At 63.2% G+C, this 112,405-nt stretch carries 115 protein-coding genes and 1 tRNA gene (2 of these 116 running past the window's edge); 53 read left to right on the plus strand and 63 right to left on the minus strand.

Annotation, left to right across the window (positions count from 1 at the left end):
- From RH950_RS03930 to RH950_RS03970, 9 genes are all read left to right on the plus strand, one after another.
- A protein-coding gene (locus RH950_RS03930; protein WP_350053913.1) for an alpha/beta fold hydrolase crosses the window boundary here: on the plus strand, positions 1-447 show its final stretch. It extends 594 nt beyond the left edge of the window; the window shows 447 of its 1,041 coding nt (coding positions 595-1,041); its start codon lies off the left edge, out of view; it ends in the stop codon at positions 445-447.
- A 112-nt stretch (positions 448-559) separates the two neighbouring features.
- Positions 560-1,069 carry a putative pterin-binding protein gene (locus RH950_RS03935; protein ID WP_350053915.1) on the plus strand — a complete coding sequence of 170 codons (510 nt, stop codon included), beginning with the start codon at positions 560-562 and terminating at the stop codon, positions 1,067-1,069.
- A 1-nt stretch (position 1,070) separates the two neighbouring features.
- Complete coding sequence (locus tag RH950_RS03940; RefSeq protein ID WP_350053917.1) at positions 1,071-2,978, plus strand: ATP-binding protein; 1,908 nt, start codon at positions 1,071-1,073, stop codon at positions 2,976-2,978.
- 17 nt (positions 2,979-2,995) lie between these two features.
- Entirely contained in the window at positions 2,996-3,328 is a 333-nt protein-coding gene (locus RH950_RS03945) for a response regulator (protein ID WP_350053919.1), read from the plus strand.
- Positions 3,325-3,966, plus strand: a complete 642-nt coding sequence (locus RH950_RS03950) for an Hpt domain-containing protein (protein ID WP_350053921.1) — start codon at positions 3,325-3,327, stop codon at positions 3,964-3,966. Before RH950_RS03945 ends, RH950_RS03950 begins: the two co-directional genes overlap by 4 nt.
- A gap of 96 nt (positions 3,967-4,062) precedes the next feature.
- A tRNA-Arg gene (locus RH950_RS03955) sits at positions 4,063-4,139 on the plus strand.
- 268 nt (positions 4,140-4,407) lie between these two features.
- Positions 4,408-7,803 carry an FkbM family methyltransferase gene (locus RH950_RS03960; protein WP_350053923.1) on the plus strand — a complete coding sequence of 1,132 codons (3,396 nt, stop codon included), beginning with the start codon at positions 4,408-4,410 and terminating at the stop codon, positions 7,801-7,803.
- Between the two features lie 196 nt (positions 7,804-7,999).
- On the plus strand, positions 8,000-8,899 hold the full coding sequence (locus tag RH950_RS03965) for a hypothetical protein (protein ID WP_350053925.1): 900 nt from the start codon (positions 8,000-8,002) through the stop codon (positions 8,897-8,899).
- A gap of 91 nt (positions 8,900-8,990) precedes the next feature.
- Entirely contained in the window at positions 8,991-10,619 is a 1,629-nt protein-coding gene (locus tag RH950_RS03970) for an FMN-binding glutamate synthase family protein (protein ID WP_350053927.1), read from the plus strand.
- Between the two features lie 179 nt (positions 10,620-10,798).
- Here the strand turns inward: RH950_RS03970 and RH950_RS03975 are convergent, their stop codons facing one another.
- Positions 10,799-11,197, minus strand: coding sequence for a DCC1-like thiol-disulfide oxidoreductase family protein (locus tag RH950_RS03975; protein WP_350053929.1), 399 nt, complete (start codon positions 11,195-11,197; stop codon positions 10,799-10,801).
- A gap of 339 nt (positions 11,198-11,536) precedes the next feature.
- Between RH950_RS03975 and dctP the strand changes: the two genes are divergently transcribed.
- The 3 genes from dctP to RH950_RS03990 all read left to right on the plus strand — a co-directional run bounded on the left by dctP (position 11,537) and on the right by RH950_RS03990 (position 14,407).
- Entirely contained in the window at positions 11,537-12,529 is a 993-nt protein-coding gene (gene dctP, locus RH950_RS03980; protein WP_350053931.1) for a TRAP transporter substrate-binding protein DctP, read from the plus strand.
- Positions 12,530-12,620: 91 nt separating this feature from the next.
- The gene (locus tag RH950_RS03985) at positions 12,621-13,130 is read left to right on the plus strand and encodes a TRAP transporter small permease subunit (protein ID WP_350053933.1); all 510 of its coding nucleotides are present in this window, start codon (positions 12,621-12,623) and stop codon (positions 13,128-13,130) included.
- Positions 13,130-14,407 carry a TRAP transporter large permease gene (locus RH950_RS03990; RefSeq protein WP_350053935.1) on the plus strand — a complete coding sequence of 426 codons (1,278 nt, stop codon included), beginning with the start codon at positions 13,130-13,132 and terminating at the stop codon, positions 14,405-14,407. The genes RH950_RS03985 and RH950_RS03990 overlap by 1 nt, the downstream gene beginning before the upstream one ends.
- Positions 14,408-14,485: 78 nt before the next feature.
- Here RH950_RS03990 and RH950_RS03995 read toward each other — a convergent pair whose 3' ends face one another.
- The 7 genes from RH950_RS03995 to RH950_RS04025 form a co-directional block, all read right to left on the minus strand.
- Positions 14,486-14,692 (minus strand): hypothetical protein, encoded by a 207-nt coding sequence (locus RH950_RS03995; protein ID WP_350053937.1) that lies wholly within the window; start codon positions 14,690-14,692, stop codon positions 14,486-14,488.
- 62 nt (positions 14,693-14,754) lie between these two features.
- Complete coding sequence (locus RH950_RS04000) at positions 14,755-15,300, minus strand: PAS domain-containing protein (protein WP_350053939.1); 546 nt, start codon at positions 15,298-15,300, stop codon at positions 14,755-14,757.
- A 70-nt stretch (positions 15,301-15,370) separates the two neighbouring features.
- Positions 15,371-15,781: a hypothetical protein gene (locus RH950_RS04005; RefSeq protein ID WP_350053941.1), complete on the minus strand. Its 411-nt coding sequence runs from the start codon at positions 15,779-15,781 to the stop codon at positions 15,371-15,373.
- Between the two features lie 173 nt (positions 15,782-15,954).
- Positions 15,955-18,522 carry a PAS domain-containing sensor histidine kinase gene (locus RH950_RS04010; protein WP_350053943.1) on the minus strand — a complete coding sequence of 856 codons (2,568 nt, stop codon included), beginning with the start codon at positions 18,520-18,522 and terminating at the stop codon, positions 15,955-15,957.
- Positions 18,523-18,648: 126 nt separating this feature from the next.
- Positions 18,649-19,536 carry a glycosyltransferase family 2 protein gene (locus tag RH950_RS04015; RefSeq protein ID WP_350053945.1) on the minus strand — a complete coding sequence of 296 codons (888 nt, stop codon included), beginning with the start codon at positions 19,534-19,536 and terminating at the stop codon, positions 18,649-18,651.
- Positions 19,537-19,587: 51 nt separating this feature from the next.
- A complete protein-coding gene (locus tag RH950_RS04020; RefSeq protein WP_350053947.1) occupies positions 19,588-20,658 on the minus strand; it encodes a 2OG-Fe(II) oxygenase family protein in 1,071 nt (356 codons plus the stop codon).
- A 140-nt stretch (positions 20,659-20,798) separates the two neighbouring features.
- Complete coding sequence (locus tag RH950_RS04025) at positions 20,799-21,401, minus strand: superoxide dismutase (RefSeq protein ID WP_350053949.1); 603 nt, start codon at positions 21,399-21,401, stop codon at positions 20,799-20,801.
- A gap of 196 nt (positions 21,402-21,597) precedes the next feature.
- Here RH950_RS04025 and RH950_RS04030 point away from each other — a divergent pair, with 196 nt between their 5' ends.
- Both RH950_RS04030 and nudC read left to right on the plus strand, forming a co-directional pair.
- On the plus strand, positions 21,598-22,389 hold the full coding sequence (locus RH950_RS04030) for a phosphodiesterase (protein ID WP_350053951.1): 792 nt from the start codon (positions 21,598-21,600) through the stop codon (positions 22,387-22,389).
- Between the two features lie 82 nt (positions 22,390-22,471).
- Complete coding sequence (gene nudC, locus RH950_RS04035; RefSeq protein WP_350053953.1) at positions 22,472-23,428, plus strand: NAD(+) diphosphatase; 957 nt, start codon at positions 22,472-22,474, stop codon at positions 23,426-23,428.
- A gap of 3 nt (positions 23,429-23,431) precedes the next feature.
- On the opposite strand, the gene RH950_RS04040 is transcribed toward nudC, so the two are convergent.
- Entirely contained in the window at positions 23,432-23,752 is a 321-nt protein-coding gene (locus tag RH950_RS04040; protein WP_350054248.1) for a 4a-hydroxytetrahydrobiopterin dehydratase, read from the minus strand.
- Between the two features lie 50 nt (positions 23,753-23,802).
- Between RH950_RS04040 and RH950_RS04045 the strand changes: the two genes are divergently transcribed.
- The 5 genes from RH950_RS04045 (at position 23,803) to RH950_RS04065 (ending at position 25,861) form a co-directional block, all read left to right on the plus strand.
- On the plus strand, positions 23,803-24,201 hold the full coding sequence (locus tag RH950_RS04045; protein ID WP_350053955.1) for a metallopeptidase family protein: 399 nt from the start codon (positions 23,803-23,805) through the stop codon (positions 24,199-24,201).
- Between the two features lie 101 nt (positions 24,202-24,302).
- Complete coding sequence (locus tag RH950_RS04050; RefSeq protein ID WP_350053956.1) at positions 24,303-24,761, plus strand: group III truncated hemoglobin; 459 nt, start codon at positions 24,303-24,305, stop codon at positions 24,759-24,761.
- Positions 24,758-24,982: a hypothetical protein gene (locus RH950_RS04055; protein WP_339853817.1), complete on the plus strand. Its 225-nt coding sequence runs from the start codon at positions 24,758-24,760 to the stop codon at positions 24,980-24,982. Before RH950_RS04050 ends, RH950_RS04055 begins: the two co-directional genes overlap by 4 nt.
- Positions 24,983-25,127: 145 nt before the next feature.
- On the plus strand, positions 25,128-25,427 hold the full coding sequence (locus RH950_RS04060; RefSeq protein ID WP_350053958.1) for a TehB-like domain-containing protein: 300 nt from the start codon (positions 25,128-25,130) through the stop codon (positions 25,425-25,427).
- A gap of 5 nt (positions 25,428-25,432) precedes the next feature.
- The gene (locus RH950_RS04065) at positions 25,433-25,861 is read left to right on the plus strand and encodes an RrF2 family transcriptional regulator (protein ID WP_350053960.1); all 429 of its coding nucleotides are present in this window, start codon (positions 25,433-25,435) and stop codon (positions 25,859-25,861) included.
- A gap of 7 nt (positions 25,862-25,868) precedes the next feature.
- On the opposite strand, the gene RH950_RS04070 is transcribed toward RH950_RS04065, so the two are convergent.
- The 10 genes from RH950_RS04070 to RH950_RS04115 all read right to left on the minus strand — a co-directional run bounded on the left by RH950_RS04070 (position 25,869) and on the right by RH950_RS04115 (position 38,108).
- Positions 25,869-26,492 carry a GNAT family N-acetyltransferase gene (locus tag RH950_RS04070; RefSeq protein ID WP_350053962.1) on the minus strand — a complete coding sequence of 208 codons (624 nt, stop codon included), beginning with the start codon at positions 26,490-26,492 and terminating at the stop codon, positions 25,869-25,871.
- Between the two features lie 10 nt (positions 26,493-26,502).
- On the minus strand, positions 26,503-28,341 hold the full coding sequence (gene mutL / locus RH950_RS04075; RefSeq protein ID WP_350054250.1) for a DNA mismatch repair endonuclease MutL: 1,839 nt from the start codon (positions 28,339-28,341) through the stop codon (positions 26,503-26,505).
- A 38-nt stretch (positions 28,342-28,379) separates the two neighbouring features.
- Positions 28,380-29,708, minus strand: a complete 1,329-nt coding sequence (locus RH950_RS04080) for a phosphoglucose isomerase-related protein (protein ID WP_350053963.1) — start codon at positions 29,706-29,708, stop codon at positions 28,380-28,382.
- A gap of 97 nt (positions 29,709-29,805) precedes the next feature.
- Positions 29,806-31,161: a M16 family metallopeptidase gene (locus RH950_RS04085; protein ID WP_350053965.1), complete on the minus strand. Its 1,356-nt coding sequence runs from the start codon at positions 31,159-31,161 to the stop codon at positions 29,806-29,808.
- Between the two features lie 10 nt (positions 31,162-31,171).
- Entirely contained in the window at positions 31,172-32,515 is a 1,344-nt protein-coding gene (locus RH950_RS04090) for a M16 family metallopeptidase (protein WP_350053967.1), read from the minus strand.
- Between the two features lie 183 nt (positions 32,516-32,698).
- Positions 32,699-33,289 carry a DUF3035 domain-containing protein gene (locus tag RH950_RS04095; RefSeq protein ID WP_350053969.1) on the minus strand — a complete coding sequence of 197 codons (591 nt, stop codon included), beginning with the start codon at positions 33,287-33,289 and terminating at the stop codon, positions 32,699-32,701.
- A gap of 31 nt (positions 33,290-33,320) precedes the next feature.
- Positions 33,321-33,839, minus strand: a complete 519-nt coding sequence (gene lspA / locus RH950_RS04100) for a signal peptidase II (protein ID WP_350053971.1) — start codon at positions 33,837-33,839, stop codon at positions 33,321-33,323.
- A gap of 4 nt (positions 33,840-33,843) precedes the next feature.
- Positions 33,844-36,651: an isoleucine--tRNA ligase gene (ileS, locus tag RH950_RS04105; protein WP_350053973.1), complete on the minus strand. Its 2,808-nt coding sequence runs from the start codon at positions 36,649-36,651 to the stop codon at positions 33,844-33,846.
- Between the two features lie 41 nt (positions 36,652-36,692).
- Positions 36,693-37,640, minus strand: a complete 948-nt coding sequence (locus RH950_RS04110; protein WP_350053975.1) for a bifunctional riboflavin kinase/FAD synthetase — start codon at positions 37,638-37,640, stop codon at positions 36,693-36,695.
- A 12-nt stretch (positions 37,641-37,652) separates the two neighbouring features.
- Complete coding sequence (locus RH950_RS04115) at positions 37,653-38,108, minus strand: MaoC family dehydratase (protein WP_350053977.1); 456 nt, start codon at positions 38,106-38,108, stop codon at positions 37,653-37,655.
- A gap of 119 nt (positions 38,109-38,227) precedes the next feature.
- Here RH950_RS04115 and RH950_RS04120 point away from each other — a divergent pair, with 119 nt between their 5' ends.
- Positions 38,228-39,001 (plus strand): 2-keto-4-pentenoate hydratase, encoded by a 774-nt coding sequence (locus RH950_RS04120; RefSeq protein WP_350053979.1) that lies wholly within the window; start codon positions 38,228-38,230, stop codon positions 38,999-39,001.
- Between the two features lie 12 nt (positions 39,002-39,013).
- Here RH950_RS04120 and RH950_RS04125 read toward each other — a convergent pair whose 3' ends face one another.
- Together RH950_RS04125 and RH950_RS04130 are read right to left on the minus strand one after the other, a co-directional pair.
- Positions 39,014-39,538, minus strand: a complete 525-nt coding sequence (locus tag RH950_RS04125) for a hypothetical protein (RefSeq protein WP_350053981.1) — start codon at positions 39,536-39,538, stop codon at positions 39,014-39,016.
- Between the two features lie 95 nt (positions 39,539-39,633).
- Positions 39,634-41,046: an amidase gene (locus RH950_RS04130; RefSeq protein ID WP_350053983.1), complete on the minus strand. Its 1,413-nt coding sequence runs from the start codon at positions 41,044-41,046 to the stop codon at positions 39,634-39,636.
- Between the two features lie 201 nt (positions 41,047-41,247).
- Between RH950_RS04130 and RH950_RS04135 the strand changes: the two genes are divergently transcribed.
- The 3 genes from RH950_RS04135 to RH950_RS04145 all read left to right on the plus strand — a co-directional run bounded on the left by RH950_RS04135 (position 41,248) and on the right by RH950_RS04145 (position 43,687).
- Complete coding sequence (locus RH950_RS04135) at positions 41,248-42,258, plus strand: Ldh family oxidoreductase (RefSeq protein ID WP_350053985.1); 1,011 nt, start codon at positions 41,248-41,250, stop codon at positions 42,256-42,258.
- A 16-nt stretch (positions 42,259-42,274) separates the two neighbouring features.
- Complete coding sequence (locus RH950_RS04140) at positions 42,275-42,766, plus strand: GNAT family N-acetyltransferase (RefSeq protein WP_350053987.1); 492 nt, start codon at positions 42,275-42,277, stop codon at positions 42,764-42,766.
- 84 nt (positions 42,767-42,850) lie between these two features.
- Positions 42,851-43,687, plus strand: a complete 837-nt coding sequence (locus RH950_RS04145) for a mechanosensitive ion channel family protein (RefSeq protein WP_350053989.1) — start codon at positions 42,851-42,853, stop codon at positions 43,685-43,687.
- A gap of 17 nt (positions 43,688-43,704) precedes the next feature.
- Here the strand turns inward: RH950_RS04145 and RH950_RS04150 are convergent, their stop codons facing one another.
- Positions 43,705-44,709 (minus strand): S1C family serine protease, encoded by a 1,005-nt coding sequence (locus RH950_RS04150; RefSeq protein ID WP_350053991.1) that lies wholly within the window; start codon positions 44,707-44,709, stop codon positions 43,705-43,707.
- Between the two features lie 186 nt (positions 44,710-44,895).
- On the opposite strand from RH950_RS04150, the gene RH950_RS04155 reads away from it, so the two are divergent.
- A complete protein-coding gene (locus tag RH950_RS04155; RefSeq protein WP_350053993.1) occupies positions 44,896-45,282 on the plus strand; it encodes a hypothetical protein in 387 nt (128 codons plus the stop codon).
- Positions 45,283-45,297: 15 nt separating this feature from the next.
- On the opposite strand, the gene RH950_RS04160 is transcribed toward RH950_RS04155, so the two are convergent.
- The 4 genes from RH950_RS04160 to RH950_RS04175 form a co-directional block, all read right to left on the minus strand.
- Complete coding sequence (locus tag RH950_RS04160; RefSeq protein WP_350053995.1) at positions 45,298-45,942, minus strand: hypothetical protein; 645 nt, start codon at positions 45,940-45,942, stop codon at positions 45,298-45,300.
- Between the two features lie 206 nt (positions 45,943-46,148).
- Positions 46,149-46,526: a hypothetical protein gene (locus RH950_RS04165; RefSeq protein ID WP_350053997.1), complete on the minus strand. Its 378-nt coding sequence runs from the start codon at positions 46,524-46,526 to the stop codon at positions 46,149-46,151.
- Positions 46,527-46,595: 69 nt separating this feature from the next.
- Complete coding sequence (locus RH950_RS04170) at positions 46,596-46,874, minus strand: hypothetical protein (protein WP_350053999.1); 279 nt, start codon at positions 46,872-46,874, stop codon at positions 46,596-46,598.
- Between the two features lie 241 nt (positions 46,875-47,115).
- On the minus strand, positions 47,116-47,601 hold the full coding sequence (locus RH950_RS04175) for a response regulator (RefSeq protein ID WP_350054000.1): 486 nt from the start codon (positions 47,599-47,601) through the stop codon (positions 47,116-47,118).
- A gap of 448 nt (positions 47,602-48,049) precedes the next feature.
- Between RH950_RS04175 and RH950_RS04180 the strand changes: the two genes are divergently transcribed.
- Positions 48,050-48,679 (plus strand): gamma-glutamylcyclotransferase, encoded by a 630-nt coding sequence (locus RH950_RS04180; RefSeq protein ID WP_350054002.1) that lies wholly within the window; start codon positions 48,050-48,052, stop codon positions 48,677-48,679.
- Positions 48,680-48,740: 61 nt separating this feature from the next.
- A complete protein-coding gene (locus RH950_RS04185; protein WP_350054004.1) occupies positions 48,741-51,152 on the plus strand; it encodes a Lon protease family protein in 2,412 nt (803 codons plus the stop codon).
- Positions 51,153-51,155: 3 nt separating this feature from the next.
- Here the strand turns inward: RH950_RS04185 and RH950_RS04190 are convergent, their stop codons facing one another.
- Positions 51,156-52,157 (minus strand): lipid II:glycine glycyltransferase FemX, encoded by a 1,002-nt coding sequence (locus tag RH950_RS04190; protein ID WP_350054006.1) that lies wholly within the window; start codon positions 52,155-52,157, stop codon positions 51,156-51,158.
- A gap of 74 nt (positions 52,158-52,231) precedes the next feature.
- Between RH950_RS04190 and RH950_RS04195 the strand changes: the two genes are divergently transcribed.
- Positions 52,232-52,408: a hypothetical protein gene (locus tag RH950_RS04195; protein ID WP_350054008.1), complete on the plus strand. Its 177-nt coding sequence runs from the start codon at positions 52,232-52,234 to the stop codon at positions 52,406-52,408.
- On the opposite strand, the gene ltnD is transcribed toward RH950_RS04195, so the two are convergent.
- The 4 genes from ltnD to RH950_RS04215 form a co-directional block, all read right to left on the minus strand.
- Positions 52,409-53,329, minus strand: a complete 921-nt coding sequence (gene ltnD / locus RH950_RS04200) for an L-threonate dehydrogenase (RefSeq protein WP_350054010.1) — start codon at positions 53,327-53,329, stop codon at positions 52,409-52,411.
- 9 nt (positions 53,330-53,338) lie between these two features.
- Positions 53,339-54,088: an SDR family NAD(P)-dependent oxidoreductase gene (locus tag RH950_RS04205; protein WP_350054011.1), complete on the minus strand. Its 750-nt coding sequence runs from the start codon at positions 54,086-54,088 to the stop codon at positions 53,339-53,341.
- Between the two features lie 93 nt (positions 54,089-54,181).
- The gene (locus tag RH950_RS04210; protein WP_350054013.1) at positions 54,182-54,667 is read right to left on the minus strand and encodes a methyltransferase family protein; all 486 of its coding nucleotides are present in this window, start codon (positions 54,665-54,667) and stop codon (positions 54,182-54,184) included.
- A gap of 46 nt (positions 54,668-54,713) precedes the next feature.
- Positions 54,714-55,298 carry a nucleotidyltransferase family protein gene (locus tag RH950_RS04215; protein ID WP_350054015.1) on the minus strand — a complete coding sequence of 195 codons (585 nt, stop codon included), beginning with the start codon at positions 55,296-55,298 and terminating at the stop codon, positions 54,714-54,716.
- 171 nt (positions 55,299-55,469) lie between these two features.
- Here RH950_RS04215 and RH950_RS04220 point away from each other — a divergent pair, with 171 nt between their 5' ends.
- Positions 55,470-56,507, plus strand: coding sequence for an AbrB family transcriptional regulator (locus RH950_RS04220; protein ID WP_350054017.1), 1,038 nt, complete (start codon positions 55,470-55,472; stop codon positions 56,505-56,507).
- Between the two features lie 88 nt (positions 56,508-56,595).
- A complete protein-coding gene (locus RH950_RS04225) occupies positions 56,596-57,786 on the plus strand; it encodes an acyl-CoA dehydrogenase family protein (protein WP_350054019.1) in 1,191 nt (396 codons plus the stop codon).
- A gap of 84 nt (positions 57,787-57,870) precedes the next feature.
- Here the strand turns inward: RH950_RS04225 and acs are convergent, their stop codons facing one another.
- Together acs and RH950_RS04235 are read right to left on the minus strand one after the other, a co-directional pair.
- Positions 57,871-59,811, minus strand: a complete 1,941-nt coding sequence (acs, locus tag RH950_RS04230) for an acetate--CoA ligase (protein ID WP_350054021.1) — start codon at positions 59,809-59,811, stop codon at positions 57,871-57,873.
- 121 nt (positions 59,812-59,932) lie between these two features.
- Entirely contained in the window at positions 59,933-60,538 is a 606-nt protein-coding gene (locus RH950_RS04235; RefSeq protein WP_350054023.1) for a regulatory protein RecX, read from the minus strand.
- A gap of 117 nt (positions 60,539-60,655) precedes the next feature.
- On the opposite strand from RH950_RS04235, the gene RH950_RS04240 reads away from it, so the two are divergent.
- On the plus strand, positions 60,656-61,492 hold the full coding sequence (locus tag RH950_RS04240; protein WP_350054025.1) for an ABC transporter permease: 837 nt from the start codon (positions 60,656-60,658) through the stop codon (positions 61,490-61,492).
- A gap of 75 nt (positions 61,493-61,567) precedes the next feature.
- The gene (locus RH950_RS04245; RefSeq protein WP_350054027.1) at positions 61,568-62,737 is read left to right on the plus strand and encodes a 2'-deoxycytidine 5'-triphosphate deaminase; all 1,170 of its coding nucleotides are present in this window, start codon (positions 61,568-61,570) and stop codon (positions 62,735-62,737) included.
- A gap of 166 nt (positions 62,738-62,903) precedes the next feature.
- Here RH950_RS04245 and RH950_RS04250 read toward each other — a convergent pair whose 3' ends face one another.
- Entirely contained in the window at positions 62,904-63,074 is a 171-nt protein-coding gene (locus RH950_RS04250) for a hypothetical protein (protein WP_350054028.1), read from the minus strand.
- Positions 63,075-63,481: 407 nt separating this feature from the next.
- Between RH950_RS04250 and RH950_RS04255 the strand changes: the two genes are divergently transcribed.
- The 4 genes from RH950_RS04255 to RH950_RS04270 all read left to right on the plus strand — a co-directional run bounded on the left by RH950_RS04255 (position 63,482) and on the right by RH950_RS04270 (position 67,252).
- On the plus strand, positions 63,482-64,639 hold the full coding sequence (locus RH950_RS04255; RefSeq protein WP_350054030.1) for an aspartate aminotransferase family protein: 1,158 nt from the start codon (positions 63,482-63,484) through the stop codon (positions 64,637-64,639).
- A gap of 67 nt (positions 64,640-64,706) precedes the next feature.
- A complete protein-coding gene (argF, locus tag RH950_RS04260) occupies positions 64,707-65,609 on the plus strand; it encodes an ornithine carbamoyltransferase (RefSeq protein ID WP_350054032.1) in 903 nt (300 codons plus the stop codon).
- Positions 65,610-65,636: 27 nt separating this feature from the next.
- Positions 65,637-66,599 carry an Hsp33 family molecular chaperone HslO gene (locus RH950_RS04265; protein WP_350054034.1) on the plus strand — a complete coding sequence of 321 codons (963 nt, stop codon included), beginning with the start codon at positions 65,637-65,639 and terminating at the stop codon, positions 66,597-66,599.
- Between the two features lie 68 nt (positions 66,600-66,667).
- On the plus strand, positions 66,668-67,252 hold the full coding sequence (locus tag RH950_RS04270; RefSeq protein WP_350054036.1) for a hypothetical protein: 585 nt from the start codon (positions 66,668-66,670) through the stop codon (positions 67,250-67,252).
- 54 nt (positions 67,253-67,306) lie between these two features.
- Here the strand turns inward: RH950_RS04270 and RH950_RS04275 are convergent, their stop codons facing one another.
- Positions 67,307-67,789, minus strand: coding sequence for a peroxiredoxin (locus RH950_RS04275; protein WP_350054038.1), 483 nt, complete (start codon positions 67,787-67,789; stop codon positions 67,307-67,309).
- 106 nt (positions 67,790-67,895) lie between these two features.
- Positions 67,896-69,992, minus strand: coding sequence for a protein-disulfide reductase DsbD family protein (locus tag RH950_RS04280; RefSeq protein ID WP_350054040.1), 2,097 nt, complete (start codon positions 69,990-69,992; stop codon positions 67,896-67,898).
- A 187-nt stretch (positions 69,993-70,179) separates the two neighbouring features.
- Here RH950_RS04280 and RH950_RS04285 point away from each other — a divergent pair, with 187 nt between their 5' ends.
- A complete protein-coding gene (locus tag RH950_RS04285; protein ID WP_350054042.1) occupies positions 70,180-70,770 on the plus strand; it encodes a YqgE/AlgH family protein in 591 nt (196 codons plus the stop codon).
- 47 nt (positions 70,771-70,817) lie between these two features.
- On the opposite strand, the gene RH950_RS04290 is transcribed toward RH950_RS04285, so the two are convergent.
- The 3 genes from RH950_RS04290 to RH950_RS04300 all read right to left on the minus strand — a co-directional run bounded on the left by RH950_RS04290 (position 70,818) and on the right by RH950_RS04300 (position 73,427).
- The gene (locus RH950_RS04290; protein WP_350054044.1) at positions 70,818-71,165 is read right to left on the minus strand and encodes a GFA family protein; all 348 of its coding nucleotides are present in this window, start codon (positions 71,163-71,165) and stop codon (positions 70,818-70,820) included.
- 48 nt (positions 71,166-71,213) lie between these two features.
- Entirely contained in the window at positions 71,214-72,416 is a 1,203-nt protein-coding gene (locus RH950_RS04295) for a M20 aminoacylase family protein (RefSeq protein WP_350054046.1), read from the minus strand.
- Positions 72,417-72,533: 117 nt separating this feature from the next.
- On the minus strand, positions 72,534-73,427 hold the full coding sequence (locus RH950_RS04300) for a LysR family transcriptional regulator (protein ID WP_350054048.1): 894 nt from the start codon (positions 73,425-73,427) through the stop codon (positions 72,534-72,536).
- A gap of 98 nt (positions 73,428-73,525) precedes the next feature.
- Between RH950_RS04300 and RH950_RS04305 the strand changes: the two genes are divergently transcribed.
- The gene (locus RH950_RS04305; protein ID WP_350054050.1) at positions 73,526-74,470 is read left to right on the plus strand and encodes an AEC family transporter; all 945 of its coding nucleotides are present in this window, start codon (positions 73,526-73,528) and stop codon (positions 74,468-74,470) included.
- 24 nt (positions 74,471-74,494) lie between these two features.
- Here RH950_RS04305 and RH950_RS04310 read toward each other — a convergent pair whose 3' ends face one another.
- The 3 genes from RH950_RS04310 to thrC form a co-directional block, all read right to left on the minus strand.
- A complete protein-coding gene (locus RH950_RS04310; protein WP_350054052.1) occupies positions 74,495-75,106 on the minus strand; it encodes a GNAT family N-acetyltransferase in 612 nt (203 codons plus the stop codon).
- Positions 75,107-75,212: 106 nt separating this feature from the next.
- Positions 75,213-76,484 (minus strand): M16 family metallopeptidase, encoded by a 1,272-nt coding sequence (locus RH950_RS04315; RefSeq protein WP_350054054.1) that lies wholly within the window; start codon positions 76,482-76,484, stop codon positions 75,213-75,215.
- Positions 76,481-77,905, minus strand: coding sequence for a threonine synthase (gene thrC, locus RH950_RS04320; protein WP_350054056.1), 1,425 nt, complete (start codon positions 77,903-77,905; stop codon positions 76,481-76,483). The genes RH950_RS04315 and thrC overlap by 4 nt, the downstream gene beginning before the upstream one ends.
- Before the next feature lie 109 nt (positions 77,906-78,014).
- Between thrC and RH950_RS04325 the strand changes: the two genes are divergently transcribed.
- Positions 78,015-78,911 carry an NAD(P)-dependent oxidoreductase gene (locus RH950_RS04325; protein WP_350054058.1) on the plus strand — a complete coding sequence of 299 codons (897 nt, stop codon included), beginning with the start codon at positions 78,015-78,017 and terminating at the stop codon, positions 78,909-78,911.
- On the opposite strand, the gene RH950_RS04330 is transcribed toward RH950_RS04325, so the two are convergent.
- A complete protein-coding gene (locus RH950_RS04330) occupies positions 78,908-79,375 on the minus strand; it encodes an Lrp/AsnC family transcriptional regulator (protein WP_350054060.1) in 468 nt (155 codons plus the stop codon). The genes RH950_RS04325 and RH950_RS04330 overlap by 4 nt on opposite strands.
- Positions 79,376-79,504: 129 nt before the next feature.
- Between RH950_RS04330 and RH950_RS04335 the strand changes: the two genes are divergently transcribed.
- Positions 79,505-79,762 carry a DUF6356 family protein gene (locus tag RH950_RS04335; RefSeq protein WP_350054062.1) on the plus strand — a complete coding sequence of 86 codons (258 nt, stop codon included), beginning with the start codon at positions 79,505-79,507 and terminating at the stop codon, positions 79,760-79,762.
- A 26-nt stretch (positions 79,763-79,788) separates the two neighbouring features.
- Here RH950_RS04335 and RH950_RS04340 read toward each other — a convergent pair whose 3' ends face one another.
- The 9 genes from RH950_RS04340 to coxB all read right to left on the minus strand — a co-directional run bounded on the left by RH950_RS04340 (position 79,789) and on the right by coxB (position 87,541).
- Positions 79,789-81,282, minus strand: a complete 1,494-nt coding sequence (locus tag RH950_RS04340) for a carboxypeptidase M32 (RefSeq protein ID WP_350054064.1) — start codon at positions 81,280-81,282, stop codon at positions 79,789-79,791.
- The gene (locus RH950_RS04345; RefSeq protein WP_350054066.1) at positions 81,275-82,006 is read right to left on the minus strand and encodes an SURF1 family protein; all 732 of its coding nucleotides are present in this window, start codon (positions 82,004-82,006) and stop codon (positions 81,275-81,277) included. Before RH950_RS04345 ends, RH950_RS04340 begins: the two co-directional genes overlap by 8 nt.
- 81 nt (positions 82,007-82,087) lie before the next feature.
- Complete coding sequence (locus RH950_RS04350; protein ID WP_350054068.1) at positions 82,088-82,468, minus strand: DUF983 domain-containing protein; 381 nt, start codon at positions 82,466-82,468, stop codon at positions 82,088-82,090.
- Positions 82,469-82,501: 33 nt separating this feature from the next.
- The gene (locus tag RH950_RS04355) at positions 82,502-83,287 is read right to left on the minus strand and encodes a cytochrome c oxidase subunit 3 (RefSeq protein WP_350054070.1); all 786 of its coding nucleotides are present in this window, start codon (positions 83,285-83,287) and stop codon (positions 82,502-82,504) included.
- Positions 83,288-83,334: 47 nt separating this feature from the next.
- Positions 83,335-83,946: a cytochrome c oxidase assembly protein gene (locus tag RH950_RS04360; protein ID WP_350054072.1), complete on the minus strand. Its 612-nt coding sequence runs from the start codon at positions 83,944-83,946 to the stop codon at positions 83,335-83,337.
- Between the two features lie 3 nt (positions 83,947-83,949).
- Entirely contained in the window at positions 83,950-84,087 is a 138-nt protein-coding gene (locus RH950_RS04365; protein ID WP_350054074.1) for a cytochrome c oxidase system small membrane protein, read from the minus strand.
- A 5-nt stretch (positions 84,088-84,092) separates the two neighbouring features.
- Positions 84,093-85,010 (minus strand): heme o synthase, encoded by a 918-nt coding sequence (locus tag RH950_RS04370; RefSeq protein WP_502889706.1) that lies wholly within the window; start codon positions 85,008-85,010, stop codon positions 84,093-84,095.
- Between the two features lie 60 nt (positions 85,011-85,070).
- A complete protein-coding gene (ctaD, locus tag RH950_RS04375) occupies positions 85,071-86,657 on the minus strand; it encodes a cytochrome c oxidase subunit I (RefSeq protein WP_350054076.1) in 1,587 nt (528 codons plus the stop codon).
- A 26-nt stretch (positions 86,658-86,683) separates the two neighbouring features.
- A complete protein-coding gene (gene coxB / locus RH950_RS04380; RefSeq protein ID WP_350054078.1) occupies positions 86,684-87,541 on the minus strand; it encodes a cytochrome c oxidase subunit II in 858 nt (285 codons plus the stop codon).
- A gap of 299 nt (positions 87,542-87,840) precedes the next feature.
- Here coxB and tldD point away from each other — a divergent pair, with 299 nt between their 5' ends.
- The 3 genes from tldD (at position 87,841) to RH950_RS04395 (ending at position 91,189) form a co-directional block, all read left to right on the plus strand.
- On the plus strand, positions 87,841-89,274 hold the full coding sequence (gene tldD / locus RH950_RS04385; protein ID WP_350054080.1) for a metalloprotease TldD: 1,434 nt from the start codon (positions 87,841-87,843) through the stop codon (positions 89,272-89,274).
- Positions 89,275-89,393: 119 nt separating this feature from the next.
- Positions 89,394-89,732: a hypothetical protein gene (locus tag RH950_RS04390; protein ID WP_350054082.1), complete on the plus strand. Its 339-nt coding sequence runs from the start codon at positions 89,394-89,396 to the stop codon at positions 89,730-89,732.
- 2 nt (positions 89,733-89,734) lie between these two features.
- Entirely contained in the window at positions 89,735-91,189 is a 1,455-nt protein-coding gene (locus RH950_RS04395; protein ID WP_350054084.1) for a methyl-accepting chemotaxis protein, read from the plus strand.
- A 22-nt stretch (positions 91,190-91,211) separates the two neighbouring features.
- Here RH950_RS04395 and RH950_RS04400 read toward each other — a convergent pair whose 3' ends face one another.
- From RH950_RS04400 to RH950_RS04410, 3 genes are read right to left on the minus strand one after another with little or no spacing between them, the layout of a single operon-like run.
- On the minus strand, positions 91,212-92,147 hold the full coding sequence (locus RH950_RS04400; protein WP_350054086.1) for a DMT family transporter: 936 nt from the start codon (positions 92,145-92,147) through the stop codon (positions 91,212-91,214).
- A gap of 60 nt (positions 92,148-92,207) precedes the next feature.
- Positions 92,208-93,575 (minus strand): glutamate--cysteine ligase, encoded by a 1,368-nt coding sequence (locus RH950_RS04405; RefSeq protein ID WP_350054088.1) that lies wholly within the window; start codon positions 93,573-93,575, stop codon positions 92,208-92,210.
- Between the two features lie 54 nt (positions 93,576-93,629).
- A complete protein-coding gene (locus tag RH950_RS04410; RefSeq protein ID WP_350054090.1) occupies positions 93,630-94,400 on the minus strand; it encodes a 16S rRNA (uracil(1498)-N(3))-methyltransferase in 771 nt (256 codons plus the stop codon).
- Positions 94,401-94,482: 82 nt separating this feature from the next.
- Here RH950_RS04410 and ubiA point away from each other — a divergent pair, with 82 nt between their 5' ends.
- Positions 94,483-95,394: a 4-hydroxybenzoate octaprenyltransferase gene (gene ubiA / locus RH950_RS04415; RefSeq protein WP_350054092.1), complete on the plus strand. Its 912-nt coding sequence runs from the start codon at positions 94,483-94,485 to the stop codon at positions 95,392-95,394.
- On the plus strand, positions 95,391-96,101 hold the full coding sequence (locus RH950_RS04420; protein WP_350054094.1) for a class I SAM-dependent methyltransferase: 711 nt from the start codon (positions 95,391-95,393) through the stop codon (positions 96,099-96,101). Before ubiA ends, RH950_RS04420 begins: the two co-directional genes overlap by 4 nt.
- Here RH950_RS04420 and RH950_RS04425 read toward each other — a convergent pair.
- A complete protein-coding gene (locus tag RH950_RS04425) occupies positions 96,082-96,819 on the minus strand; it encodes a hypothetical protein (RefSeq protein ID WP_350054096.1) in 738 nt (245 codons plus the stop codon). The two genes, RH950_RS04420 and RH950_RS04425, sit on opposite strands and share 20 nt — an antisense overlap.
- A 316-nt stretch (positions 96,820-97,135) precedes the next feature.
- Between RH950_RS04425 and RH950_RS04430 the strand changes: the two genes are divergently transcribed.
- From RH950_RS04430 to RH950_RS04440, 3 genes are all read left to right on the plus strand, one after another.
- The gene (locus RH950_RS04430) at positions 97,136-98,302 is read left to right on the plus strand and encodes an ABC transporter substrate-binding protein (RefSeq protein WP_350054098.1); all 1,167 of its coding nucleotides are present in this window, start codon (positions 97,136-97,138) and stop codon (positions 98,300-98,302) included.
- 71 nt (positions 98,303-98,373) lie between these two features.
- Positions 98,374-101,019 carry a methyl-accepting chemotaxis protein gene (locus RH950_RS04435; protein WP_350054100.1) on the plus strand — a complete coding sequence of 882 codons (2,646 nt, stop codon included), beginning with the start codon at positions 98,374-98,376 and terminating at the stop codon, positions 101,017-101,019.
- Between the two features lie 6 nt (positions 101,020-101,025).
- Positions 101,026-101,451: a RidA family protein gene (locus RH950_RS04440; RefSeq protein ID WP_350054102.1), complete on the plus strand. Its 426-nt coding sequence runs from the start codon at positions 101,026-101,028 to the stop codon at positions 101,449-101,451.
- Positions 101,452-101,460: 9 nt separating this feature from the next.
- On the opposite strand, the gene RH950_RS04445 is transcribed toward RH950_RS04440, so the two are convergent.
- Entirely contained in the window at positions 101,461-102,051 is a 591-nt protein-coding gene (locus tag RH950_RS04445; RefSeq protein ID WP_350054104.1) for a GNAT family N-acetyltransferase, read from the minus strand.
- Positions 102,051-103,235, minus strand: a complete 1,185-nt coding sequence (locus RH950_RS04450; protein ID WP_350054106.1) for a DNA recombination protein RmuC — start codon at positions 103,233-103,235, stop codon at positions 102,051-102,053. Before RH950_RS04450 ends, RH950_RS04445 begins: the two co-directional genes overlap by 1 nt.
- Positions 103,236-103,400: 165 nt before the next feature.
- On the opposite strand from RH950_RS04450, the gene def reads away from it, so the two are divergent.
- Genes def through truA form a run of 3 tightly spaced genes read left to right on the plus strand, consistent with a single transcriptional unit; the run spans position 103,401 to position 105,671 of the window.
- The gene (def, locus tag RH950_RS04455) at positions 103,401-103,928 is read left to right on the plus strand and encodes a peptide deformylase (RefSeq protein ID WP_350054108.1); all 528 of its coding nucleotides are present in this window, start codon (positions 103,401-103,403) and stop codon (positions 103,926-103,928) included.
- A gap of 32 nt (positions 103,929-103,960) precedes the next feature.
- Positions 103,961-104,926 (plus strand): methionyl-tRNA formyltransferase, encoded by a 966-nt coding sequence (gene fmt, locus RH950_RS04460; protein ID WP_350054110.1) that lies wholly within the window; start codon positions 103,961-103,963, stop codon positions 104,924-104,926.
- Between the two features lie 4 nt (positions 104,927-104,930).
- Positions 104,931-105,671, plus strand: a complete 741-nt coding sequence (truA, locus tag RH950_RS04465; RefSeq protein ID WP_350054112.1) for a tRNA pseudouridine(38-40) synthase TruA — start codon at positions 104,931-104,933, stop codon at positions 105,669-105,671.
- A gap of 4 nt (positions 105,672-105,675) precedes the next feature.
- Here truA and RH950_RS04470 read toward each other — a convergent pair whose 3' ends face one another.
- The 4 genes from RH950_RS04470 to RH950_RS04485 form a co-directional block, all read right to left on the minus strand.
- The gene (locus RH950_RS04470; protein ID WP_350054114.1) at positions 105,676-106,254 is read right to left on the minus strand and encodes a hypothetical protein; all 579 of its coding nucleotides are present in this window, start codon (positions 106,252-106,254) and stop codon (positions 105,676-105,678) included.
- Positions 106,255-106,259: 5 nt separating this feature from the next.
- Positions 106,260-107,423, minus strand: a complete 1,164-nt coding sequence (gene dapE / locus RH950_RS04475; protein WP_350054116.1) for a succinyl-diaminopimelate desuccinylase — start codon at positions 107,421-107,423, stop codon at positions 106,260-106,262.
- 1 nt (position 107,424) lies between these two features.
- Positions 107,425-108,285, minus strand: a complete 861-nt coding sequence (dapD, locus tag RH950_RS04480; protein ID WP_350054118.1) for a 2,3,4,5-tetrahydropyridine-2,6-dicarboxylate N-succinyltransferase — start codon at positions 108,283-108,285, stop codon at positions 107,425-107,427.
- Between the two features lie 92 nt (positions 108,286-108,377).
- Entirely contained in the window at positions 108,378-109,133 is a 756-nt protein-coding gene (locus RH950_RS04485) for an SDR family NAD(P)-dependent oxidoreductase (protein WP_350054120.1), read from the minus strand.
- Between the two features lie 76 nt (positions 109,134-109,209).
- On the opposite strand from RH950_RS04485, the gene RH950_RS04490 reads away from it, so the two are divergent.
- Both RH950_RS04490 and RH950_RS04495 read left to right on the plus strand, forming a co-directional pair.
- Entirely contained in the window at positions 109,210-110,127 is a 918-nt protein-coding gene (locus tag RH950_RS04490; protein ID WP_350054122.1) for a LysR substrate-binding domain-containing protein, read from the plus strand.
- A gap of 184 nt (positions 110,128-110,311) precedes the next feature.
- The gene (locus RH950_RS04495) at positions 110,312-111,514 is read left to right on the plus strand and encodes a multidrug effflux MFS transporter (RefSeq protein WP_350054124.1); all 1,203 of its coding nucleotides are present in this window, start codon (positions 110,312-110,314) and stop codon (positions 111,512-111,514) included.
- Positions 111,515-111,517: 3 nt separating this feature from the next.
- On the opposite strand, the gene RH950_RS04500 is transcribed toward RH950_RS04495, so the two are convergent.
- Positions 111,518-112,189: a pyrimidine 5'-nucleotidase gene (locus RH950_RS04500; RefSeq protein WP_350054126.1), complete on the minus strand. Its 672-nt coding sequence runs from the start codon at positions 112,187-112,189 to the stop codon at positions 111,518-111,520.
- 121 nt (positions 112,190-112,310) lie between these two features.
- Between RH950_RS04500 and RH950_RS04505 the strand changes: the two genes are divergently transcribed.
- On the plus strand, positions 112,311-112,405 hold the 5' portion of the coding sequence (locus RH950_RS04505) for a sensor domain-containing diguanylate cyclase (protein WP_350054128.1). 1,645 nt of this gene lie beyond the right edge of the window; the window shows 95 of its 1,740 coding nt (coding positions 1-95); the start codon lies at positions 112,311-112,313; its stop codon lies beyond the right edge, outside the window.

Consider the following 112,405-nt stretch of genomic DNA (forward strand, 5'->3'; position numbering starts at 1 on the left):
CGCCCGTACCGCCTGCCGAGCCCGCCCTCCGACAATATCGAGATGCTGCGGCGGCTGCAGCGCGATCCGATGATGATCAAGGAGACCCGGATCGAGGCCGCCTGGGGCCTGACCGGGCTGATGGACGACGCCCTGGCGGCGGCGCCGAAACTCACCGCCCCGCTGCTGGTGCTCTACGGCAAGCAGGACGGCATCATCCCGCGCGGACCGACCTGCCGCATGCTCGAAACCCTGCCGGATGACGGCACGGGCGGACGGCGCTGGCGGCTCGCGCTCTATCGGGACGGCTATCACATGCTGTTCCGGGACCTGCAGGGCGACAGGGTCAGCGCCGACATCGCCGCCTGGCTCGGCGACCCGGCAGCAACGCTCCCGAGCGCCGAGGAAGTAGCCCCACCCATCGGCAAGAGCCGTCTGCCGGGCTTTTGCAACCCGTCCGGCCGTTAGTTCTGGCTCAACACGGAAATCAATTCTCATTTTGCATCAAATTCAATCTTTTTTAATTTTCCGCCCGTAAAACCGGCTTCGATCACAACCGGTTTACGAAAGGCGTCATGCAATGAAGATTGCGATAACCGTCAGGATGTTGGCTCTTATTCTCGGCCTCGCCACCTCCATGGTCGCGGCGCTTCCTTCGGCTCCCCTTGCGCAGAGCTCTCCGGACATCCTGCTGACCGTCAGCGGCGACATCGACAGTGGTGCCGCCGTCCATTTCGACCGGGCCGCTCTGGAAGAGTTTGCCATCGGGACCGTGCGCACAAGCACGCCCTGGACCGAAGGTGTACAGGAATTTCAGGCGATCCCCCTGAAGTCCCTTCTCGATCATGTCGGGGCAAAAGGGTCACAGTTGAGAGCCGTCGCCCTGAACGACTATGCCGCCGATGTGCCGATCGAAGACACCGTCGCTGCAGGTGGCTTTATCGCCGTCCGCCAGAACGGCAAGGCCATCTCGATCCGGGACAAGGGACCGCTCTGGATTCTGTTTCCCTACGACACGGATCCGAAACTGACGACCGATACCTATCTGAACCGCTCCGTCTGGCAGCTCCGCTCGCTCGTGGTCCGGTAAGATGCCGGAAAGCGCTATAATTGGCCGCTTTCGGATACAGCGACTCTCGATAGCGGTAATTATCGTCATTTCGACAGCGATAGGCGCAGCCGCACTTGCCGTCTTACTCTATCAGCAGCTGAAATCGGAAATTGCCAAACCACGCGAGAACTACCAGTGGGCCGCCTACCAACTGCAGGCGGAATACCTTAAGCTGTCCCTGACGGCTGAGCAGGCCCACACGGGGAGCATGCCCGCCGAAGACATTGACAGGCGCTACGACATTTTTGTCAGCCGGATCCTCACGCTCCGGCATGGACCGGCCTATCAACCTATCCAGCAAACGCCGGGATTCGAAACCCTGCTGGCTGATCTGCTGGCCTCAGTCCGGCGGATCGACGTGACGCTTGAGACGACTGCAAATCAGGCGGGTCTCCGAGCCGATATCATTATGCAGGAGTTGACTAGGTTTGCCGTGCCCCTGCAGCGGCTGGCACTGGAGATCGTCCGCGATGTCGCCGTTGAACAGACCCGGCATCAGCTCTCCCTGCTGGATGCCATGTCCTATCTGCTGGTTGCGCTGATCCTGATCGTCGGCATCGGCGGCGTGCTGGCAATGGTCAGCATCAAGCAGCTCAGCGCCCTGCATGCGGGCCGGCAAAATCTCTCGAAAGCGCTCGCCAGAGCCGAGGAGTCCAACCGGGCAAAAAGCCAGTTCCTTGCCAGCATGAGCCACGAAATGCGCACGCCGCTCAATGCCATGACCGGCCTGTTGCGGGAAATCGGATATCGCACGCGCAACCCTTCCATTCGCGGCATGGCCGATAGCGCAACCACTTCGGCGGACATGCTGTGTACGCTGGTCGATGATGTGATCGACGCGACCCGCCTCGAGAGCGGCAAATTCCGGTTCAACGAAACGGCCTTCTTGCCGGGCGCCCTGTTCGAGGAAGTCGTCACCATGATGACCTCCCCGGCACGGGACCGGGGCAATATCATCGTGCTGGAAACAGAAAATCTGATCGACAGCGCCATTATCGGGGACCGCGGTCGGCTCAAGCAGATTCTGGTGAACCTGCTGAGCAACGCCGTGAAGTTCACCGGGAACGGAACGATCCGGCTGCATGCCAGCATGCAGAACGGCCGCGGGAGTGCGGCCGAATTGATTGTCGATGTCCAGGATAACGGGATCGGTATTCCGGAAGACCAGCAGGAACGTATCTTTGAACGGTTTGCCCAGGTTCCCGGCAGCGAGGGCCAAGGACTGGGGATCGGTCTCTCCATCACCCGGGCTCTGGTAGAGCGAATGAAAGGCGAGATCAGCCTTTCCAGCACGCCCGGCGACGGAAGCACTTTTACCCTGCGCCTGCCGGTCGTGATTTCCGATGTCGTGGTGCCGCGCGAACGACACCATTTCTCGGAGCCCCTATTGCGCGGTCTTCGCATTCTGGTCGCCGAGGACAACGCCACCAACCGTCAGGTGATTTCCATGATCCTGTCCCGGCATGAAGCCATTTTCGACTTTGCGCGCAATGGGCAGGAAGCGGTCGACCAGGCCCAACCCGGCAAGTACGACTGCATTCTCATGGACATAAACATGCCGGTGATGGACGGGGTCGAGGCCGTCGGCCTCCTGAAACAGCGACTCGGGCGAACCCTGCCACCGGTCCTGGCACTGACGGCTGACGCCCTGCCTGAACATCTCGACCGCTTCCTTGCGGCCGGCATGATTGCCTATGTCGTCAAACCGATTTCAGAGCCTTTGCTTTTGCTGAGAATTGGCGAGGCCACCAAACGGCCAGACATCATCGAACATTGCCGCGACCTGAACACGGAAGCGCCGGCGCACGGCGCCGGCCCTCTGGAAGAGTTGACCGGTGGCCAGCGCAAGGCGCTCACGGCCTTCCTCTCCGAAATGGACGCGGAATAGAGAGAGCAGAGATGCAAATGGCACAGACAGGCGATGCACTTTTCGGCTCACGATCGGCGCTGATCGTCGAGGACAGCCACCTGATGCGGCAATTGCTGCGCTCGCTGCTGCGCGGCTTCGGGTTCCAGGATATCTGCGAGGCCGCCGACGGTTCAGAAGCGATAAACCTTCTTGAAAGACGGCATTGCGACGTCATCATCTGCGACTGGATGATGGAGCCGACGGACGGATTCAGCTTCGTCAACAGTCTGCGTCAGCACCGGGCCACACACCTGAGGAACCTGCCAGTCATCATGCTGACTTCGGTCGCCGAGGAACCGCGTGTCGTGGCCGCCCGGGACGCGGCGTGACCGAGTATCTAATCAAGCCGGTCTCTGCCGAAAAACTGCGCCGGCGCGTGGTCGCGGTCTTCACGAACCCGCGTTCTTTCGTCGCAACAGAGCGCTATGTCGGGCCGGACCGGCGGCGCCGGGAGGCGGCATTACCGAACATGCCGTCACGCCGTCTCGGCGACCGGCTCGGAGAACTCGCCCCCATCGCACCGCATAATGAAGAGGCGCCATCGGACGAAGATTTCCGTGCGGTACTCAAGACCGAGCTTGCGCGCCTCGCACGCTTCGCCCAGCAGATCGATGACAGCGGCGGTCGGACAGCCGAATCCTGGACCCGGTTGCAGCGCATCGCGCATGACTTGAGAGGCCAGGCGGGCAGTTTCGGTTTCACTGTCGTCTCCGGGATCGCCCAACGTCTCGATCGCCTGGCCTCGCCCGTTCTGAACCGGGCAGAACTTATGCTGGTCCCGACGGAACGCAGGATCAGTGCCGTACAGCGCCATGTCGACGCCCTCCGGATGATCTTCGAGCAGAATATCCGGACCGCATCGCCGGAAACCGATGCCTTGCTGGAAAGGCTCGACAAAGCGATCGAACGGGTCGAGCGTGAAGCCCTGGAAGCGGCATCGGGCGCCTGCGCCGGTATGAACAACTGACCACAATACGGACCAGCGCTTTCCCCTTGCACCAAATTGCGCCCGAGGGTAGTTTCCGCTCGCTCAGCCGTGCGGCTTCCGCCCGGCACCCGGTATGCACCCGTAGCTCAGCTGGATAGAGCGCTGCCCTCCGAAGGCAGAGGTCACAAGTTCGAATCTTGTCGGGTGCACCAATCTTTTCAGTCCAGAGCTCCGAATCCTTTCTGCCGGAAAACCCGGCGGTGATATTCGCTCGGCGAACGCCCCTGGTTAACTGCAGTTAAAGACTATCCATGCCATCATACTGTCTGTGATGTGACGGCGGTCGCTCCCGGCGGCGCCTCTGTGCCTGCATGCGTGCGTTTGGATTTTCGAGAGACATCGGAAACCTGTCCGATATAGGTTTCTCCCCATCGCCGAAGGCCGCGCCGACCGGGCACGCTCCGTGAACCAGGCAGAACTATGAGCACCTCCTCCTTGAACCTTCTCGAAGACGCCGAGAGCCGATACCGGGAGGGCTTCCACAGCAGTGCCGCCCGTCTTTGCCGCCGGGTGCCCAAGGGAGATCCCTGTCGTCTCCGGGCGCTGGTACTGCTCGGCAGCATCTGCCTTGAGGCCGGAAAGGCAGCGGAAGCGGCGGACAGTCTGAGTGAAGCCGCCACCCTGGCCCCGATATCGGCCGGGGCCTGGACAACACTCGGCACCGCATTTGAGCGGACCCGCCGCCCGGCGCAGGCGGCCGCCAGTTACCGCCGGGCCGTGCTGCTCGATCCCGGAACAGGCGAAGCCGACCGCGCACTGGCGCGGAATGCCCTTTCGCCGGGCCGGCCCGGTTTGCTGAAGCGGCTGACATTCCTGTCGCCGTTGAGCAGCGCCATCCGCTTCGACTATGGCGCGTATCTGAAGCAGGCGGGGGAAACGCCCCGGGCCACGGACCAGTTTCGCCGCATGCTGCTGATCTCGCCGGCGCACCGCGACGGGATCTTCCTGTTCGCCAACCTGCTGATGGATGCCGGTGATGTCGACGGGGCGAAAAAGTTCTTTGCCCGCACGCTTCGCATCGCACCGCGCAGCGGGGCGGCAAGAAACAATCTCGGCCTGATCGCGTTCAACGATGACGATTTCGAACGCGCCGAGGAATGGTTCTCCGCGGCGACGGTCGCGGCACCCGGTCTCCCGGAAGCGTGGCTGAACCATGCGCGGGCGCTGCAGAAGCTCCAGCGGGACGCGGATGCCATCCAGCCGTGCCGGCGGGGTCTCCTTATCGACCCTGCGAACCAGACGGCATGCTGCGATATTGCCGGCCTGTTGCAGGCAGCGCGCTGGGCCAGGCGGGCTATTGCGCTCGATCTCGACGCCGCCGGGCCGTACGGCCAACTGGCCGTGTCGGCGACACGTGCCCCGGGGCGCCGGGGGACCGAAACCTGGCTGCGGCGCGGCGCGATCGTCGAGCCCGGAAATCCCGAAACCTGGTTCCGCCTCTGCACCGAGGCGGGCCTCGCCAGCGATCCCGAGAAACAGGTCACATACGGAATTCGCACCACCCTGATTTCGGACAGTCAGGCGCAGGCCCGGAACAACACGGCTTTCGCCCTGCTGGGCCTGGAGAAATTCGAGCCGGGCTGGAAGCTGCACAGGCGCCGCCTGGAAACCGCCGAGGGCCGGAAGATCCAGCGGCATTTCGCCGTTCCGGAATGGACAGGCGAGGCGATCGGCGACCGTCACCTGCTGTTGTGGGGCGAGCAGGGCATCGGTGACGAAGTGCAGTTCCTGATGCTGCTGAAACACATGGAACGCCGGTGCGCACAGCTGACAATCATCGCCGAACCGCGCTTGCGGCCGCTGATCAAGCGCTCCTTTCCCGATATCGGGGTGCCGGACGTCGACAGCGCGACGGGCGATGTGGAAGACCATCACGGCGCCGACATGCATCTCGCGATCGGCGACCTGCCCGATCGACTGGCACTTTTCTGCGGAGGCCAGGCCACACCGGAACCCTGGCTTGTGCCCGATCAGGACCGGGTCATGTCTCTGCGCGCGAAACTGTCATTCCGCCATCCGGGAAAACGGCTGGTCGGGATTACATGGCGCTCCGAGGCGCCGAAGACCGGGCAGAGACGCACCATCGCACCGGAGGCCTGGCGCAGGATCGCGATGGTGCAGGGTGTTGCCCTGGTATCCCTGCAATACAGCGTCCGCGCCGAGGATCTGGCGGCGTTCGAGGCGGCCGGCATCGCCATCGATGCCGATCACGGAATCGACCCGGTACAGGATCTCGACGGCCTGGCTGCCCTGGTCGCCGCCATGGATCTGGTCATTGCCCCCCCGAACAACACCGTTCACATAGCCGGTGCGCTGGAAGTGCCCTGCCGGGTCCTGCTGCCGACGAGACCCGACTGGCGCTGGGGCCTGACGCGGCGAGATTCGCTCTGGTATCCGAACACCCGGGTGTATCGCCAGGAAACCGACGGTGACTGGGGCCCTGTCATAGACGCGGCAGCCAGGGATTTAGCGGCAAGTCAGGCGGCAACCACCATGTTCGGTAACGACCCCGTTTCGCCGGCTCAAGCCTCCCCGGGCGGCGCCCTGCCGGAACCGCCAGGGCAGACCGACCCTGTCAACCAAAGGCCGGAAGCCCCTGGCGGATTGATCCTTTCCGAAGAACTGTCCGGGTTTTACCACCGGGTGCGTTCGGGAGGATCGAACGAGGCTGAATGCATCAGGGTTATTGAAGACAGCCTGGCTGCCGGGAACCATGCAGAAGCGCTCTATATCATTGAAAGCGCTCTACAAATTTTACCGCCAAGCGAGTCTCTTCAGGACATGGCCTGCGCATTGATCGAGGATATCGACACCAGGTTCGGCACCGAAAGCTTCATCGTGCAGCTGCTGGACGGCCCCGGCGGGCTTGCGAGAATGCATGCCGAGCTGACCGAAAAATTCACGCCGATTCACGGAGACAAAGCCCCCCGGCCGGCAAACCCGTCCTTTCTCAAGAGCGTGATCCTGAAGGGCATGTGCATGCGGATCGGAGAGGACGCGCCGATCCGATATGTCTTGAGCCGTTTTTCCGAACATTTCGCCAGGCGATCGGCTGAGCCGATTTTCGGCAAGCCGGTCAGGTCCATCGTCACCAATGCCAATATGGCAAAGGTTCAGCTGGCCGGGCGCGAGCTGCTGTTCCACGTTCCGAATCTGTCCACCAGATGGCGGTTCCGCAACTTTTTCCTGCACGAACCCGGACTGTTGCGGATGATTTCCCACTTTCGCGACGAAGACGTCTTTCTCGATATCGGTGCCAATATCGGCAGCTTCTCCATTGCCGCCGCAGTCACCCGCCGCTGCCGCACATTTTCCATCGAGCCCTTCTCCGCAAATTATGAACAGTTGCTGAGAAACATCGCCTTGAACAAGGTCGGTGATCTGGTCACGCCGCTTAACATCGCACTATCGGACAAAACGGAAGCAGGCCGGCTGTCACTCTCGTCAAATGAAATCGGGTCCGCGACCCATGCTTTCGATGCCGCGTCCGCGCCACAGACGCCGGGCACGGGCAGCGGTCAAGCCGTCCAGGGCTATCGTCTGGACGATCTCATCTCCGGCGGGCAGATCGATTTTCCGACCCATGTAAAGATCGACGTCGACGGGCTGGAACACCGGATCATCGCAGGCATGCCGAAGACCCTGGCCGACAGCCGGCTGCGGTCGATCCGCATGGAGGTCGACCTGTCGGACCCGGAAAATGTCGCCGCCGTGAAGACAATCGAAGAGGCGGGCTTCACCTGCAGGATCGACGACGATCCGAAGAACCTTCTCTGCCTGCGGGAACAGAAGTGGCGCCTGGTCCAAGATCGATGAGCGTCCCGGGTTTTCGGCCTTTCCCGGCGGGGCGACGGTCATGGCGGGCTCCCACCGCGCACGTTACTCGTCAGTCTGGCGAACATAACGCCCAACGCCCCGGCACAAGCCCAAATCGGCGTCAGGTTTGCATCACAAAACAATGCCGAGGATGATAACCGTCAGCGATCCATGAAAACCGAGTCGCATTCATCCGATGAGGGGCACACTGATCCATACAGTCAGGCGATACCTGACCGGGCACTGGCGCGGCGCACATGGGCTTGCATGGTCGTTCTGGATCAATCTTGTCTTGGTTCGCGTTCTGGTGTCGGTGGTGCAGGAACTGCTTCGCCCCGGAAAGGGGCTGGATTTCCATGACAATCAGGTATTGGTCCTGATTTTAGCTCTGTTTTTTCATGGAGTTCTATTTGTCTGGCAGGCCGTTGGGGTCGTTCGCGCCGCCGAGGCCCATATCCGCGCCGGGGGATATATGGCCCCGGTCTGGGGCACTCAGCTGGCCCTGGTCCTAGCCTCGTTCTGGGTCATTACCTACGCGATCGATGCCTGGCATATGACACTTCCGGTGCCGGATAGCCTAAGACTTCAAGCTGAACGTGACGGAAAATACAGCATCGAGCCGACATCCGATGGATTGTCACTGACCTTGACCGGTTCATTGGAGCTTGGAATTGCGCACCATCTCAAACACCAACTCAAAGCGTATCCGAATGTAAAACAGATCATTCTGGCCAGCACCGGCGGCAACATCTACCAGGCCAGAGGGTTGTCGAAGACCATCAGGCAGAATGGTCTGAACACATTGGTCATGTCTGAATGCAGTTCGGCCTGCACGACTGTTTTCATTGGCGGGATCAAGCGACAATTGGCGTCAGGGGGCAAGCTTGGGTTCCACCAGTACCGGATTGACGCCGACTACGCTGTCCTGAATGCAGACCCCTCGCGGGAACAAGAGCGAGACCGCGCGATTTTTCTTCAGGCCGGGGTTGCTGCCTGGTTCCTGGACATGATGTTCGACAGCCAGCCCTCGGACATGTGGTACCCGGCATTGCCTGAACTGATTGAGTCGCACGTCGTAACCGATGTCGTGCCCTAGATGTCCGGACCTGTGATCCAGCCTTTCCGGCGACGTGATCAAGGTCTACTCTCGGCTGCGGGGCCGGTATCAGCGCGGGAGAGAAATCCAGATGCGTTTTGCTTTCTTCGCTGCGGTCATCGCCGCGGCAGTCGTCTCGTGCGGTCTCGGACTCGCCGGTATCTGGTGGGGATGGGTGATCCTCGCCGTCGCCGGACCGCTGACGCTGCTCGGCATCCGGGACCTGCTTCAGAGCCGCCACAGCCTGCTGCGCAACTATCCGGTCCTGGCCCATATGCGCTGGCTGTTCGAGGGCATTCGCCCGGAAATCCGGCAATACCTGATCGAAAGCGACGCCGACGCCTATCCCTTCAACCGGGAACAGCGCTCGCTTGTCTACCAGCGCGCCAAGCAGGAGCAGGAAACCGTGCCCTTCGGCACGCAAATGGACGTCTACAAGGCGGGCTACAGTTACTTCACGCATTCCCTGGCGCCGATACATCTGGACCGGCTGAACTTCCGGCGCCGTGTCGGCGGGCCGGACTGCACGCAGCCCTATGACATCTCCCTGCTCAATGTCTCCGGCATGAGCTTCGGCGCGATCAGCGCCAACGCGATACAGGCGCTGAACCGGGGTGCCGCCGCCGGCGGCTTCGCCCACGACACCGGCGAGGGATCGATCTCAGCGCACCATCGCCGCTATGGCGGCGACCTGATCTGGCAGATCGCCTCGGGCTATTTCGGTTGCCGCACGGAAGACGGTATGTTCGATGCGGAGAAATTCGCCGCGACGGCCGCCGACCCCCAGGTCAAGATGGTCGAGCTCAAGCTCTCCCAGGGCGCGAAACCCGGTCATGGCGGCGTCCTGCCCGCGTCCAAGATCACACCCGAAATCTCCAAGACACGCGGCATCCCGATGGGAAAGGATTGCGTCTCGCCGTCAGCCCATCCCGCTTTCTCGACACCGGACGCGCTGGTGGCCTTCCTTGCCGAGCTGCGCCGCCTGTCCGGCGGCAAGCCGGTCGGCTTCAAGCTGTGCGTCGGCCACCCGCATGAATTCATGGCCATCTGCAAGGCGATGATCGCGGCCGAAACCTACCCCGACTTCATCGTCGTCGACGGCAAGGAAGGCGGCACCGGCGCGGCGCCCGTGGAATTCACCAACAGCCTCGGCATGCCGCTGCGCGAAGGATTGCATTTCGTCCATATGACGCTTGTCGGCGCCGGTATCCGCGAGCATATCCGCATCGGTGCCAGCGGCAAGATCATCTCCGGCGCGGACATGGCGGCCGCCCTGGCGCTCGGCGCCGACTGGTGCAATGCGGCAAGGGGGTTCATGTTCGCGATCGGCTGCATCCAGGCCCGGGCCTGCCATACCAACCGCTGCCCGACCGGCGTGGCCACCCAGGACCCGACGCGCCAGCGCGGCCTCGTGGTCGAGGACAAGTACAGGAGAGTGGCAAACTTCCACGGCAACACCCTGCGCGGCTTCGCCGAGATGCTCGGCGCCATGGGACTGGACGACCCGAGCCAGATCCGGCCCGAGACCCTGCATATCCGGGCCACCGATCCGGACAGCATCCTGCATCACCGGCTGGCACCGGGGCAGCTCTTCGAGACGGACTGCCCGGATGCCTTCGCCGCGCCGTGGCGCCTGGCACGCGCGGACAGCTTCCGCCCCGCCGACGCGATGGATGTGAGAAAATCCGGCGTCCTTGCCGCGACCGAGAAGCAGCCCTAGTTCAGCGGAAGAAAATGCTGTCCGGGGGCACAGTTGGCTACCAGCTGAAAGGCGATTTCCGGGAACAGGCTGGGTCGATTTTCTCAACGTTGAAACGAACCGTTCAAGGCCATCGGTGATTCCGGCTTTGCAAGGTCCCTGCTGCGATCACCCTTCGGTCGGGACGTCGGCCGCTACGATCAATGGAGATTATCGATCCGCCCGATACCGCGCAGCCGGAGCAGGACGTTCCGGAGCCCGCGCAGCAGGCCGTAGGCGAAAGCGGAGAAGCGGGCCGACCGGTTCACCGCCCTGCTCATCTTTGTCAGCAAATTGCCGGGATCGCCGAACGTCGCCAGAAACGAAATCGCGCCAGCGCCATGATAGACGCCGCCATCCGCAAAAATGACCATGCCCTCATCAAGATCGAGCCCCGCCGCGCTGGCTTTCCGGCAAACCGGATGATCCGGAGCGGTGCGGGCATCGACCAGCGTCATGCTGCCATATTGTTTCCTGATCGAGATCGCATGGGCTGTAGAGCGGCAGACAGGGCAGTCGCCGTCATAGATCAGCCAGAAGCCCTCCGGCGCGGCGTTCATAGAGGCTTCGCGACCATCAGCGCGGAGATATGAAGGGTCTTCACGATCAGATAAATATCCATGGCCCGGACTATAGATCGAACGGCCAGGTCCGGCTTCGGGTGATTTGTCGCGGCCGCACAAGACACCGGCGAAAAACGCAGGTCACGGACTCACCAGCGGGGCCAGAGCCGGCGTTCCGGAACGGGAGTTCTTCTAATCACACCGGTTTGACCGGCGTGCGATTTCGGATATGAACCATCCCGAATCCTATTCTTCAGGAGGCGGCCGTTGCCCAGACGGACCGCAAATTGAACGAACCTTTCGACAAAACACAGAACACCAAATCAGGAGCAAACCATGAAGCGTTGGATTTTGGCGACCGTTGCCGCCGCGGCACTGATGACCGCGCCGGTCCAGGCCTTTGCCGAGACGACCATCCGGGTCACGCTGCAGCTGCCGGAGAAGCATTCCCTCGGCCAGAACTGGCTCGCCTTCAAGAAAATCGTCGAGGAGAAATCCGGCGGTGACCTGAAGATCCAGCTGTTCCCGTCGGCCCAGCTGTTCAAGGACAAGGAAGTGCCGAGCGCGGTCGGGTCCGGTGCCATCGAGGCCGGTTCCGTTTTCATCGGCCGGTTCGCCGGGTCCGTGCCGACGGTCGACGTCGTCTCCATTCCCTTCATCTTCGACAGCGAAGCCCATGTCCGTGCCGCCGTGGCCCCGGACAGCGCCATGCGCAAGGAGCTGGACGCCGCGATCCTGAAGGAAACCAACAACAAGATCCTGTGGTGGCAGGCCTATGGCCTGAACGTCTATCTCGGCAAGGACGCGGCGATCGTCGAGCCGGGCGACATCAAGGGCAAGAAGGTCCGGACCTACGGCAAGATCCAGGGCTGGACCGTCGAGGCCCTCGGCGGCGCCCCGACCCTGATGTCCGGCTCCAAGCAGTTCCTGGCCTATCAGCAGGGCGCGGTCGATGTCGGCATGACCGGCGTCTCCGGCGTGAAGTCCCGCAAGCTCTATGAAGTGATGGATCACCTGACACTGACCTATGACAGCGCCATCGAGTTCGTCGTGGTGATGAACAACGATTTCTACGAGAGCCTGTCCGACGCCAACAAGAAGATCATCAACGACGCGGCCCGGGAAGTTGAGCAGACGCTGCGCGACCAGATCTTCGCCCAGCAGGCCGACGCCGTCGAGGAAGCCCGCGGCAAGATGAACGTCATCGCGCTGACCGACGCCCAGCGCGCTGCCTGGGCGCAGGCAACCGCCAGCATCGTCGACCGTTTCGTCAAGGAAACCGGCGATGCCGGTGCCTCGGCCGTCAAGGCGGTCAAGGCCGCAAAGTGATCCGGTAGACCGGATCTGATCTCCTGCCGGAGGCGGCTCACGCTTCCGGCAGGCCTACACCCAACCAAAGCGCACGCGAGAGAGACCCGGCATGTTCGTTCGGTGGATTGATGCCCTTTCCGAGTTCACCGGCAAGCTCTGCGCCTGGAGCCTTGTCGCCGTCGGCTTCTTCATCACCTTCGAGATCGTCATGCGGTATGTGTTCACGGCGCCGACCATCTGGGTCGACGAAGTCAGCCGCATCATACAGATCTGGACGGTCTATCTCGGCACCGCCTTCGTGCTGAAGCACCGGGAGATGGTCACCATCGAGCTGATCCTGCGCGATCCGAACACGCTCCGGCGCCGTCTGGCCGAGAGCTTCGCCATCCTGGTGATGTTCCTGTTCGCCGGCACCGCGATCTATTTCGGATTCTCGCTCTGGCTGCACGACACCCTGGCCGGGCACACCACCGACACCTATCTCGCCCCGCCGAAATGGTTCACCCAGGCCCCTGTCTGGGTCGGCAACGCACTGCTTGTCCTGCAGGGCCTGGCCCAGCTCGTCCGGGTCTGGACCGAGGATCTGCCCGAAGACGATGTGCTGGAAGGCGCGCACTGATGGAAGCCTTCCTGATCCTGACGGCCCTGGTCGCACTGCTGCTGCTGCGCACGCCCGTCGCCTTCGCCCTCGGCGGCCTCGGCATCATCCTGCTGGCCCTGAAGGGCCTGCCCATGGTGGCGGTGCCGCAGCGCCTGCACGGTTCCATGGACAGCTTCGAGCTGCTGGCCGTGCCGATGTTCCTGCTGATGTCGAACGTCCTGCTGAAGGGCGGGGTCGGCCGCGATCTCTATGCCGCCGTGCAGAGCTGGGTCGGCCACTGGCCGGGCGGACTCGGGGTGGCGACCATCCTGTCCTGCACCCTGTTCTCGGCCATCTCCGGCTCCTCCGTCGCGACCGCCGCGACCATCGGCACCGTCGCCATTCCGGAAATGGTGGCGCGCGGCTATGACAGGCGCTTCGTCTTCGGCATGCTCGCCGCCGGCGGCACCCTCGGGATCCTGATTCCGCCCTCCATCCCGCTTATCATCTACGGCGTGATTTCCGAATCCTCGATCCCCACCCTGTTCCTGGCCGGCATCGGCCCCGGCCTGTTCCTGGCAGCCACCTTCACCGTCTACGGCATGGTCCACGCCCGGTTCTCCGGCGCCTACCAGCCGGTTGAAAAGGCCAGTTGGCGCGTGCGCGGCAGCAGCACGCTCGGGGCCCTGCCGACCATCCTGCTGGCCACCGCCGTGGTCGGCTCGATTTATCTCGGCATTGCCACGCCGTCGGAAAGCGCTGGGCTCGGGTTTGTCATGGCACTCGCCATCACCTTCGCCATGGGCCGGATGGACTGGGCGAAGCTGAAGGAAGCCGTCGAGGGCTCGCTGCGGACGTCGGTGATGGTGCTGATCATCGTCGCCGGCGCCAAGGTGTTCTCCTATGCCATCACGCTTTACCTGATCCCGCAGAGCATCTCGGCGCTGCTGACCCAGAACATCACCAACCCCGCCCTCTTCATGCTGGCGGTCGGCTCGGTGCTGCTGATCATGGGCTTTTTCCTGGAAAGCCTGTCGATGCTGCTGATCATGGTGCCGGTCATGCTGCCGGCCGTGCTCAACATGGATATCGACCCGATCTGGTTCGGCATCTTCTTCGTCGTGCTGATCGAGACCGCGCTGATCACCCCGCCGGTGGGCATGAACCTGTTCGTCATCCAGGCGGTCGGCAAGGCCAGCCTGCAGGATGTCGCCCGGGGCGCCGTGCCGTTTGCCGTCATCATGCTGGCGACGGCCGTGCTGCTCTGGTTCTGGCCGGATCTGGCGCTGTACATTCCCTACCAGCTGATGCGCTGAGCAGTCCTTTCCGGGACACAGTCAGCGGCCGCATTCCAACGGTTGAGCGCGGTGATGCGCCAGCCCGAATCCGTCATGTCATACCAGATCATCCCGCGTCCGAGCATGAAGCCGCGCCAACCGGCAGGGCTGCAGCGCGGCACCGAACGCGTATGCCTCCTCCGGCTCATAGTAATTGTCCCGGAACTCCGCGTATTCCCGGTCCTCTTCGGTGCAGGGAGACGCTGCGGCCGGCAAGGACGCAAACACCAGAATCAGGAATGCCAGGAGCGGTTTCGAGATCACACCCATTCCCTCAATTGACGGCGTCGCCGTCGTCCGAGACCAGCCTTGTAACGGAACCAGGGTCAGTCAAGGGACAGGATGCTGGTCCAGTGCACCGACCGGTCATCCCAGTTGTGCTGTTCCGGCGGGTCCCGCGCCGTCGGAAGGGCGAAATGCGCCAGACCGATCAGGCGGTGGACGCTCTCATCATCCTCCGAAAGCGGCAGCATGATGCGACTCGACGTCCGCGGCACGTTTCCCGCTGTCAGGTGCGAAGAAACCGTGAAGCAAATCTGCTGTTCCCCCGCCGCCCTTTCCCACCGCTGATCCGTGTGAAGCGCATAGCCGGGCTCGAAGATGTCGAATGCCGTCTTGCCCTTCAGCCGCGATCCGAGCATCTGATCCATGGCATCACCGACCAGATGATAGCCGAATCGCCCCCCCTGCTGCCGGCTGAGCACGAAAATGCGCGATAATGCCCAGGGGATCTGCACCGGATCGATGTCGCGCATCCTCGGCATCCGGCGTCCTTGCCGTCGCTGGATCCAGTAACGGGCGAAAGCGATCAGATTTTCCGGCGCCGGTTCCGGGAAGATTTTCGCCAGCATGCCGTCGAGACGAGATTCCAAACACACTCTCCCATTACGCCGGCCCGCCACGATACCGAGCATTCCATCATTCTGTCAGCAGCGTCGCAATTCAGGCCTCTGCGTCGAGATCCCGTTCGTCCGGTTCGGGAGCAATCCATGCAAGCGCGTCTTCGAGGTGGAAGAATGCCTTGCGCTGCTGCGGAAACCTGTCCCGATCGTAGACTGCCCAGAGGCGCGACAACAGCATCGCTCCGTGATCAGCGACGAGGCTTGCCGATTTCGTGTTGCGGCGTTCGGGAAAGCGCTCGAAAAACCGGTTGGAAATCTCCATCTCCGCCGTTGTGTACTGCGACAGATCCGCCTCGCGAAGATCCCATAATACCGGCATTCCGGCCCGATATTCCTTATAGGCGTTGAGCGCTTCCATGCCCGCGACGACGACGGCGCCCGACAGAATTCCCCGAACCTCTATTTTCAGGAACTGAAAGCCGTCCCGATAAACAAGCTCTGTCTCTATCACGCGCCATTAATCCATGTTTTTTTTACCAGAATAATGACACAGCATAATATGCGCAATACCGTTCGGCAGGTCGAACGGGAAATCGGCAACAATTCCAGACTTCAACGCGCGTCCGGGCGATCACCGCGGCCCGGCAGCCCGACCCTCGCTGCCGGCCCGCCGCCCGACTCCTGTCAGTCGATCGAATCGGTCTCCGGCGCGACCACGGGAAACCGGATGGAAACCTCAACGCCCTCTCCAGGTGTACTCCTGCAGCGAACAGTTCCCCGGAGGACCTGGGAGACCAGATTGAACAGGATGTGCATTCCGAGACCGCTGCCGCCTTGCCCTCGTTTCGTCGTGAAGAACGGATCGAATATCCTCTTTACCGTTTCCTCATCCATGCCGATCCCGTCATCCGTATAGCGCAGTTCACCGAGGCCGCTTTCCTCGGAAACCTCAACCACGATGTTGCCCCGATCCCGTCCTGCAAAGCCATGCAGCAGGGAGTTCATCACCAGATTCGTGACGATCTGGGCAAAGGCCCCGGGATAGCTCTTCAGCACCATGTCATCCGGTCCCGCAATCACGACCGAGACATTCCTGGGATTCAGATGGGGGCTGAGACTGTCGGTTATATCCTGAAGATAGGCGACGAGATTGAAGCTCCGCTCGGCTTCACTGGTCTGATCGACAGCAACACTCTTGAAACTTGAGATCAGTCTGGCCGCCCGCGCCAGATTGGACTCGACAAGATTCATCCCTTCGATGATTGTTTTCAGCCCCGCGTCGAACTCACTCCGCTTCAGACCGCCGGCCGCAATTCCCTCCTGCAGTAATTGCGCAGACCGCAACACGGCTGTTCCCGCCGTGACGCAGATTCCGACCGGCGTGTTTATCTCGTGCGCAATCCCCGCGACCATGGAGCCAAGCGACGCCATGCGCTCGGATTCAACCAGGCTCTCCCGGGTCTGATGCAATTCGGAAATGTCGGTCGAGGCCCCGGCATAGCCTTCGAATACGCCGTTCTTGAACAGCGGAATCGCGCTGATGCGGTAATATCCCTCGGTGCCCGTCACATTGCGGCGCGCTTCGAAGTCACGGACCTGTTCGCGCGCGTCGAACGCGGAAAGCAGTTTCTGGCTGATCTCGGGATCTTCGTTTGTCAGCAACGCGTGATACTCGGCAAGACTGAGTCCGATCAGGGAGGAATGCGGCCTCCCGCCGGGAACGGGAAAATTCTCGGACAGGTATGTGAAGCGAAGGTTTTCGTCGCATTCCCAGAACCAGTCTGCCGATGCATGCGCCAGAATGCGGAAGCGCCGCTCGCCAACCCGCAATTCCTCTGTCTGCTCGAGGATCGCTTTCTCAAGGTTGTCCTTCGAGAATTCCAGGGCCTTCTGTGTCTGGATCAACTCGGTCACATCGTAGCGCAGAACGCCCAGTCCCTGGACTTCGTCATTCCTGTCGATGAGCGGGAACCGGCTGATTCTCAGGTGCTGTGGCATGCCATCCGGACCAGTTCGCGAGATCAGGTCATCGTCTGTCTCGCGCCGCGCCATCATTGCGCGCTCCCGCTCCGAAACATCGCCAGTGGAATCCTCGATGCCGAGAAGGGCGAACATTTCCGCACTGGTCTTGCCGATCACCTCGCTGGCTTCGCAGCCGATTTGACGGAGCGCCGCTTTGTTGGCCCTGATCAGACGGGTCTCGCGATCCCGGATCATGATGCCATGGCTGAGATTGTCGAAAAGATTGCGCAGCAGGTCCTCGGTTTCCTGATGCTCCTGCTCAAGCCGCCTCCGGTCGGTCACATCCTGCCGCAGCACGATAATGCCGCCATACGGCATCTTGCTTTCGATGGTCTGGCAAATCCTGTCGCCAAGCCTCTGCTCGAACGGCGTACCGGAGGCTTCCCGGTGCCGTTGCATCCGGTTTTCTGCAAACGATTCATAGTGATCCGGCTCGACATCGGTGATCATCCCGCTTTCGATGACCTCCGAAAGAATCTGGCGAAAGCTCATGCCGATGGCGATGTCCGGATCGTTCCGGAACGACGGATTGAACCGGGCGTATTCCCTGTTGCAGATGACCAGACGATCGGAATCGTCAAAAACAGCAAACGCCGCCGGCATCGCCATGATCGCTTCCCTGAGAATTACCTCCAGCCGGGACGCCCGCTTCCGCTCCTCCGAGAGTGCGGCCTCCGCCGCCTTCTGCTCTGTCATGTCGAAAGCGATGGTGCCGAGGCCGACAACGTCGCCTTTGTCATTGATCGCCGGGAACTTGACGAGAACCCGCTGATGGGTCTTCCCGGAGCGCACAACCTGGACCTCCCGGGTCGCGGCGCGCCCGGTCTCGGCAACGATTTCCTCCAGCGACTGGATGTCAGCCGAAGCTTCTGTTGAGCTCTGCATGACGGCGGCTCCGCTCTTGCCGATAACCTCCTCAGCGGATTTGCCGAACCAGTCGCAATAGGCCTGGTTCACCATCAGATATTTGCCGTCCGGATCTTTCAGATTCATGCAGATTGGGGAATGCTCGAACAGGGCGGCAAGCTGGAATTCCGAGTTGCGCAGATCCAGAAGGACGCTTTCCGCACGCCCCGCCCACACAGCAACGACCACGATGGAACCGAGCGCCGCCACTGCCAGAACCGTGCAGGCTATCAGGAATTCCGGCCCGATTTGCCAGATCTCCCCCCACCCGAGCGCAAGGACGGAGACCAGGGCAAAAATCAGACCGCCAGCCAGGAGTGACAATCGGTGCATCGGACAGGGCCTTTGTGAGTGCCGGACGTAAATCCTTCAGATGAATTCTATGAAGATGATTTAATCATTCGAATACTGAATAAATTTCTAACACTCGTTCTGTTTCGTCCTGACAGGTCATCCGGATGGTTTGGTTTTGCAGTCCTTCTGGTTTTTCAAATGCTGCTTGATCTGCAGCCAGGGCAGCACAAAACTGAAATAGAGAGCGATCAGCAATCCCTCTCTCCGCTTTTGCCGGAGATCCCAGACAAGCTGATGACACCAAAGCTGCTTCAGCAGTCTTCCTGTCTGCCGCGCGGTTCGGCCGATGTTTCGCGGCGCCGGCCGGGCCCAGCTCACATAGGTCTGATACCGCCAGTAGGTGTTGGCGAGGGAGCGAAACGTGTCCCGGCGGAGATGGTGGACATAGGCTTTCGGCTGGTACCGCAGCTGCGCGTCCGGCACGCGCATGTAGATCCGTTTGCAAATCTCGAGATCTTCCCCGTTCGTGCGGAGATTCGATGGGTAGGACCCCGCCGTCTCCAGCGCGCCCCGCCGGAAAACAGTGTTCGCACCAAACAGAAAGCGGGGATTTTCGACAACCTTCTTTCCATAATGTTGCGCCATATGGTAGGTGCGCCAGCGGTCCGGTATTGTTCCGCGCTCCGACTCATTGACAGCACCGGCGACCCCGCTAAGCGCCGGATTGCGTTCCATTTCCGCTTCAAGGATTTGAAGCCAGAACGGGTCGGCGGCGCAGTCCGAATCGATCGATGCGACCAGATCGCCCTTGCTGAAGCGGATGCCGGAATTCCGCGCGGTTGCCAGCCCCTTGTTCACCGCATGCTGGATGATTTTGACGCCGGGGTAGCGCTTGGCAATATCAAGCGAGCGATCCGTGCTGCCGTCATCAACCAGCAGGATTTCATCCGGCTTGCGGCGTTGCGCGATCAGCGATGCGAGGCACGCCCCGATGGTCCGCTCGGCATTGTAGCACGGCACGTAGACAGAGATTTTGAGCGGCACGACGGGTCCTGTAGCTTGTGAAACGGGAGGTGTGAGGTTCAGCCCTGCCGGTCAGCTCTGGCCGAAGAGGAAGCCGAGGAGCGCGAAACGGCGGCCCTTGCGCATGTGCAGCACTTCATGCAGCAGCGAGCAGGAGAAGACGATGGCTGCCCCTGCCGGCGGCTTGTAGGACTGCTCGCTGAATTCGGGAAACCAGATCTCGCCGCCCTCATACTGATCGGAATTCAGATTGATGGTCACGGCGAAGCGGCGATAGGCGACCATCGGGTCCGTATTGTCCCGGTGACCGTGCAGGCGGCCGCCGCGTTCGCCCTCGTAGCAGGCAATGCGGTAGCGCTCATGGCGGGTGACCTTGTAGTGAAATGACTTCGCCAGCTCGGGCAGCAGCCGGCTGGAAATCCGCTCATCGATATAGTTCTGCGTCTCCGGATTGATGACCCAGTGATCGATCCGGTCGCCGCGGCCATATTCCGGGATCCGCATCTTGCAGTCCGTGGTCCGGTTCTGCAGCGTGTTGTGCCCCGGCTCGACATATTCCTGGCCCTGCATGGCATAGACGCTCATCAGGTGCGCGCAGTCGGCCGGGCTGAAGACATCCGGCACCAGCAGCACCGGCGGGTGCATGCGGTATGGCTGCTCGGCCCGCAGCGCCGACTGGGCCTCCAGGACGCGGCCGACAGTCTCGGGGTGATCCGGCTGGTCCGCATCGAGCAATCTGAGGATGTGCCGGTTCGGTGCGATCAGGACGGTCGCCGGGCCGGCATTGAGCGGCCGGCCGAACGGCGCCTGCTGCCCGAAGGCGGCAAAGGTCTTGCCGTCTGCATCCATCAGGATCGACGCGTCGGCAACCGGTTTCGGCAGGGCCGGTTTCTTCTTGCCCGGTGCCACATAGTAGATCTGCGCATGGTGCTGCGCGAACCGGTCGCGCACGGCCTCGTAGGCCAAAGCCGCAGCCTTGTTCGCCGATGCGTCGTGCCCCAGCAGAACCAGAATATTGAAATCGCCGGACACCTCGTCCGCGAGCAGGTTGAACTCCGCCCCGGCGCAGCGGGGGAGCGTCACAGGCGCCGCGATATCGCCCTGCTCGACTTTGCGGATCGCACTTCCGGTCTGCATGGACATGGTCCAGCCTCATGGTGGTTTTGTCGCCCGAAGTGTGCCGATTCAGACTCGGAAAGCAAGCCTCCAAGAGCATGCCCGGCAAATGCAAACGGGCCCGCCGATGGCGGGCCCGTTGCAATTCAGTGCAGGGTCTTGCCGGATCAGCTCGCCTTGGCGAACAGCTCTCCGACATAGTCCCAGTTCACCATGTTCTCGATGAAGGCCTTCACGTAGTCGGGACGGCGGTTGCGGTAATCGATGTAGTAGGAATGCTCCCACACGTCGCAGCCCAGCAGAACGGTCTCGCCATAGGCCATCGGGCTTTCGCCGTTCGGGGTCTTGGTGACCTTGAGCTTGCCGTCGCTGCCCATGGCCAGCCAGCACCAGCCGGAGCCGAACTGGGTGACACCCGCCTCGATGAAGGCAGCCTGGAAATCGGCGACCGAGCCGAGGTCCTCGATGATCTTCTTTTCCAGCGCACCGGGGATCGCGCCGCCGCCGTTCTTTTTCATCATCTGCCAGAACTGCAGGTGATTCCAATGCTGGCTCGCATTGTTCAGCAGGCCGGCCATCTTTTCCTTGTAGGCGGTCTGCACGATCTCCTCGAGGGATTTGCCCTCAAGACCGGTGCCTTCCAGCAGCTTGTTGCCGTTGGTGACATATGCCTGGTGGTGCTTGTCGTGGTGAAACTCGAGTGTTTCCTTCGACATGTACGGCTGAAGCGCTTCGTAATCGTAGGGAAGGGCTGGCAGTTCGAGGGCCATTTCGCTCTCCTGTTCTCGCTTGTTGATCTCGCCGGAACCCGACAGCAGGACGTGCGGATGGCGCACCATCCACGTATAAACACCGGATCCCTTGATAACGTGACTTAAGTCACATTCGGCGAAATGCAAAGGGAAAGAAACTGGACAAGCGGGGAATAGACCCGTGCAATTGCTTCAGAAATGAGAGGATACGGGCATGCTGCTGGCCGAGATCACCGATATGCATTTGATGGATGGCGGCGTCCCGGCCTACGGCACGATAGACACCAGGGCCTATCTTGAGCGCGCCATCGCCACGATAGCCGCCCTGACGCCGCAACCGGACGCCCTTCTCGTCGCCGGGGACATCTCGGAAGACGGCACGCCCGGCTCATACGCCTTGTTCCGCGAAATGGTCGCGCCGCTCGGCATGCCGGTCTACGTCATCCCCGGAAACCACGATGCGCGCGAGCCGATGCGCGCGGCCTTCGCCCAGGACGGCTACATGCCCGTCGCCGGACCGCTCGACTACGCCGTCGATCTCGGTGCTCTCACGCTCGTCGCGCTGGACACCCTCGAAGAGGGAGAGCCTTACGGCACCTTCAGCGCGGGACAGTGCGACTGGCTTGGCGGAACGCTGGCCACCCTCTCCGGCAAGCCCGCCATCGTCATGCTGCATCACCCGCCTTTTCCGACCGGTGCGAAGATGGACGAGATCGGCTGCCGGGACGGCGATGCCATCGGCGCGGTGATCGCGGAATTCAACAATGTCGAAATCGTCCTGGCCGGCCACTTTCATCGTTCGATGCACCGCAGCTGGGCCGGAACAATGGCCAATATCTGCTCCTCGACCGCTCACCAGATCGGTCTCGACCTGGCCCACCGGCCGGGCTTCAAGGTCTTCATGGAACCACCGCAGATCCAGCTCCTGCACTGGCAGGACGGAGCGGGGCTCTCCGTGCATCAGGTGCCGGTCGGCGCGTTTGAATGCGTGCATGAAAGCGGCTAGGTCCCTAAAACGCGGACAGATCCCTGGAGCAGTCAGCAACCCGTGATTGCCGTGCCCGCCGGAGTGTGTAAACTCCGGCGCCATGTCTCATAAATATCCCCTCGACCTCACCCGCCGCCAGCCGAACATCTACGGTTTCAGCGGCCTCGACCGCAGCGCTCATCTCCGCGAGGACGAGGGCTGGCTGGAAAACCTTGTCAGCGATGCCGCGACCCGTCTGGTGCCGGTCTGGCGCAGCCGCTCGCTCGTCGTCGGCGCGGAAAGTGAAAACCCTGCCGCCTCCCTGCTGAGCGCGCGGGAGTTCGCTGTCCTGGTCGAACGCTCCGAGACCGTCATCTACCTCGGCACCCGGAATGGCGCGGCGCATGTCGCCGTCGACCTCTCGCACCTTGAAGAGGAGGACGCGGCCGCCGCTGTCAACGGCACCGGCGCATTCATGGACCTGCGGCAGGTCGGCCCGGTTCTGGAACGTTTCGAAGGCTCCGTTCTCGCCTATGCCCGCGGCCTGATGCACTGGCACCAGCGGCACCGCTTCTGCGGCGTCTGCGGCTCAGCCACCCGGATCGCGAAAGGCGGGCACCAGCGCAGCTGCACGAACGAGGCCTGCAACACCCCGGCATTCCCGCGCACCGATCCCGCCGTCATCATGCTGGTGCATGACGCGGCCGGAGATAAAGCCCTGCTCGGGCGCCAGGCGGTCTGGCCGGAAGGGCGCTATTCCACCCTCGCCGGTTTCGTCGAACCCGGCGAAACACTGGAAGAGGCCGTTGCCCGCGAGGTGTTTGAAGAGACCGGTGTTGAGGTGCGCGACGTGCGCTATCACTCCTCCCAGCCCTGGCCGTTCCCGGCCTCGATCATGCTCGGGTTCCATGCCGAGGCAAAGACCACCGAGATCATCCGGCACGATGACGAGCTGGAAGACGCCCAGTGGTTCACCCGGGACGAGCTGATGAATTTCCGCGCCCTCGGCAAGGGTCTGCCGAGCAAGGATTCCATCGCCCGCCGTCTGATCGAGGATTGGCTCGCCGGGGACGCCTGAGCGTCAACCGCCAAACTCTTCCGCCGCCGCGTCCATCCGCATTGCCAGATCGGTATCCAGCCGGGTCAGGCCGCCCGCGTCGTGGGTGCTCAGCGTCACGTCCAGCCGGTTATAGACGTTGAACCATTCCGGATGATGGTCCATCTCCTCGGCGATTTCCGCGACCGTGCTCATGAAACCGAATGCGGCCTTGAAGTCCGGGAACCGGTATTTCCGCTGAATGGCGTCACGGCCGTCGACAAGGCCCCATTCCGGCAATCCGGCCAGCGCCTGGTCCCGTTCGGGACCGGTCAGTTTATTTGCCATTTCTGCCTCCCTTCTAATTCTCGTGTCCGAGACTAGCGGAAATTCCGTGCGCCGTTTATAGCGATAGCATGAGCCAGCCCATCGAGCCGCCCAGCCTGGACGATATCGAAATCCTCGCCCGTGAGGCCTTCCAGACCATCCCGGACGCATTCCGCGCGCAGACCGGCGACGTGACCTTTCTGGTGACCGACTTCGCCGAACAGGACGTGCTGGACGAACTCGGCGCCGAAAGCCCGTTCGAGATTCTCGGCCTCTATGCCGGGATCCCCTTCGGCGAGGCCGGAACCCTGTCAAACCCGGCCGACCTCAACCGGATCTTCCTCTACCGCCGGCCGATCCTCGATTACTGGTGCGAGACAGGCGAGGATCTGAGCGACATCGTCCGGCATGTGCTCGTCCACGAGATCGGCCACCATTACGGTTTCTCCGACGACGACATGGAAAATATCGAAGCCAACGCCGACTGATCGGCTTCTGCCGAGCAGATTGTCGCACCCGGCCCGGACGTCTTGCACTTCGCCATTTAAGATGCATATTAAATACATCTTTTAACACTGGAGCTCGGACCATGGCCTCCATTCCGATCCGCAGCAGACCCGCCTCACGGGATGACCTTCGCGCCGAAGCGGCGGCGATCGGCATTACCGAGGCCTATATCTCGATCCTCGTCGACAGCTTCTATGACCGTATCCGCGCGGACGCCATGCTCGGTCCGATCTTCGAGAGGCGGATCGGCGATGACTGGAACCCGCATCTCGCCCGGATGAAATCCTTCTGGGGGTCGGTCGCGCTCTATACCGGGCAATATTCCGGCAAACCGGTTCCCGTGCATTACGCCATCACGGAAATCGAGGCCGGGCATTTCGACCGCTGGCTCACCCTGTTTGAAAAGACGCTGGAAGAGACGGCGCCGTCACCAAGTGTCGTCCCCTATTTCATGGAGCGGGCCCGGCGCATCGCCGAGAGCCTGAAACTGGCGATCTTCGGCGTGCCGGAGCTGCAGCGGAAAAGAGGAGCGGAGACATGATCGCGCTCAAGATCATCACCATGCTGGCGATCGCCGCGACGGCCGGATTCTTCCTGCTCTATCTCGCAGCAATCGAACTCGATGTCCGCAAGGACCGGCGCGAAGGGCTGAAGCCGTTCCTCGACGATACGGGCGGCGCCATCATCCTCGGCGCGCGTTCCGCCTTTGCGGTCTGCATTACCCTGCTGGTCGTCTGGAGCGTCTGTGAAATCGCCGGATAGGAGGAGACATGCCATGAAATCGAACAGCCCTCTGTGGCGCAGAATCGGGCCGCTTGTTCTGCTCTGGGTCGCAGCCCCGTTCCCTCTCTACCTCTGGGCGGTCATTGCCCTCACGCTTGGCCTGAAGTGAAGAATTGAGGCTGAAATGACCATGCACACGCTCCTGCCCCGCGCACTGCCACCGGCGGCGCGACACTACAGCAGCTCACCGCATTTCACCGAGGTCAGGGTGCCGGAAAAGCTGACCAGTCTGCACCGGACCAAACCCGGTGTCTGGGGACGGTTGGTCGTCGAGCAGGGCACGCTTCGCTTTATCGAACCCGGTCCGCCGGAGCGCGATCTCGCGGTATCCGAGGGAGAAGCGATCATCATCGCGCCGGAGCTGCTGCACCGGGTCGCGATCACAGGGCCGGTCTATTTTCTGATCGAGTTTTACAGGGAGTAGCCGGCATGCGCCTCAACACCCAGACGGACTATGCCCTGCGGCTGCTGATGCATCTGGCGGTGAATTCCGCCCGGCTGGTCACCATCCAGGAGGTTTCAGACCGGTTTTCCATCTCCAGAAACCATCTTATGAAACTGGCAAGCGCCCTCACCCATGAGGGGTTCGTGACGTCCGTGCGCGGACGCTCCGGCGGCCTAAAGCTGGCAAAACCACCGGAACAGATCACGGTCGGCGCCGTCGTCCGCTGCATGGAGAATGATTTCGCCATGGTCGAGTGCTTTCAGGCGGACCGGGGCCAATGCCTGATCACGCCCGTTTGCCGTCTGAAAGGCGTGATCAATGGCGCTGTCGCCGCCTTCCTGGAGGAACTCGACCGCAGCACCCTTGCCGATCTGGTGCAGGGCAACGCGCCCCTTGAGCGGATGCTGGCCTGAGCCTGCATCACGGCACCGGCCTGCCGAGCCAGAGAGCCCGTCCGGAATCCTCCGCCTCCGGAAGCGTGATCCGCTCGAACCCGGCGCGCTGCCAGAAGGCGAGACCGCCCGGATTACCCGGATTGACGCCGACATGGACCCGCTCCGCTCCGGCCTCCCGTGCCGCCGCAAACCAGCGCTCAAGCAGCCGGGAGCCAACGCCCTGACGATGCAGGCGCGGCAGCAGGTTCATGTGCAGGTGTGCGGGATGCTCCGCGACGACCGCATCCGGAATCACCGCGGTATGGTGCATCCGGTGCACCCGCTTCAAGTCCGCATCGCAATCCGGCGGCAAGACCGGCCCCGGGTCCGGATAACGGGCGCGCAGGGCCGGCCACCACGCGCGCTCAAGCAGAGCCTCGAAGGCGCGGGTATCTGCAGTGCCGACAACATATCCGGCAACGCCGAGAGCGTCCTCGGCAACGAAACACAGCTCCGGCACACATTCCGCGTAAGGGCCGACATAGATATGTCCGATAAGGTCCAGATCCCGATAGAGATGTCGGGCGTCTCCGCCGCCATCCCCGGTCATTACCGAAATCCGGTAGAGAGCGGGAAGGTCCGCCTTGCGATAGTCCCTGATGCGGATCACGCGGGTTTCCTCAGCGCCGGCCGAACAGCTTCTCGATATCGTTGAGACCGAGCGCCACATAGGTCGGGCGGCCGTGATTGCATTGCCCGGAATGGGGTGTGACTTCCATCTCGCGCAGCAGCGCGTTCATTTCCTCGACGGTCAGCCGCCGTCCTGAACGCACCGAGCCGTGGCAGGCGATGGTGCCGCAGATATGCGCCAGCCTGTCCTTCAGGGCCATGGCCTCGCCGAATTCGGACAGCTCTTCCGCGAGGTCACGCACAAGCCCGGCCACATCCGCCTCGCCCATCATCGCCGGCACTTCCCGGACCACGACGGCACCGGCGCCGAAGGCCTCCAGCACAAGGCCCAGCTCGGCGAATTCCCCGATCCGCGCGGCCAGCCGCTCGACCGAGGCTTCATCCAGCTCGACCACTTCCGGGATCAGCAGCATCTGCCGCTTGATGCCATCCGCCTCCAGCGCCTTCTTCATGCGCTCATAGACCAGCCGCTCATGGGCGGCATGCTGGTCGACGATCACCATGCCTTCGCTGGTCTGGGCCACGATGTAATTCTCATGCAACTGGGCCCGGGCGGCGCCCAGCGGATGGGCTTCCAGTGCCGCGCTTTCCGGCGTGGGCACCTCGGAGCGGGCCTGCGGGGCCTCGTCCTGCCACATCCCGCCTGAAGGCTGACCGATGGGGGCCTGGTATGCCATGCCGGCCTCGGCCATGCCGCGCGACACCGTGCTGCCATATCCCGACCGGTTCTGCGGCTGCCAGGCATAGCTTGTCTGGGGCATCTGGTTTTCAAAGGACCGTCCGAGCGCGCCCAGCGTCGCGTTGGCGACCGTGGTCGATGCCCGGTGCCCGGCAGCGACGAGCGCATGTTTCAGCGCGCCGACGATCAGCCCGCGCACCAGTCCCGGCTCCCGGAACCGGACCTCGGTCTTGGCCGGATGCACGTTCACATCGACCATCTCCGGCGGCACCTCGAGGAACAGGGCCAGCAGCGGATGCCGGTCGTGCGAGATGAAATCCATATAGGCGCCACGCACGGCGCCATAGAGCAGCTTGTCCCGCACAGGGCGGCCGTTCACGAACAGGAACTGGTGGCTGGTGGTGCGCTTGTTGATGGTCGGCAGGCCCGCATAGCCGGACAGAAGGATGCCTTCCCGCTCCGCCTCGATCGGCAGGGCGTTATCCTCGAAGTCCCGGCCCATGACGGCGCCGAGCCGGGCCAGCCGGGCCTGGAACAGATCGCCTTCCGCCTCGTTCAGCCGGATCGTCGTGCGGTTGCCGTCACCGAGCGTGAAGGCGACATGGGGATGTGCCATGGCCAGCCGTTCGATGACATCGACGGCATGGCTGTATTCGGTGCGCGGCGCCTTCAGGAACTTGAGACGGGCGGGCGTGGCATAGAACAGGTCCCGGACCTCGATGCGCGTGCCCCGACCGAGTGCGGCCGGCTCCGGCGGGGTGATCCTGCCGCCTTCGACGGAAAGGCTCCAGGCGCTCTCCTCCGGGCCTGCGGAGGCTGCACGGGTGGTGATGGTCATCCGGCTGACAGCGCCGATGGAGGGCAGCGCCTCGCCCCGGAAGCCGAGGCTGGTGATGTGGGTGAGATCCTCGCCCTTCAGCTTGGAGGTGGCGTGCCGCTCGACCGCGACTTCCAGCTCCTCCCGGCTCATGCCCATGCCGTTGTCGGTCACGGTGATTGCCGTCCGGCCGCCGTCGCGCATGACCACGTCGATGCGGGTCGCCCCGGCATCCAGCGCGTTCTCGATCAGCTCCTTGGCGGCGCTGGCCGGACGCTCGACCACCTCGCCGGCGGCGATCCGGTTGACCAGCCCGTCCGGCAGGCGCCGGATCCGCCCGACATTCTCCGCACCCCTGGAAGCGTTGCCGCTCACCCGGCCATCTCCGCCAGATAGCGCCGGGCCAGAACCTTGCCCTCCTCGACGGCGGGCTGGTCGAAAGCATCGACACCGATCAGATCCGCCGCCACCATGGTTTCCAGGAAAAAATGCATCATCAGCGCGCCGACACTTTCCTCGTCGACCGCCCTTGTCTGGATGATCCGTGTCGGCCGCCTGTTGGCGATCAGGGTTTCCGCGGTCGCCCGCTGTTCCGCATCGAACAGGTCGCCCATGGTCCGGCCGGCCAGGTAGGAGAGCCCGTCTCCCATCAGCGCCGTCGCATTCCCGCCGACAGCGCCGCCCGTGCCGGCAACCGCGCTCTGCACCAGCGTCACCAGCTTGTCACGCGGGCCATCGAGAAAGAGCTGCAGGCTGCTGTGCTGGGCAACCGCGCCGAGCGCGCCGATCGGGGTCGTGCCGTTACCCTGCTTGCCGAGGCTTTCCGCCCAGAGCTGGGTGAACCAGTCGCCGATCCGGTCCAGACGGTCGCTATAGGGCATCAGCACGGTCTGCGTGACGCCGCGCTCGCGGCCAAGGCCGATATTGACCATCGCCCCCAACGCCGGAGCGCTTTCAAGCGGGTTCGCCGGCGCAAGCGCCGCAGCGGTCACCGCCGCCGCGCCGCGCCGGATGGCTTCCGCATCCAGCCCGACGATCATCGCCGGGAGCAGACCGTTCAGGGTCAGGCCGGAATAGCGTCCGCCGATAGCGGGGTCATGCTCGAGGCAGCGGCACCCGGTTGTCTCCGCAAACTGGCGAAGCGGGCGCGGACCGGGCTCGGTGACCGTGATGAAATGTTTCGCCGGATCCAACCCGGCCGCGACAAACGCATCATGGCAGATCAGGGTCTGGCACAGGGTCTCCGCCGTCCCGCCGGATTTGGAGATGGCGATGACAGCCGTCTCCTCCAGCACGATACGTTTGAAGATCGAGGTGAAGGTGGCCGGGTCGATATTGTCGAGGAAATGCAGCTTCGGCGTATCCGGAGAGTAGGCCGTGCCTTTCTCCGCCAGCCGGCAGAGCGTCGCCCCGCCGAGGCTGGAGCCGCCGATACCGAGAATCAGCACATGCCTCGCCCAGCCTCGCAATTCCTGCGCCAGGGCGGCGCCCTCCTCCAGATCGTCGGAGCGCCAGGGCAGGGAGAGCAACGGCAGGGCCCCGCTCTCCTTCTTCTCCCGCAGCCCCGCGAGAGACCGCGCGGCAGCCGGTAGCAACGCTTCAAGAGCGGCGACGGAAAGACCGGCATCGCCGATTCTGTCCTCGAATGTCGCGGAGAAATCATGCCGGAGCGGGCCGGCCACCAGGGGACACGTCTTCATGGTGACGGAATCTAGCAGATGCCTTCAGGCGGAACCACTGTCGGAACGGCGCCGGCGAGCATATAATCGGATCGGACAAACGCTCCCCGGCCCGGCGTCAGGAGCGCGGTTCCGGCGCCGGTGCTGTTGGTGTCAGGCCTTTCGGCTGTCCGACCACGACAAAGGTCAGCTCGTCCGCCAGGAACAGCCGTTTCGCCACCCTCTTCAGATCCGCCATCGTGACCGAATCGATCCGCTCCACGCGATGGTCGAGATAGTCGATCGGCCGCTCGTTCCGCTGCAGAGAGACCAGCAGGCCGGCAATCGGCATGGAGCTGGTCAGACGCATCGGGAAGGAGCCGTTGATATAGGTCTTGGCGTCCCGCACCTCTTCCTCTGTCGGCCCGTGCGCCGCCATGTCCGCCCAGATTTCGCGCACCAGCCCCACGGTCTCGGCCACCTTGTCATTGCGGGTCGACACCCCGCCCATCACCATCTGCGCATCGTCGAGCGGCAGCGTGTAGGCGTAGATCCCGTAGGTCAGGCCGCGCTTCTCGCGGATCTCCTCGGTCAGGCGGGAGCCGAAACCGCCGGCCATGATCTCCATCAGGATGGCAGCCGCGAACCGGTCAGGGTCGTCCCGGGGAATGCCGCGATGGCCGAAGATGACGACCGATTGCGGCACCGGGTTCTCGACCACGAAGGTCTCCCCGACCGCCGCCGGTTTTGCCGGCACCGGTGGGGTCGAAACGCCGCTTTCCGGCAAGGCTCCGAAGGTCTTGTCCAGCAAATCGCCCAGGCGCTCCGGGGTAATGTCGCCGACCACGCTGATCTTCAGGCTGCTCCGGGTCAGCACCCGTTCGGCAAAGGCCTTCATGTCCGCTGTGGTGATGGCTCCGGTACTCTCGACTGTGCCACCGGACGGCCGGCCGTAAGGGTGGTCGGGAAAGGCCGCCTGCCACCAGACCCGGCTGGCGATGCTCTGCGGCCGGTTCTCGCTGTGTTTCAGCCCGGCGACGATCTGGGACCGGATACGCTCGACAGGCTCGGTGTCGAACCGTGGCTCGGTCATGGCAAGCCGCAGCAGCTCGAAGGCTGTATCGGCATTTTCGGTCAGGGTCTGCAGGCTGACACCGAAACTGTCCCGGCCGGCGCTGAAGCCGAGACCGATGACCAGATCTTCCAGTTTGCGGCGGAAGGCATCGCTGTCATAGGGCCCGGCCCCTTCGTCCAGCACGCTGGAGGTCAGGGTCGCAAGCCCTTCCTTGCCGTCCGGATCGGCTGCCGCCCCGCCTTCGAAATTTGCGGACAGGGTGATGATCGGGTTCTTGTGATCCTCGACCAGCCAGGCCTCGATTCCGCCGGGGCTGACGACACGCTGGATCTCGATGGCCTCGGCCACGCCCGGCCGGGCCAGCAGCAGAACGGCGAAGAGGAGAAAGGGGGCTGCAGCCCGCCCGATAAGGTTTTGCATGATGATCTCCTCAACTGCCCGGTTTCGGACGCAGGATGCTGGTGACATGCGCCGGCGTGGCCAGAATTGTCCGGGCCGCCTGCATGACCTGTTCCTGCGTCACCGCGGCCACCTGGTCCGGCCAGCTTTCGATATCCGCGATGGTCCGACCGATGGCGAGCGCCTGGCCCACGGCATGGGCCGGTGCGGTCACGCTGTCGCGGGCATAGACCGCGCTTGCCTTCATGGATTTGACCGCGCGGGCGACCTCATTCGCATCGACGCCGTCACGCAGGATGGCCGCGAGTTCCGCCTCGAAGGCCGCTTCCAGCGCCTCGACGGTCGTTCCTTCCGCCGGCACGGCATAGAAGGTGAACGTGCCGGGGCCGATGCTGTCGCCGCTATAGGACGCGCCGGCCGAGAGCGCGATCTTCTGCTCGATCACCAGGGATTTGTAGAGCCGACTGGTCGCCCCGCCGCCGATCACCTCCTCCAGCACGTTGAGCGGCATCACCATACCGGTCTCGCCATAGAACCGGCTCGGCGCCAGATACCGGCGGCTCCAGCTGACCTGACCAACCTGCGGATGGGCAAAATCGACCCGCCGGGCACTGATTTGTTCCGGCTCCAGCGGCCGGTTCCGCTCCGGTACGGCACGTGCCGGAATGACGCCGTAATACTTCTCCGCCAGCGGCTTCAGCTCGGCCATGGTGATGTCGCCGGCCATCACCAGAACCGCATTGTTCGGGGCATACCATTTGCGATAGAAGGCCAGCGCGTTCTCGCGGGTCAGCGCTTCGATCTCGTGCGCCCAGCCGATCAGCGGACGACGATAGGGATAATTCAGATAAAGCGCCGCGTTGGTCCGTTCAGCCAGCAGCGCGCCCGGACTGTTGTCGATCCGGGACCGGCGTTCTTCCAGGACCACCTGGCGTTCCGCCGCGACCTCGTCCGGGTCCAGCGTCAGGTTCACCATGCGGTCCGCTTCCATCTCCATCACCAGCGGCAGCTTGTCCGAGGCGATGGTCTGGAAGTAAGCGGTGTAGTCGTACCCGGTGAAGGCGTTGCCCTCCCCGCCATTGCGCGAGACCGTGCGGGAAAACTGGCCGGAGGGAACCTTCTCGGTGCCCTTGAAGAGCAGATGCTCCAGGAAATGTGCCAGGCCGGTTTCGCCCGGAGCCTCGTCCGCCCCGCCGACCCTATACCAGACCATGTGGGTCACCACCGGCGCCCGCTGATCGGTGATGGCCACGACCTGCATCCCGTTCGACAGCGTGATGCTCTGGGGCTCGTAGAGCTTCGCCTCGCTCCGCCCGCCGATCAGGACGACACAGAGCGCCGCGACAACCAGCATCGTGCGTCTCGGGATCTTCATTGGTCTCACCATCCATCTCCTGCCTCGTGCCGTCGCCATACCTGTGTCCGGCCCTCCGAAATATGGAAAGATTTTGGGCAGAGACAAGGCGGCTGCGTCGGATCCCGGGTTATCTCGAAAACAAAAAGGCGCGGTTACCGGCACCGCGCCTTCAAGTCCTCGTCGCCCGACAGGTCCGCTCGCCTAGAACAGACCCTTGCGCTTGCGCTCGATGATCGGCGTCTTGCCGGCTGTCGGCTCGTTCCCGAGCGCGGCGTTTTCCTGCAGGCGCTGCTGTTCCGCCTTGGCGTCGACGACCACGCCGCGCGGCGCCTTTTCGCGCCAGAACAGCAGATTGTCGATCAGATATTCCTCCTGGTAGACAAAGCTGTTGGTTTCCTGATTGACCGTATTCCGGATACCCGGCTCGGCATCGGCGGTCTGCAGCAATTGCCGCATCTTCGACTCGCCGGGACTCTGCCGCGAAACGGACGTGCTCGGCGCCGCGGACGGCACGTTTCCGGCCGTGCCGGAGACCGTGCTCTGTTTGCCGCTGCCCAGCACCAGCCGCTCGGCGTTCTTCGTCACGTCCCGCTCCTGCGGACGCGGCTCTCCCGGGGTCGGCGGGCGCAGGGAGAAGTTCGGCGGCACGCTCAGCGGCGGGCGCGCCACCACGGCGAACTCGTCCGGTGGCTGTTTCGTATTGCCGACCGCCTTCTGAATTTCGCTGCACCCCTGCAGACCGATCACTGCGGCGCAGAGGGCAAGTCCAACAGTCCGACTGACCCTGATCATTTCATGCTACTCCGGTCGATGGTGTTCCCGTTCATTCTCCGCGTCCCTTCGATGTCTGGGGATCGGCGGGCTGCGGGTCACCAAGAAAGCTGTCAAACAACAAAAATACTACGCCAGCCGATATCGCGCTATCGGCAAGATTGAAGGCCGGCCAATGATAGCCGAACGCGTGCCAGTCTATGAAATCAACAACGGCATTATAGCGCAACCGGTCGATCACGTTGCCGATCGCCCCGCCGATGATCAGGCCGAGCGAAATCCGCAGCAGCAGAGTGGGTGACCGGGCCAGCCAGACGGTCAGGCCAACCACCACGGCGATGGCGAAGCCGGACAGATAGTACGGCGTCATCGGATCGTCGCTCGCCAGCAGGCCGAAGCTGACCCCCCGGTTCCAGACCGCCACCAGATTGAAGAACGGCGTCACCTCGACCACCGCTCCGTCGCGGAACAGGGTCGCCAGTGCCCACTCCTTGGTCACCTGGTCAGCCAGCACAACGAGAAGCGCCAGCAGACCACCTGTCGCGAGATTGCGTCTCGGAGTCCCCGGCACCGGACTATTCAGCCGCGGTTTCGAAGGAGCCGACCGCGTCCGCGCAGCGCTTGCAGACCGGCGGTTCCGTCACCTCGGGCAGGACTTTCCAGCAGCGCTCGCACTTGCCGCCGTCGGCCAGGGACGGCACCACGGAAATACCCTCCACGTCATCCAGCCGGAATGCGTCGTCCGGGCCGTCGCCGGCAATCAGCTCGGCATCGGACGTGATGAAAAGCTCGGCCGGGTCCAGCCCCTCGAAGGCCGTCAAAGCGGTATCGCTGACATAGACCTGCGGGGCGGCCTGCAGGGAGGAGCCAATGCGCTTCGCATTGCGCTCAAGTTCCAGCGCACCGGTGACAACGCGGCGGACATTCCGGATCTCGGCCCAGCGTGCCGCGACCGCATCGTTGCGCCAGCTTTCCGGCGTTTCCGGGAAGGTCCGGAGATGCACGGATTCCTCGGGACCGGTTCCCCGGATGCCCCAGGCCTCTTCCGCCGTGAAACAGAGCACCGGCGCGAGCCAGGCGGTCAGACGGTTGAAGACCTCGTCGAGCACCGTCCGCGCGGCCCGGCGGCGGATCGAATCCGGCCGGTCGCAATAGAACGAGTCCTTGCGGATATCGAAGTAGAAAGCGGACAGGTCCACGGCGCAGAAATTATGCAGTTGTGTGAACAGCGCGTGGAAATCGAATGCCTCGATTTTCTCGCGGAGCATGGCATCCAGCTCCCAGAGCCGGTGCAGCACCCAGCGTTCCAGCTCCGGCATCTCGGCGACCGGCAGACGCTCGGCCTCGGTGAAACCGTCGAGATTGCCGAGCAGGTAACGCAATGTGTTGCGCAGACGGCGATACTGGTCGGCCTGATGCTTCAGGATCTCCTTGCCGACGCGCAGATCCTCGGAATAGTCCGAGTTCACAACCCAGAGGCGCAGGATATCGGCGCCGCTCTGGCCGATGACGTCCTGCGGGGCCGTGATGTTGCCGAGAGACTTGGACATCTTGCGGCCGTTCTCGTCCAGCACGAAGCCGTGGGTCAGAACCGCGTCATACGGCGCCCGGCCGCGCGTGCCGCAGCTTTCCAGCAGCGAGGAATGGAACCAGCCGCGATGCTGGTCGGAGCCTTCGAGATAGAGATCAGCCGGCCATTGCAGGTCCGGGCGCTGCTCCAGGACGAAGGAGTGGGTCGAGCCGCTCTCGAACCAGACCTCGACGATATCCTTGTTCTGCTCGTAATCGTCCGCGCTGTACTCGTTGCCGAGGAAGCGGGACGGCTCGCTGGAGAACCAGGCGTCGGAGCCTTCCTTTTCGAACACATTGGCGATGCGGTCGATCACCGCCTGATCGCGCAACATCTCGCCGGTCTTCTTCTCGACGAAAACCGGGATCGGCACGCCCCAGGCACGCTGGCGGCTGATGCACCAGTCCGGCCGCTGCTCGATCATCGAGCGCAGACGGGTCTGCCCTGCCTGCGGCACGAAGCGGGTCTCGTCGATCGCCTTCAGCGCCGTGTCCCGCAGATCGTTCGACTCCATGGAGATGAACCATTGCGGCGTGTTGCGGAAGATCAGCGGCGCCTTGGAGCGCCAGGAATGCGGGTAGGAGTGGGTGATGCTGCCCCGGGCCAGAAGGCCGCCCGCATCGCGCAGGATGGCGGAGATCTTCAGGTTGTCTTCCAGCACATGCATGCCGGCGAAGACCGGGACGTGATCGTAGAAATAGCCGTCATCGGCAACCGTCTGCGGGATTTCCAGGCCGTTCGCCTGCCCGAGCACGAAGTCATCCGCGCCATGGCCGGGGGCGACATGCACGAAGCCGGTACCGGCTTCGGTGGTGACGAAATCGGCCAGCAGCAGGGGCACGTCATACTCGTAGCCCTGGCCGCGCAGGGGATGCGCCAGGATGGAGCCGGCGATTTCCGCACCGGTGACGCGGGCCAGCTCTTTCACAGTCTCGATCTTGCCTGCCTGCTTGACTGAATCGAGCAGATCCAGGCCGACCACCAGCTTCTCACCCACTTTCGCCAGGCTGTTCTCGGCGACCTCGGTCACCTCGATCACGACATAGGTGAATTCCTCGCCCGCGGCGACGGCACGGTTGCCCGCCATGGTCCAGGGGGTGGTGGTCCAGATGACCACTGCCGCCCCCTCGAGGGCCGGATGCTTCGCCTCAACCACCGGGAAGCGGACATGGATCGTGGTGGATTTGTGGTCGTGGTATTCGACCTCGGCATCGGCCAGCGCGGTCTTCTCGACCACCGACCACATGACCGGCTTAGCGCCCTTGTAGAGCCCGCCATTCATGATGAACTTGCCGATTTCGCGGGCGATCTGCGCTTCGGCCGGGAAGGTCATCGTCAGATAAGGCTTCTCCCAGTCGCCGGAGACCCCGAGCCGCTTGAATTCCTCGGTCTGGATATCGACCCATTTCTGGGCGAACTCCCGGCATTCACGGCGGAACTCGATGACCGGGACAGTATCCTTGTCGAGCCCCTTCTCCCTGTACTGTTCCTCGATCTTCCACTCGATCGGAAGGCCGTGACAGTCCCAGCCGGGCACGTAATTCGCGTCCTTGCCGAGCATCTGCTGCGAGCGGTTGATGACGTCCTTCAGCACCTTGTTGAGCGCGTGGCCCATATGCAGGTTGCCGTTCGCGTAGGGCGGGCCGTCATGCAGGATGAACTTCTCGGCGCCGGCGCGGCTCTCGCGCAGCTTCTTGCGCAGGCCGATCTCTTCCCAATGCGCCAGGATTTCGGGCTCGCGGGTCGGCAGGTTGCCGCGCATCGGGAAATCGGTCTTCGGCAGAAAGACGGTCGTCTTGTAGTCCACGCTCATCTGTTTTCTCTCTTGGCGGGCGCTCTCGCGGCCCGTGCCTTCTATTCGGTCAGTCTCTGGTCGGACAGTGTCTGGCGCGCGGCATCCGCGTCGCGCGCGATCTGCGCCTTAAGCTCGTCAAGGCCGCTAAATTTCATTTCCGGGCGGATAAAGTCAATGAATTGCACACGGAGCTGCCGCCCATAGAGGTCGGGAGACACGTCAAACAGGTTCACTTCCAGCAGCGGCCCCCGGTCATTCACGGTCGGCCGCCGCCCGAAATTCGCCACCCCGGACCACCAGGCGTCACTCTCTTCATCCCGCGCCCGGACCGCATAGACGCCGTGCGCCGGGTGCATGATGTCCTCGAGCTGCAGGTTCGCCGTCGGAAACCCGATCGTGCGGCCGCGCTGATCGCCCCGGATCACTTCGGCGGCCACTTCCCACGGCCGGCCGAGCAGGGCCGCGGCCCCGCGCGGATCGCCTTCCTTCAGGCACTGGCGCACCCGGCTGGAGGAATAGACCGCGCCGTCCTCCTCCGTCACCGGATCGATGATGCTGACACCGAAGCCGAGCCGGATGCCGTATTGCTGCAGCATTTCCGGCGTGCCGCGCCGGCGATGGCCGAAAAAGAAGTCATGGCCGATCACCACATGCCTCAACCCGAGGCCGCGATGCAGAATGTCGGTGATGAAATCCTCTGCCGAGACATGGGAGAACTCCATATCGAAACCCAGTTCGAACAGAATATTGGTGCCCAGCGCGGCGATGGCTTCCGCGCGCGCCGCGGCGGTGGTCAGGCGAAAGGCCGGCGCATCCGGCTGGAACAGCATGCGGGGATGGGGCTCGAAGGTCAGGACGGCCGCCGGCGCGCCGGCAAGATGCGCCGCGTGCTGGGCCTGGCCGATAACCGCCCTGTGCCCGAGATGGACACCATCGAAGTTGCCGACCGCCGCGATTGCACCGCGGTCATCGGAGGTCACGTCCGCAAGGCTACGTATGATCCGCATGATCCCGCCATCCTAGAGAGGACGGCTGGGTACCATGATCAGTGCATCCCCGTCGATCACCAACTGCTCATCCACCAGACAGCGCGTGGCGAACAGAACCCGGCTTTTCTCGGCCTCGATCTTCACCACTTCGATCACGGCCTTGACCACGTCGCCGTACCGCACCGGCGCGGTGAATTTCAGATTCTGCTTCAGATAAATGCTCCCCTGCCCCGGCATGACCGTGCCGAACAGCGTGGAAAAGAAACCCGCCGAAATCATTCCGTGGGCAATGCGATCCTTGAATATCGTGCCGCGCGCATAATCCTTGTCGAAATGCAGCGGGTTCCGGTCCCCGGTCACGTCGGCAAAATCCTCACCCATCGGCTCGGTCACCTGGCGCTGGAACTCGGCACGCATGCCAAGCGCGAGATCCTCTAGGTAGTAACGCCCGATCTTCTCCGGAGCGTGTGAAACGACTGGGGACATGGGACCTCCGGATTGATTTTCTTGTGCGCCGCAGCATGGAAAACATATCCGTAGAGGTCCGCCCGCTCAACTGCTTAGATGGAAAGGCCACTCACAAGAAGCCGGAGGCAACAATTTCCATGCTGAACATGGACACACTGGCGGACGCCATCCTGGCCGCTCGCCTCGATGAAAAAATGCCCGCACCGACAGAGCAATGGATCGGATCCGCGGATATCGAAGAGGCCTACAGCGTTCAGCATGCCGTGCTCGGCGAAATTGAACGCCGCCGGGGCGCCAGGATTATCGGCCGCAAGGTCGGCTGCACCAATCAGTCCGCGCGTGATCTGCTCGGCCTCGACGGGCCCTTTCACGGTGCCTTGCTGTCCCATACGGCACTGGCGAGCCCGGCCCGGATCGCGCGCAGCGACTATCCGTTCATCGTGCTGGAGCCGGAATTCGCGCTGCGTCTCGGCGCACCGCTCGGGCCGGCTGGCGCGCCGCACACAGCCGAAAGCGTCGCCGATGCCGTGGACGCGGTGCTGCCCGCCCTGGAGATTGTCTCTTCCTGTCACGCGGACTGGACACGCACCGGCCCGGCACTTGTCATTGCCGATAACGGGTCGTCTTACGGCTGGGTTTATGGCGAACCGGTTATCAACTGGGATCTTGAAACCCTGATGAACGCCAGGGTCACCCTGCAGGTCAACGGCGCCGAGGTCGCGACCGGCCATGCCGGCAATGTCGATGGCGGGCCCCTCGGCGTGCTGGCCTGGCTGGCAGACCGGGTGCCGCTGCCCGAGGGCACGTTCATAAGCACCGGAACAACGACCAAAGTGCATTTTGGCGAACAGGGCGACCGGGTGGAAGCGCGCTTCGGACCGTTCGGAACGGTCTCGGTCGGGATTACCTAGCGGCGCCGCGTGCTAAACGGAACGGCCCTCCAGCAGGTCCTCCGGCGGAAAGGTAAGCGCGATGCCCTGAATGCTGCAGGACAGAATGACATCCCGCTCGGTGCCATGTCCGGGGCAGGGAAGTTTCACCACGCTCCATTCCGACGCCCGGCCGTAACTGGTGACGAAACCCGAATTGGTGCCGATGGCCGGCGTCGCGAGGATATCCTGATAGAATTGAATCAGGTTCCGCTCGGCCATCGCAGGAGAGTCGCTCAGCAGCTTGCCGGTCTCGTCTATCCCGAGACGGTCGACAAGCTCCGAGCCCCAAAGACGGCAGCGCATTTCGAACGGCGCGTCTGAAATCGCCTCATCGATATGCATCCAGCCATGCCAGCCCCGGAAATCATAGAAATCGAAGGTCGACCATGACGGCAACCTGCCCTCGCTCCATTTGCTCCGCCAGATTTCGACGAACGAACCCAGTGCGCCAAACCGCGCTGCCGGCGCGTCCGTAGGGTGCAGGCCAAATTGCCGGCCCGGCGATGGCGGCCGCAAGATGTGGGATTTCCAAGGTTTTGGAGTCACGAGCTTCCTGTCGACTCGACAAATTCCCTTCCATCTTACGCCAGCGACCGCCTTTGGAACAGGCTTCAGATCGGATCGATCGGCACCGCCCCCGCGTGACCAATCGCCGTCTCAAGCAAACCTGCCGCGGAGAGCAAGTCCGCCTCGCCGCGCGGACCGGCCACGACCTGCAGGCCGACCGGCAGTCCCTCCGATGTAAAGCCGGCCGGCATCGACAGAGCCGGGAAGCCCGTCAGCGTGATCGCATAGGCCATGGTCAGCCATTCGACGTAATTGTCGAACGCGTGCCCGTCGCATTCCGCGACATACCGCTGCTCGACCGGATAGGGCGCAACGCAGGTCGCCGGGGACAGCAGCAGATCGTAGGTCTCGAAGAAATCCACGGCCCGCTGGATATAGGCACCGCGCGCAAGCTGAACACGGGTGAAGTCCTCGAGACTGTAATCCAGCGCCTTCTCGATATTCCAGACGACTTCCGGCTTCAGCTTGTCGCGATGCTCTTCCAGGAGCTTCCGCCTGCTCATGTAGAAGCCCTCCGCACGCAGAGCCTGGTAAATGTCCTGGACATCGTGGAAATCCGGATGCGCCTCCTCGACCGTCACACCGAGGGATTCGAACCGGAGCGCGGCTTCCTCGCAGATCCTGGCAACTTCCGGATCCACCGGCGTGCAGCCGAGATCCCGCGAGAACGCCACCCGCTTCGGCAGCCGCTGCTCCCTGACCGCGTCGCTGAAGCTCCGCAACGGAGATGCCAGGGAAATCGGGTCCCGCGGATGCTCGCCCGCCATGGCATCCAGCATCATGGCGACGTCCGCCACGTTCCGCGCCATCGGTCCGACAACCGGCAGATTGCCGAACGGCAGGCCGGACGGACCGCGTGCGACACGCCCCGGGCTCGGCCGCAGGCCGACGATGGAGCAGAAGCTGGCCGGATTGCGCAGGGAGCCGCCATTGTCCGAGCCCTGGGCCAGCCAGGCTGTGCCGGACGCCAGCGCGGCAGCGGACCCGCCGGACGATCCGGCAACGCTGCGCTTCTGGTTCCACGGGTTCAGCGTGGTCCCCAGAACCTCGTTGAAGGTATTCCCGCCGGCGCCGAATTCCGGTGTGTTCGCTTTCGCGTAGACGACACCGCCATTCTTCTCCAGCGTCTCAACGACAATGTCCGACTTGTCCGGGATATGGTCGGCGAAAATCGGCGAGCCGAAGGTCGTGCGCACGCCCTTCACCGCCTCCAGATCCTTGATCGCCACCGGCATGCCCATCAGCGTGCCGCGTTCTTCCGCAGGCTTCTCCATCAGGGTCTTGGCCGCATTGCGTGCACGTTCGAAGCAAAGTGTCGGCAGTGCATTGATCTTCGGCTCGACTTCGGAGACCCGGGTCTCCAGGGCATCCAGAAGATCAAGCGGCGAAACCTCGCCTTTTGCCAGCAGGTTGCGGATTTCGGTCGCGGTTTTCCAGATAAGGGTGGGATCTGACATAGGGTGGCTCCAGTCGGGAAAGACGCGGGTCAAGCGTATGGCGGGAGAGGCAGAGTACTCCAAACACGACCGGCTGCAATCCAAAGCCGGCGCAGGGTCTGTTGCCGATCCGGACAGCCAGGCCTCGTTGACAAGACAGAAGGCCCGTCGCAAGTTCAGCCTCGTCACATCTCCTCGGACAAACTCACCGGAGAATACCCCATGCAGATTTCGCTCGACGCGCTGCAGACCCTGATCGCGACAGCTTTCGAGAACAGCAAGGTTGCTCCGGATACGGCACAGATCGTGGCGAAAGCCCTGGTGAGAGCGGAAGCCGACGGCATTTCCTCGCACGGTGTTGCCCGGGTCCCGCCTTATGCCGAGCAAGCGAAATGCGGCAAGGCCGACGGCTTCGCCAAACCGTCCGTATCCCGCCCTCGCCCGAGCGTGATCAACGTTGACAGCAATATCGGCTTCGCCTTTCCGGCAATAGAGCTTGGCCTGAAGCAGGGCATCGCGGCTGCGAAGGAAACAGGCATGGTGGCTGTCGGCTTTGCCCATTCCCATCATTTCGGGGTTGCCGGACATCATGTCGAGGACGCAGCGGATGCGGGCCTCGTCGCTCTCGCTTTCTCCAACACGCCCGCGGCCATAGCGCCCTGGGGAGGCAAGCGCGCGCTCTACGGTACAAACCCGATCGCCTTTGCCTGGCCGCGTTCGGACAAGGCGCCAATGGTCATTGATTTGTCGGTCTCCACCGTCGCGCGCGGCAAGGTGACTCTCGCGGCGAAGACCGGACAGACAATCCCGGAAGACTGGGCCCTCGATGCGGACGGCAATCCGACCACGGATGCGCAGGCAGCCCTTTCCGGCACCATGACCCCGCTAGGTGGCGTCGGAGCCGGTGCCAAGGGTGCCGCGCTAGGTCTGATGGTCGAGCTGCTCTGCGGTGCGCTGACCGGCTCGAACTTCGGCTATCAGGGTACGTCCTTCTTCGAGCCGACCGGCGCCCCGCCCTCCATCGGGCACATGATGCTTCTGTTCGATCCCGCCGCCTTCGGCGGCGCCGACAGCTTCGGCAGCCGGGCGGAAGAGCTGTTTGGCGAGATCCTGGCCCAGGATGGTGCCCGGCTCCCCGGCGACCGCCGCCTGAAGCTCCGCGAGGCAGCCGCACGGGACGGCGTGAACATTCCCGACGCGCTGCTCGACGACATCAAATCCCGCGCTTCCTGATTCATCGGAACCCACCATGACCGACACGATTTCAATCCGCCGCGCCACCCGTGAGGACGTTCCCCAGATCTACGCACTGGTGCGCGGCCTCGCGGACTATGTGAAGGAAGCCCACCTGCTAAAGGGCACCGAGGAGGACCTGCTGCGGGACGGCTTCGGCGATCAGCCCCGGTTCCGATGCCTGGTCGCCGATGACGGCGCCGGGACGCTCCTCGGCACCGTGATCTACTCCGCCAACTACTCGACCTGGGTCGGTCGTTCGACCTGCTACATCGACGACTTCTTCGTTTCCGACAAGGCCCGCGGCAAGGGGCTCGGCCGTCGCCTCATGGCCACCGTCGCCGCCGAAGCGGTAGCGGAAGGACATGGCCGGATCTCGCTGACCGTGCTGGACTGGAACCCGGCCCGCGAGGCCTATCACAACCTTGGTTTCGAGCATGAGGAAAGTGCTCTGCGCTACACGGTTTCAGGTGAGGCGCTGAACAAGCTGGCCGCTTCGGCGGAGTGATCCACAAGCCTCCAAGCTTGACAGGACGTCCCCGGTTGACGACCAAGTCAACAGACATTTCCGACGCATGGAGAGGTTGGACCCATGAATATCGACGTCGCCGGTGAAGTAAACGTTCTCTGGGAAGAAACCCAAGTCATGCTGGCCACCTACGGCTTCGATGTCGTGGGTGCGATCCTGATCCTGCTGTTCGGCTGGATCGTCGCCGGCTGGGCCGGGCGCGCCACCCGCAACGCGGTCGAGCGGATCGCCTGGATGGATGGAACGATCAAGCCGCTGATCTCCTCCGTCGTCCGCTACCTCATCGTCATCATCACCGTCGTCGCGGTCCTGAACCGCTTCGGGGTGCAGACCACCAGCATCATCGCCGTACTCGGCGCCGCCGGCCTGGCTGTCGGCCTCGCCTTGCAGGGCACCCTCAGCAATGTTGCCGCGGGTGTGATGATCCTGTTCCTGCGGCCTTTCAAGGTCGGCGACTATGTCAGCGCGGCCGGCACTGCCGGCACCGTGGCCGAGGTCGGGTTGTTCACAACGGAACTGACCACACCGGACAATGTGTTCATTTCTGTGCCGAACAGCCAGATCATCAACAGCGCGGTCAGCAACTTTTCCCGGCATGCGACCCGGCGCATCGATATCGTCGTCGGCATCGGATATGGCAGCAATCTCGACACCGCTATCGGGGCGTTGACGAAGCTGGCCGAGGATGACGATCGGGTTCTGGCCGATCCGAAACCTGAGGTGACCGTGCGCGCCCTGGCCGACAGTTCCGTCAATATCGGCCTCCGGTTCTGGGTCAATGCGGGGGATTACTGGCCCACGCTTTTCGCCTTCAACAAGGCGGTGAAGGAAACCCTCGACGCCAACGGCATCGAAATTCCGTTCCCGCAGCGCGTGGTCGAAATGCGCAATGCGAAATAAGGGCCGACAGCGGCGACTCAATAGGTGCGGCGAAGCTTGAGCCAGTCCAGACGGTCCCGGCTTTCAACCTCGACCGTCAGCATTTCTCCCTGCCTCAACACCGTCAGGGGAATGCGGGTTCCGGCTGGCCCGAGCGCCCAGACGGCCCGAAAGAAACCGGCCATGTCCCGCACCGGGACGCCCTTCACCGCAACGAGAACGTCGCCATAGGCGAGACCGGCCGCTTCCGCGGGCCCGCCGTCGGCTGTTCCCGAAATGACAAGGAAGCCGTTGACCTCGGTCGGGTAGATACCGACCCATGGCCGGGCCGGTTCAGCCGACCGGCCAAAGGCAAGCAGATCCGACAGGACCGGTTTCAAGAGGTCGATCGGCACGAACATGTTGCCCGGTTTCCCGCTGCCGCCCGCATCGCCGAGAATGAGCGAGCCGATGCCGAGCAGGCGGCCGTCCGCTCCGAACAGGGCCGCGCCGCCGAATTCGGCGATCGCCGGCGTGGTGAAGATCGCCGCGTCAATCAGGTATTCCCAGCCGCCCGCGAACGGACCGATGAATTGCACCGCGACGGGTCGTGCGGCGACAGGCCCGATGCTGGCTGCCAGCAGCCTCTGCCGCTCGCCCAGCGCGGCTGACGATCCAAGCACGGCCGAGGGGACCTTGAGGCCTTCATGGGCTCGCAGAAGCCCGAAACCGGTGGCATGGTCATAACCGACAATATCGGCCGGGTAGCGCCGGCCGTTGTGATCGGTGACCGACACCGAATCCGCCTCCAGAATGAGATAGCCGATGGTCAGGATCAGACCGTCATCCGCGATCACCACACCGGCGCCGACCCGCTCGGTTCCGAGTCGGTCCGCCGTTCGGGAATCGTGCGGCACATGGGCATCGATGCGAACGACGGCCTCGAGCGGATTGCCGGCCGCCAGCGCCTCCACGCCCCCGACAAGCCGAAGCAACAGCAGGAGGAGGCAGAGGCCTGCCACCCGGAGAAACGGCCCGCGAAGCACTACCCGTCGCCAAATCATGGTCAACTCCCGCTCTTGTCGCACCCGACTGCAGCCGAATCCCGCTGAAAGCGATATATGGCGCGGCGGAACGGCGCCAAGAGGCTGTCACGATGCGCGACGGAGCGCAGTTATCGGATACACGAATTGACGCGATCTATGCTATTGTTCGGGAACGGAATTGGTCTCCGGAATGGCAGGTGGCGAATGGCTAAGGACTATGCACAGACAAAAGCCCTCGAAGCGCTTGAGGCGACTGGCGCCAACCGCCATGAGGCATCCTTGCTGCTCAGGGTCTGGGCGGAATCAGACGAGAAACTGAAATCCGCGCTGGTTGCGCCATTTCTGAACAATCTTTGCGCGCTCGCCGTGCAACGGGCCTTGTCCGGCCGCGCCGGCCGCCGCAAACCTGCCAGCAAGCGTGCCCGCCCGGTGGACCATTCGGCAACCCTTCTGGACGCGATCAGCAAGGGCGGCGCCCAGACCATGTCAAGCACGCGCAGTTCTGCACCGCCGCCGCCGGCCGGCAGCGCCCGGCACAAACAGGCCGTGACGCTTCTCGCCGCCGCGTTCAAGCCGAGCGGCAAATCCTAGATCTACCGGCAACCCCTATCTCGGGCGCGCCTCGACCATGTTTTCATAGAGGTTGGAGAGATAGGTCGGATCCGCGCCGATGCTAACCTGCTGGTTGGTCTGGTTTCGGATTTCGGCAGTCTCCGCCACGCCGGCCGCGACCATCTCGGGGGTCGGCTCGTCCGGAACGATGACCTGACCGTTCTTGATCAGGCCCGCCAACATATCCTGGGAATGTTTCCGAAAACGCTGAAACGAGGAATCCATGCCGCCGCTGTCACGCCGGGCGCGCGGATTGGATGCCCGCGACAGGGCCATCGAGAAGATATCAAGGATCAGGTTTGGATTGTAGGTGGCGATCCAGCCGTCGACCATGGCGCCGAACACGGCCTCGACATAGACCCGGGCGCCGCGCTGCCCCATCAGGCCGCCGGCAAGCGTCTTGTCGGCTCCCGCGATCATGGCGTCCGTCGGCTCTTTCGGGACAATCGCAAAGCCTGCCAGTTCAAGTGACTGAACGACGCCCTCGGCATCCTTCTTGTACTTGTCCCACTCATTCTCGATGAGGAACGAGCCCAGGATATCGACCTGATCATTCTGGACACGGTTCAGGAACCGCGCGAACTCTTTTGCAACATGTTCAACGACAACAAACTGTTGCACCGGCTCCCTGCCGCGCATATCCGACTCCTTAAACTGAACCTGCTTGTCCATGACCGGTGCAAAACCGGCCAAATCGACATATGGACAACGACAGCATCCAGGACATCAAAATTATCTCAAAATGCGCCAAACACTATCCGATCCGGACATCAAAAAACAATGCCGATCATTTCACAACGACGGATATCGCAGACCGGCACGAGGCGAAACGCACGCCTTGTTCGCTAACGGGTTGTACGCGTGAGAAAACGCGGCGGTGACTGCATGTCTCCGGCTGTATCCGAATTTCGCGGCAAACGGGCACGCCCCTTCGGCATGTCCATATCACGCCAGTCGCGTTCGGTTCCAAACGGAACCGTACCGCCAAGCTCTTCCCGAATGATCGCGTGCGCCAGATGTTCCGCGGCGGAGCCTATGTCGCTGCGCTGCCAGTCCGGCAGGGAATCGAACGCCGCGCGCGCCATGAAACGGTCGATCTGCTTGCCCGATGTATAGGCGCGCCGGATCTCCCGCGTGACCTTGTCGGACGGGCCCAATTTCTCTGAAACGGTGTCCGAGAGAATGCCCAGTGCTTTACGATCGGTCGTGTCGAAATCAGCCATCAAAGGCTCCAGTCAAATGCATACTCACAGAATATGCGCACATGGCCCGTCTGTCACCGGATTTGCTCATCAGCCGAACTTCCGGACAGCCATTCTGAGGCCGCTCAGCACCTGGTCTTCCAATATTCCGCCATTGTCCGTGATGCGGTCCGCGATCACGACATACATGGCGTCAATATGCAGCTGCAGGATTTCGAACTGGATCCGGCCCAGATCCTGCCGTCCAGCCACAAAATCGTTCAGAACCGTGGCGATCATGCTGAGAATCTGATAGCCGATCGTGCCGCCCATGCCCTTGATCTGCAGGCTTTCTTCGAACACCAGCGTCAAGAGTTCGGGGTCACTCATTTGCCCGCTGCTCCGGGCCTGCATACTCGCACGCAACGTCCGAAGCCGGGCCGCTAAATCGACCACAAATCGCTCGCGGGACTCATTGACGACTTCCTCCAGCCGCCGCAGAACGGCCGGGCTGAGGCGCAGATCCATGCCGGTCGTACTGTTGACGGCTCGCTGGGTCAAATCCTCCGCTGGAGGCAAAAGTTTCGATTTTTCCTTCGATTTTGCCGCAGTCAATGAGACACCCTAGCTGTTACTCTCGCCGATCCGGCCCGGTAATGGGAACCTGGCGGCGACGTCTGTCAGGACCATAATAGTCTTTACTGTCTACGAAAGCCCGCGGCCGCGCAATGATACCGACCATGCGCCGGTAAAACCCCTCAACACCGTAGGGCTTTGCGATGAACTCCGTAACGCCTGCGTCCCGCGCCTCGAAAACATGCTCCACCGCGGACATCGCCGACATCACCAGGATCGGCATCTGCTTATGCGCCTTGGTCTTTCCGTCACGCACGGCGCGGATCAGATCGAGACCGTTGCGCGGCGGCAGATGGAGCTCGGTCAGCAAGACGTCGACGGAATCGGAGCCGAGAACCGCCAGTCCCTCATCGAAACTGTGTGCGACGAACACCGTCGTCGCTCCCATCGTCAGCAACAGGTCGCGCGCCAGATCGGCGGACAGCGCGTTGCCGTCAACGATCAGAAAATGGACGCTGCTGAAATCTACTTTCTCCGCCATGAACGGATTGCCTTCCCCCGAAAACCTGATCTATACCGCGAAATCCATGCGGTCGCCCGACCGGACAGTAAAGCGGGCCCAGGCAATCCGAAAAACTGCACGCATAAATCATACCAAATATGGCGCCGATTTTAGGACGATACCGGAACACCGCCGGACAGGTAAGTTTTAAGAGCAGGAAAAGTCGAGGCAATTTCACGCAATTGGTGCGTACCGCACACGTATTTGTGTTTGCCCCTATCGGCTGGAAACCTGCCCGACCGGAAGCCGCACCGGCGCCTGAACTTTTCCATTCTGCCGAAAATCGAACAGCACCGATCCGACTGTCGGACTTGCCCGGCCGGAGAAGTCCGCTAGGGTCACGTCTATGGCAGATCACCAGCACACTCCTCTCACGCGCGATTCCATCCGCTCGGGTCACATCCGCGACCTGATCCGGAAAAATGCAGTGACTTACAAGGTACTCAGCGACGCGGAGCTGCATGCATCGCTCACCTCGATGTTTCCCGGCGGCGTGCCTGAAACTGATGTCTGGCTGTTCGGTTACGGATCGCTGATCTGGAACCCGTCATTTCATTTCGCCGACAAATGCTGTGCCACCGCCTACGGTTATCACCGGCGGTTCTGCCTGCAGACCCATCTCGGCCGAGGATCGCCCGAAGTGCCGGGTCTGACGCTGGCACTGGATCGCGGCGGCTGCTGCCGCGGCGTTGCCTTCCGCATCGCGCAGGAAAATGCCGCCGAGGAACTCGAGATTGTCTGGCGGCGGGAAATGGTAAGCGACGCCTACATTCCGCGCTGGCTTTCGATGACCGGTCCGGACGGGCCTTTCCGCGCCATCGGTTTCGTGATGAACCGCACACACGAACGCTATGTCGGCCAGCTTCCCGAAGAAGAGATGGCCGAAACCATCGAGCGGGCGCATGGTTTTCTCGGCCCCTGCGCCGAGTATCTCTTCAACACTGTGGAACACCTGGATGAACTGGGGATGCCCGACCGCGGCTTGACCCGGTTGCGGGACCGCGTGCTGGAAATTCGCGGCACCGGCGACGAGTCAAGATCTTCGAAACAAGAATAGGGTTCTCGCCAGCTTTGATCCGGCGGCATATCATCAGGATCGGTTTCTGAGGAATCCAGCAATGTCCGTGAAGCCTCTCTCTGTCAAAGACCTCTACACCAGGACGACCCTTCGGCCGCTTTCGATCAAGAGCACCGACGACCTCGAGGATATCGAGGCCCTGATCGGTCAGGAGCGGGCCCTCGGCGCAGTCCGTTTCGCTGCCCGGATGCGGCAACGGGGCTACAATCTTTTTGTCATAGGGCCCAAGGGGTCCGGCAAGCACATGGCGGTGAAGCGCTACCTTGAACAGCGCAGGACCGAGATCGAGGTCCCGTGCGACTGGGTCTATGTGCATAATTTCCAGAATTCCTACACACCGACCGCCATCGCCCTGCCGGCCGGTCGCGCGGAGTCGTTCCGCCGTGCCATGCAGGAGCTGGTGACCGACCTCACGGCGGTTATCCCGACGCTGTTCGAAAGCGAGGATTACCGTCTGCGGATCGAGGCCGTGAACAAGGAGGCGGCGGATAAGCAGCAAAAGTCCCTGGAATCTGTCGACGAGCAGGCCCGCAAACAGGGCTTGACCCTGATCAGGACGCCGCAGGGTTTTGCCTTCGCGCCGCTTTCCGGCAAAACGCCGATGGCGCCAGAAGCCTTCCAGAAACTCCCCGAAGCCTCCCAGAAACGCTATCAGGAAGCGACGAAGGGCATGATGGAGGAGCTGCAGAAGGTCCTTCGCGCCATGCCCCATATCGAGCGGGACCGCCAGCGCACCCTGCGGAAGATCAGCCGCGAGACGGCCCGCCGGGTGATCGAACAGGAAATCGCGGATGTCGAAACGGAAATGGCGTCGGCCGACGCGGCCCTGAAACATGTGAAGGCCGTTGCCGACGATATGGTCGACCATATCGGCCTGTTCCTGAATGCTGAGGACGGCAGTCCTGGAATCGTGCCGGACGGTGGCGGCGAAAGCGCCGTGGAGAACGATCCCGCGCACCGCTATCAGGTGAATGTCCTCGTCTCGAACCGTCCGGCGGGCGGTGCCCCGGTTGTGGTCGAAGACCATCCGGCATTGAGCAAGCTGGTCGGCCGGATCGAGTATTACGCCCATATGGGGACGCTGGTCGCTGACTTCTCGCTGATCCAGCCCGGCGCCCTGCATCGGGCCAATGGCGGATTCCTGCTGATCAATGCGGACAAGCTTCTGCTCAACCCGATGAGCTGGGAAGCGCTGAAACGCGCCCTCTATGCGGAGAAGATCACCATTGAGGCGCCGAATACAAACACGGCAACGGCGACCGTCGTCTCGCTGCAGCCGGACCCGATCCCGCTCGACCTGAAGATCGTTCTGTTCGGGGACCATCGGCTGTACCTCATGCTCTCGGCCCTCGATCCTGATTTCCATGACCTGTTCAAGGTCGCCGCCGACTTCGAGGAAATCATCGAGCGTACGCCGGAGAACGACGCTCTGTTCGCCCGGCTGGTCGCCACCATTGCCCGCAACAACAAGCTGCGCCCCTTTGCCCGCCCAGCCATAGAGCGCGTGATGGAACATGCGGCACGTCTGGCCGGCGACTCGGAGCGCATGTCGACCAGCGTCGGGCAGATCGCCGATCTGATGCGGGAAGCGGATTATTTTGCCGGCGAGGATGGCAAGGCCAAAGTCAGCCGCACGGACGTGGATCGCTCCATCGCCGCCCAGATTCACCGTGCCGACAGGCTCCGGGAGCGGACGGTTGAGCAGATCACCCGCGGCACGGTGCTTATCGACTGCGACGGTGCCAGGGTCGGCCAGGTCAACGGCCTGTCCGTATTGTCTATCGGCGATTTCGCCTTCGGCAAGCCAAGCCGGATTTCCGCCACGGTCAGGGTCGGCGCCGGCAAGGTCATCGATATCGAACGCGAAGTCGAGCTGGGCGGCCCCCTGCATTCCAAGGGCGTGATGATTCTCTCCGGCTTTCTGGCGCAGAATTATGCGGCGGACGCCCCGATGGCCCTCGCCGCGACGCTGACCTTCGAGCAATCCTATGGCGGCGTCGACGGCGACAGCGCCTCCTCGGCCGAGCTCTATGCCCTGTTGTCCGCGCTTTCCGGCCTGTCCATCGACCAGTCTCTCGCCGTCACCGGCTCGGTGAACCAGATGGGCGCGGTGCAGGCCATCGGCGGGGTAAACGAGAAGATCGAGGGCTTCTTCGATGTCTGCGCGGCGCGCGGCCTGACCGGCAGACAAGGGGTGATGATCCCGGCCTCGAACGTGAAGCATCTGATGTTGCGCGCGGACGTGGTCGATGCCTGTAAGGACAAGCGCTTCCGCATCCTGCCAATCGCCACGATCGCGGAAGGCATCGAGGTGCTGACGGGCACGACGGCCGGCGAGCGGGGGACGGACGGCACCTATCCGTCCGGCAGCGTCAACCGGCTGGTCGAGGAAAGGCTGGTGCGCTTTGCAGAGCTCCGGGCCAAGGCTGCGGCACAGGCGAAAGAGAGCTGACCGCTAGAGATACGTCCCCGCCAGCGTCACCAGCTCGCCACCGACGCCGAGCTTGAAACGGGAGACGCCCGGCATGTGCAGGCCGTCGACGCCGCCGAGATCGAGCCATTCGACGCCAGCTTCCTTCAGCTTGATGATCGCTTTCCAGAGCAGCAGATTGTGCGCCTGTTTCTCGCGCCCCTCCACCCCGGTCCAGCCGACGTAATAGGTTGCGGAAGTGCCGTGCCGGATGGTCAGGATCGCGGCGATCGGCTCGCTACCGACATAGGCGGTGAATACCTGTGTCGCGCGCTTGTCCCGTCCGCTATCCGCGATGGCGGCAACGAAGGCGCCCGCCGGCGCCCGGAACTTGCGCCGCTTTCGATGCTGGTCATGCCGGGAGAGCAGCCATTCCATCGGCGCGCCGCCATAGCCGCTGCGTACCCGGAGCGGCTCCGCTTCCGCGAGTTTGAGCTGGTTGCGCCATTTCACATGCAACCCGGCCCGAAGTGTCTCCAGCTCCGGACGCAGATCGAGCCAGACGGTACTGTAGCCGGTCACCATCGGGCGCATGCCGATATCGCGCAGGAGCGCGTCGCTCTCCGCACCGGCAGGCAGTTCAGGGGTCATGAGGAAGAGATTGAGCTTCGCGACCGGATAGCGCTGCTTGATCAGCCGGAAGATCGCCGCCCGCTCCGTGTCGGTAACGTCCGCAAGGAAGACCGGCCCGCGCGTCAGCTTGGCGATGCGGAAGCCGCCTGGAAAACGCCATTCGAGGATCAGGGCGAGCGCCACCCGCTCCGGACCGCGCATGAAGACCGCCGTGACGGGGCTATAGGCAGAGGCCCGGCTCATGGCCATGCCATAGGCGGAGGCTTGCTCCAGCGCCGCGCGGTCCGCCTTCGCGATCAGCTCATCCCAGCGCCGCTGATCGACCGCGTCCCAGAGCGCGACGATACCGTCCAGCTCCTCGCCGCGCCTGTCCTTCTGCACCCTGTCCGTCTGCGCTTTGGCGGCAGCCGCCATTGCAGGTTCCCCCGTCCCCGTTCAGCGGCTAGTCTTAGCCCATGTCCGTGCTCGCACAATTCAAAAAGCCGCCCATGATTCACGGCCACCGGATTCCCGGCCGCCGCTTCACCCGCTGGGCTGCGCTTTACTTTTTCGGCTTCGTTGCCCTGCCGATCCTCGGTGTCACATTTCTGCTCGACCTGATCGGCTATCTGCTGGCGGTGAAGCTGTTCGGCGCGTCCTGCTACGGGCTGCTCTGCCTGCTCTGATCAGTCGTCCTTGGCGTCCTTGGCTTCAGGCAGGTCGATCCCGGCAAGTTTCTGGAACACCTTGATGACGGCGGAATCATCTTCCTTGCCAAGCCCGGCCGCGGCCGCGCCCAGGAACTGCTGGTGCGCCGCCGCCGACAGCGGCAACGGGAAGGTCAGCTCCTTGCCGGTTTCCAGCACGATGCCGAGATCCTTCACGAAGATATTCACGGCACTGAGCGGCGCATAATCCCCGTCGAGAATATGCGGCACCCGGTTGTTGAACATCCAGGAGGCACCGGCGGAGTTGGAGATCACCTCGAACAGGTCGGCCGGTGCCACACCCGCCCGGATACCGAGCGCCATGGCTTCCGCCGCCGCCGCGATATGCACGCCCGCAAGCAACTGGTTGATGGTCTTCACGGTCGAGCCCGGTCCGGCCTGATCGCCCAGCCGGTAGACCTTGCTGGCAATCCCGTTCAGCAGGAACTCCGCCGCCTCGAAAGCCGCCGGCGTGCCGGAGCCCATCACCGTCATCTCGCCGGTCGCCGCCTTGGCCGCGCCACCGCTGACCGGTGCATCGACCATCAGCAGACCATATTCCGCCAGCCGGCCCTCGAGCTCCCGCGCATAGGCCGCCGGTACGGTGCTGCTGGCGACGACGACGGCGCCCTTTTTCATGTGCTTGACCGCGCCGGTCTCGCCGAACAGCACGCTCTCGGTCTGGGCCGCGTTGACGACGAGCACCAGCAGTGCATCCACCTTCGATGCCAGCTCCGCCGGGCTGGCCGCGCCCTTGCCGCCATTGGCGACAATATCCGCAACGGACTCGGCGCGCACATCCGTGCCCCAGGTCTCGACACCGGATGCAACCAGAGACCGGGCAGCGCCCATTCCCATGGAACCAAGGCCAATCACCCCGGCAATACGTTTCTCAGTCATCAGTTCCCCCTAGATCAAACCGCCATTCACATGGATGACTTGCCCGGTAACGTAACTCGCTTCGGCCGAGGCGAGAAAGCCGATCACCGCCGCCACCTCCACCGTCGTGCCCCGCCGCCCCAGTGGAATGCGGGCGGAGAGTGCCGCCACACCTTCCGGCGTCATCGCCGAATGGGTGCCCGGATCTTTCTCGATGAAGCCCGGCGCGACGACATTCACGGTCGCGCCGGACGGCGCCAGCCTGAGGGCGAGCGCGCGGGCCGTGGCTTCAAGAGAGGCTTTTGCCGCCGCCGTCGCCGGGAAGGCCGGAAGGTCGGTACGCCAAACATGCGGCCCGAAGGCCCCGACAGCGACAACCCGGCCCAAGGCGGAGGCTTCCAGCAGCGGCAGGGCCGTCTCCGCCATCTCGAAAAAGGATCGGGAAATGGCATTCTGCGCCTGCTCGAACCGCTCCACACCGGCCTCGCCGAGCGGCGCCTTGTCCGCGTAACCGGCATTGGCAACGAGGATATCGAGCCCTCCGAAGCGTTCGGAACAAGTCTCGATCAAAGACTGGCCCGCGCCCGTTTCGGCCAGATCCTTCAGCACGGTTTCGGCCGTCGCCCCTTTCGCGCGCACCTGCTCCGCCACGCGATTGAGACCGTCGAGATTGGCGCGCGTATGCAGCAGGAACCGGTCGCCGCTTTCCGCCAGCTTCCGGGCCGCCGCGGCGCCGATGCCGCTGGCTGCGCCTGTCACCAGAATAACCCGTCCGCTCATGGTCTGAGCCCCCGTAGAAGTGAGACCGGACTGTCGCACGCGGGCAGCGCTCGAAAAAGAGAGAGTGCAGATTAATCATGGAACGAGAGCATTCTAGATCCAGCGCCGGACCCGTGCCTTGTAGTCTGTATAGGCCACGCCGAAAAGCCGTTCGAGATAGGCTTCCTCGCGCAGGATGACGCCAAAATGCATCATTCCGACAAAGCCGACGATGGCCGTCAGCATCCACAGCGTGTTGCCGGCCAGTGACAGGCCGACCAGCAGGATGACCATAGCGAGATACATCGGATTGCGGCTGATCGAAAAGATCCCGGTGGTAACGAGAGCGGTGCTCGGCATCCAGGGTTTGACGCTGGTTCCTGCCCGCTTGAACTGGCGCTCCGCGATGATCACAAGGCCGATTGCGCCGACGACCAGGGACGGGCCGAGGAAGGTTTGGGCCCAGTCCGGCGCGAACGGGCGGGGCACGAACATTTCGAGCCCCGCACCGATGACAATGACGATCAGAAGAATGAGCGGCGGCGGCAGGACCACACCTGCAGTGTCCGGCTTGTCGTCAGGTTGTTGCTTCTCGTCCATGCCTATCTCCCTTGTCTCCATCGGTGGGCTTACCACGGTTCGCGGATCAGGAGGTACCGGCACCGTCCGTCTGTTCCACGATTCTCAGCCAGGGCCAGCGCTCCCGGTAGCTCCCGCACTTGAACCGGAACTGATGCGGCGTCGGGCTGATCGGGTTGCGGCGCAGAACCCCCGCGAACATATCCTCGAAGCCGTAAGTCGCACGCACCTCGCCCGCTTGCGAAATGCCGCAACAGGTGCCTGCGACGACGAACCGGTCGATGCCGGTCCGGGATTCCGAAATCGGCGGATAGGGCGCCCCGAACCGGGCCTCGAACCAGAGCGGGACCCGGGCCTGGTTGCGGATTTCGACCTCGACCCCGAGATCGGCAAACAGGGCGGCGCCGCGCCGGATCACTGCGTCCTCCGCCTCATAGCTCGTATCCGGGTCATAATAGAAAACATCGTAATCCCGGATATTCTCGGTCAGCGGACGGCCGGAGAGTGCATTCCATATCGCGCCGAAAAGACAGCCGGCGACCAGCCAGGTATCCTCGACGCCGAGATCGGGCATCCGCTGCAGAATGGTCCGGTTCACCGGGTTCTCCAGCACAACGGCAAGGAACCGGTCTTGCAGGCTCTCTTCCATCATCGAACGGGTCCCTGTTATTCGACCATGTGAAATTCATCCCATGCATGGGGACCAAAGCACCGTCAAGCGATTGACCGGAACGCCGCGGACCGCCTAAGTTCGGGTATCATTTCATTCGATGGCCGCAGAACCGACTCCGGAAACCGGCCGCGCACCGGTCCTGTCCGCCCCATGTCCATACCCGCTCCGGCCCGCCATCTCGCCAGCTTTGCCTTCGCGGCGGGCGCCGGTTGGGCATTTGCCTTTCTCGGCGTCCCGCTGCCCTGGCTGCTCGGCCCCATGCTATCGGTCGGCATACTCAGCATGACGGGCGTCACGCTCTCCATGCCGAAGGGTGCCCGGCAGACCGGACAGCTTCTGCTCGGCACCGGCATCGGTCTCAATTTCACACCCGCCGTTGCCGCATTCGTGGTCGACCATATCGCCGTGATGGTGATCTGCGCGCTGGCCTCCATCCTGTTCGGGCTGGCCTCCGCGCTCTATCTGCGCAAGGTGGCGAAGGTGAACATGGCCACGGCCTATTTCGCCAGCGTGCCCGGCGGTGTGGTCGAAATGGCCCTGCAGGCGACGAAATGGGGCGGCGAGATGGCGCCGGTATCCCTCGCCCAGTCCCTGCGCATCCTCTGTGTCGTCACCACGATTCCGACCGCGCTGACCCTGCTTGGGGCCGTCGGACATTCCCCGTTCGATGTACAGAAGCTGCCCTTCGACCTGCAGGGATTCCCCGTCCTGATCGCCCTCTCTCTGCTGTTCGGCGGGTTCATGGCCTGGCGCAAGATCACCAATGCCTGGCTGCTCGGCCCACTCGCCGCCGCCGCGCTGGTCACCGTGCTGGAACTGAATCTCTCGGGCATGCCGCGGGAGCTGCTCAATCTCTCGCAGGTGCTGATCGGGACCTTCATCGGCCTGCGCTATCGCCGCGAGCTGGTGCTGCCGCTGAAACGGTTCCTGCCCCACGCCGTCATCAGCACGCTGGTGCTGGTCGGACTCAATATCATGTTCGGCCTTGGCGTTGCGGACGTGACCGGCCTGCCGGCCGCCAGCATGGTGCTGTCCGTATCGCCCGGCGGCATGGCGGAAATGAGCATCACCGCTGCGGTCCTTGAACTGGGCGTTCCGCTGGTCGCGGCCTTCCATATTATCCGGATTTTTCTGGTTATTGCCCTCTCGGGGCTTATTTTTCGCTATATCTTAAGTTCAAAGATATAAGAAAACCGGTATTTTCGGTTGATCAAGAACACGATGACTGGCGTCCTGCCAGCGCACTGAAGCCGGGTCTCCCGGGAGGAAAGTTTCCATGACCGCAGCCGTCGCCGTGCACCCGTCCGGCCTCACACCCGAGGAACGTGCCGAGCAAGAACGTATGATTCTTGACGCTGTCGAGCGCTTCCTCGTCCGCGATGTGGCGCCCTATGCCCACATGCTGGAAGCCCAGGATGCCTGGCCCGAGGACATTGTCGGCAAGATGGCGGAACTCGGTCTGTTCGGCGCCACCATCGGCGAGGACTGGGGCGGGCTCGGGCTGTCAGCCTCGACTTATACGAAGATCGTCGAGCGGGTCAGCCGGGTCTGGATGTCGATTTCCGGCATCTTCAACTCGCACCTGATCATGGCTGCCGCGGTCGAGCGCTCCGGCACCGAGGCGCAGAAAGCGGCCTGGCTGCCGCGCTTCGCCAGCGGCGAGCTGCGTGGCGGCATCGCGCTGACCGAGCCTGACGCCGGCACGGACCTGCAGGCGATCCGTCTGCGCGCCGACAAGACCGAAGGCGGCTACCGGCTGAACGGCACCAAGATGTGGATCAGCAATGCCTATCACGGCCATATCCTCGCCGTGCTGGCCAAGACCGACCTGAATGCAACGCCCCGGCACAAGGGCATGAGCCTGTTCCTGGTCGAAAAGGGCGACGGCTTCACCGTCACCAAGAAACTGGAAAAGCTCGGTTACAAGGGCATCGATTCCGCCGGGTTCACCCTCGACGACTACTTTGTCCCGGAGGACAACCTGGTCGGCGGCGAGGAAGGACGCGGCATGCAGCAGATCCTCGGCGGGCTGGAACTCGGCCGGATCAATGTCGCCGCCCGCGGCGTCGGCATCGCCCGGGCCTGCCTTGAGGAATCCGTGCAATATTCACAGGTCCGCAAGACCTTCGGCAAACCGATCGCGGAGCATCAGGCAATCCAGCTGAAACTGGCCGACATGGCGACCCAGGTCGAGGCCGCCCGGCTGCTGACGGAACAGGCCGCCGCCGCCTATGACCGGGGCGAGCGCTGCGACATGGAAGCGGGGATGGCGAAGCTGTTCGCCACCGAGGCCGCCCTGCATAACAGCCTGGAGGCGATGCGCCTGCATGGCGCCTACGGCTATGCCAAGGAATATAATATCGAGCGCTATTACCGGGATGCCCCGCTGCTCGCCATCGCCGAGGGAACGAACGAGATGCAGCGCCTGATCATCGCCAAGCTGCTGATCCAGCGGAACCCTGCCTGACCCGGCGCGCACCGCCCCAACCTGACGCCGGAATGCCGAACGTTCCGGAGCGGAGCCCGCAGAAACGGGCCCCGCGCCTGGGTGTTATTTATTCATCCGGTTATCGACCAGATCGTCCACCACCGCCGGCTCGGCCAGGGTCGAGGTGTCGCCCAGCTGGTCCTGCTCGTTGGCGGCGATCTTGCGCAGGATGCGGCGCATGATCTTGCCGGAGCGGGTTTTCGGCAGGCCGGGCGCCCACTGGATCAGGTCCGGCGAGGCGATCGGGCCGATTTCCTTGCGGACCCAGGTCACCAGCTCCTTGCGCAGCTCTTCCGACGGCTCCAGCCCGGCATTCAGGGTGACATAGGCGTAGATGCCCTGGCCCTTGATGTCGTGCGGGTAGCCGACGACAGCCGCTTCGGCGACCTTGTCGTGCGCGACCAGTGCGCTCTCGACTTCGGCGGTGCCCATGCGGTGGCCGGAGACGTTGATCACGTCGTCGACGCGGCCGGTGATCCAGTAATAGCCGTCCTCGTCCCGGCGGCAGCCGTCGCCGGAGAAATAGCGGCCGGGAAAGGTGGTGAAATAGGTCTGTATGAAGCGTTCATGGTCGCCATAGACCGTGCGCATCTGGCCCGGCCAGCTGTCCGCCATGCAGAGGTTGCCCTCTGCCGCGCCCTCCAGGACCTTGTTGTCGGCATCGACAAGGACCGGCTGCACGCCGAAGAAGGGCAGCGTCGCCGAGCCCGGCTTCAGCTTCGTCGCACCCGGCAGCGGCGTGATCAGGATGCCGCCGGTCTCCGTCTGCCACCAGGTATCGACGATCGGGCAGCGCTTGTCGCCAACCACCTCATGGTACCACATCCAGGCTTCCGGATTGATCGGTTCTCCGACCGACCCGAGGATGCGCAGGCTCTTCCGGCTGGTCGCCTTGACCGGCCCGTCGCCCTCGCGCATCAGCGCCCGGATCGCCGTCGGCGCGGTGTAGAAGACTGAAACGTTGTGCTTGTCGCAGACCTGCCAGAAGCGGCTGAAGTCCGGATAGTTCGGCACGCCCTCGAACATCAGGGTGGTGGCCCCGTTCGCCAGCGGACCGTAGATGATGTAGCTGTGCCCGGTGACCCAGCCGACATCGGCCGTGCACCAGTAAACCTCACCGTCCTGATAATCGAAGACATATTCATGCGTCATCGAGGCAAAGACCATGTAGCCGCCGGTGGTGTGCAACACACCCTTCGGCTTCCCGGTCGAGCCCGACGTGTAGAGGATGAAGAGCGGGTCTTCCGCGCCCATTTCCGTCGGCGGGCAATCCTCGGAGGCGGCATCGCAGATCTCGTGATACCAGTGATCCCGGCCCTCGACCCAGTTGATCTTGCCGCCGGTACGCTTGACGACAACCACCGTCTTGCAGTCGGGGCAGTTCTCCAGCGCCTTGTCCGTGTTGGCTTTCAGCGGGATCGGCCGGCCGCCGCGCAGCCCTTCGTCCGAGGTAATGACGATATTGGATTCGCAATCCTGAACGCGCCCTGCCAGCGCGTCCGGCGAGAAGCCGCCGAAGACGATGGAATGCACAGCCCCGATCCGGGCGCAGGCCAGCATGGCGACCGCGGCCTCCGGAATCATCGGCAGATAGATCGTCACCCGGTCGCCCTTCTTCACGCCAAGATTTTTCAAGGCATTGGAGAATTTGCAGACGTCGCGATGCAGCTCGCGATAGGTGATCTTCCTGTCGTCCTTCGGATCGTCGCCTTCCCAGATGATCGCCACCTGATCGCCGCGCGTCGCAAGATGCCGGTCAAGGCAGTTCGCAGCCGCGTTCAGGGTACCGTCATGGAACCATTTGATGTGCAGGTCCTTTGCGTCGAAGGAGACGTCCTTGACCTTGCTGTAAGGCTTTATCCAGTCGAGCCGCTTGCCGTGCTCCGCCCAGAAACCGTCCGGGTTCTCGACCGACTCCCTGTACATCTTCTCGTACTTGGCTGCGTCCGCATGGGCCGTCTTGGCGATGTCCGCCGGCACCGGAAAATCATGCACGTCCCACATTGTTACCCCCTTGAGCTTTTGCGCGGTCTGACCACCGCATTCGCTGTGTTTGATTTGCCGTAACTATAACAACCGTTTCTCTACGGTTAAGCGATTTTTGTGCGCTGCGCCGTCGCACCCTCTAGTATTCGCATCCGTCCTCGATTTCCTCCTCGAGCGATTCCGGGCTCTCCGCGTCCACCACTTTGGCCGCAATCCCGAAACCAAAGCCCTGCCGGGCGAGCGCCCCCATGTCCCGGTCGCGATTCTCCTCGCGCTTTTCCGGCAGCCGGAACGGTCCGATCCGCCGCCGCCGGGCATAGCGCGCCGCCGACGCCAGCTCGCCGTTCTCCTGATCGAGAATTCCGGCCAGGGCCGCGTCGATATCGTCCGAGGAAACACCTTTTTCCATCAGCTTGCGTTTGATCATTTTGGTCGATGTGCCGCGCGCTACAAGGGACCGGACCCGGGTCTCGGCGAACAGCCTGTCGTTCAGGATGCCTGCCTCGGTGTAGCGCTGGATAACGGCCTCGACCATCTCCGCGCCCTCTGCCGGATCACTGCCGTGATAGGCGGATGACAGCCGGACCCGCCGCATCAGCACCGCCTTCAGGTTCGCGGCGGAGCTGGCATAGCGCTCCATGTACCAGAGCGCGACATTGCGCAGGTAGCTCTCGGTGACCGGTTTCGGCGGCTTTTTCTCGCGGCGCCGCTTTGCCGTACCGCCATATCTGGAGGCATCATTCATGCGGGTTCCGGGCCGGCGCGGCTTGCTTAGCGCGCCACTGCCCCCATCTGGTTGCTGTCACAAGTCATCAGGGCCTATTGTGCGCCCGCACCGCAACCTAAGCCAACGGCCCAGTTCATGACAGACCGCCCCTCCGCCTCGAATGCCAACGCCGACGCCGTCCCGGTTCCGTTCGTCCGCCGGGTCGGCCCGGTGAACTGGATCGGCGTCTGGACGCTATACGAGAAAGAGGTCCGGCGGTTCCTCAAGGTGATCACCCAGACGGTGTTCGCCCCTGTCGTCACCTCCCTGCTGTTCCTGTCGATCTTCACTCTTGCCTTGGAGCGCTCGATCGACATCGGCGACGGCATTTCCTATTCCGAATTCCTCGCCCCCGGCCTGGTGGTCATGGCGATGATGCAGAACGCCTTCGCGAACACCTCCTCCTCGATCATGATCTCGAAGGTGCAGGGCAATATCGTCGACGTGCTGATGCCGCCGCTCGGGCCGGGCGAGCTGCTGGCCGCCTTCGCCCTCGGCGGGGTGACGCGCGGCATGATCGTCGGGGTCTCCACCGTCGTCACCATGTCGTTCGCCGTCGGCTTCCATGCGGCGCACTGGCCGGTGGCCATCTTCTTCGCCGTGTCCGCCTCGCTGGCCATGGCCCTGATCGGCATCGCCGCCGGCATGTGGGCGGAGAAGTTCGACCACCTCTCGTCGGTGACGAACTTCGTCATCCAGCCGCTCGCCTTCCTGTCCGGCACCTTCTACTCGATCGACCGGCTGCCCGGTATCTGGAACCAGCTCGCCCACCTCAACCCGTTCTTCTACATGATCGACGGTGTGCGCTACGGCCTGATCGGCTGGTCCGACAGCGACCCGCTGGTCGGCGCCGCCGTGCTGACGGTGATGAACCTGCTGCTCGGCCTGCTTTGCTACATGCTGCTGAAGCGCGGCTACAAGATCCGGAGCTGACCAACAAAACCGCTGGTCCCGGCGGCGCCGTCTGCTATTTTGCGCCAAATCGGGATTATTGGGCGGACCAGGGACATGACCGCAGACGCCTCAGCGGCAACTCCAGACAGCGGCACGCGCGAAAAGCGCACCACCGGGATTCTGCCGAGCCAAACCATCCGGGAGATGATCAGGGGCGGGCAGATCGCGTCCGACATGCCGGTCATTGACGGCCAGATCCAGCCCTCCAGCATCGACCTGCGGCTTGGCGCCGAGGCCTACCGGGTCCGCGCCAGCTTCCTGCCCGGGCGGAGCGCCACCGTGGCCGAGCGGCTTGAAACCCTCGCCATGCACAGGATCGACCTGCGGGACGGCGCGGTGCTGGAAAAGGGCTGCGTCTACATCGTCCGGTTGCAGGAAAGCGTCTCGCTTCCGCCCAAGGTCTCGGGCACGGCGAATCCGAAAAGCTCCACCGGCCGGCTGGACATCTTCACCCGGCTGATCACCGATCATGGCACCGAGTTCGAGACCGTGCGCGAAGGCTATAACGGGCCGCTCTATGCCGAGATCAGCCCGCGCACCTTCAGCGTGCTCGCGCGCACCGGCTCCCGGCTGAACCAGCTCCGGTTCCGGCGCGGCACCCCGGTGGCCAGCGACGCGGCGATGCGGCGGCTGCAGGACAGCGTGGTGCTGGTGCATGGCCAGGAGGCCGATATCAAGGAAGGCGTCGCGGTCAGCGTCGATCTGACCGGCGAGCCGAAGACCGGCCTGATCGGCTACAAGGCGAAGCAGCATACCGGCCTGATCGATATCGACAAACCGAACGGCTATGACGTGCTGGATTTCTGGGAGCCCCTGTTCCGGCAACCGAACCGTCCGGGCGAACTGATCCTGGACCCGGACGAGTTCTACATCCTGGCCTCGAAGGAATATCTTTCCGTGCCGCTCGACCACGCGGCGGAAATGCGGGCCTACGACACCAAGGTCGGCGAGTTCCGGGTGCATTATGCCGGCTTCTTCGATCCGGGCTTCGGCATGTCCGAGGCCGGCGGCGAGGCGACCCGCGGCGTGCTCGAGGTCCGCTCCCACGACGTGCCCTTCGTGATCACCGACGGCCAGGTGGTCTGCCGCCTGGTCTACGAGCCGCTGACCGAAATCCCGGACAAGGTCTACGGCGCCGGCGGTATCGGCTCGAACTATCAGGGCCAGGGGCTGAAGCTGGGCAAGCACTTCCGCAGCCAGCCGATCGCCAATCCGCGCAGCTGAACCGGGCGGCTGCTTTTTGAAGTGGCGCGCGATCGGGGCTGTCGCGGTTCAGTCCGGAAAACCGGGCGCCCAGGAAGCTAAAGACGCCGAAAACAAAACCGGCGCGGGACAGGGGCGTCAAGAGCCCGCATACCGCGCCGGTTCGGATTTGTGGAAAAGACTGGTCTCAGACCGTGATGTCGACGCCGGATGAGGACGCGCCCTGCGCGCCAGTCGACTGGGCGATCTGCTTGGCCGTTTCAACGGCACTGGAGACAACCTGGGCCTGGACAATTTGCTGCTGCTTGTCTGCACGAAACGCGAAAACAGCGAGCCCCGACTGTACGGGTGCGGTCATGGCGGACTCCTTTCTGGTATTTCCGCTTGGCAAGAGCGGAAACTATAGCGGCCAGGGGTTTACGAGTCATGAAGGATCGTGTTGGATTTTATGGGTTTTTCGCATAATCAAAGACATCGGGTGCTCTGGCCTGAGCCGCGACAGCGTCGGCATTGACGCCCTCGACGGTCATGCCCGGCCTCCTTGGCACGACCGGACTCCCCCGCATTGCGCGGTTACCACGGCACACTGATGCCAATGCGGCATCCGAACAGGCCACGATTCGCAAAGTTTCGCGGGAATCCGCCTCCGGCGCACCATATTCCCCTTGGCGTCCCCCGGATTCCGTGCTTTTTTCGATATCCGGCGGCGCCGGTTTTCGGTGCCGCCATTTTTTATGGTGGAGAAGGACGTTGGTTACCACGGTGATGCCCACATACGGGCGTATAGATATCGCTTTCGAGCGGGGGGAAGGCCCTTATCTGTATAGCACCGAAGGCCGACGATATCTCGATTTCGCATCGGGGATCGCCACCAACTCCCTCGGTCATGCCCACCCGCATCTGGTCGAAACGCTGAAGAGCCAGTCGGAAAAGCTGTGGCATGTCTCCAACCTCTACGAGGTTCCGGAACAGAAGCGGCTGGCCGACCGGCTGGTGCAGAATTCCTTCGCCGACACGGTGTTCTTCGCGAATTCCGGTGCCGAGGCGAATGAAGGCGCGCTGAAGATCGCCCGCAAGTACCAGTGGGAACGCGGCGAGAAGGAGCGGTCCGAGATCGTCTGCTGCACCTCCGCCTTCCATGGCCGGACGCTGACGACATTGTCCGCGGGCGACAACGAAACCTACCGGACCGGCTTCGGCCCGCGCCCGGAAGGCTTCCGCCATGTCGCTTTCGGCAACATGAACGAGATGCGCGAGGCGATGGGCGCCAAGACCGCGGCCATCCTGGTCGAGCCGATCCAGGGCGAGGGCGGCATCAACACCGCCGATGTCGAATATCTGAAGGCGCTCCGCCAGGCGGCGGACGAATTCGGCGCCCTGCTGATCTTCGACGAGATCCAGTGCGGCATGGGCCGGACCGGCAAGCTCTGGGCCTATGAATGGGCCGGAGTAGCCCCGGACATCATGACGCTGGCGAAAGGTCTTGGCGGCGGCTTCCCGGTTGGCGCCATCCTGGCGAGCGAGAAGGCCGCGTCCGGCATGGCGCCGGGCACGCATGGCTCCACCTTCGGCGGTAACCCTCTGGGGATGGCGGTCGCCAATGCGGTGCTGGACGTATTGCTGGAGCCGGGCCTGCTGGAGCGCGTCACGAAACTCGGCGATGACTTCCACAAACGCCTGGAAGAAATCGCAGCGCGTCATCCGAAGATCTTTTCGGCGGTCAAGGGCAAGGGCCTGATGCTCGGCCTGGTCTGCGAGGTCAAGAATACGGACTTCCAGGGCAAGCTGCGCGAAGCTGGCCTGCTGACCGTCGGCGCCGGAGGAAACGTTCTGCGTATCCTGCCACCGCTGATCATCGACGAAAGCCATGTCGCCGAAGCCTGCGACATTATCGAGAAAGTCTGCGCGGACTGGGACGCCTGAACAGGCACCCGGCCGGCTCCCTCGGACGGGGCCGGCCGGCGTCCGCCCCCGATTCTGGAACTCCGATATGACGAAACAGAACCATTTCCTCGATCTCGACCAGATCGATGCGCTGACCCTTCGGGCCATTGTCGATGAAGGCATGGCGATGAAGCGCGGCGAGGCCGGCACCGAAAAGCCGCTCGCCGGCAAGACACTCGCGATGATTTTCGAGAAACCCTCGACCCGGACCCGCGTGTCCTTCGAAGTCGGCATGAAGCAGCTCGGCGGCGACGTCGTGGTGCTGAACGCGGCCGACCTGCAGCTCGGCCGTGGCGAGTCGGTAAGCGACACCGCCAAGGTGCTGTCCCGCTATGTCGACTGCATCATGATGCGGACCTTCGACGAGGCCACGATCCGCGAGATGGCGGAGCATGCCACCGTGCCCGTGATCAACGGCCTGACGGACCATTCCCACCCCTGCCAGCTGATGGCGGACATCATGGCCTTCGAGGAACATCGCGGTCCGATCCGCGGCAAGGTCGTTGCCTGGAGCGGCGACGGCAACAACATGGCGTCCTCCTGGATTCACGCGGCGACCAAGTTCGGCTTCGAGCTCCGCATCGCCTGCCCGCCGGAACGCAGCCCGGACCCGGCCCTGCTGGAATGGGCACAGAAGAACGGCGGCACCGTCATCCTGACGCACGATCCCGAAGACGCCGTCAGGGACGTGGATTGCGTGGTGACCGATACCTGGGTCTCCATGGGCGACGACAGCTCCAACGTGCATAATCAGCTCGGCCCGTACCAGGTGACCGAAGACCTGATGGCCAAGGCGAAGCCGGACGCGATCTTCATGCATTGCCTGCCCGCCCATCGCGGCGAGGAAGTGACGGCGGAAGTGATCGACGGGCCGCAATCCATCGTCTTCGACGAGGCGGAGAACCGGTTGCATTCGCAGAAGGCCGTCCTCAATTGGTGTCTTTCATAAAACCTTTCGCCTGATCCGGAGACCGAGATGAGCACCGCCGACATTTTCGCAGAGTCGGGTCACGATGATCTGTTGCTGCCGTTTCAGGTCGATCCGTTCGGCCTGCGCGGCCGCATGGTGCGTCTGAATTCCGCCGTCCACACCATCCTGGACCGGCACGGCTATCCGGACGCGGTATCCAAACTGCTCGGCGAGGTGATGACCATCACCGTCTGCCTCGCCGGCGCGCTGAAATACGAGGGCGTGTTCTCGCTGCAGATCAAGGGCGACGGTCCGGTCCGCACCATGGTTGCGGATGTCACCAGCGAGGGCCAGCTGCGCGGTTACGCCGCCTTCGACGAGGACGCCGTGGCGGCCCTGGTCGAGAAAGGCGAACTGACGGTCCCGCGTCTGGTCGGCGGCGGCTATATCGCCTTCACCGTCGACCAGGGCGCCGATACCGAGCGCTATCAAGGCATCGTGCCCCTCGCCGGCCAGACTCTCGCGGAATGCACACACGCCTATTTCCGCCAGTCCGAGCAACTGGAGACCGGGCTGAATGTAGCCGTGCGCAAGGACGAGTTCGGTATCTGGCGGGCCGGTGCCCTGATGCTGCAGCGCATGCCGCTGGACGGCGGCGATGCGCCGGAGCCCGGCAAGGCACGCGCCATACACGACATGGATGCCTACGAGGATGCCTGGCGCACCGCCATGGTGATGCTGAGCAGCGCCACCCCGGAAGAAATCGCCGGCACGCGGATCGCGCCGGACCGGCTACTGTTCCGCCTGTTCCACGAGAGCGGCATCCGGGCCTATCCGGCCCATCCGGTCACCGAACGCTGCCGCTGTTCGCAGGACCGGGTCGAATCCGTGCTGAAATCGCTGTCTGATGGAGAACTGCTGGACATGACGGTGGACGGGCTGGTTTTCGTGGTCTGCGAGTTCTGCAAGTCCCGCTGGGACTATGACGAAGCCGGCCTGCAGACGCTGCGGGCAGACGCAGGCGATTGATCACAATGCTGCCCCATCATTTGGGGTAGAGTGTCCGCCTCGGCTCAATCAATTCTCGGGGGGTCTCGATGCGGGTCCGTTTTGCTTTCCTTCTTTTCGTCCTCGCAGCACCGCTGCTTGGTGCCTGCGCCACACCGCCGACGGTGGAGTTCCCGGCGCTCACTTTCAAGCACAAGACACCGATCCGGCTCGCCGTCGGGTCCGTCGAAGTGGTCAATGAATTCCGCATGCCCTTCGCCGCGCCGAACGTGGAGCACAAGATGCCCATTGCGCCCGGTCCTGCTGCAGAACGCTGGGCCAACGATGTGCTGCAGGCCACCGGCGGCCCGGACAAACTGGTGATGGTGATCACCGATGCCTCGGTTGCCGAAACGAAGCTGAAGGTGAAAAAGGGTCTGCAGGGTGCCTTCACGACGGATCAGACCGAACGCTACGAGGGCCGGGTCGCCGTGCGTCTCGAGATCCGCACCCCGGAGAACAAGCGCCGGGCCGTCGCCGAAGCCTTCGCCACCCGCAGCGCCACGATCGCCGAAGACGCCTCCCTGGCAGATCGGGAAACCCTCTGGTACGGGCTGACGGAAAAGCTGCTGAATGATTTCGACACTGCGGTCCGCCCGCAGGTCAGCGCGCATCTCGGGGAGTTTCTCCCCTAAGTGCGGAGATCACGGCCGGAGCGGCAGGCGCCGCTCCGGTCCGCGGACATGATGTCAGATATTGGCCAGCACGTGTTCGACGCTGGACACTTCGAAGGCCCTCGGCTCTTCCACGAAGAGTTTGGTGACGGTGCCGTCCTCGACGAGCATGGCATAGCGCTGGGAGCGCATGCCGAGACCGGCGGCGGAGACATCCATCTCCAGGCCGAGCGCCTTGGCCAGATCGCCATTGCCGTCCGCAATCATGGTCACCGCGTCGCCGGCACCCTGATCCTTGGCCCAGGCGCCCATGACGAAGGCATCGTTCACCGCCGTGCAGGCGACGGCATCCACGCCCTTGGCTTTCAGCTCGCCCGCCTTCTGCACGAAGCCCGGCAGATGCTTTACCGAACAGGTCGGCGTGAACGCCCCAGGGACGGCAAAAAGGACAACCTTGCGGCCCTTCAGGAACGCCGCCGTATCCAGATCGTCAATGCCGTCCGCCGTGTTGGTTTTCAGCGTCAGAGCCGGGAACGCGTCCCCTACCTTGATCGTCATAGTCATCTCCCCCTGTATATTGTCAGGCCGAACCGGCCACGAGAATTTCCGTGCTAGAGAAATACGATGTTTGAGATGGGGCCGACCAGCCCGAATTCCAACAGCGTCAGCCGCCGGCTTTCCGTATCGCGGATTGGACGGCTTCCAGGCTGAGCAGTTCCGGCAGGGCGATCCCGCCCGGCGCGCCCGGCCCGTAGACAGCGTTGAACGGGATTCCATAGCGCCCGAACGAGGCGAGATAGTCCGCGATCTTCGGATCCGGCGCGGTCCAGTCGGCCCGCATCGCCACGACACCCCCCGCCAGGATCAGCCCGGAGATCGGGCCGGTTTCCAGCACAAGGGACTTGTTGACCTTGCAGGTCAGGCACCAGTCCGCCGTCACGTCGACCAGTACCGTCTTGTTGCCGGCCACCAGTCTGGCGATCTCGCGCCGGTCGAACGGTTGCCAGGCCGCCTCATCCGCAGAGTCCGTCGCCCCGGTCACGTCCCGGGCCGTGGCCTGCACACCGACACCCGCCACCGCGAGCAGGATGACCAGCGCGAGCGGCGCGGCGTAGCGCCGGCCGTACCGGTCCTGCCGCGCCCGCCAGGTCAGGGCGGCCACCAGCAGCAGCGCCAGAGCGCCGAGCAGCATCGTGTCGAGCAAAGCCGCCGTGGCGGCAAAGACCGTGAAAAGCCAGAGTGCCGTGGCGGCCAGCGCAAGGCCGAGAATGCGGCGCAGCCAAATCATCCAGGCACCGGGCCGGGGCAGCGCACGGGCCAGGTCCGGCAGCACCGCGACAAGCAGATAGGGCGCGGCCAGACCGAGCCCCATGACGGCGAAGATCACCGTGATCTCGATGTTGCCCCGGGACAGGGCAAAGCCGATGGCCGTGCCGAGAAACGGGGCGGAGCAGGGTGTTGCCAGCAAGGTGGCGAAGGCTCCGGTCAGGAAGTGACCGGCAAGGCTGCTCCTGCCGTCCCGCCCGCCGGAGCCGTCCGGCACCGAAAGCCCGAGATCGGCGAGACGCTGCGGCAGCCCGATCTCGAACAGGCCGAGAAGATTGCCCGCGAACAGCACGATCACCGCCACCATCAGGGCGAGGAAAAGCGGCTGCTGGAACTGGATGCCCCAGCCGACGGCAAGGCCGGCTTCCTTCAGGGCGATGGCCCCGCCGGCCAGCAGCAGGAAGGAGACGACGATTCCCGCTGCGGAGGCCAGGAAACCGACGCGGATCGTGCCCTTGTCCGCCCCGCCATAGGTCACCGCGCCAACCAGTTTCAGGGAGAGCACGGGCAGCACGCAGGGCATCAGATTGAGAATGAGCCCGCCGAGAAAGGCGATGCCCAGCATCGCGGCAAGCGCCGTCCAGCGCTCTGTCGCGGGGGCGTCACCGGCTTCGGCGACGGTGACCTTGCGTTCCAGGAACCGGTCGCCATCGACCAGCGTCAGCGTGATTTCCTCCCCGGTCAGCCGGCTGCCTTCCGGCAGGCTGGCCGGCAGCGTCAGCACGGCCGAGAGCCGGTCCGGGGCAAATTCCACCGCCGGCTTGCCGAAGGCGAAACCCGGGCGCGCTTCGGGGAACACGTCCGGCGTCCCCAGCGGGCCGCGCGACAGGATCTCCACCGCAAGGGAATGCGGCTCCGGCGTCCCGACGGCGGTGATCGTGCCGATTTCCAGGCCGAGGCCGCTCAGATTCTTCGGCACCCGGGCGCGGAATCTGTCGATGAGCTGGGAATAAGCGGTCGGTCCGGCCGCCGTTCCGTCCAGGTCAAGCGCCAGACTGGCGGTCAACGGCACACAGATATCGCTGCAGGCCAGCGCGTTCATTTCGGCACGAAACCGCACCGGTGCGCCCGGCTGGGACAGGGTCGCCCGGATCGGGATCACCACCTCGCCGTGATAGCCATAGGTCTCGAGCCCGAACAGGCTGAACCGCTCCGGCACCGGCCAGCGCCAGGACGTGCCGGCCAGATTGTCCGACCCGGCCCAGTCGATTTCCGGCGGATAGCCCGCGTCTCCGGGAGCCCGCCAATACACCTTCCAGCCCTCGGCAAGACGGAACTGCAGGCCGAGGGGAATGCTGCCCTGGCCTTCCGTCCCGGAGACTGCCGATACCAGCCTGACATCGGCGAAGTCGGTCCGGGCCCAGTCAGACGCACCCGGCGCGGCGCTGGCCGAACGCGCGAAAACGCTGCCCGCCACGATCAGGCCAAGAAGCACAGTCAGAATTGCATTTCTGGGGTGGAAGACCCAAATCATACCCGGATGCCCGACCTTGTTTCAGGGTTTTCATACCCTTTCCGTACCGCATATATAGTGGACCGGAGCCGCCACGTCGGTCACATTTTCAGGACCGGGACGAAACAGATGGCGGATCCGGCACAATCAGGGACCAGGACAGTCAGGAATGCCCAACACCGTCGCCGAGGAAACCGAGGAAGGCTATCTCACCGGACAGCTTCTGGTGGCGATGCCGGCCATGCGCGATCCGCGCTTTGCCCGCGCCGTGATCTATATCTGCGTGCATAACGCGGAAGGGGCGATCGGTCTGGTCGTGAACCGGCTTGTCGGCTCGATCGAGTTCGACGACCTGATCGAGCAGCTCGATATGGCGCAGGGCGAGTTCGAGATCGTCACCAGCCCGCCGGTGCATTTCGGCGGGCCGGTCGATACCGAGCGCGGCTTCGTGCTGCACAGCGCCGACTACCAGAGCGACGAGACGCTGGAAATCGACAAGGAATTTGGGCTGACCGCCACTGTCGACATCGTCCGCACCATTGCGGCGGGGAGCGGCCCGAAGAACCATCTTCTGGCACTCGGTTACGCCGGCTGGGGGCCGGGCCAGCTCGACGGCGAGATCCAGGAGAATGCCTGGCTCAATGTCGACGCCGATAACGCGCTGGTCTTCGACACCGACCTCGACAGCAAATGGGACCGGGCGCTGGCCAAACTCGGTGTCGATTCCGCCCTGCTCTCGACCGAAGCCGGCCGGGCGTAATCAGGTTGTCATGCCTGCCCGAAAAAAATTTGGCGGAGAGAGCCCGATCAAGACAAGCGGCTGCCATGCACCCGTTCTATCGGAATCGCGTCTATATCCACATCCTTCAGGCAGCGCACGTTCACCGACCATAAATGTGGTGCAGTGCGCGGTCTCCGGAATGGGAGGATGCCGCAACGCGGGCAAAAATAGTCCGTCGCCTGCTTCGTGTTGAATTGGTAGGTCGTGAGATCCTCGAGCGGACTCAGCAGCTCCAAAGCCTTTTCTTCCACCCGGTGAAGCAATGCGCCCCGCCGCCGGCAGATCGAACAATCGCAGACACGGACATGATCAAGATCAGCCTCCAGCCTGAAACGCACCGAGCCGCAATGACAGCTGCCTGAATAGACGCTCATCTTCTGCTCCCCAATCAGCCGTCAACACTCAAGGCTTCAAGCGTTAGCCTAGGCGTTCGACGGCAGCAACGTGTCCACCAATGCCATCCAGTAGCCGATACCAAGCGGAATTGACGCGTCGTTAAAGTTGTAGTCCGGGTAGTGCAGCTTGCCGGACTTGTGATCCGGTGCCGCCGTGCCCATCCAGATATAGTTCCCCGGGCGCTCGTTCAGCATGAAGGAGAAATCCTCGCCCGCCATGCAGGGATCGTGCTCCCGGATCACCCTGTCGGCACCAACGACCGCCGTTGCGATTTCAGCCGCGATCCCGGCTTCGGCGGGCGGGTTGATGGCCGGGGGATAGTTCTTGCGGTAGTCGATCACCGCCTCGCACCCGAAACCCTCGGCGATGCCGGTCGCCAGCGCGCGGATGCGTTCCTCGGCGAGGTCGCGCACACCCGGCTCGAAATAGCGCACCGAGCCGCCGATCACCGCCTCGTCCGGCATCACCACATAGGCGTCCGAGCCCTTGAACATCGAAACACCGATGGTCGCGGTCTTGTGCGGCGAGACGTTGCGCCCCGGCACGCTCTGGATCGCGGTGACCAGATGCGCCGCCGCCAGCACCGTGTCGACGCCGTCATGGGGCATGCCCGCATGGGTGCCCTGGCCGCGCACGGCGATGTCGAAATAGTCGATGCCGGCCATGGTCGGCCCGGCCAGCGGACAGAAGGTCCCGAGCGGCAGGTCGGGCCAGTTATGCAGGCCCCAGACCGTCTCGCAGTTCGCCTTCTCGAACAGCCCCTCTTCGACCATCACCCGGCCGCCGCCGCCGCCCTCTTCCGCCGGCTGGAAGATCAGCGCCACGGACCCGGCGAAATCCCGGCTCTCGGCCAGCAGCTTCGCCGTGCCGAGCAGCATCGCGGTATGTCCGTCGTGACCGCAGGCATGCATCTTTCCGGGCACCGTCGATTTGTACGGCACATCGCCGACTTCCTGCATCGGCAGCGCATCCATGTCCGCGCGCAGCCCGATCATCGGTCCCTTGGCGCGTCCGCGCACGATGCCCACGACACCGGTCGTGGCGATCCCGGTCATGATCTCGTCGACCCCGAAGGCCTTCAGCTTCTCGGCGACGATCCCGGCTGTGCGCACCTCCTCGAACCCGGTTTCGGGGTGTGCATGGAGATCCCGGCGCCATTCCGTGACGTCGCTGTGCAGGGCCGAAATCCGGTTGTGGTGACGCGAGGAGAAAGCGGGAATGTCGGTCATGGGAAATCCAGTGCTGCCGGCAGGGCGGCCGATAGGGGACGTGTCCGGAAAGAATGCCCTGTTGCTTTCCCCAGGTCGAGCCGGTCCGCATCTTTTCGAGCGAAGAAATTCCGGTCGTCATGCATCCGGATCTGAAAAGGACTGGGCCCGGATCAGCGCCACCAACGGGGCGACGGCCGGATTGTCCCGCTCCCGCGACACCTTCAGGACCACCTCCAGCTCGGGTGCATCAATAAGGGGCCGCACGACCAGGCCGTCAGGCTGCTCGTCGCAGATCGATTCCGGCACCAGCGCCACCCCGAGCCCGGCCGCGACCAGGCGCAGGATCGTGTTCTGCAATTGCGGCTCGAAACGGAAGCGCGGCACCACGCCTCCGGCCGACAGATATTCAACGATGGTCCGGTGCAGCGTCTGCGCGACAGTCGGCGGGGTGGCGATCAGATCTTCATCGCGCAAATCCTGCGCGCCGACGACAGGGCGCGAAGCCAGCCGGTGCGACGGCGGCACCACGAGGCAGAGGCGGTCGGTAAAGATCGGCAGGCTTTCGAGCTGCGGCGCGGAGCCGCCTGAGAAGGTCACGGCGGCGTCGAGCGCGCCGCTCAGCAACTTATGCTCGATATCCGCCGGTGTGGTTTCCGAAAGGGACAGGCGGACATCCGGCCTGATGGCGGAGTAGCTGCTGACGATACGCGGCACGATCCGGTGCGCCGCATGCATCATGAAACCGAAATGCAGCTCGCCTTTCTGGCCTCCGGCGACAAGGCGCGCGTCCCGGCAGGCGGCATCGAACCGGCCCAGAACCGCCCGGGAATCCTCGAGGAAGCGCTGACCGGCCACCGTCAGCGAGACCTGCCGCGATGTCCGGTTCACCAGCCGGACGCCGAGATCCCGTTCAAGATTGGCGATCTGCCGGCTGAAGGGCGGCTGGGTCATGTTCAGGCGCGCCGCCGCCCGGCCGAAATGCAGGGTTTCGGCGAGGGCCACGAAATAGCGCATCTGGCGCGTGTCCATTGATACCTTTACTGACTTGATCAATACCTATTATTGGATTTGATTGTATCACTGGAAGCGATTAGGGAAAGTCTGTTCCTTCCCCTGGCGTTTCATCCATGCTTGCCAATCTGATCATCGTGCTGCCGATCTTCGCGCTCGTCCTGACGGGATATGCCGCGCGGCGCCTTGGCGCTCTCGGCCCGACCGCGACGCGGGAGGTCAACCGGTTCGTGGTCTATCTGGCCCTGCCGGCGATGCTGTTCAGCATCATGGCGAAAGCCGATCTGGCGGAGATCTGGCAGCCGGACTTCATCCTCGCCTTCACGGCGGGCTGTGCGCTGGTCTTCGGTGCCACTCTGCTGGTCCGCATGCGGCAGGGCAGCCATCTCGCCGACGCCGCCATAGACGCGCTCAACGCAAGCTATCCGAATACCGGTTATATGGGGTTCCCGCTGGTTCTCGCCGTGATCGGCAGCGCGGCGATGGGCGCCACGATGATCGCCACGATCCTGACCGCCTGCGTGCTCTTCGCCGCCGCGATCGTGCTGATCGAATGCGCCCTGCAGACCGGGTCCCGGCGCCGCGACATCCTCCGCAAGACCCTGCTCGCGCTGGCGAAAAACCCTCTTCTCGTCGCTCCCGCCCTCGGTGCCCTGTTCATGGCGTCCGGTCTCGCGCTCCCAGAGACCGTCGACAGCTATCTGGCGCTGCTGGGCGGGGCGGCCTCCCCCTGCGCCCTCGTCTCGCTCGGGCTGTTCCTCGCCGACAATGCCGGCCGGAACACCAGCCCCGGCACGAACAACCGGGTGCAGGCGGCGCTGGTCACTCTCAAACTGGTGGTACAGCCCGCTGTCACCTGGGTGGTCGCTGTCCCGATCCTCGCCCTGCCCTCAAGCGTCGCCTACATTGCCGTGCTGCTCGCTGCACTGCCGACCGGCACCGGGCCCTTCATGCTGGCCGAATTCTACCAGCGTGAAGCCCTGCTCACGAGCCGCGTCGTGCTGACGACGACCGTGCTCTCGGTCGCGACACTCACGCTCTATCTGGCGGTTGCGGGGTAAATTGGAGGGCGCGAGTCCCGCGCCTCAGAAATGCTTCAGCTCGTCCGCGAAGTTCGGATAGAACTCATCGCGCAGCAGCGCGAACAGCACGTGATCCTGCCAGCGTCCGTCAATCTTGAGATATTTTTTCGCCAGCCCTTCCTCGCGGAAACCGGCCTTGCGCAGCACGCCCTGGCTCGGCTCGTTGCGCGGCAGGCAGGCCGCCTCGACACGGTGCAGGGAAAGCTGGTCGAAACAGAAGGAGCAGGCGCCGTGCACGGCTTCGGTCATATAGCCGCGCCGGGCGTGCGGACGGCCGATCCAGTAGCCGATGGTGCAGCACTGGGCCACGCCCCGGCGGACATTGGCGACGGTAATACCGCCGACCAGGGCATCGTCGCTGCGCCGGTAGATGAAGAAGGAATAGCCCTGGTCCCGCGACCAGTCCTCGGCATAGCGGGCGAGACGGCGCCTGAAGGCGGCGCGGGTCAGGGCATCATCCGGCCAGCGCGGTTCCCACTCAACCAGAAAGTCCCGGCTGATGGCGCGCAGCTCGGCCCATTCACGCCAGTCATTCTTGTTCGGCTGCCTGAGATAAAGCCGCGGCAGGGATACCCGCGGCTCGATCTTGGACGGCGGAAAAAACGTCAGGACCAAATCGCGTATCCCCTCGGAGCCCGTTGCAGGGGTATTTTTCCTGTTAACCGTGCGGATGGCAAGCGGAACCGCCGGAAGGCTCGCGAGGGACTCAGGGCGAGGCCGGTCAGTTCAACCGGGCGCAGATCCTGTCGTAGGATTCGAGGCTGTCGGTCGGGCCGAGCGCGGCCAGGGTCGGCTTACTCTTGAGCAACCGTTCCGCGACGCGGCGGATCGCCGCCGTATCGACCGCATCGACCTTCTCGACCAGTTCCTCTACCGAGACCGGGCGGCCATAGACCAGCATGTGCTGGGCCAGCTGCTCGCACCGGTTCGACGTGCTCTCCCGGCTCATCAGCAGGCCGGAGCGGAGCTGGGTACGGGCCCGCTCCACCTCTTCCTCGCCGACATTCGCCGCGACATCCATCAGCTCGTCGCAGACAACCGGCATCAGTTCCACCGATTCCTTCTCGCCGGTGCCGGCATAGACAGAGAACATGCCGCCATCATTGTAGGCCGCGCTGAAGGAATAAACCGAATAGACCAGCCCGCGCTTCTCCCGCACTTCCTGGAACAGGCGCGAGGACATGCCGCCGCCGAACAGCATGGAGAGGACCTGCTGGGCGTAGAAATCCGGATCGTGGAAGCCTGTGCCCTCAAAGCCGAGCAAGAGGTGCAGCTGTTCCAGATCCTTCTCGACCCGGATCTCGCCGCCCTTGTATGCCGCCTGTTCGGTCTTCGCGGATGTCTGCGCGCCGAGCATGCCGAAGCCCCGCTCGACCTCGGCCACCACGGCGTCATGATCGACGGCACCGGCGGCGGAGAAGACCAGGCTGTCGCCCGCGTAATTCTCGTTGATAAAGGCCATGATGCCGTCCCGGCTCATCTCCTGGACGATCTCGGAGCGGCCCAGCACCGGGCGGCCCATGGCCTGCTCCGGATAGGCGGTCTCCTGAAAATAGTCGAAGATGATATCGTCCGGCGTGTCCGCCGCCTGGCCGATCTCCTGGATGATCACCGAGCGCTCGCGGGTCAGTTCCTGCTCGTCGAAGGTCGAGTTCACCAGGATGTCCGAAATGACATCGACGCCCAGCGACACGTCTTCCTTGAGCACCTTGGCGTAATAGGCCGTCTGCTCCCGCGCCGTATAGGCATTCATGTGCCCGCCGACCGCCTCGATCTCCTCGGCGATCTGCAGCGCCGAGCGGCGCCTGGTGCCCTTGAACACCATGTGCTCCAGCAGGTGCGCCACGCCGTTCTCGGCCGCAACCTCGTGCCGGGTGCCGACATTCAGCCAGGCCCCGAGAGAAACGCTCTCGACGCTGGCCATCTTGTCGGTCACGACGCGGGCGCCGTTGGCGAGTTCAGTGATCTTGATTCCGTTCATGTCGCCGCTCATGCAGCGTTCTCCTTGGTCGCAACGATGCCTGCTATATGGGTGCTGACGGTCCCGTAGTCATTGGCGAGCACGGTCATGCGCTCTTCACGCTCAAGCAGGTCCGCCAATCGGGGCGGCAGCGCCGGGCGCAGGCCGATGGCGGACTCGACCGCATCCGGGAATTTCGCCGGGTGGGCGCAGGCGAGCGAGATCATCGGCGTGCCGGTCCCGATGGCGCCGCTGGCGCGGGCCTGACGGGCCGCGCCGAGGGAAACGGCGGAATGCGGATCGGTGATCTCGCCCGTCTCCTCATAGACCGCCTTGATCGTCGCCTTTGTCCCGGCCTCGTCTGTCCGGAAGCCGTCGAATTCGGCCCGGGCGCGATCCAGCATGCCCTGGGAGACCGAGAAATGGCCGGTCTCGCGGAAGCTGGAAAGGGCCTCGGTCACGGCAGCGCCGTCCCGGTCGAACAGATCGAACAGGTAGCGCTCGAAATTGCTGGAAACCTGGATATCCATGCTCGGGCTGATCGAGGGCTGCACGCCTTCCAGCTTCATCTCGCCGGACGCGAGGAAGCGGGACAGGATGTCGTTCTGGTTCGTCGCCACCACCATGCGGTCGATCGGCAGCCCCATCTGCTTGGCGGCATAGGCGGCGAAGATATTGCCGAAATTGCCGGTCGGCACGACGAAGGAGACAGGCCGCTCCGCCGTGGCGCCGATGCTCAGCGCCGAGGTCACGTAATAGACCACCTGCGGCAGGATGCGGGCCCAGTTGATCGAGTTCACGCCGGAGAGATTGTGTTTGTCCCGGAAGGCGATGTCGTTGAACAGCGCCTTCACCATGTCCTGGCAATCGTCGAAGGTGCCTTCCAGCGCGATGGCATGCACGTTCGGTGCATCGACCGTCGTCATCTGGTGCTGCTGCACCGGGGAGACCCGGCCCTTCGGGAAGAAGATGAAGATCTCGGCATTGGCGCTGTCGCGGAACGCCTCGATGGCGGCCGAGCCGGTATCGCCCGAGGTGGCGCCGACGATGGTCACCGTCTCGCCGCGCCTGGTCAGCACATGATCGAACATCCGCCCGAGGACCTGCATCGCATAGTCCTTGAAGGCCAGCGTCGGGCCGTGGAACAGCTCCATCATCCAGAGATTGCCGTCCAGCTGCTTCAGCGGCGCCACGGCGCTGTGCTCGAAGCTGCCATAGACCTCGTCCATGATGCCTTTCAGGGTCGCGTCGTCGAAGGCGTCGCCGGTGAACAGGCGGCAGACCTCGAACGCGGTCTCGGCATAGGACAGACCGGCCAGCCGTTTCAGGTCCGCCTGGGTCAGGGTCGGCCATGTTTTCGGGACATAGAGTCCGCCGTCGCGGGCGAGGCCCGTCAGGAGTACGTCTTCGAAACCGAGTTCAGGGGCCTTGCCCCGGGTGCTGATATAGCGCACGTCCGCCGTCTCTTTTTCGCCGTTCGAAAGGACGCAACCTAGCGGTGGCGCTGGGTTCTTGCAACAATACCGGCTCTGTCGGAAATCCACGCAAACCGGGACGCTCTGCATGACCATCGAAACTGTCGGAATCATGACGCCCGGGGACATGGGCCACGCCATCGGCGGGCGGCTTCGTGAGACCGGAATTCGGACCGTCACCAACCTCGCAGGTCGGTCGGATCGCAGCCGTGCCTTGGCGGAAAAAGCAGGGATCGAGGATCTCGGCTCCGACGCGGCTTTGCTCACCGAGTGCGATGCGATCTTCTCCATCATGCCGCCGGATCAGGCGGCGGGCTTCGTCAGCCGCATGGCCGCGGCAGCGGGGTCGCTTGGCACCAAACCGAAAGCGCTGATCGCCGATCTCAACGCCGTCGCCCCCTCCACGGCCCGGCAGTTACAAGCGACAGCTGAAGCGGCCGGTATCCACTTCCTCGACGGCGGCATCATCGGCGGCCCGCCCTATCCGGGACGGCCAAGCCCGCGCATCTATCTGAGCGGCCCTGGCGCCGAGGCCCTGACGGCTCTCAGCCCTGCCCTCGACATCCGCCCGCTCGGCGATGAAATCGGCGCCGCTTCCGCTTTGAAAATGTGTTTCGCCACCCTGACCAAGGGCGTGCAGGCCCTCGCCATCCAGAGCTTCGTCACGGCGGAGCTGGAAGGGGTCGGCCCGGCCTTTCGGGCGGAGCTGGAGAGCGTGCAGGCAAACCTTCTGAGAAGCCTGACCGGCAGCCTCCCCGGCATGCCGCCGAAAGCCTATCGCTGGGTCGGCGAGATGGAGGAGATTGCCAAGACCTACGGCGATGCCGGCCTGACGCCGAAAACCTTCGAGGGCGCGGCGGATATCTACCGCTTCGTCGAGAGCACACCGCTGGGCAAGGAGACCGTCGAGAACCGGACCATGGGAACCACCCTCGAGGATCTGGTCGCGCGGCTGGCAGACGCCCTCCGGGAGCGGCGTTCCTAGCCCACGTAGTGTAGCGGCAGGGCGGTGGTGTATTTGATTTCTTCCATGGCGAAACTGGAGCTGACCTCCGCCAGGTCGGCGATCGAGATCAGGCGTTTGTAGACCGCGTCATAGGCGTCCACGCTGGGCACCACGATCCGCAGCAGATAATCGACGGTCCCGCTCATGCGGTAGAATTCGAGCACTTCCGGGATTTCCGAAACCCCCTTGGCGAACGTCTCCAGCCAGACATCGCTGTGCTGGCTGGTGCGGATCATGACGAAGACGGTCAGCGGCACGTCAATTGCGCGGCGGTCCAGCAGTGCCACCTTCTTGCGGATCACGCCCTGCTTTTCCAGATTCTGGATACGCCGCCAGCAGGGTGTCGAGGAAAGGCCGACCCGGGTGCCGATCTCCGCGACGGAGAGATCCGCGTTCTCCTGCAGCAGGGCGAGGATGCGCCGGTCCGTCTCGTCGACCTTCATTCCGCATAATCCGTTTATGTTAGAATATTATTCTAACATTGAGCCCAAACCTGAGGAAAATAGCAAACATTTTGCCGCTATTCCAGGCCAGAATGAATGCGTCTTATAAATTCAGCCCGGGGCGCCGCCATGATCTTCAAAATCTTCACCAGCCACCCGCAATCGGTCGGCGAGAGCTACTGGCAGCATCTCGGGTTCGCCACCGCGACCGGTGGCACGATGATCCTCGGCGGTCTCGCCTGCATGGTGCATGGCCTGTTCCCGTTCCTCTGCAACCGGACGGGCAGCAAGACCATCGCCCGTCTGCATGACCGGATGTCCGCCGGTGCCCGGCATGCCGTGATGGAGAAGAACCACAGCGACCTCAGCCAGCAACCGGCGGAATAAAACTCAAGCCCGCGAGGCGTTGCCGGTCAGAGGTAGCGGATATTCAGGTGATCGAGGAAGGCATCCGCGGAGAGCGATACCCCGGTCGCCGCGCTGATGATCTCGTCGGTTGATTTCGCGCTGCCGACCGCATGCACATTCTCGACAAGCCAGCCAAGCAGGGTCGTGAAATCACCGGCGGCGATGCGTTCGTCCAGGTCCGGCAGGGCGGCATGTGCCGCCTTGAACAGCTGGGCGGCGGCAAGCGCGCCCAGCGTATAGGTCGGGAAATAGCCGAACGAGCCGTGATACCAGTGGATATCCTGCAGGCAGCCATCGCGGTCGTCTTCCGGCGCCACACCGAGTGAGGCCTTCAGGCCGTCGCGCCAGGCGCCGGGCAGATCCTTCAGCGGCAGATCGCCGGAGAGCAGGGCCTTTTCCAGGTCGTAGCGCAGCATGACATGCAACGGATAGGTGACCTCGTCCGCATCGACGCGGATCAGTCCGCGCGCCACCCGGTGGCCGATCCTGTTCAGGTTTTCCGGCGTCATGGCGAGACCGCCCGTATCCAGCACGTCCGAGGCAAGCGGAGACAGGAACCTGTAGAAAGCGGGCGAGCGGCAGGCCTGCATCTCCATCAGCAGGGACTGGCTTTCATGCATGACCATGCCCCGGGCCGTGCCGACAGGCTGATTGCGCCATTCCGTCGGCAGGCCGCGCTCATACAGCGCATGGCCGGTCTCGTGGATCACCCCCATCAGGGCACTGGTGAAATCATCCTCGGAATACCGCGTCGTGATCCGCACATCGTCGGGGATGCCGCCGGTGAAAGGATGGGCGCTTTCGTCGAGCCGGCCATGCGCGAAATCGAAGCCGAGCGCGCGCATCACCCGCTCGCCAAGCTGCTTCTGCAGGGCTGCCGGGAATGGTCCTTCCGGGCTCAGCGGCGCCGGGCCGGCGGCCTGCCGTTCCAGAATTTTCTCCATCAGCCCCGGCAGCTCGGCCTTCAGTCTGGCGAAGACCGGATCGATCCAGGCCATGCTGCCGCCGGGCTCGTAGCTGTCGATCAGCGCATCATAGAGACCGCAACCGAGCCTCTCGGCTTTGACCGCGCCATATTCCCGGGTCAGCTCAAGCACCGTGGCGAGCTTGCCGGAGACGGCGGAGAAATCGTCCGCGATGCGGGCGTCGCGCCAGGCAACGACACAGGCAGAGACGGCCCGGGACCGGGCTTCCACCAGATCGGCCGGTGCCACGGTTTCGTTGGTATGGACCCGGCGCATCTCACGCAGGTTCGCCTGCTGCATCGGGCCAAGCGCAGCGCTGTCCGCTTCCGCCCGGGCCAGCTCGTCGGAGACGGCCTGGGTCGCCAGCAATTCATGCTGCAGCACATCCAGCGTCGCCATCTGCTCGGCCCGCGCCGCGGCACCGCCGGACGGCATCATGGTTTCCTGATCCCAGCCGAGGATCCCACTTGCACCGGACAGGGCGGAATGCCGTCTGAATCGCTTTTCCAGGGCTGCGTAAGCGGTGTCAGTCACGGCCAGGCTCCGTCTCGTCCTCGGGTTTGAAATGATAGATCACATAGATGACGATCAGGGTCAGGGAGAGCAAGGCCCAGGTGGCAGCATAGCTCAGATGCTCGTTCCGGACATGGATCGTGCTTTCGGCGCCGATCGGCATCTGCATGGGGCCGGGCCCGCGCAGCCGGTCGACATAGAAGGGAAGCACCGGACCCAGGTCTCGATCCGCCGCCATCTCCGCCGTGTCGATATAGAGCCAGACCTCGTTTTCCGGCTCGTTGTCGGGCACGAAATAGCCCTTCAGCCGGTCCTGCCGGATCAGGCCGTCGACAGTCTGCACACCCTCGACATGCATCGGTGCCGTATCCACCGGCCCATGCCTCTTGAGCTGGATCCAGCCCCGGTTCACCAGCACGGTGCGGCCGTCGACCAGCTTCATCGGCGTGATCAGGTGAAAGCCGGCATTGCCCTTGAACGGCTTGCCGGTGATCAGCACTTCCTTGTCGTGCAGGTAGGTGCCCTCGATGCGGACCCGGCGGTACCGCCAGTTCTCGATATCGTCGAGGCTGTCGGGCAGGGCCACCGGCGGCGCCTCGACCCGGCTCTCGAACTGCTCGATCAGGCTGGACTTCCAGGCGAGCCGCTGCAGCTGCCAGAAGCAGAGAGTCAGCATGAAGGCCACGGAAACGATCGTGAAGAAGGTTGCCCAGAAGGTGGGACGGAACCTGCGATTGCCGAACATTGGTTTTTCCAGACTGTGCACACGAACCGGGTCACCGGGACCGCAGCGGACCATAGGCCTCGGGCGCTGTTTTGCCCAGCGTCAGGCTTGGCTGTCCGGCGCCCGGTATGGTGTCTTGTGTTTGTATTGCAGCGCGATCGTGAATGCCTTCAGCGGCTTCAGGAGCGCGATCGTGCCGCCGAGGATCACCACGCTCCAGAGCACGGCATGGACCCATAACGGCGGCGCGAACAACGTTTCGAACCAGAGGGCGATGGGCACAATCGTGCCGCCCAGGACAAAGATGATGAAGACAGCCGGACCATCGCCGCTGTCTTCATTTTTCAGGTCCAGACCGCACGTGGAACACGTTTCCCGAACGGTCAGAAATCCGTCGAACAGGCTGCCCTTGCCACAGCGCGGACATCGGCAGGTCAGCCCGGTCGAGAAGGGCGACAGTGGAGGATAATAGGGTTCGCTCACAGCGTGGCCTCCACCATTCCCGCCTTGGCTGGATCAGCCGCCCCACCAATAGACGCAGACGAACAGGAACAGCCAGACCACGTCGACGAAATGCCAGTACCAGGCAGCCGCTTCGAAGCCGAAATGATGGTCCGGCGTGAAGTGACCGGCACGGCCACGGAACCAGCAAACAGCCAGGAACGTGGTGCCGATGATGACATGGAAGCCGTGGAAGCCCGTCGCCAGATAGAAGGTCGAGGCGTAGATGCCGTCGGTGAAACCGAAGGCGGCATGGCTGTACTCGTAGGCCTGCAGGGCCGTGAAGAGAGCGCCGAGCACAATGGTGACACCAAGGCCGAGCTGGAACTGGTCCCGCTTGTTCTCGATCAGCGCATGGTGCGCCCAGGTCACCGTACAGCCGGACAGCAGCAGGACCATGGTGTTGATCAGCGGCAGGTCCCAGGCATTGAACGGCACGATGCCTTCCGGCGGCCAGACGCCGGTATCCGGATACAGCGCGCTGTCAAAGAAGGCCCAGAAGAAGGCAGCGAAGAACATCACCTCGGAGGCGATGAACAGGATCATGCCGTAGCGCATGCCCAGCTGGACCACGGGATTGTGGTGGCCCTGGTATTCCGCCTCGCGGACGATATCGCGCCACCAGAAGAACATGGTTGCCAGGATCGACAGGAAACCGGCGATCAGGATAGAGCCGCCGAAGGCCAGCTCATGCATGTACATGATGCCGCCGACCGCGGCGATGAAGCCCGACATGGCACCGACAAATGGCCACGGGCTCGGCTCGACCAGATGGAAGGAATGCTGTGGATGTCCGCTCATTATCTTTCCCCTTCAGTCCGGCGCTTGTCGCGCCTTCCTCTCCTCAATTATCCCTTGATATCCGCGACGCCGCGAGTCCCGGCATGCGCCTGGTCTCGGGCGGCCCTCGCCGCGGATTGATCCTGGGCCTTGTAGAATGTGTAGGACAGCGTGATCGTCGTCAGCCCGTCCATCTTCACGTCCTTGTCCATCTCCGGGTCGAGATAGAACGAGACCGGCATATCGACCCGTTCACCCGGTTGCAGGATCTGTTCGGTAAAGCAGAAACAGTCGATCTTGTCGAAATAGAGCCCGGCCTTGTCTGGCGTCACGTTGAACACCGCCGTCGCAACCACGGGCTCGTCACCCATATTGACCGCTTCGTAGAAGGCCAGCTGCGTTTCGCCGATCCGCGTCTCGATGGCTTTCTGCGCGGGCTTGAAGCGCCAGTTGAGATCCGGCTGTACACTGGCATCGAACCGGACCGTCACCTTGCGCCCGAGAATCTCCGTCGATTCCTGGTCGGCAATCTGTGTCGTGCCACCGAAGCCGGTAACCCGGCAGAACAGGTCGTAGAGCGGCACCGAAGCGAACGAGACGCCAACCATACAGACAACCACACCGGCCAGGACCAGGGCGGTGCGCGTGTTGCTGCGCTGCTGCCGGTGAGACGTCTGCATGACCTAGCTCCCCATCCTCAGGATGGTGATGACGTAGAACAGGATGGCTGCCGTCGCGATACAGGCCAGAAGCGCGAGGTTCTTGCCGCGCTTGCGGGTATAGAGCTCTTTACGGGTCTGCGGCTTTTTCTCTTCGCTCATGGTGCTCATATCCCGGTCGCCTGATCGATGATCAGCAGTGTGAAGAGCAGAAACAGATACAGGATCGAATAGCCGAACAGGCGCCGGCAATTCTTTTCACTGTCATCCCGGAAAACCCGCCAGGCCGACAGCAGGAAAACCAGTCCGAATGCCGCTGCCGGCAGGCCGTAGGTCAGCAGACCGATGCTCTCGAAGGCGACCGGCAGCAGCGTGACCGGTACCAGCAACAGGCTGTAGATCAGGATCTGCTTCCGGGTCTCAGGCCGTCCGGAGACAACCGGCAGCATCGGTACGCCCGCTGCGGCGTAATCGCCGGCGCGGTACAGGGACAGCGCCCAGAAATGCGGCGGGGTCCACATGAATATCATCAGGAACATCACCAGCGGCAGGGCGGTAACGTCACCGGTCACCGCGGCCCAGCCGATCACCGGTGGCAGGGCGCCGGAGGCGCCGCCGATCACGATGTTCTGCGGCGTCCGCCGCTTCAGCCACATGGTGTAGACGAAGACATAGAAGGAGATTGTCCCGGCCAGAAGCACCGCCGCGACCCAGTTCGTCGCCAAGCCCATGATCATGACCGACATGCCGGACAGGATGACACCGAAGGCCAGCGCCTCGTCCGCGCCGACCTTGCCGGTCGGGATCGGACGGCCACGGGTCCGGCTCATCACCGCATCGATATCGCGGTCGTACCACATGTTGATCGCGCCGGAGGCACCGGCACCGATCGCGATACACAGTACCGCGATTGCCGCCAGCCCCGGATTGAGATCACCGGGGGCCAGGTACAGGCCGACGAATCCGGTGAAGACGACCAGCGACATCACGCGCGGCTTCAGCAGCGACACGTAGACGCGCATCGCTTCAGACGCGGAAGCGGCGGTGGGTGCCGCCGCTTTCATTTCGATGGACGTATCAGACACGCAAGGGAACCTTTCTTGCTCCGGTCCGTCTTTAGAACGACGACGCCGAGGCGCCGCGGATCACTTGATCCGCGGCAGCTCGTCAAAGGTGTGGAACGGCGGCGGGGAAGACACGGTCCACTCGAGAGTGTCCGCGCTTTCGCCCCACGGGTTGGCTTCCGCTTTGCGCTTCACGATGAAGGCCTCGATCACCACAATCAGGAAGATGATGGTCGCCAGACCGCCCATGTAAGAGCCGTAGGAGGCCACCACGTTCCAGCCGTGCAGGGCATCCGGGTAATCGATGTAGCGGCGCGGCATGCCTGCTAGCCCGAGGAAATGCATCGGGAAGAAGGTCACGTTGGCGCCGACAAACATCAGCCAGAAATGCACCCGGGCCAGCATGCCGCTGTAGTGGTAGCCGGTCATTTTTGGGAACCAGTAGTAGAACCCGCAGAAGATGCCGAACACGGCGCCGAGCGACAGCACGTAGTGGAAATGCGCGATGACGTAATAGGTGTTGTGCAGCACCACGTCGACGCCGGCATTGGCCAGCACGACGCCGGTCACACCACCGACCGTGAACAGGAAGATGAAGCCGATCGCCCACAGCATGGGAACGCGGAAAGAGATCGAGCCCCCCCACATGGTCGCGACCCAGGAGAAGATCTTCACGCCCGTCGGCACCGCGATTACCATGGTCGCCGCGGTAAAGTAGGCTCTCGTGTCAACATCCAGCCCCACCGTATACATGTGGTGCGCCCAGACGATGAAGCCGACGAAACCGATGGAAACCATCGCATAGGCCATGCCGAGATAGCCGAAGACCGGCTTGCGGGAGAAGGTCGACACCACATGACTGACGATCCCGAAGGCCGGCAGGATCATGATGTAGACCTCGGGATGCCCGAAGAACCAGAACAGATGCAGGAACAGGATCGGATCGCCGCCGCCGGACGGTTCGAAGAAGGCGGTGCCGAAATTCCGGTCCGTCAGCAGCATGGTGATCGCGCCCGCCAGGACCGGCAGCGCCAGCAGCAGCAGGAACGCGGTGATCAGCATGGCCCAGACGAACAGCGGCATCTTGTGCAGCGTCATGCCCGGCGCGCGCATGTTGAAGATCGTGGTGATGAAGTTACTGGCACCGAGGATCGAGGAGGCACCGGCGAGGTGCAGCGACAGGATCGCCATGTCCATGGACGGACCCGGTGTTCCGAGCTTGCTCGACAATGGCGGATAGATCGTCCAGCCGACGCCTGCGCCGCCATCGGCAAAGACCGACAGGAAAAGCAGCAGGAAGGCCGGAACCAGCAGCCAAAAGCTGATGTTGTTCATCCGCGGGAAGGCCATGTCAGGCGCGCCGATCATCAGCGGCACGATCCAGTTGCCGAAACCGCCGATCAGGGCGGGCATGACCACGAAGAACACCATGATCAGGCCGTGCGCAGTGGTAAACACATTCCAGACATGGCCATCTTCCATGTACTGGATGCCGGGGTCCTGCAGTTCCATCCGCATGTAGATGGACATGGCCCCGCCGATCAATCCGGCGATCACCGCAAAGATCAGATACATCGTGCCGATGTCTTTGTGGTTGGTCGAATACAACCAGCGCCGGATACCCGTCGGCGCCCCATGATCATCAGCGTGAGCGTGAGCGGCACTCATATCGGTCTCTCCCAATAGCGTGGTTATTAGTTAGTGCCGAGCGCAACGCGGACCGGCGCGTCGCTGCTCAATGCAAAACGTTCTTTGGCCTCATCGAGCCATTCTTTGTACGCCTCTTCAGAGACCGCCTTCACGACGATCGGCATGTAGGCGTGGCGGGCACCGCAGATCTGGTTGCACTGGCCGTAGAACGTGCCTTCCTTGTCGAACTGCATCCAGGTCTCGTTGGTCCGGCCGCCGACGGCATAAATGTGGACGACCGCTGACGGGACAAAGAACGAATGGAAGACGTCGTTGCTGGTGACCAGCACCTGGATCTTCTTGCCGGTCGGGACGACCAGGGGATTATCGACATCAAGCAGACGGATGCCGTTCACCTTTGCCAAATCCTCGCCTTCGAGAAGATAACTGTCAAAACCGACCTCTTCGTCCGGATACTCATAGGTCCAGTACCACTGGTTCCCGATGACTTTGATGGTCATGTCCGGGTCAACCGCCCGGTCGAGATAGTAGAGGGTCTTGAATGACGGAACCGCGATCACCACCAGTATGATCACTGGAACGGCGGTCCACAGGATCTCAATAAGAGTGTTGTGTGAGGTGCGGGACGGGTTCGGGTTCGCGGAGGCGCGATACCGGACGCACACATAGACAAGCAGCAGGAAGACGAAGATGCCTGTCGCGAAAATCACCCACAGCAGAAAGTCGTGGAATTCGCCAATCTGGACGCCGACAGGCGAAACCGGATCCTGCAGGCCCAGCTGATAAGGCTCTGGCTGGCGGATTTCCTGGGCGCCGGCCGGCAGTGCCAGCCCGGCGATCAACAAAAAAGGCAGCGCCGCGAAATGCGCGAGGCCGGAGATTGCCCGGTTGAAAAGCCTCATGATGTCCGCTCTCTCCAAGATTATTCGTACGCGGGGCCGTTTCTAGCGACAGGCTCGGCCCTTCACAAGGGTATCGAAATACACTTTCCGACTCATTGCGTGAAGATAATTCGACGAATCCTGATCGCGATGTTGACGATCCGCGACGAAGTGACGCGCCTGCGCCCCGCTGATTAACCACTTGGCGCGACACGTTTCCGGCGGCGTGACTTTGTCCCAGCCGGGCCCATATGGTATCGGATAGGTAACGGACACACGGGCGGCCCGGTATTTGGACGGGCCAAGCAGGAGCGGACGCTATGGGCGATCTCAGCAAGACCGACGAAATCTTCTTCCAGCGCGGGGGGCTGGACCTGGCGCGGGTCGGGCGTGTTGTCGACGACGCACTGCATGGCGCCGATGACGGGGAGCTGTTCCTTGAATACCGGCAGAGCGAAAGTCTTGCCTTTGACGACGGCCGGCTGAAGACCGCGTCTTTCGACTCGACCCAGGGCTTCGGCCTGCGGGCCATCGCCGGCGAAGCACACGGCTACGCCCATGCCTCCGATCTCTCAGAGGATGCCATTAGACGCGCTGCTGAAACCGTTTCGGCCGTCAGCAATGGCTATGGCGGCACGCTCGCCGCACCGCCGGCCGCCAGCAACGCAACCCTCTATACAGACGCCAATCCACTGGCCCTGACTGCTTTCGGCGACAAGGTCGATCTGTTGAAGGAAATCGATGCCTATGCCCGGGCCAAGGATCCGCGCGTCAAACAGGTGAGCGCCTCGCTGGCCGGCTCCTGGCAGGCCGTCCAGATCCTGCGTGCCGGCGGCTATCGCGTCGCCGATATCCGCCCGCTGGTCCGGCTCAATGTTTCCGTTGTTCTGGCAGATGGCGACCGCATGGAAACGGGCAGTTCCGGGGCCGGCGGCCGTGTCACCTATGATCAGTTCATGACTGCGGAGAACTGGCAGGCCCAGGTCGACGAGGCCTTCCGCATCGCCGAGGTGAACCTCGCCTCCGTGGCCGCGCCCGCGGGCGAGATGGAAGTCGTTCTCGGCAGCGGCTGGCCCGGCGTCATGCTGCACGAGGCCGTCGGACATGGCCTCGAAGGCGACTTCAACCGCAAGAAGACCTCGACCTTCTCCGGCATGATGGGCCAGCAGGTTGCCGCCAAGGGCGTGACTGTGGTCGACGACGGCACCATGCATGATCGCCGCGGCTCCATCAGCATCGATGATGAGGGCACCCGCAGCCGCCGCAACGTGCTGATCGAGGACGGCATTCTTGTCGGCTACATGCAGGATCGCCAGAACGCCCGGCTGATGGGCATGGAGCCGACCGGCAACGGCCGCCGCCAGAGCTTTGCACACGCCCCGATGCCGCGCATGACCAATACCTTCATGGAAGCCGGCGACAAGGATCCGGGCGAGATCCTCGCCTCCGTCAAGAACGGCCTCTACGCGGTCAATTTCGCCGGCGGCCAGGTGGACATCACGTCCGGCAAGTTCGTGTTCTCTGCCAGCGAGGCCTATCTCATCGAAAACGGCAAGCTCGGCGCCCCGGTGAAAGGCGCCACCCTGATCGGCAACGGCCCGGACGCCATGGGCCGGATCACCATGATCGGCAACGACCTGGCGCTTGACGAGGGTATCGGCACCTGCGGCAAGAGCGGACAGGGCGTTCCCGTCGGCGTCGGCCAGCCGACCCTGAAGATGACCGGTGTCACCATTGGCGGCACCGCCATGTAGGAACAGACCTGCCGGTTACAGGATATAATTAATCAAAACTTAGCCTATCCCGCTTATGACTGGGCTTCTTGAGTGGAATTGTTCCAGACAGGAGCAAGAGATGCACGGGAGCTTGGGTTTTGCGTGATGCTCTGGCTGCGGCAACATTGTTGCTGTGCAGCACATTGTTCGTGGCGGGCTTGATGCTGGCCGCCCCGGTAGGTCCGGGCGCGGCTGTAGCGGCCGTGTTCCCGCCATGGCTCGACAAATCGGAAATCCTCGGCGCGGTCTCCGCCGCCGGCGGTCGGATGCTGCGTCACGGCGGCATCCAGTCTGTCGCGCTCGTAAGACTGGAATCTCCGGACGTCGCTCAACAACTGAAAAATGCCGGAGCATGGGCCGTGGTCGCTCCTGCCGGGCTGTTCGGCTGCGTCGGTCTGACTGGCGAAGCGCGGCGATTATTCCAAAAGGAGTCCTGATAATGAATGCGCTCGAACTTATTCGCGCACGGGCCGTCAAGTTCATGGCCTTTTTCATCGTTTTCCACGTTCTGCTGATTCTGGCCTTCGGGCTGCTGCTCGGAAACCATTTGATCGCCCCGGCAATCGGCGCCCTTGCGACCGCCACACTCTGCGGCATCGCAGCCTGGAAGGCGCCGCACTCTGCGTCGACGCGTATGCTTCTGGCCGTTGGAATCATGGTCATGGTGTCGCTGGTCGTCTTCCAGTTCGAGGGCCATGCCTGGCAAATCGATGTTCACATGTACTATTTCGCCTGCCTGGCGATCCTGACAACACTCTGCGATATCCGGGCAGTCGTCGCCGCGACGGCCGCGGTTGCCGTTCACCATATCGGTCTGAACTTCACATTCCCGGCAGCCATCTTCCCGGACGGGGCCGATTTCGGCCGGGTTCTTATTCATGCGGTGATCGTCGTGGTCGAGGCTGTGATTGTCGGCTGGCTGGCCATCACCATCGCCAAGGCCTTCAGAACGTCCGATGCCGCCGTGCGCGAAGCGGAAGCCGCGAAAGCGGAAGCCGAGCGCCTGAGCCAGGAGCGGATGGAGCAGGACCAGCTGATGGCAACACGGAAGGCGCAGGAGATGACGGACCTTGCCGATTCCTTCTCTCAGTCGGTCGGGTCGATTGCCATGACGGTCTCGGGCACCACGTCGGAACTGAGCGAGAATGCGGGGAACATGAACACGGTCGCGATGTCCCTGATCACGCAATCGCAGACCGCGAACGAGAACACCGCGTCAGCCGCCGACAATGTGCGCATGGCATCCGAGGTTGCGGGCGAGCTGGCCAACTCCTTTTCGGAAATAGGCCAGCGGGTTGCGGAATCCAGCACTGTCACACGACAGGCCGTCGACCAGGCAAACCAGACCAACGAAACGGTTTCCGGGCTGGCAAAGGCGATCGAGAAGATCTCCGAGTTCCTGAAGCTGATCACAGATATTGCCGAACAGACCAACCTTCTGGCGCTGAACGCCACCATCGAGGCGGCGCGGGCCGGCGAAGCGGGCAAAGGCTTTGCCGTGGTTGCCACCGAAGTGAAGAACCTGGCCTCCCAGACCGCCGAAGCGACCGAGACGATTTCTGCCCAGATCAATGCGATCCAGCAGGAATCCAATCAGGCGGTAAAGGCGATCTCGATCATTGTCGATACCGTGGCGAAGGTGGATGAAATCTCGGCCGGCATTGCCGCGGCCATCGAGGAACAGGTCGCCGCGACGAACGAGATTTCAAACCAGGTGGCCATGGCAAGCGAGCGCAGCAACAATGCCTCTCAAGGCATGAGTATCCTCAATGATGAAAGCACGCGCAGCGGAGAAGCGGCCCGGCTCATGCTCGCCGGGACGGAAAAGCTGACCCGGGATACAGGCCGCCTGCGATCCGAGATCGACGGTTTCCTGAGCAAGATCAAAGTCTAGTCCAACGAGGCCTGGCTTTGGCTTATGGAGAAGGCTCCGGCATCGCGCCGGGGCCTTCTGTCTTCTTGCCGAGGCGGGTTTCGCGATAGCCGATATAGAGGCCCGCGCCAATGACAATGGCGCCACCAAGCAGTGTTGCTCCGTCCGGGACCTCGCCCCAGATCGCGAGTCCGAACAGCGTGGCCCAGATCAGCGCGGTATATTCGAATGGTGCGACGACAACCGCTTCCGCGTGCCGGAACGAAGACGTCACGAGATATTGCCCCACACCGCCAAGCAACCCCAACAGCAGAAACAAAGCCCAGTCGGCGGGCTGAGGGGGTATCCAGCCGGACGGCGTTCCGGAAGCCCAGAGCACGCCCGTCGCCCCGACCACGAGACCGGCGAGGGTCGTATAGAACGTCATCGACACGCTGGTCTCCGTCTTGGACAACCGGCGGGCCAGCAACATGGTCATCGCGAAGCAGAACGAGGCCGCAATGGGGATCAGGGAATCAAGCTTGAAGATCTCCGCGCCCGGTCTGACAACAATCACGACGCCGATAAAACCGACCATCACCGCCGCCAGCCGTCGAACCCCCACGCGCTCCCCAAGAACGGGAACGGAAAGAAGCGTGACAAAGAGCGGCGAGGAGAATGCAAGGGTCACCGTCTCGGCCAGACCGAGGACGGACAGCGCATAGAAAAACCCGACCATGGCACCAGAGCCGAAAGCCGAACGCAGCAATTGTGCCCCTGGCCGCGCCGTGCGCAGGGCAGCGATACCGCCTTGCAGGCAGACGATCACAAACAGCGGTATCAACCCGAAGGCCGAGCGCAGCATCACGATCTGGATGCTCGGATAGGAAGCCGTGAGCCATTTGATCAGGGCATCCATCACGGAAACCACGAAGATCCCCGCGATCATCAGGACAATACCCCGCCGGATCGCTCCGCTGTCATCCGTCAGGCCGATCATGACATTCCCTCCAGGGCCGCGGCCCGTAGATGCAGGCCGCGCCTCCCGGACCTGCCGGGATCAGTAGCGCTGGAACTCGAAAATCGGGTCGACCGATCCGTTCCACTCACCATGATAAAGCTCAAGCAGACGATCCGCCGAGGTCTTGCCGGACTCGGCAACATCCTGCAGCCAGTTCAGGAAACCGCTTTCGTCATTGCCTGCCGCATCGGTATAGGCCCGGCGCTTCAGGCCGTGCCGGGAAATCTCGATCATCCGCTTGGCGAGATCCTGCACGGTGCCGTCCCGGAACGGGGTCTGCAAACCATGCTTCGGCACGCCATCGCGCAACGCCGACATTTCCTCGACAGTCCAGTCGGCAATCATGTCGGCCGCCGCCTGCTGGGAATCGCTGTCATAGAGGATGCCGGTCCAGAGCGCCGGCAGTGCGCAGATATTCCGCCACGGGCCGGTATCGGCACCACGCATCTCGATATATTTCTTCAGCCGGACTTCCGGGAAGCTGGTTGTCATGTGATCGGTCCAGTCGCCCATAAAGGCGGTCTGACCCTCGTAGCCCTCGAGTTTGCCCGCCATGAAATCACGGAAACTCTTGCCCGCGACGTTCTGGTAATCGCCATCCCGGTAGAGAAAATACATCGGCACATCGAGCATGTAATCGACATAGCGCTCGAACCCGAAGCCGTCCTCGAAGACGAAGGGCAGCATGCCGCAACGCTCCGGATCCGTGTCGGTCCAGACATGAGACCGGTAGCTCTTGAAGCCGTTCGGCTTGCCTTCCGTGAAGGGTGAATTGGCGAACAGGGCCGTGGCCACCGGCTGCAGGGCGACACTGATGCGGAATTTCTGCACCATGTCCGCTTCGCTCTCGAAATCGTAGTTTCCCTGCACGGTGCAGGTCCGCTTCATCATGTCGAGGCCGAGGGTGCCGACCTTCTCCATGTGGGCGCTCATGATGACGTAGCGGCCCTTGGGCATGAACTCGATATCGGCGCGCGTCGAGACCGGATCGAAACCCGCCCCGAGCATGCCGACGCCGAGCCCCGCATTGACCTCCTTGATCTGCGCCAGATGCGTATGCACCTCGTCGCAGGTCTGGTGCAGGGTCTCGAGCGGCGCGCCGGACAGCTCGAACTGTCCGCCCGGCTCCAGCGTGATGGCACAGCCATCCTGGGTCAGCGCGACTACATTCCCGTCTTCGTGAATGGGCTCCCAGCCGAACTTGTCGACCAACCCATTCAGGATGGCGCCAATGCCGTCCTCGCCAAAATAGGGCAGACGCTTGTGGTCACTGAGGCGGAACGGGAACTTCTCGTGCTCCGTGCCGATGCGCCAGTCGGCGCGCGGCGTGCAGCCGGATTCGAGATCCTCTACGAGCTGCGCCTTGCTGGCGATGGGCTCGCCTTGGGAGCCTGGGGGACGGGACATGTTTCCTCCGGTGGGATCAAACGACTCTGTGTGCCGCTTGGCACGAGTTCGGGTTTAGAGATCAAGTCCGTCAGGACATTCCATGGTCCAATCCCCCGCCACCGCCTGCCAACAGGCGAGCGCTGCAAGCGCCGCCGTGTCGGAACGCAGCAACCGCGGTCCTAGACTTACCGATGTAACAAAGGAACTTTGCCGGAGCCGGTCAAGTTCATGATCGGCAAAACCCCCTTCTGGACCTATCAGCAATCCACAAGGGGTTCCCCCCTTGAAAGGCGGGTTGGAAAACACACTCGCAACCGGCGTTCCGGCACCTGTCTCATCACAGACGATCAGCGGCCGGTCCTGCGGCCATGCTTCCAGCAGCGCGTCGAAGCGCACCGGCTCGCGGATTTCCGGGACGCTGAGCCGGGCTGTTTGCTCGGCCGCCTCCGTCGCGTTGGCCAGCAGCCGGTCGGTATTCACCCGCTCGACCTGCGTATGTTTGGTGAGGGTCGGCCAGAGCACCGAAGCGCCAAGCTCGGTCGCTTTCTGGGCGGTAAAATCAATCCGGGCGCGTTTGATCGGTGCGAAAACCAGCCAGATATCCGGCTCCGCGCGCTGCGGGCGGCGCTGTGCGATGAGAGACAGAGAGGTCGCGCTCTTGCCTATATTGTCAATGCGCGCGGTCCACTCGCCGTCTCGGCCGTTGAACAGGGCGACATGCGCGCCGGGCGCCAGACGCAGGACGTTTTTCAGATAATGCGTCTGACCGGTCTCAAGTCCGACCGTCCCGCTCGCGGCAAGGTCGGCAGTCACAAACAGACGGGTCTCGATCTTCTCGCTCATCCGGCCTCGCGTTCTGGGCGACATTGTCTGCCGCCGTCCGGTCCTTGCTCCGGAGTGCCGCCCGGTTTATGCAGAAGCCACCATGACCGCAAGCGATATTGCACGCAACGACTGGGTGGACCGGCTTCTGCCCCCGAGCGCACGCCCCTATGCGAGACTGATGCGGCTGGATCGGCCGATCGGTACCTGGTTGTTATTGCTGCCTTGTTGGTGGGGACTTGCCCTCGGCTGGCAGGCTACCGGGCAGGCCCTCACTGTGCTCGATCTGCTCTGGCTGTATATCCTGTTCAGCATCGGTGCCGTGATCATGCGGGGAGCCGGCTGCACCATCAACGATCTCTGGGATCGGGATTTCGACAGCCAGGTCGCGCGCACCGTGGAACGGCCGATCGCAAACGGCGACCTTACCGTCCGCCAGGCCCTCGCCTTCCTCGCCCTGCAACTCGGCGCCGGGCTGCTGATCCTGCTGCAACTGAACAAAACCTGCTGGATGCTCGGCGTTCTGGTGCTTGTGCTTGTTGTCACCTACCCGCTGTTCAAGCGCATCACCTACTGGCCGCAATTCGTGCTCGGTCTGACCTTCAATTGGGGGGCTCTGATGGGCTGGGCGGCGGTTACTGGCAACGTCGGCCTCGCCAACAGCGTGCTTTATTGCGCGGGCATCGTCTGGACCCTCGGATACGACACGATCTATGCCCATCAGGACAAGGATGACGACATCCTGATCGGCGTGAAATCCTCCGCCCTCGCCCTTGGCGCGCGGACCGTGCCGTTTCTCTGGGCCGTCTATCCGCTGACCCTGGCCGGAATCGCGGCAAGCGGCTGGCTGATCGGGCTTGGCTGGCCATTCTATCTGGTCCTCGCCGCTGCCGGCGGGCAGCTGCTCTGGCAGATCATCCGCATCGATATCGATGATCCCAAGGATTGCCTTGCGAAATTCAGATCGAACCGGATCTTCGGCTGGATCGTTACCGCGGCGATCCTGGCCGGATGATACCCGGCAGCCCGAAGCTGATTTCTGCGGACTTCATCCGCCGCAACACCGAAATCATCTCTCCGCCGCTGGTCCCGGAACTCAGTCTGCATCTGGCCACGGAAGCCACGCCGCTCTGGCAGGCGACCGAGACGGAACTGGAGCAGAACGGCCTGCCGCCCCCCTACTGGGCCTTTGCCTGGGCCGGCGGGCAGGCGGTGGCCCGCTATGTCATCGATAACGCACCTCTCGTCGCCGGCAAGCGCGTGCTCGATGTTGGTGCCGGGTCCGGCATGGTCGGTCTGGCCGCGCTCTGGGCATCGGCGGCGACCGTCATCTCCAATGACACCGATCCCGTGGCCGCGATCGCAATCGCCCTCAATGCGCAGACCAACGGGCTGGAAGCCGGCCTGACCGTTTCCGGCCGGGACATGCTCGACGAACCGACCATGGCGGAAGATGGCGGGCCGCTCTACGACACCGTGCTTGCCGGCGATATCTGCTACGAGCGCGCCATGTCGGATCGCATGCAGAAATGGCTGCAGCGGCACGCGGATGCCGGCGCGCTGGTGCTGCTCGGCGATCCCGGCCGGACCTACCGTCCGACCGGCGGCATCGCGTTCTGCGCGCGCTACGATGTTCCGGTGTCACTGGAAATAGAGGATTCGGAGCTGCGCCAGACCACGGTCTGGCGCCTGACCGGAACCGCTATCCCAGGATCAGCCTAAAACGCGGGTCGTCGAACGCAGCCGTGGTTTCTGAGAGCCGCTCGGCCAGGTGCGCACGACGCGGCGCATTCACATCGCCCAGCAGAGACAAAATCCAGGCGGCCTCCTCCGGATGATCGCCGAACCGGCCATGCAGCAACGCCAGTTTTGCCGCTTGGGGCAGGCTCTTGAATCGCCGGTTCCGGGCTTCTATCTCGGCCAGAGCGACAGGCTCGCCATCCAGCACAAGCGCACCGCGCTTGGTGATATAGCAGCCGGCCCGGAGCGCCGGACGACCGGCGCCGAGATCGATCGCGTCCAGATCGAATGTGCCGTAGACATAGCTGGCACCAACGCTCTCGGTTTCGTGCATTCGCTCAAGCTGCGCCTCCGTCAGCCAGGTGACCGCCACCCTGACCTCGGTTCCTGGACTGCCATGCAGCGTCGCCGGAACCGATCCGTACCCGGCCAGGTGCGCGCAATAGACCACGTCATAACCGTGCATCCAGGCCCAGGTAACCGGGATCGCGCCATCACTTTCGGCACCGAATTTTCTTTCCAGCTGTTCCGGTGCCCGGTTTGAGCCGACAGCGATGACCGGCTGCCGGTTCCCGAGATCCGCATTCTCCGGAAGCATTTCAACCCGGCCTACCCTGAACAGATAGTCGTGGCCCGGCGCCGGATAGGGATATCCGTAAGCACGCTTCAGGCTTTGCTCTGATGAATTCTCTGTCGTCATTTCTGCAACATCACTCCCCGGCGCTCGCGCATTCATTCCGCAGACACCTGGACTGATGAGCGCAATTGAAATCGAATCAACGCCCACTCGCACCATTAGAGGAAACAAGGGTCAACAATTTAACCAAATAATTTTTCTACGACCCTTCTTTGTCGCCGCATTATATTCGTCATTTATATGCTGTATTATTTTTATGGATTAAGTAGCCATATTTTTTATTGTTCTTTTTCTTGATAAACATTAATGCTGTTTGGGAATTTGTTAATTTCCGGAGAACGATACTGCGTGTGGGAAATTACAGAAGAGGACACGCCCCATGCAGTTACTCAAGAACAGCACCATAACTTCGCTTCTGATCGCCGGTCTCTTGGTTGCCCCTGCGCAGGCAGAAACGCCAGGCGTCTCCGGTGACAAGATCATATTCGGTCAGTCTGCCGCGCTCGATGGTCCTGCCGGGGCCCTCGGCACCGGCATGAATCAAGGTCTGATGGCCGCCTTCGCGGCGGCGAACAAGGCTGGCGGCGTCCATGGCCGGACCTTGGAAATCATCAAGTATGACGACGGCTACGAGCCTGATCGCGCCATTGAGAACACCAAGAAACTGATCAACGAGGACAAGGTGTTCTCCATCATCGGCGCAGTCGGCACACCGACCTCGCGGGCCACGCAGCCGATCGCGACTGAAGCCAATGTCCCGTTTGTCGGGCCTTTCACCGGCGCCGGTTTCCTTCGCGATCCGAAGAATGCGAACGTCATCAACGTCCGGGCCACCTACGACCAGGAAACCGAGACCTGGATCAAGCACCTCACGGATGATCTCGGGATCAAGAAGATCGCCATTCTCTACCAGGATGACGGTTTCGGCCGTGTCGGTCTTTCCGGTGTCAACAAGGCACTTGAAAAGCGCGGCATGACACTGGTCGCGGAAGGCACATACCAGCGCAACACAACCGCCGTCAAAACCGCTCTTCTGGCTATCCGCAAGGCCGAGCCGGAGGCCGTCGTGATGGTCGGCGCCTACAAGCCACTGGCGGAATTCATCAAGCTTGCCAAGAAGCTGAAAATGGATCCCGTGTTTGTCACCATTTCCTTTGTCGGATCGAAGGCGCTGGCGGCGGAGCTCGGCGACCAGGGTGCGGGCGTGGTGATCAGCCAGGTGGTCCCGTTCCCTTGGGATGCCAGCATTCCGCTCGTGGCGAAATACACCGAAGACCTGAAAGCCTATGATGCCGCACTTGAGCCGGGCTTTGTCTCGCTCGAAGGCTACATGGTCGGCCGGCTCACGGTGATGGCGCTGGAGAAGGCGGGCAAGGACCTGACCCGCGAGAATTTCCTCAATGCAGTCTACAGCACCGGGACATTCGACCTCGGCGGCGCCAAACTCGAATATGGCGCCGGGGACAATCAGGGAATGGGCGACGTGTTCCTGAGCGTTGTTCAGCCGGACGGTTCTTTCAAGTCGGTCGATAAACTCAGCAAGTAAAATATCGGAACAGGAAGCGGGATCACCCCGCTTCCTGTTCAAAAAAACAAGAGGGACATGAGGAGGGGCAAATGTCGTCAGTGAATGAACCCATGGAAAACATGGAACCGGAAAGCGGCGCGCCGGCGAAGCAAAAGCGAACCGGTCTGGGCGTAGGCGGCAAGCTCTACTTCGCCATCGGCAGCATGGTCGTAATTACCGTTCTCGCAGTCTGCGTTTCCATCTGGGCCTTTGGCGACCTGAAACGGGCAATGGACCGTTTTGCCGGCGAAGCCCTGCCGGCGATCAAGACCTCACTGGAAATGGCCGCAGTCAGCGCCGGTGTCGCGGCCAAGGCCCCGGAAATCGTCTCGGCCCGGACTGAAGAAGAACGGGTGTCGAAGACAGCGGAAATCGCCGAACTCCTCACGCGCCTCGAATCCCAGGTCAAGAATCACCCGTCCTTGACGGAAGATCAAAAAGGCGACGGATTCGGCATGATCGCGTCCTTCCGCAACGGCATTGGAAGCCTCGATGCGACGATGAATGACAAATCCCGGCTTGAGGCGTCGATCAACCAGAAGGTCTCGACGATGCTCCAGGCGCACCAGGAGTTCCTGAAGGATCTTTCACCGCTCGTCGATGACGCCAACTTCAGCCTTGTGATCACCAGCGAGGACACCATCGACAGCTCGGCCAAACTGATAAAGTCCCTGCTCGAAGGCGAAGTAAACGCTCTGCAGGCGGGCCTTCGCGTCGGACAGAGCCTGCGCGAGCTCCTGGCCTTGATGATCAGAACCACGGCAAATACCGAACTCGAGGCGATCCAGCCGCTCGAGGCGGAATTCGAGGCGATCCGGGCCGCAGTGCGAGAGCATACGAAATTACTTCCCGACACAGAGGAAGCCGCAGCCCTGAAAGCCTACGCGGAAAAGCTGATCGCGCTCGGCGAAGGCGAGGACTCGACCTTCCGGATCCGCTATATGGAGCTGGATTACAATCAATCCCTGACCTTCCAGCAGACCCTGACGCTGAAAGACAAGCGCACAGCGCTCGACGCCGAACTGGCGGAAATCGAGGCTGCGTTCAAGACCATGGTCGAACCGGTCATTGATGACGCCACCTTCAATCTCGCCCTCGGCGGCGAGGATCTGAATGCGAACATCAAGAACACCATTACGGATCTGATCAATGGCGACGTCGCACGGCTGCAGTCGATGCTGCAGTTGGCCGCCGAAGCCAACCTTGTCGCCGGCCTGCTGAACTCGGCCGCCAGTGCGCCGGACAATTCCGCGCTCAATGTTCTGTCCGGCCGCTTCGAAGCGGCCAGAGGCGCTGTGGAAACCGCCATCGGCGTCTTCAAGGAGCGGGTCGACAACGACAGGATCCCGGAACTCGCCGCCAGCATCGTCGCCTTTGGTACCGGCGACGACAGCGTCTTCGCGCTGCGCCGGGCCAAGCTGGAACTGGACGCGACAGCCTTGGCGACGCTGGATCAGAGCCGGACCACTTCAGAATCGATTGAAAGCTCGGTCCAGAATCTTGTGGCCAATGCCGAGAAATCCGCCGCCGAAAGCAGGGACAATGCGTTCGCGGTGATCAAGGACAGTCAGACTCTCCTGTTCGCCGCGGTCGGCATCAGCGTTCTTGCAGGCCTTCTGATCGGCTGGCTTCTGGTGTCGCGCCAGGTGGTGCGGCGGATCACCGGTCTGGCGGACACGATGGGAGTGATCGCGGACGGCAACCTGGAGACGGACGTGGACACGTCCGGCGGAGACGAGATCACCACCATGGCCCGGACGGTGGAGATCTTCCGCGACAATGGCCGCGAGGTGGAACGGCTGCGCGCGGAGCAGCAGCAGGCCGAGGCCCGCTCCGCCACCGAACGCCGCCAGGCCATGCTGAACCTGGCCGACACCTTCGAGCAGTCGGTCAAGGCCATCGTCGACCAGGTCGGCCTGTCCGCCCGGGAGATGGAGAAGAGCTCGGAAGGCATGGTGACCTCCTCCGAGCAGGTGAAGATGGAAGCCTCCGGCGTGCTGACCGTTGCCGAGACCACCTCGAACAACGTCAACACCGTGGCCGCGGCCGCCGAAGAGCTGTCCGCCTCTGTGCAGGAGATCAGCACCAATATCTCCGAGACCTCCCGCGTCGCCCAGATGGCCGCCGACAAGGCCCAGGACACGGACCGGATCGTCACCAGTCTGGACGAGGAGTCGCAGAAGATCGGCGAGGTGGTGAAGCTGATCACCGACATCGCCGAGCAGACCAACCTCCTGGCCCTGAATGCCACCATCGAGGCAGCCCGGGCCGGCGATGCCGGCAAGGGCTTTGCCGTGGTCGCCTCGGAGGTGAAGAACCTGGCGACGCAGACGGCGAAGGCGACGGAGGAGATCTCGGCCCAGATCGACGCGGTGCAGCTGAACACCAATCAGGCGGTGGATGCGATCCGGGAGATCGGCAATCTGATCGGCGACATGACCGAGAAGATGATGGCGGTATCCAGCGCCGTCGAGGAGCAGGGCGCGTCCACGGACGAGATTGCCCGCAGCACCTCGGAGGCCGCCCAGAGTACCAGCCAGGTCAGCGCCACCATGAACGGCATGATGACGGTCGCCGGAGACGCAGGAACCGCCGCAGACCAGGTCCTCAGCGCCGCCAAGAGTGTCGCCGGGCAGGCTCAATCCCTTGACAGGGAGGTCACGACTTTCCTCAACAAGGTCAGATCTGATAATTAATCGCCGATGACCGGCCCCATCCGCATTTCACCGCCAGACGTCTGGTCCGATGACGATTTCCCCTTCTCTCAGGCGGTGGCCGAGCCGCTCGGGCGACGGGTCCATCTGACCGGACAGGTGGCATGGAATGCGGATGGCGCGATTGTCGGTCCGGGCGATCCGGAAATCCAGACAGGCGTCGCGATCGATAATATCGAGATCATTCTGGCGTCCCTCGGCGGACGGCTTTCGGACATCATCGCGACCACACTTTACTACGTTCGGGATGAAGACCTCCCGGCGATACAGAATGTCCGCATGCGCCGCTTCTCGAAAGCGCACGGCCCCGCCACAACCGGCGTCAAGATCGCAGGCCTGGTGGATCCGGGGCTGCTGGTGGAACTGACGGTCATAGCGGTGATTCCGGAGGAGCGGTTTCAGGCCCCTGCCTGAACTTCCTTGCTATTCAGTCTCCGGTGCACCGTCCCATTCCCGCGCCAGAATGGCGTAGATGAAATCCTCGGCCCAAGCCCCCTTGAAGAATTCGCTCTCGCGGAAATGGGCTTCCCGCCGCATCCCGAGTTTCTGCATCAGCCGCCAGGACGCCGTATTGCGGACATCACAATGCGCGCTGATCCGATGCATCCCGAAATGCCGGAAGCCGAGATCAAGCGCCGCCGTCGCGGCTTCCCGGGCATAGCCCTTGCCATGATATCGAGGATCGAAAACATAGCCGATCTCGCCCTGCAAATACGCGACACTGAGGATCTGTAATTTCAGGTTCCCCAAAAAGGCACCGTCCGACTTTCGTTCCACCGCCAGCTTTATCTCGTCGCCATCCGCATCGAACTGCGGGGCTGTCATATGACGGGCAAGGGCAGCCGGTGCCTCTTCCCGGGTCATCGGCTCGCCATAGAGTAATTCCACCACGTCGGGATTGGAGCGAAGCCGGAAAAGATTCTCCAGATCGTCTTCCCTATAGGCTCGCAGACAAAGACGCTCCGTCAGGATCGGCAGATCCACCGACCGGTTTTTCAGAGCACCCGGCCCCATCAGTTCCTCTCGAACGGCAGAGCGTCGACCTTACCCAGAAGATCTTCCGCCGCGTCGCCGGAGTTCTCCAGCGTGCCGAGCTCTATCTCCTCGATCCGCTCCCCGCGCTTTATCACCTTCCCGGTCGAGATCCGGATGTCGCGGATGTCTTTCTCTGCCTGGTGGAAATGGGTTTCCAGCTTGCCCACCCGGTCGTCCAGCCGTCCGACATCGTTCAGCATGATCCGGACCTCTGCCTGGATGACATGCGCCTGCTCGCGCATGCGCGCGTCCTTCAGGACGGCCCGGACCGTGTTCAGCGTCGCCATCAGCGTGGTCGGGGAGACGATCCAGACCCGCTCCTTCCAGGATTGCTCGACAACGTTCGGCAGGTTCGCGTGCAGCTCGGCATAGATCGCTTCCGACGGCAGGAACATCAGCGCGGATTCCGCCGTCTCGCCCGGCACGATGTAGCGCGACGAGATGTCCTTCACATGTTTCAGGATCGCCACGGCCATCTGCTTGCGCGCGGCCTCCCGCTCGGCATCGCTCGTCGCCCGGCTCAGCGCGTGATAGCTCTCCAGCGGGAACTTCGCGTCGATGGCGATGGAGCCCGGCGGGTTCGGCAGGTCGATCATGCAATCGACCCGGCGGTTCTCGCCAATCTGCACCTGGAACCGGTAGGCGTTCGGCGGCAGGATCGAGCTGACCAGATCGTTCAGCTGGATTTCCCCGAAGGCCCCGCGCGCCTGCTTGTTGGACAGGATATCCTGCAGGCCGACCACCTGGGTCGACAGCTCGGTGATGTTCTTCTGCGCCGTGTCGATGATGGCGAGGCGCTGCTGCAATTCCGAAAGACTGGTCTGCGCCTTGGTGCTGGATTTCTCCAGGCTCTCGCCAACCCTCTTCGAGACATCTGCCAGCCGCTCGTCGAGCCGCTTGGTCACCTCGCGTTCCTGCACCTGCATCAGCTCGGCGATCCGTGCCTGGGCCGCCGCATGGTTCTCGGAAAGCTGCGTTACCCGCCCAGCGAGTTCGGCCTGCGCCGCCGCCGCGCGTTCCGCCTGCTCCGCCTGGCGCCGGGCCGCCTCCTCCAGCGCCGCCGCGAGCAACGGATCGGTGCCCCGGCCCTTCAGCAGTGCGATCGCAGCCAGCGCCACGGCCCCCACAGCCACAGCCACCAGAACAAGCGTCAGTCCATCCATCTCGGCACCTTCATTCCAACCGGTCTCATACGCCCCCTCGGCGAATCATCATTCTACCACGTCCATCCCCCGAATATGGGGGTTCCGGACGGCCCGCAATGCTTGACCTCCGTGGGCCGATCCCCTACCTCAGTGGCGGCTAGCAACAGATTTGACATATTTCGCATGAGCACGCGTGACATCGTTTGGGCACCCGACCGGGTCCTGAAAACCAATTGCACTCCCGTGACGGAGATTGACGGCGATATCCGCCAGACCCTCGACGACATGCTGGAGACCATGTATGCCGCGCCCGGCATCGGGCTGGCGGCGCCGCAGATCGGCCTGACCAAGCGGCTGCTGGTGGTGGATATCTCGCGCGACGACGAGGAAAACCGGCCGCTCAAGGTGATCAATCCCGAGATCGTCTGGTCTTCCGAGGAGCTGAACACCTACGAGGAAGGCTGCCTCTCCCTGCCCGGCCACTATGCAGAGGTCACCCGCCCGTCCCAGGTGACGGTCCAGTTCCTGGACGAAACCGGCGCCGAACAGCGGATGGATGTCGACGGGCTGCTGGCGACCTGCCTGCAGCACGAGATCGATCATCTGAACGGCGTGCTGTTCGTCGATCATATCTCCGCCCTGAAGCGGAACATGATCCTGAAGAAGATGATCAAGGCGAAGAAACAGCGCGAAGAAGACGAGGCGGCGTGAGCCGGCCTCCCCCGCCTCAGAACGGATAAGCCATGACCGGGTCCGCCCCGCATTCCGCCGCAGGCACGCCGCTCCGGCTCGCCTTCATGGGCACGCCGGACTTTTCCGTGCCCGTCCTGGAGGCGCTGATCGCTGCCGGGCACCGGGTTGTCGCGGTCTACAGCCAGCCGCCCCGCCCCGCCGGCCGCGGCAAGAAGGAGCGCAAGTCAGCCGTGCATGTCGCGGCCGAGACGCATGGCATCCCCGTCTTCACGCCCCTGTCCCTCAAGGATGAAGAAGAGCACCGGCGCTTCGCGGCCCTCGATCTCGATGCCGCCGTGGTGGTGGCCTATGGCCTGATCCTGCCGAAAGCGATCCTCGATACGCCGCGCCTCGGCTGCGTCAATGTCCATGCCTCCCTGCTGCCGCGCTGGCGCGGCGCGGCGCCGATCCAGCGGGCGATCCTCGCCGGCGATACCGAAACCGGCGTCACCATCATGGCCATGGACGAGGGCCTCGATACTGGCGCCATGCTGCTGGCCGAACGCGTGGAGATCACGCCGGAGACCACCGGCGAGACCCTGCACGACGCGCTCTCAATCCTCGGCGCCAAGCTGATCATCCCGGCCCTGGCCGGATTGGCGGAAGGATATCTCGAGGCAACGCCGCAGCCGGATGACGGGGTGACCTACGCCGAGAAGCTCAGCCGGGAGACCGGCCATCTCGATTTCACCCAGGACGCCGCCACGCTGGAGCGTACCATCCGTGCCCTCGCCCCCTGGCCCGGCGCATGGTTCGAGCATGACGGCGCGCGTTTCAAGGTCTTTGCCGCCGAGATCCTGCGGCTCGGCGCCCTCGGCAACGATCCCGGCACGGTGTTGGACGGGGAGCTGACAATCTCCTGCGCGCAGGACGCCCTGCGCATCACCCGGCTGCAGCGCCCGGGCAAGGCGCCGATGGATGCCGCCGACCTGTTGCGCGGCTATGACGGGCTGACGCCCGGCACGCGGCTCGGCTGATCCGATGCCGCGCTTCAGGATCATCATCGAATATGCCGGCGGCGATTTCTGCGGCTGGCAGCGTCAGGCCAACGCACCGTCGATCCAGCAGGCGCTGGAAGACGCCATCACCGCCTTTACCGGCGAGACTGTCGAAGTGGTCGGCGCCGGCCGCACCGACACCGGCGTGCACGCCCTGGCGCAGGTCGCTCACTTTGCCCTGGAAACGGAACGCTTCGATGCCGACAAGGCGATGAAGGCGATCAATTTTCACCTGAGACCCGCGCCCATCGTCATCCGCCATGCGATGGAGGCCGCGCCGGACTTTCATGCCCGCTTTTCCGCCAGGAACCGGTCCTATCTCTATCGCATCCTGAACCGGCCGGGCCCTGCGGCCCTGGATCGCGGCCGGGTCTGGCATGTCCCGCAGGAACTCGACGCCGCCGCCATGCACGATGCGGCACAGACCCTGATCGGCAAGCACGACTTCACCACCTTCCGGGCCAAGCATTGTCAGGCGCGGTCGGCGGAAAAGACCCTGGACGGGCTGACGGTGAGCCGGGTCGGCGAGGAAATCCATCTGAACACCCATGCCCGCTCCTTCCTGCACCACCAGGTCCGCAACATCACCGGCACCTTGAAGCTGGTCGGCGAGGGAAAATGGACCCGCAGGGATGTCGAGCAGGCGCTGGCGGCGAGGGATCGGGCCGCGGGCGGGCCGACCGCACCGCCGGACGGGCTCTATCTGGTGTCGGTCGGATATTGAGCGGTCAGCTGCCCGCAGCGATGCTTTCGAGCAGCAGATAGGTCAGCGTCGAGAACAGTTCGTCCGCCAGCACGAAACCGACAGCCATCAGCGGAGAAACGCCGAGCAGCTGACGGGCCCAGCGGAACATCAGGAACAGCATGCCGATCCAGGCGAACACGCTCAGACTGCTGGAGAGATCCGCGAGCGGCCCGTCGCCGGCGCCGACGACATAGAGAAAACAGAAGAGATATCCGAACGGCAGCGTGATCCAGTTCAACGGCACCAGGAAGTCGAGAATGCGGTCGAGCACGCCGATTTTCTCCGCCATCACACAGGCTGCCACGGGGAAGACCAGCCAGTAGATCCCGTAGCGCAGGACGTAGCTGATCCAGGCCAGGGGGCCGCCATCCATCCACCCGGCCGCGCCATTCGCGACATCCGAGAGGATAAAGGCCGGCAGCACCAGGACCGCCGCGAAAAAGGAACGGAAAAACCCGGCATCGCTGCGGTCGAAAAGATCGATGGCCCCGGGCCGGCCGAGCGCCAGGCACCAGCAGCCATAGACCGCGCGGAAGACTTCCGAGGCGCCGGGCAGGGCCATCCGGCTCAGGCCCTCGCCGCGGCGAAATAGTTTTCCAGCGCCGTCTCGTAGATCACTGTCAGCGCCTCGATATCCGAAACCATCACATGCTCGTCCGTCTTGTGCATGGTCTGGCCGACAATACCGAACTCGACCACTGGGCAGAACTTGCGGATGAAACGCGCATCGGAGGTACCGCCCGACGTGCTCAGTTCCGGCTGCTTGCCGGTGACCTGCTTCACCGCCGCCGCCACCGCATCGCTGAGCGGGCCGGGCTCGGTGACGAAGGCGTTCGAGGTGCATTCGATGCGGAGATCGTAGCGCCCGCCGACCGCATCGAACATCGCCCGGAAATGCGCCTCGAGGCTCTCCGCCGTGTGCAGATCGTTGAAACGGACATTGAAAGTGGCGTTGGTCTTGGCCGGGATCACGTTGGTTGCCGGATTGCCGGTATCGACCGTGGCGATGGCCACCGTGGTCGGCTGGAAATGCTCCGTGCCCTCGTCCAGCACGCCTTCGGTCAGCGGCTCCAGCATCTTCACCAGACGATGGATCGGATTGTCCGCCAGATGCGGATAGGCGGTATGGCCTTGCGTCCCGTGCACCGTCAGATAGCCGGTGAAACTGCCGCGCCGGCCGATCTTCATCATCTGGCCGAGGAATTCCGGATTGGTCGGCTCGCCGACGATGCAGGCATCGATGCTCTCGCCTTCCGCGGCCATCCAGTCCAGCACCTTCACGGTGCCGTTGATCGCCGGGCCTTCCTCGTCACCGGTGATCAGGAAAGAGATCGAGCCGCCGAAATCAGCCCCGTGCTTGCCGACATAACGGGCCGCCGCCGCCGCGAAGCAGGCAACGCCGGACTTCATGTCGGAGCTGCCGCGGCCATAAAGACGGCCGTCCCGGATCTCGCCGGAAAAGGGCGGGGCAACCCAGTCCGCCGCATCGCCCGGCGGCACCACATCGGTGTGTCCGGCGAAGCAGATGTTCGGCGCACCGGTGCCGATCCGGGCATAGAGGTTATCGACATCCGGCGTGCCCTCTTCCGAGAAGGTCAGGCGCCGGCAGGTGAAACCCTGCGCCGTCAGTTCCCTTTCAAGCAGGGCAAGCGCACCGCCTTCAACGGGCGTCACGCTCTCACAGCGGACAAGGTCCCGGGTCAGCCGGACCGGATCGATCTGTGTGGTCACATCAATCCCGCAGCAGGTCGTTGATCGAGGTCTTGGAGCGGGTCTGGGCATCGACGCGCTTGACGATCACGGCACAGGACAGGCTCGGACCCGGCGTGCCGTCCGGCAGCGGCTTGCCCGGCAGGGAGCCCGGCACCACGACGGAATAGGCAGGCACCCGGCCGATGAAGATCTCGCCGGTGCTGCGATCAATGATCTTGGTGGTGGCGGAGAGGAAGACACCCATGGAGAGCACGGAACCTTCCTCGACAACCACGCCCTCGACAACCTCGGAGCGGGCACCGATGAAGCAATTGTCCTCGATGATCACCGGGGAAGCCTGCAACGGCTCCAGCACACCGCCGATTCCGACGCCGCCGGACAGATGCACGTTCTTGCCGATCTGCGCGCAGGAGCCGACCGTGGCCCAGGTATCGACCATGGAGCCCTCGTCCACATAGGCACCGAGATTGACAAAGCTCGGCATCAGCACGACGCCCTTGGCGATGAAGGCGGAACGGCGGACGACGCAATTCGGCACAGCTCGGAAACCGGCGGACCGAAAATGGTTGGCGCCCCAGCCGGCGAACTTGGACGGCACCTTGTCCCACCAGACGGACGGGCCGAGATCGCCATCGACCGGACCCCCCGGGATGATGTCCATATCGTTCAGGCGGAAGGACAGCAGCACCGCCTTCTTCGCCCACTCGTTGACCTGCCATTTGTGGTCGCCGAGAGGCTCGGCAGTCCGGATGGTGCCGCCGTCGAGACCGGCCAGCGCCTGTTCCACCGCCTCGCGGATCTCGCCCCTGGTTTCCAGACCGACATTGTCCCGGTCATCCCAGGCCGCATTGATCACTGTCTCGAGTTGGCTCGCGCTCATAGCCCCACACCCCATAACCTGCATGAAATTCGAGGCGCAACATGAGCACAGGGCCGATTTCTGTCAATCTGTACAGCGTTGCTTTTTTGGCATCATGGCGCGAAGTAGGCACCGCCATTCTGATGGATGACCTGACCCGTGATATATCCGGCGTCCGGACAGCAGAGAAACGCAACGGTGGCGGCGATCTCATCCGCCCTGCCCGGACGCCCGGCCGGCACCTCACTCACAAATGCCTCAATACGGTCCGGGTCCCATGCGGCAGTGAATTCCGTCCCCGCGACAAGGCCTGGCGCAATGGCATTCACCGTGATGCCGTCGCCCGAGAACTCGCGCGCCAATCCTACCGTGAGGCCGTTCAACCCGGCCTTGCTCGCGGCATAGATCGCCGAGCCCTGGCTTCGCCCGCCGGTATAGGCGGCGATAGAGCCGATATTCACGATGCGTCCGCCGGGTCTCTTCAGGAATGGCGCGACGGCCATGGATATTTGGAAAGCGCCGGTCAGATTGGTCGCCAAAACCTCATCCCAGTTCGCCCATAGCTGTGCCAGCTCAAGGTCCGAGGCTCCGTTCCGGGCGATGCCCGCGTTGTTGATCAGCGCGGTTACTGACGTCCCGCTGCTCTTCAGGTTCAGGACAAGCCGATCAAGCGAAGCCCTATCCGCAACATCCAGAGAGTACGGCAATAATGACGGTCCCACTTTCTCCGCCAAGGCTTCCAGCTTCGAAAGAGCGCGGCCGATACACAAAACCGCGCCCTGCCCAGCCAGCCGTTCGGCGACCGCCGCTCCAATGCCGGTTCCGGCACCGGTAACAATCACAAGTTCTTTCGGGAAAGAGGTTTTCATGATCGCGTTCTCCATTCGATTGAGACGCGCTCTTTTTGACGTTCGAAAACCAATTCATCCAATATATGATTTAGGCGTGTTTGATATATTTCTTAGGCTGAACATCAGCCTCCGCCAGCTTCACCAGTTCGCCGTGGTTGCGCGTGAGCTGCATTTTGGCCGCGCGGCGGCACAGTTGAACATGACCCAGCCTCCGCTAAGTATGGCCATTCAAAGCCTGGAGACCGCGCTTGGCGTCAAACTGTTCGACCGCACGAACCGGCAGGTTTCCCTGACCGATGCGGGCACAGCCTTCCTTGCCGAGGTCGAGCAAATCAAGGAGAAACTGGACCTTGCGGTGACCCGCACCCGGAAGATCGCAGCGGGCGAAGAAGGGGAGGTCCGGCTGGGAGTGCTTCCATCCTGCAGCATTCTGCCGGACGTCCTGCGTGCCCTCAGAAGAGAGCGGTCCGGTCTTGCCATCGATCTTCGCGAAGCAACGACCGCCGAGCAGCTTGCGCTGATCCGGGAGCAGCACATCGACGCGGGTTTGATACGGCCGCCAGTCGTCTGCCCCGAGGAACTGGAACATCTGGTCGTCGCAACGCAACCCCTCGTCGCTGTCCTGCCGGACGATCACCATCTGAGCAAATTGTCAGCTGTCCCGATAGACGCGTTCCGCGAGGAGCGATTCATCGGGACCCCCACGGACAATGCGAACGGTCTCCATGGCAGGATCAGCGCATTGACCGCAGCCAGGGGGGTCGAGCTGCATGTCGTTCAGGTGGTCCGTGAGATTCCGACGGTCATGGCACTGGTCGCCGGTGGCCTCGGAGTCTCCATCGTGCCAAAGAGCAGACTTGAAACCGGCTATTCGGGCGTCACCATCCGGCCAATAGAAATACCCCAGGGAATGCCGGCGCCGGAAATTGCCCTTTGGCTCGCCTGGTCTCGCCACAATAGCCGCGAGGCCCTGCACGGCTTTCTGGAAGCGTTGAGGCGGACATTGACCTAACGCCATTCCTCGTTAAGCTGTCGCGCCATGAACATGATCCGGGAAATTGTCGCCGTCGGAAGGCGCATGGGCAAGGTGGTATAGCCGCCGGGCGAAAGCACCCATGCGCGGCAAGCAGGCCCCTCACGGGGCCTTTTTTCATGACCAGAGCCTCCCTCCTGCGAAACCGTCAGAGATACCCGCCATGTCAAAGCCCCACGACGGACCGCGCCTGTCCACGCTGATCCTGCTCTCGGCCCTCTGCATCCTGCCGATCAATATATTCCTCCCGTCGCTGACCAATATGGCGACCGAATTCGGTGTGGAATACAGTGTGATCGGCCTCTCGCTGGCAGCCTATGCCGGTGCGTCCGCCATCCTGCAGATCGTGCTGGGGCCCCTGTCCGACAGGTTCGGCCGCCGGCCGGTCATCCTTTCCGGCCTCGCACTCTTCATGATCGCCACGGCGGGATGCATTTTCGCGCCGGATATCTGGACCTTCCTCGGATGCCGGTTGCTCCAGGCCGTGATCGCGCCGACCTATGCCGTCGCTCTCGCCGTCATCCGGGATACGACAAGCAAGGAAGAGGCAGCGAGCAGGATCGGATATCTCGCGATGTCCTGGGCTGTCGCGCCCATGCTCGGCCCGAGCCTGGGCGGGCTGCTCGACGAGGCATTCGGTTGGCGTGCGAGCTTCTGGTTCCTCGAGGCCTTCGGGCTTGCCGTCTTTGCCCTCTGCTGGGTGGATCTCCGGGAAACGAACCAGTCCCGCTCCAGCTCCATCGGCGCACAGTTCCGCGCCTACCCGGAGCTGCTGACTTCCGGGCGGTTCTGGTCCTATGCGCTCTGCATGGCCTTCTCGGTCGGTGCCTTCTTCGCCTTCCTCGCCGGGGCACCGCTTGCCGCCGGTTCGGCCTTCGGCCTCTCGCCCGTGACGCTCGGCCTCGGCATGGGGTCGATCACGGCAGGCTTCATGGTCGGCAGCTTTCTCTCCGGCCGTTTCGCCGGGCGGGTCTCGCTCACGACCATGATGCTCGCCGGACGGACCCTCGCCTGCATCGGCATTCTTATTGGACTGCTGCTCTATGCCGTGCAGGTCGATCACGTCATGGCGCTGTTAGGCCCCTGCATGCTGGTTGGCGTGTCCAACGGCCTGACCATTCCGAGCGCGAATGCCGGCGCAATCTCCGTAAACCCGAAGCTCACCGGCAGCGCAGCCGGCCTCGCGAGCGCCATCACCGTGGCGGGCGGCGCCACCATGGCATCGATCGCCAGCGCGGTCCTGACGGCAGAGAACGCCCGCTACGCCCTCCTGCTCGTGATGCTCGGGTCGGCGCTGGTCGCTCTCGCGGCGGCATTGGCCGCGCGCCGCCTCGAGAATATCCGGCCGGAAAGCACCGGAGCGTAGGTCTCAGGCCGATTGCGGTACGGAGAGCCCGTTCAGCCATGCCGCCAGATCATCGGCGACATGATGAACATAGGGTTCTTCCGCCCCCTCCTTCGCCCAGTCGAGCGTGCCGGAGAGCCAGACCGTCGTCATTCCAAGACCGGCGGCGGGTTCCAGATTCCGCGCCATGTCCTCGACCATCACGCAGCGCGCGGGATTGAGCCCGAAGCGGGCAACCAGCGTATCGTAGGGGCCGGGATTGGGTTTCGGCACGTAATCGGCCGCGACGATATCGAACACATCCTCGAAATGATGGTCGACCCCGATCCGCCCCATGATCCGCCGTGCATGGGGAACCGAGCCGTTGGTGTAGATGATCTTCCGCCCGGGCAAGCGGCTGATGGCAGCCTCCAGCGCATGGTCGGGCGCAATGTCCGCGACATCGATGTCATGCACGAAATGCAGATATTCCTCCCCGTCGATACCGTGCTCCGCCATCAGGCCGTTCAGGGTCGTCCCGTAACGCCGGAACATGTCTTTCTGCAACGCGCGGGCAGGCTCCTGCTCGAGCGAGAAACGATTCTGGACATACTCCGTTATCCGAACCGAAACCCGGGCGAATATGTTGCTCCCGGCGGGATAGAGGGTGTTGTCGAGATCGAAGATCCAGGTTTCGATGTGATTCAGGTCCAGCATTCGCTTGTCTTTTTGCAGATTGTTTTCTTTCATCGCTCTAAAGTGGCGGCTCGAACCGGTGCGGGCAAGCGCGCCGGTGGTCGCAGCCCCAGAAATGGGGACCGGCGAAGGGGAACCCGACGTGACAAGGCAAGAAGGCGGCACCGGCGCGATGGACAGCGAAGAGCTGGGCGCGATTACAGGGGCCGATTCCAATCAGATCGTGCATTTGCTGGA

This window comes from Nisaea sp., from assembly GCF_040217065.1.
Lineage (GTDB): Bacteria > Pseudomonadota > Alphaproteobacteria > Thalassobaculales > Thalassobaculaceae > Nisaea.

What these genes read in the sequence shown, in the direction of transcription:
- RH950_RS04395 (WP_350054084.1), top strand. Translation starts at nt 89,735, where the DNA reads ATGAATGCGCTCGAACTTATTCGCGCACGGGCCGTCAAGTTCATGGCC.
- RH950_RS04245 (WP_350054027.1), top strand. Translation starts at nt 61,568, where the DNA reads ATGACCGCAGACGCCTCAGCGGCAACTCCAGACAGCGGCACGCGCGAA.
- RH950_RS04205 (WP_350054011.1), bottom strand. Translation starts at nt 54,088, where the DNA reads ATGAGCGGACGGGTTATTCTGGTGACAGGCGCAGCCAGCGGCATCGGC.
- RH950_RS04110 (WP_350053975.1), bottom strand. Translation starts at nt 37,640, where the DNA reads ATGCGGATCATACGTAGCCTTGCGGACGTGACCTCCGATGACCGCGGT.
- RH950_RS03935 (WP_350053915.1), top strand. Translation starts at nt 560, where the DNA reads ATGAAGATTGCGATAACCGTCAGGATGTTGGCTCTTATTCTCGGCCTC.
- argF (WP_350054032.1), top strand. Translation starts at nt 64,707, where the DNA reads ATGACGAAACAGAACCATTTCCTCGATCTCGACCAGATCGATGCGCTG.
- RH950_RS03985 (WP_350053933.1), top strand. Translation starts at nt 12,621, where the DNA reads ATGTTCGTTCGGTGGATTGATGCCCTTTCCGAGTTCACCGGCAAGCTC.
- RH950_RS04145 (WP_350053989.1), top strand. Translation starts at nt 42,851, where the DNA reads ATGAATATCGACGTCGCCGGTGAAGTAAACGTTCTCTGGGAAGAAACC.
- RH950_RS04430 (WP_350054098.1), top strand. Translation starts at nt 97,136, where the DNA reads ATGCAGTTACTCAAGAACAGCACCATAACTTCGCTTCTGATCGCCGGT.
- RH950_RS04160 (WP_350053995.1), bottom strand. Translation starts at nt 45,942, where the DNA reads ATGCGCGGCAGGGAGCCGGTGCAACAGTTTGTTGTCGTTGAACATGTT.
- RH950_RS04405 (WP_350054088.1), bottom strand. Translation starts at nt 93,575, where the DNA reads ATGTCCCGTCCCCCAGGCTCCCAAGGCGAGCCCATCGCCAGCAAGGCG.
- RH950_RS04255 (WP_350054030.1), top strand. Translation starts at nt 63,482, where the DNA reads ATGCCCACATACGGGCGTATAGATATCGCTTTCGAGCGGGGGGAAGGC.
- RH950_RS04115 (WP_350053977.1), bottom strand. Translation starts at nt 38,108, where the DNA reads ATGTCCCCAGTCGTTTCACACGCTCCGGAGAAGATCGGGCGTTACTAC.
- RH950_RS04270 (WP_350054036.1), top strand. Translation starts at nt 66,668, where the DNA reads ATGCGGGTCCGTTTTGCTTTCCTTCTTTTCGTCCTCGCAGCACCGCTG.
- RH950_RS04195 (WP_350054008.1), top strand. Translation starts at nt 52,232, where the DNA reads ATGATTCACGGCCACCGGATTCCCGGCCGCCGCTTCACCCGCTGGGCT.
- RH950_RS04265 (WP_350054034.1), top strand. Translation starts at nt 65,637, where the DNA reads ATGAGCACCGCCGACATTTTCGCAGAGTCGGGTCACGATGATCTGTTG.
- RH950_RS04425 (WP_350054096.1), bottom strand. Translation starts at nt 96,819, where the DNA reads ATGACGACAGAGAATTCATCAGAGCAAAGCCTGAAGCGTGCTTACGGA.
- tldD (WP_350054080.1), top strand. Translation starts at nt 87,841, where the DNA reads ATGGGCGATCTCAGCAAGACCGACGAAATCTTCTTCCAGCGCGGGGGG.
- RH950_RS04150 (WP_350053991.1), bottom strand. Translation starts at nt 44,709, where the DNA reads ATGATTTGGCGACGGGTAGTGCTTCGCGGGCCGTTTCTCCGGGTGGCA.
- RH950_RS04080 (WP_350053963.1), bottom strand. Translation starts at nt 29,708, where the DNA reads ATGAAGACGTGTCCCCTGGTGGCCGGCCCGCTCCGGCATGATTTCTCC.
- fmt (WP_350054110.1), top strand. Translation starts at nt 103,961, where the DNA reads ATGACCGGGTCCGCCCCGCATTCCGCCGCAGGCACGCCGCTCCGGCTC.
- RH950_RS04060 (WP_350053958.1), top strand. Translation starts at nt 25,128, where the DNA reads ATGACCATGCACACGCTCCTGCCCCGCGCACTGCCACCGGCGGCGCGA.
- RH950_RS04020 (WP_350053947.1), bottom strand. Translation starts at nt 20,658, where the DNA reads ATGTCCATGCAGACCGGAAGTGCGATCCGCAAAGTCGAGCAGGGCGAT.
- RH950_RS04135 (WP_350053985.1), top strand. Translation starts at nt 41,248, where the DNA reads ATGCAGATTTCGCTCGACGCGCTGCAGACCCTGATCGCGACAGCTTTC.
- RH950_RS04130 (WP_350053983.1), bottom strand. Translation starts at nt 41,046, where the DNA reads ATGTCAGATCCCACCCTTATCTGGAAAACCGCGACCGAAATCCGCAAC.
- def (WP_350054108.1), top strand. Translation starts at nt 103,401, where the DNA reads ATGAGCACGCGTGACATCGTTTGGGCACCCGACCGGGTCCTGAAAACC.
- RH950_RS04155 (WP_350053993.1), top strand. Translation starts at nt 44,896, where the DNA reads ATGGCTAAGGACTATGCACAGACAAAAGCCCTCGAAGCGCTTGAGGCG.
- RH950_RS04185 (WP_350054004.1), top strand. Translation starts at nt 48,741, where the DNA reads ATGTCCGTGAAGCCTCTCTCTGTCAAAGACCTCTACACCAGGACGACC.
- RH950_RS04055 (WP_339853817.1), top strand. Translation starts at nt 24,758, where the DNA reads ATGATCGCGCTCAAGATCATCACCATGCTGGCGATCGCCGCGACGGCC.
- RH950_RS04420 (WP_350054094.1), top strand. Translation starts at nt 95,391, where the DNA reads ATGATACCCGGCAGCCCGAAGCTGATTTCTGCGGACTTCATCCGCCGC.
- RH950_RS04085 (WP_350053965.1), bottom strand. Translation starts at nt 31,161, where the DNA reads ATGCAAAACCTTATCGGGCGGGCTGCAGCCCCCTTTCTCCTCTTCGCC.
- RH950_RS04345 (WP_350054066.1), bottom strand. Translation starts at nt 82,006, where the DNA reads ATGTTCGGCAATCGCAGGTTCCGTCCCACCTTCTGGGCAACCTTCTTC.
- RH950_RS03975 (WP_350053929.1), bottom strand. Translation starts at nt 11,197, where the DNA reads ATGAACGCCGCGCCGGAGGGCTTCTGGCTGATCTATGACGGCGACTGC.
- RH950_RS04325 (WP_350054058.1), top strand. Translation starts at nt 78,015, where the DNA reads ATGACCATCGAAACTGTCGGAATCATGACGCCCGGGGACATGGGCCAC.
- RH950_RS04235 (WP_350054023.1), bottom strand. Translation starts at nt 60,538, where the DNA reads ATGAATGATGCCTCCAGATATGGCGGTACGGCAAAGCGGCGCCGCGAG.
- RH950_RS04470 (WP_350054114.1), bottom strand. Translation starts at nt 106,254, where the DNA reads ATGGCCCTGCCCGGCGCCTCGGAAGTCTTCCGCGCGGTCTATGGCTGC.
- dctP (WP_350053931.1), top strand. Translation starts at nt 11,537, where the DNA reads ATGAAGCGTTGGATTTTGGCGACCGTTGCCGCCGCGGCACTGATGACC.
- RH950_RS04050 (WP_350053956.1), top strand. Translation starts at nt 24,303, where the DNA reads ATGGCCTCCATTCCGATCCGCAGCAGACCCGCCTCACGGGATGACCTT.
- RH950_RS04240 (WP_350054025.1), top strand. Translation starts at nt 60,656, where the DNA reads ATGACAGACCGCCCCTCCGCCTCGAATGCCAACGCCGACGCCGTCCCG.
- RH950_RS04450 (WP_350054106.1), bottom strand. Translation starts at nt 103,235, where the DNA reads ATGGATGGACTGACGCTTGTTCTGGTGGCTGTGGCTGTGGGGGCCGTG.
- RH950_RS04290 (WP_350054044.1), bottom strand. Translation starts at nt 71,165, where the DNA reads ATGAGCGTCTATTCAGGCAGCTGTCATTGCGGCTCGGTGCGTTTCAGG.
- RH950_RS04065 (WP_350053960.1), top strand. Translation starts at nt 25,433, where the DNA reads ATGCGCCTCAACACCCAGACGGACTATGCCCTGCGGCTGCTGATGCAT.
- RH950_RS04410 (WP_350054090.1), bottom strand. Translation starts at nt 94,400, where the DNA reads ATGAGCGAGAAGATCGAGACCCGTCTGTTTGTGACTGCCGACCTTGCC.
- RH950_RS04210 (WP_350054013.1), bottom strand. Translation starts at nt 54,667, where the DNA reads ATGGACGAGAAGCAACAACCTGACGACAAGCCGGACACTGCAGGTGTG.
- RH950_RS03990 (WP_350053935.1), top strand. Translation starts at nt 13,130, where the DNA reads ATGGAAGCCTTCCTGATCCTGACGGCCCTGGTCGCACTGCTGCTGCTG.
- RH950_RS04225 (WP_350054019.1), top strand. Translation starts at nt 56,596, where the DNA reads ATGACCGCAGCCGTCGCCGTGCACCCGTCCGGCCTCACACCCGAGGAA.
- RH950_RS04140 (WP_350053987.1), top strand. Translation starts at nt 42,275, where the DNA reads ATGACCGACACGATTTCAATCCGCCGCGCCACCCGTGAGGACGTTCCC.
- coxB (WP_350054078.1), bottom strand. Translation starts at nt 87,541, where the DNA reads ATGAGGCTTTTCAACCGGGCAATCTCCGGCCTCGCGCATTTCGCGGCG.
- RH950_RS04400 (WP_350054086.1), bottom strand. Translation starts at nt 92,147, where the DNA reads ATGATCGGCCTGACGGATGACAGCGGAGCGATCCGGCGGGGTATTGTC.
- acs (WP_350054021.1), bottom strand. Translation starts at nt 59,811, where the DNA reads ATGTGGGACGTGCATGATTTTCCGGTGCCGGCGGACATCGCCAAGACG.
- RH950_RS04445 (WP_350054104.1), bottom strand. Translation starts at nt 102,051, where the DNA reads ATGGGGCCGGGTGCTCTGAAAAACCGGTCGGTGGATCTGCCGATCCTG.
- RH950_RS03945 (WP_350053919.1), top strand. Translation starts at nt 2,996, where the DNA reads ATGGCACAGACAGGCGATGCACTTTTCGGCTCACGATCGGCGCTGATC.
- RH950_RS04045 (WP_350053955.1), top strand. Translation starts at nt 23,803, where the DNA reads ATGAGCCAGCCCATCGAGCCGCCCAGCCTGGACGATATCGAAATCCTC.
- ltnD (WP_350054010.1), bottom strand. Translation starts at nt 53,329, where the DNA reads ATGACTGAGAAACGTATTGCCGGGGTGATTGGCCTTGGTTCCATGGGA.
- RH950_RS04440 (WP_350054102.1), top strand. Translation starts at nt 101,026, where the DNA reads ATGACCGGCCCCATCCGCATTTCACCGCCAGACGTCTGGTCCGATGAC.
- RH950_RS04295 (WP_350054046.1), bottom strand. Translation starts at nt 72,416, where the DNA reads ATGACCGACATTCCCGCTTTCTCCTCGCGTCACCACAACCGGATTTCG.
- RH950_RS04360 (WP_350054072.1), bottom strand. Translation starts at nt 83,946, where the DNA reads ATGCAGACGTCTCACCGGCAGCAGCGCAGCAACACGCGCACCGCCCTG.
- RH950_RS04495 (WP_350054124.1), top strand. Translation starts at nt 110,312, where the DNA reads ATGTCAAAGCCCCACGACGGACCGCGCCTGTCCACGCTGATCCTGCTC.
- nudC (WP_350053953.1), top strand. Translation starts at nt 22,472, where the DNA reads ATGTCTCATAAATATCCCCTCGACCTCACCCGCCGCCAGCCGAACATC.
- RH950_RS04030 (WP_350053951.1), top strand. Translation starts at nt 21,598, where the DNA reads ATGCTGCTGGCCGAGATCACCGATATGCATTTGATGGATGGCGGCGTC.
- RH950_RS03960 (WP_350053923.1), top strand. Translation starts at nt 4,408, where the DNA reads ATGAGCACCTCCTCCTTGAACCTTCTCGAAGACGCCGAGAGCCGATAC.
- RH950_RS04485 (WP_350054120.1), bottom strand. Translation starts at nt 109,133, where the DNA reads ATGAAAACCTCTTTCCCGAAAGAACTTGTGATTGTTACCGGTGCCGGA.
- RH950_RS04190 (WP_350054006.1), bottom strand. Translation starts at nt 52,157, where the DNA reads ATGGCGGCTGCCGCCAAAGCGCAGACGGACAGGGTGCAGAAGGACAGG.
- RH950_RS04215 (WP_350054015.1), bottom strand. Translation starts at nt 55,298, where the DNA reads ATGATGGAAGAGAGCCTGCAAGACCGGTTCCTTGCCGTTGTGCTGGAG.
- RH950_RS04170 (WP_350053999.1), bottom strand. Translation starts at nt 46,874, where the DNA reads ATGAGTGACCCCGAACTCTTGACGCTGGTGTTCGAAGAAAGCCTGCAG.
- RH950_RS03970 (WP_350053927.1), top strand. Translation starts at nt 8,991, where the DNA reads ATGCGTTTTGCTTTCTTCGCTGCGGTCATCGCCGCGGCAGTCGTCTCG.
- ubiA (WP_350054092.1), top strand. Translation starts at nt 94,483, where the DNA reads ATGACCGCAAGCGATATTGCACGCAACGACTGGGTGGACCGGCTTCTG.
- RH950_RS04355 (WP_350054070.1), bottom strand. Translation starts at nt 83,287, where the DNA reads ATGAGCGGACATCCACAGCATTCCTTCCATCTGGTCGAGCCGAGCCCG.
- RH950_RS04120 (WP_350053979.1), top strand. Translation starts at nt 38,228, where the DNA reads ATGCTGAACATGGACACACTGGCGGACGCCATCCTGGCCGCTCGCCTC.
- RH950_RS04285 (WP_350054042.1), top strand. Translation starts at nt 70,180, where the DNA reads ATGCCCAACACCGTCGCCGAGGAAACCGAGGAAGGCTATCTCACCGGA.
- ileS (WP_350053973.1), bottom strand. Translation starts at nt 36,651, where the DNA reads ATGAGCGTGGACTACAAGACGACCGTCTTTCTGCCGAAGACCGATTTC.
- RH950_RS04095 (WP_350053969.1), bottom strand. Translation starts at nt 33,289, where the DNA reads ATGATCAGGGTCAGTCGGACTGTTGGACTTGCCCTCTGCGCCGCAGTG.
- RH950_RS04025 (WP_350053949.1), bottom strand. Translation starts at nt 21,401, where the DNA reads ATGGCCCTCGAACTGCCAGCCCTTCCCTACGATTACGAAGCGCTTCAG.
- RH950_RS04335 (WP_350054062.1), top strand. Translation starts at nt 79,505, where the DNA reads ATGATCTTCAAAATCTTCACCAGCCACCCGCAATCGGTCGGCGAGAGC.
- RH950_RS04435 (WP_350054100.1), top strand. Translation starts at nt 98,374, where the DNA reads ATGTCGTCAGTGAATGAACCCATGGAAAACATGGAACCGGAAAGCGGC.
- RH950_RS04300 (WP_350054048.1), bottom strand. Translation starts at nt 73,427, where the DNA reads ATGGACACGCGCCAGATGCGCTATTTCGTGGCCCTCGCCGAAACCCTG.
- RH950_RS04250 (WP_350054028.1), bottom strand. Translation starts at nt 63,074, where the DNA reads ATGACCGCACCCGTACAGTCGGGGCTCGCTGTTTTCGCGTTTCGTGCA.
- RH950_RS04305 (WP_350054050.1), top strand. Translation starts at nt 73,526, where the DNA reads ATGCTTGCCAATCTGATCATCGTGCTGCCGATCTTCGCGCTCGTCCTG.
- RH950_RS04500 (WP_350054126.1), bottom strand. Translation starts at nt 112,189, where the DNA reads ATGCTGGACCTGAATCACATCGAAACCTGGATCTTCGATCTCGACAAC.
- RH950_RS04220 (WP_350054017.1), top strand. Translation starts at nt 55,470, where the DNA reads ATGTCCATACCCGCTCCGGCCCGCCATCTCGCCAGCTTTGCCTTCGCG.
- RH950_RS04330 (WP_350054060.1), bottom strand. Translation starts at nt 79,375, where the DNA reads ATGAAGGTCGACGAGACGGACCGGCGCATCCTCGCCCTGCTGCAGGAG.
- RH950_RS03965 (WP_350053925.1), top strand. Translation starts at nt 8,000, where the DNA reads ATGAGGGGCACACTGATCCATACAGTCAGGCGATACCTGACCGGGCAC.
- RH950_RS04175 (WP_350054000.1), bottom strand. Translation starts at nt 47,601, where the DNA reads ATGGCGGAGAAAGTAGATTTCAGCAGCGTCCATTTTCTGATCGTTGAC.
- RH950_RS04090 (WP_350053967.1), bottom strand. Translation starts at nt 32,515, where the DNA reads ATGAAGATCCCGAGACGCACGATGCTGGTTGTCGCGGCGCTCTGTGTC.
- RH950_RS04365 (WP_350054074.1), bottom strand. Translation starts at nt 84,087, where the DNA reads ATGAGCGAAGAGAAAAAGCCGCAGACCCGTAAAGAGCTCTATACCCGC.
- RH950_RS04165 (WP_350053997.1), bottom strand. Translation starts at nt 46,526, where the DNA reads ATGGCTGATTTCGACACGACCGATCGTAAAGCACTGGGCATTCTCTCG.
- truA (WP_350054112.1), top strand. Translation starts at nt 104,931, where the DNA reads ATGCCGCGCTTCAGGATCATCATCGAATATGCCGGCGGCGATTTCTGC.
- ctaD (WP_350054076.1), bottom strand. Translation starts at nt 86,657, where the DNA reads ATGAGTGCCGCTCACGCTCACGCTGATGATCATGGGGCGCCGACGGGT.
- RH950_RS04275 (WP_350054038.1), bottom strand. Translation starts at nt 67,789, where the DNA reads ATGACGATCAAGGTAGGGGACGCGTTCCCGGCTCTGACGCTGAAAACC.
- dapD (WP_350054118.1), bottom strand. Translation starts at nt 108,285, where the DNA reads ATGAGCGCGAGCCAACTCGAGACAGTGATCAATGCGGCCTGGGATGAC.
- RH950_RS03940 (WP_350053917.1), top strand. Translation starts at nt 1,071, where the DNA reads ATGCCGGAAAGCGCTATAATTGGCCGCTTTCGGATACAGCGACTCTCG.
- RH950_RS04315 (WP_350054054.1), bottom strand. Translation starts at nt 76,484, where the DNA reads ATGAGCGGCGACATGAACGGAATCAAGATCACTGAACTCGCCAACGGC.